The organism is Rhodococcus sp. G-MC3, assembly GCF_030063335.1.
Classification (GTDB): Bacteria; Actinomycetota; Actinomycetes; order Mycobacteriales; family Mycobacteriaceae; genus Rhodococcoides.
Window position 1 is genome coordinate 1 of sequence record NZ_JASISW010000008.1, and the last position, 114,276, is coordinate 114,276.

The 114,276-nt window shown below is 63.2% G+C and carries 113 protein-coding genes, 2 pseudogenes and 1 riboswitch; of the genes and pseudogenes, 54 read left to right on the forward strand and 61 right to left on the reverse strand.

Translation table 11 applies throughout. The features are described 5' to 3' along the window. Positions 1-463: 463 nt before the first annotated feature. The 3 genes from QMK17_RS10625 to QMK17_RS10635 are packed head-to-tail and all read right to left on the reverse strand — an operon-like array spanning position 464 to position 3,063. Positions 464-847, reverse strand: a complete 384-nt coding sequence (locus tag QMK17_RS10625; RefSeq protein WP_283508900.1) for a VOC family protein — start codon at positions 845-847, stop codon at positions 464-466. Between the two features lie 18 nt (positions 848-865). Beyond that, positions 866-1,882, reverse strand: a complete 1,017-nt coding sequence (locus QMK17_RS10630; protein ID WP_283508901.1) for an AraC family transcriptional regulator — start codon at positions 1,880-1,882, stop codon at positions 866-868. 8 nt (positions 1,883-1,890) lie between these two features. Then, positions 1,891-3,063: a pyridoxal phosphate-dependent aminotransferase gene (locus QMK17_RS10635; RefSeq protein WP_283508902.1), complete on the reverse strand. Its 1,173-nt coding sequence runs from the start codon at positions 3,061-3,063 to the stop codon at positions 1,891-1,893. A 78-nt stretch (positions 3,064-3,141) separates the two neighbouring features. Here QMK17_RS10635 and QMK17_RS10640 point away from each other — a divergent pair, with 78 nt between their 5' ends. Further along, on the forward strand, positions 3,142-3,729 hold the full coding sequence (locus QMK17_RS10640; RefSeq protein ID WP_283508903.1) for a carboxymuconolactone decarboxylase family protein: 588 nt from the start codon (positions 3,142-3,144) through the stop codon (positions 3,727-3,729). Here QMK17_RS10640 and QMK17_RS10645 read toward each other — a convergent pair. Continuing rightward, positions 3,671-4,615, reverse strand: coding sequence for a sigma-70 family RNA polymerase sigma factor (locus QMK17_RS10645; protein WP_283508905.1), 945 nt, complete (start codon positions 4,613-4,615; stop codon positions 3,671-3,673). The two genes, QMK17_RS10640 and QMK17_RS10645, sit on opposite strands and share 59 nt — an antisense overlap. Before the next feature lie 98 nt (positions 4,616-4,713). Between QMK17_RS10645 and QMK17_RS10650 the strand changes: the two genes are divergently transcribed. Continuing rightward, on the forward strand, positions 4,714-5,706 hold the full coding sequence (locus QMK17_RS10650) for an LLM class F420-dependent oxidoreductase (RefSeq protein WP_283508906.1): 993 nt from the start codon (positions 4,714-4,716) through the stop codon (positions 5,704-5,706). Positions 5,707-5,713: 7 nt separating this feature from the next. Here QMK17_RS10650 and QMK17_RS10655 read toward each other — a convergent pair whose 3' ends face one another. The 3 genes from QMK17_RS10655 to QMK17_RS10665 all read right to left on the reverse strand — a co-directional run bounded on the left by QMK17_RS10655 (position 5,714) and on the right by QMK17_RS10665 (position 10,513). Next, positions 5,714-6,382, reverse strand: a complete 669-nt coding sequence (locus tag QMK17_RS10655) for a DUF3239 domain-containing protein (RefSeq protein WP_283508908.1) — start codon at positions 6,380-6,382, stop codon at positions 5,714-5,716. 65 nt (positions 6,383-6,447) lie between these two features. Continuing rightward, entirely contained in the window at positions 6,448-8,103 is a 1,656-nt protein-coding gene (locus tag QMK17_RS10660) for a DNA repair helicase XPB (protein WP_283508909.1), read from the reverse strand. Positions 8,104-8,242: 139 nt separating this feature from the next. Further along, positions 8,243-10,513, reverse strand: a complete 2,271-nt coding sequence (locus QMK17_RS10665; protein WP_283508911.1) for a helicase-associated domain-containing protein — start codon at positions 10,511-10,513, stop codon at positions 8,243-8,245. 61 nt (positions 10,514-10,574) lie between these two features. Here QMK17_RS10665 and QMK17_RS10670 point away from each other — a divergent pair, with 61 nt between their 5' ends. Further along, positions 10,575-10,763, forward strand: coding sequence for a hypothetical protein (locus QMK17_RS10670; RefSeq protein ID WP_283508912.1), 189 nt, complete (start codon positions 10,575-10,577; stop codon positions 10,761-10,763). 80 nt (positions 10,764-10,843) lie between these two features. Here the strand turns inward: QMK17_RS10670 and QMK17_RS10675 are convergent, their stop codons facing one another. From QMK17_RS10675 to QMK17_RS10685, 3 genes are all read right to left on the reverse strand, one after another. After that, a complete protein-coding gene (locus QMK17_RS10675; protein WP_283508914.1) occupies positions 10,844-11,458 on the reverse strand; it encodes a transglycosylase family protein in 615 nt (204 codons plus the stop codon). Positions 11,459-11,465: 7 nt separating this feature from the next. Beyond that, positions 11,466-11,655, reverse strand: a riboswitch (cyclic di-AMP (ydaO/yuaA leader). Positions 11,656-11,946: 291 nt separating this feature from the next. Then, complete coding sequence (locus QMK17_RS10680; protein ID WP_283508915.1) at positions 11,947-12,321, reverse strand: YccF domain-containing protein; 375 nt, start codon at positions 12,319-12,321, stop codon at positions 11,947-11,949. A 29-nt stretch (positions 12,322-12,350) separates the two neighbouring features. Beyond that, positions 12,351-12,569 carry a hypothetical protein gene (locus QMK17_RS10685; protein ID WP_283508916.1) on the reverse strand — a complete coding sequence of 73 codons (219 nt, stop codon included), beginning with the start codon at positions 12,567-12,569 and terminating at the stop codon, positions 12,351-12,353. A gap of 142 nt (positions 12,570-12,711) precedes the next feature. Between QMK17_RS10685 and QMK17_RS10690 the strand changes: the two genes are divergently transcribed. Continuing rightward, positions 12,712-13,125 (forward strand): cold-shock protein, encoded by a 414-nt coding sequence (locus QMK17_RS10690; protein WP_283509308.1) that lies wholly within the window; start codon positions 12,712-12,714, stop codon positions 13,123-13,125. Positions 13,126-13,216: 91 nt separating this feature from the next. On the opposite strand, the gene QMK17_RS10695 is transcribed toward QMK17_RS10690, so the two are convergent. The 3 genes from QMK17_RS10695 to QMK17_RS10705 are packed head-to-tail and all read right to left on the reverse strand — an operon-like array spanning position 13,217 to position 16,236. Then, positions 13,217-13,732 carry a DUF2771 family protein gene (locus QMK17_RS10695; protein ID WP_283508918.1) on the reverse strand — a complete coding sequence of 172 codons (516 nt, stop codon included), beginning with the start codon at positions 13,730-13,732 and terminating at the stop codon, positions 13,217-13,219. Beyond that, positions 13,733-15,370, reverse strand: a complete 1,638-nt coding sequence (locus tag QMK17_RS10700) for an MFS transporter (protein ID WP_283508920.1) — start codon at positions 15,368-15,370, stop codon at positions 13,733-13,735. Positions 15,371-15,414: 44 nt separating this feature from the next. Further along, positions 15,415-16,236, reverse strand: a complete 822-nt coding sequence (locus QMK17_RS10705; RefSeq protein WP_283508922.1) for a glutaminyl-peptide cyclotransferase — start codon at positions 16,234-16,236, stop codon at positions 15,415-15,417. A 40-nt stretch (positions 16,237-16,276) separates the two neighbouring features. Between QMK17_RS10705 and QMK17_RS10710 the strand changes: the two genes are divergently transcribed. Genes QMK17_RS10710 through QMK17_RS10720 form a run of 3 tightly spaced genes read left to right on the forward strand, consistent with a single transcriptional unit; the run spans position 16,277 to position 20,383 of the window. Beyond that, positions 16,277-17,125 carry a DUF3027 domain-containing protein gene (locus QMK17_RS10710; RefSeq protein WP_283508924.1) on the forward strand — a complete coding sequence of 283 codons (849 nt, stop codon included), beginning with the start codon at positions 16,277-16,279 and terminating at the stop codon, positions 17,123-17,125. Next, a complete protein-coding gene (locus tag QMK17_RS10715; protein ID WP_283509310.1) occupies positions 17,122-19,827 on the forward strand; it encodes a sacsin N-terminal ATP-binding-like domain-containing protein in 2,706 nt (901 codons plus the stop codon). The genes QMK17_RS10710 and QMK17_RS10715 overlap by 4 nt, the downstream gene beginning before the upstream one ends. Then, entirely contained in the window at positions 19,817-20,383 is a 567-nt protein-coding gene (locus QMK17_RS10720; protein ID WP_283508926.1) for a phosphatase PAP2 family protein, read from the forward strand. Before QMK17_RS10715 ends, QMK17_RS10720 begins: the two co-directional genes overlap by 11 nt. A gap of 29 nt (positions 20,384-20,412) precedes the next feature. On the opposite strand, the gene QMK17_RS10725 is transcribed toward QMK17_RS10720, so the two are convergent. Then, entirely contained in the window at positions 20,413-20,556 is a 144-nt protein-coding gene (locus QMK17_RS10725; RefSeq protein ID WP_283508929.1) for a hypothetical protein, read from the reverse strand. A 174-nt stretch (positions 20,557-20,730) separates the two neighbouring features. After that, complete coding sequence (locus QMK17_RS10730; RefSeq protein ID WP_283508931.1) at positions 20,731-20,979, reverse strand: DUF2530 domain-containing protein; 249 nt, start codon at positions 20,977-20,979, stop codon at positions 20,731-20,733. 18 nt (positions 20,980-20,997) lie between these two features. On the opposite strand from QMK17_RS10730, the gene QMK17_RS10735 reads away from it, so the two are divergent. The 7 genes from QMK17_RS10735 (at position 20,998) to QMK17_RS10765 (ending at position 28,404) form a co-directional block, all read left to right on the forward strand. Continuing rightward, on the forward strand, positions 20,998-22,452 hold the full coding sequence (locus tag QMK17_RS10735; RefSeq protein ID WP_283508932.1) for an NCS2 family permease: 1,455 nt from the start codon (positions 20,998-21,000) through the stop codon (positions 22,450-22,452). Between the two features lie 34 nt (positions 22,453-22,486). Beyond that, positions 22,487-22,933, forward strand: coding sequence for a MarR family winged helix-turn-helix transcriptional regulator (locus tag QMK17_RS10740; RefSeq protein ID WP_283508933.1), 447 nt, complete (start codon positions 22,487-22,489; stop codon positions 22,931-22,933). Positions 22,934-22,975: 42 nt separating this feature from the next. After that, on the forward strand, positions 22,976-24,235 hold the full coding sequence (locus QMK17_RS10745; protein WP_283509312.1) for an MFS transporter: 1,260 nt from the start codon (positions 22,976-22,978) through the stop codon (positions 24,233-24,235). Between the two features lie 114 nt (positions 24,236-24,349). Further along, positions 24,350-24,517 carry a hypothetical protein gene (locus tag QMK17_RS10750; protein WP_283508934.1) on the forward strand — a complete coding sequence of 56 codons (168 nt, stop codon included), beginning with the start codon at positions 24,350-24,352 and terminating at the stop codon, positions 24,515-24,517. A 184-nt stretch (positions 24,518-24,701) separates the two neighbouring features. Further along, positions 24,702-26,567, forward strand: a complete 1,866-nt coding sequence (locus QMK17_RS10755; protein WP_283508936.1) for a prolyl oligopeptidase family serine peptidase — start codon at positions 24,702-24,704, stop codon at positions 26,565-26,567. Beyond that, positions 26,564-27,583, forward strand: coding sequence for an ABC transporter ATP-binding protein (locus tag QMK17_RS10760; protein WP_283508938.1), 1,020 nt, complete (start codon positions 26,564-26,566; stop codon positions 27,581-27,583). The genes QMK17_RS10755 and QMK17_RS10760 overlap by 4 nt, the downstream gene beginning before the upstream one ends. Beyond that, the gene (locus QMK17_RS10765) at positions 27,580-28,404 is read left to right on the forward strand and encodes an ABC transporter permease (RefSeq protein ID WP_283508939.1); all 825 of its coding nucleotides are present in this window, start codon (positions 27,580-27,582) and stop codon (positions 28,402-28,404) included. Before QMK17_RS10760 ends, QMK17_RS10765 begins: the two co-directional genes overlap by 4 nt. Here QMK17_RS10765 and QMK17_RS10770 read toward each other — a convergent pair. From QMK17_RS10770 to QMK17_RS10820, 11 genes are all read right to left on the reverse strand, one after another. After that, a complete protein-coding gene (locus QMK17_RS10770; protein WP_283508941.1) occupies positions 28,373-29,890 on the reverse strand; it encodes a flavoprotein in 1,518 nt (505 codons plus the stop codon). The two genes, QMK17_RS10765 and QMK17_RS10770, sit on opposite strands and share 32 nt — an antisense overlap. Further along, positions 29,887-30,864, reverse strand: a complete 978-nt coding sequence (locus tag QMK17_RS10775) for an LLM class flavin-dependent oxidoreductase (protein ID WP_283508943.1) — start codon at positions 30,862-30,864, stop codon at positions 29,887-29,889. The genes QMK17_RS10770 and QMK17_RS10775 overlap by 4 nt, the downstream gene beginning before the upstream one ends. Next, on the reverse strand, positions 30,861-31,595 hold the full coding sequence (locus QMK17_RS10780) for a class I SAM-dependent methyltransferase (RefSeq protein ID WP_283508944.1): 735 nt from the start codon (positions 31,593-31,595) through the stop codon (positions 30,861-30,863). The genes QMK17_RS10775 and QMK17_RS10780 overlap by 4 nt, the downstream gene beginning before the upstream one ends. Before the next feature lie 29 nt (positions 31,596-31,624). Further along, positions 31,625-32,623, reverse strand: a complete 999-nt coding sequence (locus QMK17_RS10785) for a T3SS effector HopA1 family protein (RefSeq protein ID WP_283508946.1) — start codon at positions 32,621-32,623, stop codon at positions 31,625-31,627. Next, on the reverse strand, positions 32,620-33,750 hold the full coding sequence (gene lxmK / locus QMK17_RS10790) for a class V lanthionine synthetase subunit LxmK (RefSeq protein ID WP_283508948.1): 1,131 nt from the start codon (positions 33,748-33,750) through the stop codon (positions 32,620-32,622). Before lxmK ends, QMK17_RS10785 begins: the two co-directional genes overlap by 4 nt. Beyond that, on the reverse strand, positions 33,747-34,262 hold the full coding sequence (locus QMK17_RS10795; RefSeq protein ID WP_283508950.1) for a hypothetical protein: 516 nt from the start codon (positions 34,260-34,262) through the stop codon (positions 33,747-33,749). Before QMK17_RS10795 ends, lxmK begins: the two co-directional genes overlap by 4 nt. Before the next feature lie 43 nt (positions 34,263-34,305). Beyond that, a complete protein-coding gene (locus QMK17_RS10800; protein WP_283508952.1) occupies positions 34,306-34,560 on the reverse strand; it encodes a helix-turn-helix transcriptional regulator in 255 nt (84 codons plus the stop codon). Positions 34,561-34,739: 179 nt separating this feature from the next. After that, positions 34,740-34,910: an LxmA leader domain family RiPP gene (locus tag QMK17_RS10805; RefSeq protein WP_181910584.1), complete on the reverse strand. Its 171-nt coding sequence runs from the start codon at positions 34,908-34,910 to the stop codon at positions 34,740-34,742. 72 nt (positions 34,911-34,982) lie between these two features. Next, the gene (locus QMK17_RS10810) at positions 34,983-35,153 is read right to left on the reverse strand and encodes an LxmA leader domain family RiPP (RefSeq protein WP_181910584.1); all 171 of its coding nucleotides are present in this window, start codon (positions 35,151-35,153) and stop codon (positions 34,983-34,985) included. Between the two features lie 71 nt (positions 35,154-35,224). Further along, the gene (locus tag QMK17_RS10815) at positions 35,225-35,389 is read right to left on the reverse strand and encodes a hypothetical protein (RefSeq protein ID WP_283508956.1); all 165 of its coding nucleotides are present in this window, start codon (positions 35,387-35,389) and stop codon (positions 35,225-35,227) included. A 287-nt stretch (positions 35,390-35,676) separates the two neighbouring features. Then, on the reverse strand, positions 35,677-36,879 hold the full coding sequence (locus tag QMK17_RS10820; protein WP_283508959.1) for a GNAT family N-acetyltransferase: 1,203 nt from the start codon (positions 36,877-36,879) through the stop codon (positions 35,677-35,679). Between the two features lie 35 nt (positions 36,880-36,914). Here QMK17_RS10820 and QMK17_RS10825 point away from each other — a divergent pair, with 35 nt between their 5' ends. Beyond that, positions 36,915-37,715, forward strand: a complete 801-nt coding sequence (locus QMK17_RS10825; RefSeq protein ID WP_283508960.1) for a TrmH family RNA methyltransferase — start codon at positions 36,915-36,917, stop codon at positions 37,713-37,715. After that, the gene (locus tag QMK17_RS10830) at positions 37,715-38,050 is read left to right on the forward strand and encodes a DUF2537 domain-containing protein (RefSeq protein ID WP_283508962.1); all 336 of its coding nucleotides are present in this window, start codon (positions 37,715-37,717) and stop codon (positions 38,048-38,050) included. The genes QMK17_RS10825 and QMK17_RS10830 overlap by 1 nt, the downstream gene beginning before the upstream one ends. Here QMK17_RS10830 and QMK17_RS10835 read toward each other — a convergent pair. The 4 genes from QMK17_RS10835 to QMK17_RS10850 all read right to left on the reverse strand — a co-directional run bounded on the left by QMK17_RS10835 (position 38,007) and on the right by QMK17_RS10850 (position 42,535). Next, positions 38,007-38,756: a DUF6928 family protein gene (locus QMK17_RS10835; RefSeq protein WP_283508964.1), complete on the reverse strand. Its 750-nt coding sequence runs from the start codon at positions 38,754-38,756 to the stop codon at positions 38,007-38,009. The two genes, QMK17_RS10830 and QMK17_RS10835, sit on opposite strands and share 44 nt — an antisense overlap. 39 nt (positions 38,757-38,795) lie before the next feature. Beyond that, complete coding sequence (gene sepH, locus QMK17_RS10840) at positions 38,796-39,662, reverse strand: septation protein SepH (protein WP_283508966.1); 867 nt, start codon at positions 39,660-39,662, stop codon at positions 38,796-38,798. A gap of 485 nt (positions 39,663-40,147) precedes the next feature. After that, positions 40,148-41,269, reverse strand: a complete 1,122-nt coding sequence (gene serC / locus QMK17_RS10845) for a phosphoserine transaminase (RefSeq protein ID WP_283508967.1) — start codon at positions 41,267-41,269, stop codon at positions 40,148-40,150. Between the two features lie 147 nt (positions 41,270-41,416). Beyond that, a complete protein-coding gene (locus QMK17_RS10850; RefSeq protein ID WP_283508969.1) occupies positions 41,417-42,535 on the reverse strand; it encodes a citrate synthase 2 in 1,119 nt (372 codons plus the stop codon). A gap of 152 nt (positions 42,536-42,687) precedes the next feature. Here QMK17_RS10850 and pdxH point away from each other — a divergent pair, with 152 nt between their 5' ends. The 5 genes from pdxH to QMK17_RS10875 all read left to right on the forward strand — a co-directional run bounded on the left by pdxH (position 42,688) and on the right by QMK17_RS10875 (position 47,830). Continuing rightward, positions 42,688-43,305: a pyridoxamine 5'-phosphate oxidase gene (gene pdxH / locus QMK17_RS10855; RefSeq protein ID WP_283509314.1), complete on the forward strand. Its 618-nt coding sequence runs from the start codon at positions 42,688-42,690 to the stop codon at positions 43,303-43,305. After that, positions 43,302-44,609 carry an MFS transporter gene (locus QMK17_RS10860; RefSeq protein ID WP_283508970.1) on the forward strand — a complete coding sequence of 436 codons (1,308 nt, stop codon included), beginning with the start codon at positions 43,302-43,304 and terminating at the stop codon, positions 44,607-44,609. Before pdxH ends, QMK17_RS10860 begins: the two co-directional genes overlap by 4 nt. Further along, complete coding sequence (locus tag QMK17_RS10865) at positions 44,602-45,525, forward strand: aldose 1-epimerase family protein (RefSeq protein WP_442972739.1); 924 nt, start codon at positions 44,602-44,604, stop codon at positions 45,523-45,525. The genes QMK17_RS10860 and QMK17_RS10865 overlap by 8 nt, the downstream gene beginning before the upstream one ends. Next, the gene (locus tag QMK17_RS10870) at positions 45,522-46,460 is read left to right on the forward strand and encodes a carbohydrate kinase family protein (protein WP_283508972.1); all 939 of its coding nucleotides are present in this window, start codon (positions 45,522-45,524) and stop codon (positions 46,458-46,460) included. The genes QMK17_RS10865 and QMK17_RS10870 overlap by 4 nt, the downstream gene beginning before the upstream one ends. A gap of 71 nt (positions 46,461-46,531) precedes the next feature. Further along, positions 46,532-47,830, forward strand: a complete 1,299-nt coding sequence (locus tag QMK17_RS10875; protein ID WP_283508974.1) for a citrate synthase — start codon at positions 46,532-46,534, stop codon at positions 47,828-47,830. A 75-nt stretch (positions 47,831-47,905) separates the two neighbouring features. Here QMK17_RS10875 and QMK17_RS10880 read toward each other — a convergent pair whose 3' ends face one another. Continuing rightward, positions 47,906-48,700, reverse strand: a complete 795-nt coding sequence (locus QMK17_RS10880) for a carbon-nitrogen hydrolase family protein (RefSeq protein WP_283508975.1) — start codon at positions 48,698-48,700, stop codon at positions 47,906-47,908. 46 nt (positions 48,701-48,746) lie between these two features. On the opposite strand from QMK17_RS10880, the gene QMK17_RS10885 reads away from it, so the two are divergent. Continuing rightward, positions 48,747-49,388: a GntR family transcriptional regulator gene (locus QMK17_RS10885; protein ID WP_283508977.1), complete on the forward strand. Its 642-nt coding sequence runs from the start codon at positions 48,747-48,749 to the stop codon at positions 49,386-49,388. Here the strand turns inward: QMK17_RS10885 and QMK17_RS10890 are convergent. Together QMK17_RS10890 and QMK17_RS10895 are read right to left on the reverse strand one after the other, a co-directional pair. Then, positions 49,360-50,220: pseudogene (locus QMK17_RS10890) on the reverse strand (MFS transporter); the annotation flags it as partial. The gene QMK17_RS10885 and the pseudogene QMK17_RS10890 sit on opposite strands and share 29 nt — an antisense overlap. A gap of 15 nt (positions 50,221-50,235) precedes the next feature. Then, positions 50,236-50,682: an MFS transporter gene (locus tag QMK17_RS10895; protein ID WP_283508979.1), complete on the reverse strand. Its 447-nt coding sequence runs from the start codon at positions 50,680-50,682 to the stop codon at positions 50,236-50,238. 127 nt (positions 50,683-50,809) lie between these two features. Between QMK17_RS10895 and QMK17_RS10900 the strand changes: the two genes are divergently transcribed. Further along, positions 50,810-51,484, forward strand: a complete 675-nt coding sequence (locus QMK17_RS10900) for a DUF2848 domain-containing protein (protein ID WP_283508981.1) — start codon at positions 50,810-50,812, stop codon at positions 51,482-51,484. A 24-nt stretch (positions 51,485-51,508) separates the two neighbouring features. Next, the gene (locus QMK17_RS10905; protein ID WP_115965830.1) at positions 51,509-51,868 is read left to right on the forward strand and encodes an FKBP-type peptidyl-prolyl cis-trans isomerase; all 360 of its coding nucleotides are present in this window, start codon (positions 51,509-51,511) and stop codon (positions 51,866-51,868) included. 3 nt (positions 51,869-51,871) lie between these two features. Here the strand turns inward: QMK17_RS10905 and QMK17_RS10910 are convergent, their stop codons facing one another. The 4 genes from QMK17_RS10910 to QMK17_RS10925 all read right to left on the reverse strand — a co-directional run bounded on the left by QMK17_RS10910 (position 51,872) and on the right by QMK17_RS10925 (position 55,264). Next, positions 51,872-52,894, reverse strand: a complete 1,023-nt coding sequence (locus tag QMK17_RS10910; protein WP_283508983.1) for an isopenicillin N synthase family dioxygenase — start codon at positions 52,892-52,894, stop codon at positions 51,872-51,874. A 91-nt stretch (positions 52,895-52,985) separates the two neighbouring features. Beyond that, the gene (locus QMK17_RS10915; protein WP_283508985.1) at positions 52,986-54,305 is read right to left on the reverse strand and encodes a sensor histidine kinase; all 1,320 of its coding nucleotides are present in this window, start codon (positions 54,303-54,305) and stop codon (positions 52,986-52,988) included. Positions 54,306-54,342: 37 nt separating this feature from the next. Continuing rightward, on the reverse strand, positions 54,343-55,044 hold the full coding sequence (locus tag QMK17_RS10920; RefSeq protein WP_283508987.1) for a response regulator transcription factor: 702 nt from the start codon (positions 55,042-55,044) through the stop codon (positions 54,343-54,345). A gap of 7 nt (positions 55,045-55,051) precedes the next feature. Continuing rightward, positions 55,052-55,264, reverse strand: a complete 213-nt coding sequence (locus QMK17_RS10925; RefSeq protein WP_283508988.1) for a hypothetical protein — start codon at positions 55,262-55,264, stop codon at positions 55,052-55,054. 82 nt (positions 55,265-55,346) lie between these two features. Here QMK17_RS10925 and QMK17_RS10930 point away from each other — a divergent pair, with 82 nt between their 5' ends. Beyond that, positions 55,347-56,678 (forward strand): cryptochrome/photolyase family protein, encoded by a 1,332-nt coding sequence (locus QMK17_RS10930; protein WP_283509316.1) that lies wholly within the window; start codon positions 55,347-55,349, stop codon positions 56,676-56,678. Between the two features lie 30 nt (positions 56,679-56,708). On the opposite strand, the gene QMK17_RS10935 is transcribed toward QMK17_RS10930, so the two are convergent. From QMK17_RS10935 to QMK17_RS10960, 6 genes are all read right to left on the reverse strand, one after another. Further along, entirely contained in the window at positions 56,709-57,626 is a 918-nt protein-coding gene (locus tag QMK17_RS10935; RefSeq protein WP_283508990.1) for a DMT family transporter, read from the reverse strand. Positions 57,627-57,708: 82 nt separating this feature from the next. Then, entirely contained in the window at positions 57,709-59,568 is a 1,860-nt protein-coding gene (locus QMK17_RS10940; RefSeq protein WP_283508991.1) for a propionyl-CoA synthetase, read from the reverse strand. Positions 59,569-59,634: 66 nt separating this feature from the next. Next, complete coding sequence (locus QMK17_RS10945; protein ID WP_283508993.1) at positions 59,635-60,708, reverse strand: ABC transporter substrate-binding protein; 1,074 nt, start codon at positions 60,706-60,708, stop codon at positions 59,635-59,637. A 75-nt stretch (positions 60,709-60,783) separates the two neighbouring features. After that, positions 60,784-61,563, reverse strand: a complete 780-nt coding sequence (locus tag QMK17_RS10950; protein ID WP_283508994.1) for an ABC transporter permease — start codon at positions 61,561-61,563, stop codon at positions 60,784-60,786. After that, positions 61,560-62,381, reverse strand: coding sequence for an ABC transporter permease (locus tag QMK17_RS10955; RefSeq protein WP_283508996.1), 822 nt, complete (start codon positions 62,379-62,381; stop codon positions 61,560-61,562). The genes QMK17_RS10950 and QMK17_RS10955 overlap by 4 nt, the downstream gene beginning before the upstream one ends. Beyond that, the gene (locus QMK17_RS10960; protein WP_283508998.1) at positions 62,378-63,157 is read right to left on the reverse strand and encodes an ABC transporter ATP-binding protein; all 780 of its coding nucleotides are present in this window, start codon (positions 63,155-63,157) and stop codon (positions 62,378-62,380) included. Before QMK17_RS10960 ends, QMK17_RS10955 begins: the two co-directional genes overlap by 4 nt. A gap of 206 nt (positions 63,158-63,363) precedes the next feature. On the opposite strand from QMK17_RS10960, the gene QMK17_RS10965 reads away from it, so the two are divergent. After that, positions 63,364-63,654, forward strand: coding sequence for a hypothetical protein (locus QMK17_RS10965; RefSeq protein ID WP_283509001.1), 291 nt, complete (start codon positions 63,364-63,366; stop codon positions 63,652-63,654). Here the strand turns inward: QMK17_RS10965 and QMK17_RS10970 are convergent. From QMK17_RS10970 to QMK17_RS10995, 6 genes are all read right to left on the reverse strand, one after another. Beyond that, on the reverse strand, positions 63,631-65,136 hold the full coding sequence (locus QMK17_RS10970; protein ID WP_283509002.1) for a carboxyl transferase domain-containing protein: 1,506 nt from the start codon (positions 65,134-65,136) through the stop codon (positions 63,631-63,633). The genes QMK17_RS10965 and QMK17_RS10970 overlap by 24 nt on opposite strands. A gap of 9 nt (positions 65,137-65,145) precedes the next feature. Next, positions 65,146-66,342, reverse strand: a complete 1,197-nt coding sequence (locus QMK17_RS10975) for an ABC transporter permease (RefSeq protein ID WP_283509004.1) — start codon at positions 66,340-66,342, stop codon at positions 65,146-65,148. Further along, positions 66,339-67,229 (reverse strand): ABC transporter ATP-binding protein, encoded by an 891-nt coding sequence (locus tag QMK17_RS10980; RefSeq protein WP_283509005.1) that lies wholly within the window; start codon positions 67,227-67,229, stop codon positions 66,339-66,341. Before QMK17_RS10980 ends, QMK17_RS10975 begins: the two co-directional genes overlap by 4 nt. Positions 67,230-67,246: 17 nt before the next feature. Further along, positions 67,247-67,780, reverse strand: a complete 534-nt coding sequence (locus tag QMK17_RS10985; protein ID WP_283509007.1) for a hypothetical protein — start codon at positions 67,778-67,780, stop codon at positions 67,247-67,249. Further along, positions 67,777-68,049 carry a helix-turn-helix transcriptional regulator gene (locus tag QMK17_RS10990; RefSeq protein WP_115965618.1) on the reverse strand — a complete coding sequence of 91 codons (273 nt, stop codon included), beginning with the start codon at positions 68,047-68,049 and terminating at the stop codon, positions 67,777-67,779. Before QMK17_RS10990 ends, QMK17_RS10985 begins: the two co-directional genes overlap by 4 nt. Positions 68,050-68,126: 77 nt before the next feature. After that, complete coding sequence (locus QMK17_RS10995; RefSeq protein WP_283509011.1) at positions 68,127-69,761, reverse strand: ABC-F family ATP-binding cassette domain-containing protein; 1,635 nt, start codon at positions 69,759-69,761, stop codon at positions 68,127-68,129. 58 nt (positions 69,762-69,819) lie between these two features. On the opposite strand from QMK17_RS10995, the gene QMK17_RS11000 reads away from it, so the two are divergent. Together QMK17_RS11000 and QMK17_RS11005 are read left to right on the forward strand one after the other, a co-directional pair. After that, entirely contained in the window at positions 69,820-70,668 is an 849-nt protein-coding gene (locus tag QMK17_RS11000; RefSeq protein ID WP_283509014.1) for an aldo/keto reductase, read from the forward strand. An 89-nt stretch (positions 70,669-70,757) separates the two neighbouring features. Further along, positions 70,758-71,579, forward strand: coding sequence for a uroporphyrinogen-III synthase (locus QMK17_RS11005; protein ID WP_283509016.1), 822 nt, complete (start codon positions 70,758-70,760; stop codon positions 71,577-71,579). Between the two features lie 46 nt (positions 71,580-71,625). Here QMK17_RS11005 and QMK17_RS11010 read toward each other — a convergent pair whose 3' ends face one another. Next, positions 71,626-72,693 carry an NAD(P)-binding domain-containing protein gene (locus QMK17_RS11010; RefSeq protein ID WP_283509017.1) on the reverse strand — a complete coding sequence of 356 codons (1,068 nt, stop codon included), beginning with the start codon at positions 72,691-72,693 and terminating at the stop codon, positions 71,626-71,628. Positions 72,694-72,754: 61 nt separating this feature from the next. Between QMK17_RS11010 and QMK17_RS11015 the strand changes: the two genes are divergently transcribed. The 4 genes from QMK17_RS11015 to QMK17_RS11030 all read left to right on the forward strand — a co-directional run bounded on the left by QMK17_RS11015 (position 72,755) and on the right by QMK17_RS11030 (position 76,361). Beyond that, complete coding sequence (locus tag QMK17_RS11015) at positions 72,755-73,486, forward strand: enoyl-CoA hydratase (RefSeq protein ID WP_283509019.1); 732 nt, start codon at positions 72,755-72,757, stop codon at positions 73,484-73,486. After that, a complete protein-coding gene (locus QMK17_RS11020; protein ID WP_283509021.1) occupies positions 73,483-74,814 on the forward strand; it encodes an ammonium transporter in 1,332 nt (443 codons plus the stop codon). The genes QMK17_RS11015 and QMK17_RS11020 overlap by 4 nt, the downstream gene beginning before the upstream one ends. A 187-nt stretch (positions 74,815-75,001) precedes the next feature. Then, positions 75,002-75,673 carry a hypothetical protein gene (locus tag QMK17_RS11025; RefSeq protein WP_283509023.1) on the forward strand — a complete coding sequence of 224 codons (672 nt, stop codon included), beginning with the start codon at positions 75,002-75,004 and terminating at the stop codon, positions 75,671-75,673. A gap of 40 nt (positions 75,674-75,713) precedes the next feature. Further along, entirely contained in the window at positions 75,714-76,361 is a 648-nt protein-coding gene (locus tag QMK17_RS11030) for an FHA domain-containing protein (RefSeq protein ID WP_442972740.1), read from the forward strand. Here the strand turns inward: QMK17_RS11030 and QMK17_RS11035 are convergent. Beyond that, complete coding sequence (locus QMK17_RS11035; protein WP_283509025.1) at positions 76,344-77,279, reverse strand: alpha/beta fold hydrolase; 936 nt, start codon at positions 77,277-77,279, stop codon at positions 76,344-76,346. The two genes, QMK17_RS11030 and QMK17_RS11035, sit on opposite strands and share 18 nt — an antisense overlap. Before the next feature lie 230 nt (positions 77,280-77,509). Between QMK17_RS11035 and shbA the strand changes: the two genes are divergently transcribed. Beyond that, the gene (shbA, locus tag QMK17_RS11040; RefSeq protein ID WP_283509027.1) at positions 77,510-78,085 is read left to right on the forward strand and encodes an RNA polymerase sigma factor ShbA; all 576 of its coding nucleotides are present in this window, start codon (positions 77,510-77,512) and stop codon (positions 78,083-78,085) included. A 121-nt stretch (positions 78,086-78,206) separates the two neighbouring features. Beyond that, positions 78,207-79,859: a purine-cytosine permease family protein gene (locus QMK17_RS11045; protein WP_283509029.1), complete on the forward strand. Its 1,653-nt coding sequence runs from the start codon at positions 78,207-78,209 to the stop codon at positions 79,857-79,859. 51 nt (positions 79,860-79,910) lie between these two features. Here the strand turns inward: QMK17_RS11045 and QMK17_RS11050 are convergent, their stop codons facing one another. Further along, positions 79,911-80,711: a crotonase/enoyl-CoA hydratase family protein gene (locus tag QMK17_RS11050; RefSeq protein WP_283509030.1), complete on the reverse strand. Its 801-nt coding sequence runs from the start codon at positions 80,709-80,711 to the stop codon at positions 79,911-79,913. Positions 80,712-80,741: 30 nt separating this feature from the next. Next, positions 80,742-81,704: a hypothetical protein gene (locus QMK17_RS11055; protein ID WP_283509032.1), complete on the reverse strand. Its 963-nt coding sequence runs from the start codon at positions 81,702-81,704 to the stop codon at positions 80,742-80,744. Positions 81,705-81,858: 154 nt separating this feature from the next. Here QMK17_RS11055 and QMK17_RS11060 point away from each other — a divergent pair, with 154 nt between their 5' ends. Then, positions 81,859-82,386, forward strand: a complete 528-nt coding sequence (locus tag QMK17_RS11060) for a TetR/AcrR family transcriptional regulator (RefSeq protein ID WP_283509319.1) — start codon at positions 81,859-81,861, stop codon at positions 82,384-82,386. Between the two features lie 50 nt (positions 82,387-82,436). Here QMK17_RS11060 and htpG read toward each other — a convergent pair whose 3' ends face one another. Beyond that, complete coding sequence (gene htpG, locus QMK17_RS11065) at positions 82,437-84,362, reverse strand: molecular chaperone HtpG (protein ID WP_283509034.1); 1,926 nt, start codon at positions 84,360-84,362, stop codon at positions 82,437-82,439. 226 nt (positions 84,363-84,588) lie between these two features. Between htpG and QMK17_RS11070 the strand changes: the two genes are divergently transcribed. The 12 genes from QMK17_RS11070 to QMK17_RS11125 all read left to right on the forward strand — a co-directional run bounded on the left by QMK17_RS11070 (position 84,589) and on the right by QMK17_RS11125 (position 98,038). Continuing rightward, the gene (locus QMK17_RS11070; protein ID WP_283509036.1) at positions 84,589-85,716 is read left to right on the forward strand and encodes an MBL fold metallo-hydrolase; all 1,128 of its coding nucleotides are present in this window, start codon (positions 84,589-84,591) and stop codon (positions 85,714-85,716) included. A 55-nt stretch (positions 85,717-85,771) separates the two neighbouring features. Beyond that, a complete protein-coding gene (locus tag QMK17_RS11075) occupies positions 85,772-88,201 on the forward strand; it encodes an HAD-IC family P-type ATPase (protein WP_283509038.1) in 2,430 nt (809 codons plus the stop codon). Between the two features lie 62 nt (positions 88,202-88,263). Beyond that, positions 88,264-88,455 (forward strand): antitoxin, encoded by a 192-nt coding sequence (locus tag QMK17_RS11080; protein WP_283509040.1) that lies wholly within the window; start codon positions 88,264-88,266, stop codon positions 88,453-88,455. Between the two features lie 56 nt (positions 88,456-88,511). After that, a complete protein-coding gene (locus QMK17_RS11085) occupies positions 88,512-90,149 on the forward strand; it encodes a Na+/H+ antiporter (protein WP_283509042.1) in 1,638 nt (545 codons plus the stop codon). A gap of 71 nt (positions 90,150-90,220) precedes the next feature. Further along, a complete protein-coding gene (locus QMK17_RS11090) occupies positions 90,221-91,321 on the forward strand; it encodes a lipase family protein (protein WP_283509044.1) in 1,101 nt (366 codons plus the stop codon). A gap of 2 nt (positions 91,322-91,323) precedes the next feature. Continuing rightward, positions 91,324-91,719 (forward strand): MmcQ/YjbR family DNA-binding protein, encoded by a 396-nt coding sequence (locus QMK17_RS11095; protein ID WP_283509046.1) that lies wholly within the window; start codon positions 91,324-91,326, stop codon positions 91,717-91,719. A gap of 11 nt (positions 91,720-91,730) precedes the next feature. Beyond that, positions 91,731-92,888, forward strand: coding sequence for a sensor histidine kinase (locus QMK17_RS11100; protein ID WP_442972745.1), 1,158 nt, complete (start codon positions 91,731-91,733; stop codon positions 92,886-92,888). A 16-nt stretch (positions 92,889-92,904) separates the two neighbouring features. Continuing rightward, positions 92,905-93,714 (forward strand): LytR/AlgR family response regulator transcription factor, encoded by an 810-nt coding sequence (locus tag QMK17_RS11105; RefSeq protein WP_283509048.1) that lies wholly within the window; start codon positions 92,905-92,907, stop codon positions 93,712-93,714. Beyond that, a complete protein-coding gene (locus QMK17_RS11110; protein WP_283509050.1) occupies positions 93,711-94,073 on the forward strand; it encodes a hypothetical protein in 363 nt (120 codons plus the stop codon). The genes QMK17_RS11105 and QMK17_RS11110 overlap by 4 nt, the downstream gene beginning before the upstream one ends. Before the next feature lie 90 nt (positions 94,074-94,163). After that, positions 94,164-95,906 (forward strand): sodium/solute symporter, encoded by a 1,743-nt coding sequence (locus QMK17_RS11115; protein ID WP_283509052.1) that lies wholly within the window; start codon positions 94,164-94,166, stop codon positions 95,904-95,906. A 207-nt stretch (positions 95,907-96,113) separates the two neighbouring features. Then, complete coding sequence (locus tag QMK17_RS11120; protein WP_283509321.1) at positions 96,114-96,413, forward strand: DUF485 domain-containing protein; 300 nt, start codon at positions 96,114-96,116, stop codon at positions 96,411-96,413. Continuing rightward, positions 96,410-98,038 (forward strand): solute symporter family protein, encoded by a 1,629-nt coding sequence (locus QMK17_RS11125; protein ID WP_283509054.1) that lies wholly within the window; start codon positions 96,410-96,412, stop codon positions 98,036-98,038. The genes QMK17_RS11120 and QMK17_RS11125 overlap by 4 nt, the downstream gene beginning before the upstream one ends. A gap of 196 nt (positions 98,039-98,234) precedes the next feature. Here the strand turns inward: QMK17_RS11125 and QMK17_RS11130 are convergent, their stop codons facing one another. Next, complete coding sequence (locus QMK17_RS11130) at positions 98,235-99,197, reverse strand: hypothetical protein (RefSeq protein WP_283509055.1); 963 nt, start codon at positions 99,195-99,197, stop codon at positions 98,235-98,237. 320 nt (positions 99,198-99,517) lie between these two features. Between QMK17_RS11130 and QMK17_RS11135 the strand changes: the two genes are divergently transcribed. From QMK17_RS11135 to QMK17_RS11145, 3 genes are all read left to right on the forward strand, one after another. Next, positions 99,518-99,952: a type II toxin-antitoxin system Rv0910 family toxin gene (locus tag QMK17_RS11135; protein WP_283509057.1), complete on the forward strand. Its 435-nt coding sequence runs from the start codon at positions 99,518-99,520 to the stop codon at positions 99,950-99,952. 118 nt (positions 99,953-100,070) lie between these two features. After that, positions 100,071-101,720, forward strand: coding sequence for a VWA domain-containing protein (locus QMK17_RS11140; protein WP_336620145.1), 1,650 nt, complete (start codon positions 100,071-100,073; stop codon positions 101,718-101,720). Positions 101,721-101,885: 165 nt separating this feature from the next. Further along, entirely contained in the window at positions 101,886-103,469 is a 1,584-nt protein-coding gene (locus tag QMK17_RS11145) for a VWA domain-containing protein (RefSeq protein WP_283509061.1), read from the forward strand. 27 nt (positions 103,470-103,496) lie between these two features. Here QMK17_RS11145 and QMK17_RS11150 read toward each other — a convergent pair whose 3' ends face one another. Together QMK17_RS11150 and QMK17_RS11155 are read right to left on the reverse strand one after the other, a co-directional pair. After that, positions 103,497-104,228, reverse strand: a complete 732-nt coding sequence (locus QMK17_RS11150; protein ID WP_283509063.1) for an energy-coupling factor transporter transmembrane component T family protein — start codon at positions 104,226-104,228, stop codon at positions 103,497-103,499. Continuing rightward, a complete protein-coding gene (locus tag QMK17_RS11155; RefSeq protein WP_283509065.1) occupies positions 104,225-106,267 on the reverse strand; it encodes an ABC transporter ATP-binding protein in 2,043 nt (680 codons plus the stop codon). Before QMK17_RS11155 ends, QMK17_RS11150 begins: the two co-directional genes overlap by 4 nt. Before the next feature lie 64 nt (positions 106,268-106,331). On the opposite strand from QMK17_RS11155, the gene QMK17_RS11160 reads away from it, so the two are divergent. Beyond that, a complete protein-coding gene (locus QMK17_RS11160; RefSeq protein ID WP_283509067.1) occupies positions 106,332-106,784 on the forward strand; it encodes a GNAT family N-acetyltransferase in 453 nt (150 codons plus the stop codon). Between the two features lie 77 nt (positions 106,785-106,861). Here the strand turns inward: QMK17_RS11160 and QMK17_RS11165 are convergent, their stop codons facing one another. The 4 genes from QMK17_RS11165 to QMK17_RS11175 form a co-directional block, all read right to left on the reverse strand. Further along, positions 106,862-108,310, reverse strand: a complete 1,449-nt coding sequence (locus tag QMK17_RS11165; protein ID WP_283509069.1) for a DEAD/DEAH box helicase — start codon at positions 108,308-108,310, stop codon at positions 106,862-106,864. A gap of 268 nt (positions 108,311-108,578) precedes the next feature. Continuing rightward, a complete protein-coding gene (locus QMK17_RS11170) occupies positions 108,579-109,892 on the reverse strand; it encodes an HNH endonuclease (protein WP_283509070.1) in 1,314 nt (437 codons plus the stop codon). 144 nt (positions 109,893-110,036) lie between these two features. After that, positions 110,037-110,417 carry an LGFP repeat-containing protein gene (locus QMK17_RS26470; protein WP_442972741.1) on the reverse strand — a complete coding sequence of 127 codons (381 nt, stop codon included), beginning with the start codon at positions 110,415-110,417 and terminating at the stop codon, positions 110,037-110,039. A gap of 358 nt (positions 110,418-110,775) precedes the next feature. Then, on the reverse strand, positions 110,776-111,285 hold the full coding sequence (locus tag QMK17_RS11175; RefSeq protein WP_283509071.1) for a hypothetical protein: 510 nt from the start codon (positions 111,283-111,285) through the stop codon (positions 110,776-110,778). Between the two features lie 627 nt (positions 111,286-111,912). On the opposite strand from QMK17_RS11175, the gene QMK17_RS26475 reads away from it, so the two are divergent. From QMK17_RS26475 to QMK17_RS11185, 3 genes and pseudogenes are all read left to right on the forward strand, one after another. Then, a complete protein-coding gene (locus tag QMK17_RS26475) occupies positions 111,913-112,200 on the forward strand; it encodes an alpha/beta fold hydrolase (protein ID WP_442972746.1) in 288 nt (95 codons plus the stop codon). 33 nt (positions 112,201-112,233) lie between these two features. Beyond that, positions 112,234-113,125: pseudogene (locus QMK17_RS11180) on the forward strand (IS5 family transposase). A 58-nt stretch (positions 113,126-113,183) separates the two neighbouring features. Further along, positions 113,184-113,690, forward strand: a complete 507-nt coding sequence (locus tag QMK17_RS11185; RefSeq protein ID WP_283509073.1) for a hypothetical protein — start codon at positions 113,184-113,186, stop codon at positions 113,688-113,690. The last annotated feature ends 586 nt before the right edge of the window (positions 113,691-114,276 follow it).

The window sequence follows — 114,276 nt, forward strand, 5'->3', positions numbered from 1 at the left end:
TCCATTTCTGCTGCCATCCGGATTTCGGTGAGCTCGTGCAGTTCGTGGATGACGGTTGCGGCGGTGATGTTCTCGGCGCGGCGGGCGTCGGCGAGGCGTGCGAGTGATTCCGAGGCGGCAGCGTCTGCCTCGGATCGAATGTGTGCGGAGCCCCCCGGCTGTTCCATACGAACTACAGTAGTCGAACGTATGTTCGAGTGCAAGGTTTGTTGTCTCGGGATCTGTCCAATGATGTTCGACTCGAACGGCACTCGCAGAAAATTCGATCAGCAGCCCTGGAAACAGAACTTCCCGGAGTTTCGAGGCGTCATGAATCTCGCACACACCGTGTGTGCTGTCGCTTCACTGCGGGTGATGCAACCCCGATGCCTTCCGCGCCTTCGGAGACCATGGCGATGCGACTGACCGCCGCCGGCAGCGGCGTCGACACCGACGGAATTCGGTCCTTCACAGTACGATCCGGTCAGTCGAGACAGAACTCGTTGCCCTCGATGTCCCGCATCACGATGCAGGATTCGTTGTCCTCGTCGGCGAGCAATATCTGAACCTGTACTGCCCCCAATGCGACCACTCGTGCGGACTCGGCCTCCAGGGTCGCCAGTCGTTCCTTTCCGGCGAGGCCGGTGCCTGCCCGCACGTCGAGGTGAAGTCGATTCTTGGCGACCTTGCCCTCGGGGACGCGCTGGAAGTAAAGGCGCGGGCCGGACGGGTCGACGCAACAGGACCATGACGCATCACCCTCGGCGGATGGCGGTACCTCGTACCCCAGCACCTCGCTCCAAAAATGAGCCACCCGCTCAGGATCTGCGCAGTCGTAGGTGACTTGAAAGTGGTGGACCGGTGCCACCGGCCCACCATAGCGGGCTCATCGGTATGCGCCCGGCGTTTGACCGGTCCATCGTTTGAACGCCCGCCGGAATGCCGACGGCTCCGAGAAGCCCAGCTTGTTGGAGAGCTCGTCGATCGAATCCCCGCGGCTCAAGCCGGAGACGGCAGCGTCACGCAGCACATCCTCGCGGATCTGGTTGACCGACGTCCCTTCTTGCCTCAGCAGGCGCCGAAGGTGAGCGGTGCTGACGGACAACATCTCTGCGATATCGTCGGTACCTGGTGCATTTCCGTGCAGTCCCAGTTCCAGCGCTCGTCGTACCTGGCTCGAGGCTGTGCTGTCGTAGTCACGCGCGGTGAACAGTAGATTCGGCGACTGCCGGAGGTAGTCCGCGAGGGTCTCCTCGGTCTGAACGATCGGCAACCGCATCGCTGAGTTGTCGAATTCGAGCACGGCCGCCGATGCGCCGAAAGTAACTCGGGTGCCGAACATTCGGTCGTACAGCTTGCCGGTTGCCGGGTCTTCCATCTGGTAGGGCAATTCGACGGAGTGCAGTTTCACCCGACCGCCGATGAGCCATGCTGCAAAACGATGGACGAGCACCATCCGAAAGTCGGTAAGCAGTTGACCGGCCTTTTCGCGCGCTTGCTCGGGCAGGTGACTGTTGTCGGCGGGTGGGACCGTCAACCGTGTCGTGGTCTCGCCGCGGGTGATCAGCATCGGCGGCATTCCCGATACCACACGGGTTGACTCCGCCATCCTGCTCATTGCCGTGGCAAGGTCCGGTGTGTGAATGAGCGTCAGGCAGATGACGCGAAAACTGCCGCGCCGCATTGGTGTCGACGCCAATCCGAAAAACTCGTCGTCGGTGATCTGCCACGCCGCCTGAGTGAACAAGGTGACCTGCTCGGCTGTGAGCCGGGCATGGGGATCGTTCAACGTTTCGGCGTCGATTCCTGCGATCGACAGGGGATACGACAGCTCGAGGCCACCGCTTGCGGCAAGCGCTACAGCCTTCACAACGAAATCGACGGGTATCGTTCTAGCGGCCATGGTACGTCCTACAACGTCAGCAGTCTGTCGGACGCGTCGGCCAGCACGTCGTCCTTCTTGCAGAAAGCAAAGCGCACCAACGTCTTCCACGGAGTTGGATGGTCGACGAAGGCTGTCACCGGTACAGCGGCCACGCCGATGCGATCCGGCAGGGCACGGCAGAACGCGAGTGCGTCCCTCTCTCCGAGACCGGCGATATCGGCACACACGAAATATGTTCCACCGCTCGATTTCACGTCGAGCCCGGCCGCGGTCAAAGCGGAGGACAGTACGTCGCGCTTGGTCTGCAATTGCTCGCGCAGGTTCTCGACCCACGCGCTTTCGTACGCGAGTGCGTGCGCAACCGCAGGCTGAAACGGTGTGCCGCCGACGAATGTCATGAATTGCTTGGCCGAACGCACGGCATCGATCAGTTCCGCTGGCCCCAAGGCCCATCCAGTCTTCCAGCCGGTCGCGTTGAACGTCTTGGCGGCGCTCGAGACCGTCACGGTTCGCTCGAACATTCCGGGTAGCGAGGCAAGCGGAACATGCTCGCGACGGTCGAACACCAGGCGTTCGTAGACCTCGTCGGTAAGCACCAGAAGGTCGTGCTCGCAGGCGATCTCGGCGATGCGGATCATTTCGTCCCGCGTCAGCACCGTCCCGGTCGGGTTGTGCGGCGAGTTCACCACGAGCAGTTTCGTATTCGGTCCGACGGCACGTTCGAGTGCATCGAGATCCAGTGCGAAGCCCGAACCGTCGGCGACGAGAGGGACCGTGGCGCGCGCGGCTCCGGCAAGGGCGATCGCGGCAGCGTACGAGTCGTAGTACGGCTCGATCAGCAGCACCTCCTCGCCCGGTTCGACGAGCCCGAGAATGGTTGCGGCAATGCCTTCGGTGGCGCCGACGGTGACGAGCACCTCACGGGCGGGGTCGTAGTCGGTGCCGTACCGGTGAGCGCGATCAGCGGCGACGGCGTCGCGCAGCACCTGCATGCCGGGTCCGGGGGAGTACTGGTTCAAGCCGGAAGCAATCGCGTCCTGCGCGGCTGCCAGCATCGACGCAGGCCCATCGGTGTCGGGAAATCCCTGACCGAGGTTGACGGCATTCTTCGCGATGGCGAGTGCCGTCATCTCGGCAAAAATCGTGGATCCGAAAGGGCGTAGGCGCCTCACTGTTCGGCTCGGTTGCTCCGCGGACATTCTTGCAGCGTAGCTGGTGTCACGTTCCGAACCTGCGTCTCGTCCATGCAGTAGCAATCCACTACAAGAGGAGAAGACATGTCGCGAATCCCACCTCTCGCCCCGGCCGATGCTCCGATACTCGTCAGGTTGGCCTATAGAGCTGCAGCGAAAATGGTGGGCGAGGTCCCCGAGCCCTTCGCTGTGTTCGCGCATCACCCAAAACTCTTCTTCGCCTCGTTGACGCAGGAATTAGCGGTGGGGAAGGCGTCGACCAGGCTGCCCGTCAGTGTCAGGGAGCTTGCGGTGTACCGGGTTGCATGGACGCTCGGCTGCGCGTGGTGCGTGGACTTCGGGACGATGATGCAGCGACTCGACGGTCTCGACATCGATCGCCTCCGCGAGATCGGGGCCTACGCGACGTCACCGAAGTACACCGACGCCGAACGAGCCGCGATCACGTACGCCGATGCGATGACCGGGACCCCGAGTACGGCAACGGACGAGCAGGTCGTCGATCTCGAAGCCAGATTCGGCCGGGCCGGAGTGGTCGAACTGACGTATCAGATCGGTCTGGAGAACATGCGTGCTCGAATCAACTCCTCGCTCGGCATCACCGAGCAGGGTTTCAGCTCGGGGGATGCGTGCCGGGTGCCGTGGCAAGACGGGCAGCGAACGGCACTGTGACCCCTCTCGACTTTGCGGGATTCGCGAAATCGTACGACGCCCAGACGAGACCGTCGCGCACCGTGAATCCGCCGGCTCTGGCGGGGAAGGTTCGACCGGCGCCGCCGCCGGGGGTGACATAGCCCAGCTGGCCATTGACCGAGGCAGGGCTCATCGATCCCAAAATGTCGACGCCGTACATGCCGACGAGTCCGAGGAAGAAGCGGGCGCACTTGTCCGGGCCCCGAACAATCTGGGCCGCGGTGCGGGTGGTTCCTCCGCTGTCGCCGATCATGCGGCAATCAGGGTGCAGGGCTTGCGCCACCAGGCCGACGTCGCCGCTCGCCATCGCTGCCATCAGCCGCGTCACGGCGGCGTCGTGCTCGGGATCGGTGACAGGCGAGGGCGTGGCATCGACCTGTTTGCGCGCTCGGGACGCGAGCTGCCGTGCCGCCGCCGTGCTCACGTCGAGGATGGAGGCGACGTCGTCGAACGGGACCGAGAAGCCGTCGTGCAACACGAACGCGACCCGTTGAGGCGGGGAGAGGGAGTCCAGAACGACGAGAGCGGCGAGCCTGGCGTCTTCGCTCTGCACCACGACGTCGAGTGGATCGGCAGACGGTGAGTTCCACGCCGTGACGATGGGTTCCGGAAGCCACTGTCCTATATAGGTTTCACGTCTGGACGCTGCCGATTTGAGCCGGTCGAGACAGATCCTGGCCACGACGGTGGTGAGCCATCCACGCAGGTCCGTGATGGCGGAGGGATCGGCGCCGACGAGCCGAAGCCAGCTCTCCTGAACCGCGTCTTCGGCGTCGGCGACACTGCCGGTCACTCGGTATCCGACCGCGAGGAGGTGACTGCGGTGGGACTGGAAACTCTCCGCGAGCGACGCCGGTGTGCTCATGGTCGGCAAGTGTAGGCCCGCAGCTCACTAAGCAGCTCACTACGGAGCCCACTTCGGAGCCATGATTGTTCTCACTCGTCGGAGGTATCGTCGCAGCCATGCGATTCGGACTGTTCATTCCTCAAGGCTGGCGACTCGACCTCGTCGGTATCGACCCCTCCGACCAGTGGAACGTCATGCGAGATCTCGCGACATCCGCGGACTCGGGACCGTGGGAATCACTGTGGGTGTACGACCATTTTCATACCGTCCCCGAGCCGACCGAAGAAGCGACGCACGAAGCATGGTCGCTCATGTCGGCATTCGCGGCATCGACGTCCACAATTCGCCTCGGCCAGATGTGCACGGCAATGGCCTACCGCAATCCCGCGTACTTGGCCAAGGTTGCCGCAACGGTCGACCTGATTTCCGGTGGCCGGGTCGATATGGGAATCGGAGCAGGATGGTACGAGCACGAGTGGCGCGCGTACGGCTACGGGTTTCCCTCCGGCGGTGAGCGATTGGGCGCCCTCGACGAAGGTGTTCAGATCTTCAAGCAGGCATGGGAGACCGGTTCTGCAACCCTGAACGGCAAGTACTACCAAGTCGACGGTGCACGCTGCTGGCCCAAGCCTGTGCAGGACGGTGGAATTCCGATCTGGATCGCTGGCGGAGGCGAGAAGGTGACGTTGAAGATCGCCGCCAAATATGCCGACTACACCAACTTCGACGGCACCCTGGAGGGCTTCACCCGCAAGTCCGATCTGCTGAAGGGGCACTGCGACACGCTCGGGCGCGATTTCGACGCCATCGTCCGCTCGGCCAACTACAACGTTGCGATCGGTAACACCGAAGCCGAGGTCGAGGATCGGCTGAAGCAGCTGAAGGATCGCCTCACGCCATACATCGGAGTAGAAAAAGCAGAAGGCGCTCTCGGCGCATTCCGCGATCTGCCCGGCGTCGGAACCCCGGAGCAGATCATCGAGAATCTGAGGAAGTTGACGGACAAAGGTCTGGACTACGGGATCTTCTATTTCCCCGAAGCAGCATACGATCGTTCGGGTATCGAACTGTTCGAGAAAGAAGTCGTTCCGGCGCTTTCGCGAGCCTGAATTCGTTCTACTGGAGGTCGTCCGGAAGGTCGTGAGGGCTGACCATCAACTGTTGGTTCTCGGCCTCACGAACCTTCTCGGACAGGCCGATGTTTGCGACGAGCAGAGCCCACTCGTCTTCGCTGATCTCTGCGGTCGCACGTTCGATCACCGCATGATCGGTCGTTCCCCATGCGATAGGCATGGGGGAGACCATCTGCCAGGTGTCGCCGATGGTGTTCTTGCTGCGGTCGGTGAGTACCGAGATCGACGGCACCAATTCTCCCTCGACCAGTTCGTGGCCGGGTAGCGAGCGGATGCTTCGGGTGACGAGCGCGTAATGGGGACCCTCGGCGCCGGGTTTGGCGATATCGATCAGGGCCAGCAACGTCACTCCGCGTGCCCGTGTCTCGGCGATCACCGCAGGAACGAGGCTGCCCTTCGCATACAGATCCTCCACGGAGCCGATCTTCCGTGGTGCCCACACGGTGACCCACAAGGAGGTTGCGGCGGTGATGAGGAAGACAGCCCCGAGGATGTAGGACCAAGGATGGGCCAACCAGAAGAACCATGCTGCGGCCGCGAGCAGGATCACCGCGGTGACAATGGCCGAGGCACGAAGCCGCCGCACGTCGGCCATCGTCTCGTTCACCGACTTGGCGTGGGCTACATCGACAGAAAACTGGAATGGGCGCACACGCTCATTAGTAGCACGATCCCGGAACCCTGAGGTAAATCAACTGTCCGCGATCGGAACCAAGATCAAATAGCCGGTCCGAGCATGTCGTCGGCATCGGTGATGCGGTATGCGTAGCCCTGTTCGGCGAGGAATCGTTGCCTGTGCGCAGCATATTCGGCGTCCAGGGTGTCTCGGGACACGACCGAGTAGAAGTGTGCCTGTCCGCCATCGTGTTTCGGCCGAAGTAGTCGGCCGAGGCGCTGTGCTTCTTCCTGGCGCGACCCGAAGGTTCCTGAAACTTGCACTGCCACCGATGCTTCCGGGAGGTCGATGGAGAAGTTGGCGACCTTGCTGACCACCAACGTCTGAATCTCGCCCTTTCGGAAGGCGTCGAACAGCACTTCGCGTTCCTTGTTCTTGGTCGAACCCTGAATCACCGGGGCATTCAGCGCTTCACCGAGCTCGTCGAGTTGATCGAGGTAGGCCCCGATCACCAGCGTCGGAGCGTTTTCGTGCCGGGCCAGAATCGACTTCACGACAGCGACCTTGGTATGGGCCGTCGAGCAGAGCTTGTAGCGCTCCTCCGGCTCGGCGACGGCGTAGGCCATGCGCTCGGCGTCGGTCAACGTCACGCGAACCTCGATGCACTCGGCGGGCGCAATCCAGCCCTGCGCCTCGATGTCCTTCCACGGGGCGTCGTAACGCTTGGGTCCGATGAGCGAGAAGACGTCTCCCTCGCGGCCGTCCTCACGTACCAGCGTGGCAGTGAGCCCGAGGCGTCGACGCGACTGGAGATCGGCAGTCATGCGGAAAACCGGTGCCGGGAGGAGATGGACCTCGTCGTAGATCACCAGACCCCAGTCGCGGGAGTCGAACAGTTCCAGGTGCTTGTACTCACCCTTGGTTCGACGAGTGATCACCTGATATGTGGCGATCGTCACAGGACGGATTTCCTTGCGCTCGCCCGAATACTCGCCGATCTCTTCTTCGGTGAGCGAGGTTCGTGCAATCAGTTCGCGCTTCCACTGCCTACCAGCGACGGTGTTGGTGACGAGAATGAGTGTCGTCGCCTTCGCCTTGGCCATCGCCGCGGCACCGACCATCGTCTTGCCTGCCCCACAGGGCAGCACGACGACTCCCGAGCCGCCTGCCCAGAACGAGTCGGCCGCCATCTCCTGGTAGTCGCGGAGGGTCCACTTGCCGCCCTCGGTGTCCAGCTCGATGGGGTGAGCTTCACCGTCGACGTAGCCGGCGAGGTCCTCGGCGGGCCAGCCGATCTTCAAGAGCATCTGCTTGAGGTGCCCGCGCTCGCTCGGGTGGACGATCACCGTGTCCTCGTCTACCTTCTCGCCGAGCATCGGGGCGATCTTCTTGTGCCGCATGACCTCGGTGAGGACCGCGCGATCGAGACTGATCAGCGCGAGACCGTGCACAGGACTCTTGACGAGCTGAAGGCGTCCGTAGCGGGCCATGGTGTCGACGATGTCGACGAGCAACGGTTGCGGCACGGCATAGCGGGAAAAGTTCACCAGTGCGTCCACCACCTGCTCGGCATCGTGCCCGGCCGCACGGGCGTTCCACAGTGCCAGTGGGGTGATGCGGTAGGTGTGCACGTGCTCGGGGGCGCGTTCGAGCTCCGCGAACGGAGCGATGGCACCGCGAGCGGCCCCGGCTTGCGGGTGGTCGATCTCGAGCAACAGCGTCTTGTCGGACTGGACGATCAAGGGTCCGTCGGTCACTGGTTCCTCCTAGAGAACTTCGTGCATCGTCGCGCCCGAAAGTGCGCAACTTCTCCATTGTCCACACCTGACGCCATCGGCGCATGTGAGCGTGAATACACACCCTGGTGTGTATTCGCACTCACATGCGCGGGAGCGCCTACTCGACGAGTGCGACCGAGGTGATGCGGTGCAGCGTGAACCGGCGGACCTCACCGGTCGCGGGGTCGAACGCGTCGAGCTGACCGCCCCCGACTCCGACGGGGTCGACGACGCGCTGCGAAGCCGTCCCCTGGGCATCGACGTACCCGATGGTGACGCTTCGTTTCACTCGGAGTGCCGTCTGCAGCAGCGCCATCGTGGCGGTGCCCGTGGCCCGGGTGCCATCGGAGCGCACGGGCTGCCCGCCTGCCTTCGACGCGCGTTCACCTGCCCGCAGTTCCGTCACGAGACGGCCGAGTTGCACGTCGGTCGGCACGGCCGGGTGTCGGTAGTGGGCCCTGGTACGGCGGAGCGCAACTCTGGCCCCTCGCTTGCGCAGATCGACGATCGCGCCGTTTGCATCCTCGCCTGCCGGCCCGAACCCGGCGGCGCCGAGCACGTTCATCACCTCGGCGAGCGATGCCTGCGAGATCGCGACGGTCGGAGCGAGCGCGCGCAGCGCCAGCTGTTCGGCTGCCCCCGACGCCAACACCTCGGCCAGCAGGGCCGGGTCCTCGCATCGAACGAACGACGACGCCACGCCTGCGCGCAGTCGCCCGTGTCGGCGCGCCACATCGTCGATCAGATACGACAGCCCCTGCGGAACCGGAGTGCGCGAGTGTGTCGCGAAGAGCGACTGCAGTTCGGCCGCACTCATTCCCACATCGAGTGCTCGACGGAGACTGTTCTCGGTGATGCGATACATCGTCGCCGCTCCTGCGGACTCGACGTCGGCGACGAGTTCGATTCGGTCGTGCAGATCCGGCTCAAGGGGGCCGGGCGCCACGAGCGTCAAATCGGCCTGCAGCAGCACGTAGTCGATGGGTGAGGGCAACGCGTCACGCATTGCGGCCTCGGCGTCGCCGCCGTGTAGCAGTGCCTTGCCTGGAGTCGAGAGCGCCCCGCGGGCGACGATACCCAAGGTGGTGGCCTCGGCGAGCATCCTGGTGACCGGCCGTGAAGTGAACCTCGCGGCAGATCGGGGCCGCCTCCAGGCGAGGCCGCGCGAGATGTCCGCTGCAGTGGTCGCGGTGCCGGAGGTGAGTTCGGCGAGATATTCGAGGATGGCACGGCGGTCGCGCGGCGCGGCAGGCGACCGAACTTCCTCGGAGAGCGCTGCTACCGGCTTGTCGTTGGGGTCACGCATCCCGATAAGCCACGGTGCCCGCTGCAGTTCCAGCCACGCCGAAGCGAGGGCGTGCCACCGAGCAGCCGGGGTTGCCGCGATCCAGGCGTCGACTGCCGTCGTCGGGGCCCAGTAGTCCTCACCCGAATCGTTCGAGGGCAACGGGTCAGGAGTACCGCTCGAGATCAACGCGGCCGCCGCCAACAGTTCCACGAGCAAGCTCACCTGAGACTCGTCCAGGCCGGTGGCCTTGGTGATCCGTTTGAGTTCGCGTACGCCCAGCCCACCTGCCTTCAGCGCCGGGGCAGGAGCCGCGGACAGCGCCTCGATGATCGAACCGCAATGGCGAATGAGCTCGAGTGCCTCTCCCGCTGCGGCTGCGTTGACATCGGACAGGATGTATTTGGTGGTCGACGGTTTCGGCGGTGCGAGTGCCGTCGGGTCGGAGATCGGTTCGCCGCGCAGGGCCTGGCCGACCTGGTGAGGAAGTTCGACGGTTTGTTCGTCGAGCCAGATCAGCAACCCTGCGCGCAAAAGCTTTTGCACCGGTCGATCTTCGGGCGTGCCGGGGGCAGCGTCTCGGGTACGTCCGGTGGGGGACGATCGCACGAGGGTCTCGAGGAGTCCTCGTGCACCGTCGTCGATACTCGCCAGCGCCTCGGTGATGCGTTCGGGCGTCAGTCCTTCGGTGGAGTCGAGGATGCGGCCGATTCGCCACGGGACGGCATCGCGGGCCGCGGGTGTCATCCGAAGACTGCTGGTACCCCAGACCAGTGCACGTTCACGCAGAGCGGAGAGTGCTTTGTCGACGGCTTTGACGCCTGCGCGCTTGCCGATCATCGCATCCAGTTGTGCACGCGTCACCGGCATCTCGTGGGCGCCCTCGATGGCCAGCAACTCCAGAATGGTCAACGCGAGCGTATCGAGCGAGTCGGCGCTGCGCAGGATCGACGCACGCTGCTCCGCTCTCCCGGCCAGTACGACGATGGTCGACGGGGGAGGCACGGTCAGGTCGGGTCGTAGCGTCAAAGTACCGACGAGCTCGGTATCGGTACGGGAGGACAGCCACGTGGCGAGGTCCGGTGGTGCATGTTTTTCGGTCATCGGCTCCCAGATTAGTGACCTGGGCTGGTGCATGCCGCAGTGCAGGTGCCAAAATGGGCGCATGGTGAACAAGTCGAAGAAGCCCTACGTCGATGCAGGCTGGCCGGAGACCGCGCGCGGTGACCATGCGGTGAGCGAATTGGCGGCCACACGCGCGGGAGGGTTGTCGCCCTACGGCGAGGACACCGAGTTCCCGTTGCCGGTCGAACAGTTGCTCTATGCCCACCCGGTGACCGTCGTCAATCGCTGACAACTACAACTCCATCCACGTCTGTACAGACGAGAAAAGCCCCCGATCACTCGGGGGCTTTTCTCGTACAGGCGAAAGACTTACTGGGGCAGGAATGCCTTGTTGGCCTGGTAGAAGTTGACGACCTGGGGATCGAGCTGGATACCCTGCGTCGCGTTCTGGATGAGGCTGGCGATCTGCGGATCGTTGGTCATCGTCTGGACGGCGCTGGTGATGCCGTCGATGACCTCGGAGGTGCCGTCGACCGTCGGGATGCTGGTGAGGTCGGGAAGCTTCGGAGCGGCGGGAGCGGACTGCGGCGAGGCAGGCACGCTGCGCTCGGAAGGCGAGCTGCTCAGACCAAGGCTGGAGGAGCAGGAAGGCCACGCGCCCCAACCCTGCGATGCGAGGACCTTCTCGGCGACTGCGATCTGCTCTTCGCGGCTGGCCTGGTTGGCGCTGGCTGCGTACTGACCGCCGCCGTGCGAGCTCCAGGTGCTCTGCGAGAACTGCAGGCCTCCCTGGAATCCGTTGCCGGTGTTGATTCCCCAGTTACCGCCTGCTTCGCACTGGGCGAGACGGTCCCAGTCGGAATCGGGGGCTGCACTGGCGGTACCGGTGAATGCGATACCCGCTGTGCCCATAATCGCGCCGGTGACGGCAACCTTGGCAACGGTTCGGCCGGTGGTGGTCGGCTTACGATGACGTCCGCTCATACGAGTTGAATCCTCTCCACTGGCGCCTGCGAGGTCAGCTGTCGGGTTCGGGCTGAGAGGTAGCCCGGCCCAACGGTCCCGGAGGACAGTCGGGCTTAACCTCAAGGAATGTTCTGCCTGAGCAGAGCGTTCCGGTTATCCGAGAGGACGTGTGGGTCCCCCGTCCTCGTCCCCTGGGTGTTCGTCGAGGGTTCCGATATCCGCGGGACGAGGTTTGGCGCTGCGGGATCGGGATCGGCCGAAGTTTCTCAGCCGTGCACGACCGTAATGGACACATGGCGAAGTGTCACCATTTGGTAACTGTTGCTTTTTTGCGGCTTGCGAGTGCGGGATTGCCGTCGATTTCGGGTAACGAACGAACCTGCTGCTAGTGGCGTCGCAGCGCGGGTGACGCTTGCTCGTTGCGCTTCCGTTATCCGGTTGTTATGTGATTGAAGTCACACCAATCCAGAGTGGGGCTGAAGTGGCTGGAGGGACTGATCGCAGGATTACGGAACTTCGACGATCTCTTTGCCGAGCGGCATCAGCGAGATCGGGATCATCTTGAGGTTCGCGATCGCCAACGGAATGCCGATGACTGTGATGGCCATCGCAACGGCTGATACCACATGTCCGATGGCCAACCAGATGCCCGCAACGATTACCCAGACGACGTTTCCGAGGATCGAGGCGACTCCGGAGGTCGGTTTCTCGACGACCGTGTACCCGAACGGCCACAGTGCGTAGACACCGATGCGGAACGACGCGATTCCGAACGGAATGGTGACGATGAGGATGCAGCAGATGATCCCTGCTGCGAAGTACCCGAGTGCGAGCCAGAATCCACCGAAGATCAGCCAGATGATGTTCAAGATCACTCGCATGTCGGTCCCTCGTGGTTGTGGTGTGCGGGCTATCGGGCCCGCCTGCCGGACATCAGTGCAAACACTATCGCCAGCACGAATCCAAGGGGTGCGGCGATCATTGCAGTCAGATAAAGCCACAGGGGCGGCTGATCGCCGTTGACGGCGGGCACCACGAAGATGGCGGCGATGGCCAGCAGCCCGGTTACGAAGATCGCAAGGGCGATACGCAGGAGAGCAGAGCCGGTGCGGCGTCGTTGATCGGTCACGGTGTCCACGGTAGCGCCGTTAACCGACGTGCTTTGCACGCTCCCTGCGCGCTAGACTTACGTATTCGCGTTCTGCCGACCGTGCAGGGCGCGAATATTTGTGTAATCAGGACGAACCGAGACAAATGGACGGGTGAGCGCAGTGCCTACCGGCAAGGTGAAGTGGTACGACGTCGACAAGGGATTCGGCTTTCTGTCGCAGGAGGAAGGCGAGGACGTCTACGTCCGTTCTTCAGCTCTCCCGACTGGTGTCGAGGGCTTGAAGGCGGGCCAGCGCGTCGAGTTCGGCATGGCTGCGGGGCGTCGTGGACCTCAGGCTCTGAGCCTGAAGGTTCTCGAACCAGCTCCTACTGTGCGGCAGAACACAGCGAACCGCCGCGAGCCGGTCGAGCGCAAGCACACACCCGACGAGCTGCACGGCATGGTCGAGGACATGATCACGCTGTTGGAAGCGACCATTCAGCCGGACCTACGCAAGGGCAAGTACCCGGACCGCAAGACCGCGCAGAAGATCTCCGAGGTCGTGCGGGCCGTCGCCAGGGAACTCGACAGCTAGTTTCGGCTTTTGTCAGTCCGCCCGTAAGCATGAATGGACCATTGCAGCCGTCCAGCCTTCGCGATGGTCCATTCATGCCGATAAGTCGTGCTTACACCGGCGAAGTCGCGATGGACCAGATCGCGTGGCTGATGATTTCTTCCTGTTGGGTGTCGGAGTCGATGACACCTGACGGCAGGCGGATCTCGACACCGAGGAGGTCGCGTCCATCGTCGTCGACCGGCGGAATCGTCAGGCTGACCCGTTCGTCGGGCAGGAACAATGTGTCCGATTCGACGGCTCCGCCGCTGTTGTCGGCGTACACCGCTGCCAGAATCCACGGCGCCGAGGTCACTTCGTTCGGCAGCGAGAGCTGCAGCGGGTGGCCTTCGCGTACCGGCACTCGCGCGCTGCTGCCGTCGCTGTCGCACAGCGGAGTTTCGACCGGGCAATAGAGATAGGGCTCCACGACGACGGTGTTGCCATCGGCGAATGCGGTAATCGCTGGTCGGTGCGACGGGGCGTCGCGAATCAGTAGTGCAAGCACGGCGACGAAAGCTACGCCCACGACGACGAGGCCGGCTGCGCCGATCGCCACGATCTTCTTGGTCTTCGGTGCGAGGTTCACTTAGCTCACGTTATATCGAGTTGTCGCGTCTGGAATTTCCTGCTCCGCGTGATCGGGGCGGTTGCCGCCGAAGCCGGGGAGGAGTGACTTACCGCGGTAGGTCAGATAGGTCTGCACGAGTCCGAGCGTGAGCACCACCGATACGACGGTGAAACCGAGCCAGAACTCCGTCGGCAGCAATACCCCGAGCGCTCCGCCCAGTACCCAGCACAACTGCAGGACCGTCTCGGACCGCCCGAACCCCGAGGCGATGGACTCCGGCGGAAGATCTGACTGCAGCGACGCATCGAGCGAGACCTTGGCCAGCGCACTCGCACCGGACGCGACGAGTGCTGCGAGAGCCGCCGTCAGCAAACTGCCGGTGATCGCGGCGACGATGGCGACGATGGTGACTGCCGTAGTGCACCGCAGGACGACGATCGCGGGCCTGCCCAACTTGATGCGGGCACCCGCAGCGTTGCCGGAGAAGTTGCCGATCGCGGCAGCCGCTCCGACGAGTCCGAGCATTGCGGCCTGCTTGATCGGCTCGTGGTCGGTCTGCGCTTTCGCGACGAATGCGACGTACAAGGTCAAGAAGCCGGTGAGGACCCTGATCGTCCCGTTGCCCCAGAGCCCGATGATGACGGCCTTGCCCAGTGGCTGTCTGCGTGACTTCGCGGGGGCGCTCGCGGCGGTGTCGGCAGACTTGCTGCGCCTGATCACCTCGGTCTCGGCGTCGTCGCCGCGATAGCCGTCGTCACCGTGATAACTCAGAGTCGCGGGCACTTCGCCCTCGGTCACTTCGACCCACGCTGGTATTCGCATGCTCAAGTACGCGCCGAACACCGTGATGGCGACGACGAACCACAGTGCGCCCGGCGAACCTGCCAGGAACGCGATTCCCGCGGCGATGCCGCCTGCGACGATCGTCCCGCCGATCAACCCGAACACCGTCAAACGGGAGTTGACGCGCACGAGGTCTATTTCGGGAGGAAGCACGCGAGGCGTCACCGCACTTTTGAGGACAGCAAAGGATTTGCTGAACACGAGCATGCCGAGCGCCGCCGGATAGAGGACCCAGCTGTCGAAGTTGAAGACCAGAACGACGGCGAGAACCGTGCGAAGCAGGAACGACGACGCCAGGGCGATTCTTCGCCCGTGCTGCAGCCGATCGAGCATCGGACCGACGAGCGGGGCAATGAGGGCGAACGGTGCAATGGTGATGACGAGATACAACGCCACCTTGGTCTTGTCCTCGCCGGTTGCGGCAGAGAAGAACAGCGTGTTCGCGAGCGCAACGGCGATGGCGGCATCGGAGGCGAAGTTCGCCATCGTCGCGTACGTCAGTGCCGTGAGACCTGACTTGTCGGCACCGTCTGCCTTCGCGGCTCGCTGGAACTTCGCAATTCCCTTGCCCGTGAGTTCGCGGCTCCGCATCGCCGCGACACGGGTGACCGTGAGCTTGCGGGGCATCGGCGGCGGTTTGGGGCCCTGCGACTTGCCTGCGGGCGGAAGGGCTTGACTGGGCGGAAGGGCCTGCGTGGGGTGCAGGGGCGGCAGGGGTGATTGCCGACTCGCGGCGCGGGAAGCTGGGCGATAGTTGGCGAACCCAGGGTGGTCCTCACCCGGAGAGGCGTCGGAGTTGCTGGGGTCGGTCACGAGATCAATTCTGTCCTAAATCTTCGGCACACGAGAACACCGACTCACTTCGGCGTTGTGAACCTCACTTCGTACATTGTTGGCCACAGCTTTCCCGTCACCAGAAAGTGGTCCGTACCAGGGATCTGTGCGATTCCGTTGAGCACATCAGCCCCTGACCGCTCGCCGGACGTCATCGAATCCCACAGCGGTCGCGCATCGATCACAGCCGTCACCACCCCGGTCTTCGGATCGATACAAGCGATGTCGAAGCTCTGCCAGAGGTTGGCGTAGACCGAACCGTCCTCGGCGCATTCGAGCTCGTTGAGATTTTCCAACGGCGTGCCGTCGAGCGTGACGTCGGTCGTGGACGTTTCTTCGAACGTCACAGGGTCGCGGAACGTCAGCGTCGAGGACCCGTCGCTCATCACAAGGCCGGTGTCGGGGTCGGCGCAAATTCCCCACCCTTCGCCGTCGTAGGTGACCTGACGCCGCTCCGCGAGCGTCTCGGGGTCGCGTGCAAAAGCAACGCCGTCTCGCCAGGTGATCTGCCACATGGTGTCGCCGGCGACGGTCATCCCCTCTCCGAAGTAGTTCTCGGAGAGGTCGACCTGGCGAAGTTCGGATCCGGTATCGAGGTCACTGATTCGAACGTGAGAAGAACCGTTCCGTCCTGTGCTCTCGATCAGAGTGTCGCCGGAAATCTCGAGGCCTTGGGTGAACGACGACGTGTCGTGCGCCAGTGTGCGAACCACGCTGGCGGTGAGACGCTCGGCGGCCTCGTCGGTAGGTGCTGCGGGCGAGGACGAGCAGGCCGCGAGAACCAGAGCCGATGTCACAACGACCGGTGTCAGCAAGGCCGGTCGCGAGCGCTGGGAAGCCGTCATCGGCCCATCATGGCAGCCCGAACTGGGCGGTTTCGAAGTGATGCGGCAAAATGAATGTGTGAGTTTCACATCTTCTCCAGAGCTCGACCAGATTCGTCCTGTCCTAGCCGAGGCCGAGGGGTTGGCGCGCCAGGCTCTCCGCGAATCCGTCGACGGCGGCGTCGGCGAATATCTCGGTGTCATCGCCGACGATCCGAGCGCCGCAACCCACCGATTCGTTGCCGATCTTCCGGGTTACCGCGGGTGGCAGTGGGCCGTGGTCGTCGCTGCTCCTGACGATGCCGACACCGCAACCATCAGCGAAATCGCTCTTCTTCCAGGCCCCGACGCGCTCGTGGCTCCGAGCTGGTTGCCGTGGGACGAGCGCGTCCGTCCCGGCGACCTCGGACCGGGCGACCTTCTGCCCCCTCGGCTTCAGGATCCGCGTCTCGTTCCCGGGTACGTCGCCACCGGCGACCCCGCTATCGACGATGTCGCCCTGGAACTCGGGTTCGGCCGCAAGCAGGTCACCAGCCGTGAGGGCCGTCTGGGCGCCGCCGAACGCTGGCACGACGGCGACTTCGGCCCCGACAGCGAGATGGCGAAGGCGGCTCCGTCCACGTGTGGGCTGTGTGGTTTCTACCTTCCGATCGCCGGTTCGCTCGCGGCAGCGTTCGGAGTCTGCGGCAACGAGAACGCGGCCGACGGCCATGTCGTCCACGCCGAATACGGTTGCGGTGCGCACTCGGACACCGAACTCCCCACCGGCGCCGGTTCGCCGCAGTTCGAACCGTACGACGATGCAGCGCTAGAGGTCGCGGTAGCTTCCGACGCTCCGGCTGCTGCCGCAGACGTTGAAGCCGACGCGAGCAGCGAAGCGTCATTTCAGGACACGCAATCGAGAAACTGAAAGATCCGTTCGGGACCGAGGCGCTGCGTACCTCGACGCTTTCTGCCTGGACGGATTCGCCGACCCGGTTGCGCGAGGACGCCGCTACCGAGGCGGACCTGGTTCGTGGAGGCTACCGGAACAGACTGCTGACCGAACTTGCGCAGAATGCCGCCGATGCGGCGGGCCGAGGGGGCGTTGGCGGACGTCTGGCGGTCTGGGCGGCGGGCAAGGATCTGCACATCGCCAACACGGGTGCGCCGCTGGACCTAGGCGGCGTCCATGCGCTTACGGCTCTGCGGGTCTCGGCCAAGACGTCCGGTGTCGGGCGCTTCGGTGTCGGGTTCACTGCTGTTCGTTCGGTCAGCGACGAGATCGAATTCCGCTCCACCGCAGGGGGAGTGCGTTTCAGCGCTGACGATACTCGTGCAGCTCTCGAAGACGCAGGACTGACGATTCCGGACGCGGGAGTTCCGGTGTTGAGACTTGCCTGGCCCGTCGACGAGGTTCCCCTCGAAGGCTTTTCGTCCGAGATCGTACTTCGCGGCGTGGGCGGCGATCTCGTCGAGACGATGCGTGCGGAAGCGCTCGACTTGTTGCTCGAGTTGGAAGCGCTCGTCTCGATCGAGGTGGCAGGCGAGGTGTTGGAGCGTACGGTCACCGGGGACGGCCTCGAATCCGTCGCCATCGGTGATCGGCATTGGTGGCAGTATCGCACCGACCATGCCAGGTGGCTCGTCCCCGTCGTGGACGGAATCCCGGTCCCCGCGGGCTCGGATGTCCTTCGCGCACCGACACGTTCGGACGAGGAGTTGTCACTGCCTGCGATCGTGATCGCGGACGTACCGATGCAACCGGATCGCCGACGCATCCTTCCCGGGGCACCCGTCGACTGTATCGCCGAGGGCTACGGCGCTTTCCTTGCGGCGCTGCCACCGAAATTCAGGCCGCTACTGATTCCGATCCCCGGCTTCGCTCGCAGTGAGGTCGACGGCATCCTGCGAGAGCGGATCATCAAGGAATCATCTTCTGCCCGTTGGCTTTCCTCGGCGGCGGGCGCCGATCTGATCCCTCTTCGGGCGATGCTTCTGCCGGGTCTGACCGACGAACTCGGCAGCCTCCTCGCCGAGGTCTTCCCCGATCTGGTGGCCGCCGCGCTCTCGGGTCCGCGGCACGCCGCAGCACTTGCCGCCGTCGATGTTCACCGGATCGGGCTCGCCAGGCTTGCGGAAATGCTCACCGGCATCGACCGCGAGCCGTCGTGGTGGGGACGGCTGTACGACGCACTGACCCCGCTTGTCGCCGACGGTGTCGCCGCGGAAGAGCTTGCTGCCCTGCCGGTTCCACTGGCAGACGGCCGTACGGTGACAGGCCCTCGCACTGCGGTTCTGGGAACCGACGTCGGATCGGTCGGCGCGGTGCACTGGGCCCGGTTGATTCACCCCGATGCCGCGAGCGGATTGTTGTCCCGGCTGGGAGCAGCGACGGCGACGGCGACGGATTTGCTGGCAGACCCGGCATTGCAGGCTCTTCTCGACGATCTCGACTGGGACGACTCCGACGCCGTTCGGGATGTCACCGGTTCGGTTCTGGCGCTCGCCGCGGGCGCCCGCGACCTGCCGTCGTGGATCGGGTTGTTGCCGCTGGAAGATTCGGACGGTGAGCTGCGGGCAGCCGACGAACTACTGCTGCCCGACGCCCCCCTCGCGCGGCTGTTGACCGAGGACTCACCGTTCGGTCTCGTCGCGGAATCTGTCGCCCGTCGCCATGGACCGCAGGCGCTCCGAGCCGTCGGAGTCGGCTGGGGGTTCGCCGCGTTGATCGACGATCTTCCGACCGGCCCCGACCACGATCTCGACGACGAAGAGTCCTGGTGGGCGTCGCTGCCCGAGGATCCTGCTGTGCTCACCGCTGTCCGCGATCTCGATCTGGTGGACGAGGGTCTCTGGCCCGATGCGCTCACTCAACTTGTCTCCGAACCGCTTACGCGGGCAGCGCTGCAGGCCGAGGGTGGATACACGGCATGGTGGTTGCGCACGCACGCACGCATCGACGGGGTACGACTCGGGTGCTTCCGAGCGCCCTCGGACGAGACGTTCGCCGGTCTGCTCGATCCACTCGACCATCCGCATGCCGACGATGTCGCTGCTGCATTGGCCCCGAACGTGTGTGACAGCGCCTGGTTCACCCGCCTGATCATCTCGAGACTCGCCGATCCCGCACGACAGCCGACGCCTGTCGTCATCGCGCGGGCTCATCGACTCGTCGCCGAAGCGGTGTCCTCAGGGCGGGTCGAACTCGATGATCTGGATGTCCCGGGGCGTGTGCGCGCCGTGACCGGCGCGCTCGTCGACCCGGTGGACGCGCTTGTGCTCGACCAGCCGTGGCTCGTGGCGGTCGTCCCTGCCGATGTTGCGATCCTGTCGACGATGGATACCGCGATCTCGCTCGCGTCGGTACTCGACGTGCGAATCGCATCCGAGTCGATCGAGTCCGAGGTGGTGGGAGTCGGGCGGGTCAGCACGTGGGACCGTGAGCCCGGCGCAGTACTCGCTTGTGCGGCATTGGGAGTGGAACTGCCGGTCGGGCAGGTTGTCGTGCATCACGATCTCGTCGTAAGGCTGACCGGGGCGGTCACGGGGGAGCATCGTCTCGCCTGGTGGGTCACGCCCGAGGGCATCACGCACTGCGCCGAGACATGGGACCGCCCACGTGGACGGTAACGTACTGCAGTGGATGGTCGAGCACCGAATCGTGTGGGTGACCAGCCTCTTCTGGATCATCACCACCGCCGGAAGCACGGCGGCGATGTTCGCCTGGTCGATCGCCGGTTGCGTGGCTCTGCTGCGGACGGCCCGACGCGCGGACGCGGTCATGGTCGCGGGCGGCATGCTGACCGGCTGGGGCGCGATGAGCCTGTCGAAGTTGATCTTCGGGCGGGACCGGCCGCCGGTACCGGAGCGGCTCGTCGAGATCTCGACGCATTCGTTCCCATCGGGCCACGCGATGATGTCGGCGTTGCTCGCGACCCTGGCAATCGGGGTGATGTTGCGATCGACGACCGAATGGCTGCACCGACCGCTCGTGTTGGCGGTACCGGTGGTGGCGTCCTTCGCGATCGGCGTCTCGCGGATCTACCTCGGCGCGCACTGGGTGACGGACGTGCTGGCCGGCTGGGTTTTCGGTGCCGCGTGGGGACTGCTGTGGATCTATGCTTTCGCCTCGCGCGCCGGGCGCACCGAGCGTGGGCCCTCGGCCACGAAAAAGGGGCCGACCTGACAAGGTCGGTCCCCGGGTGGAGCGTGGTGCTAGCGGGAGAAATCGCTCCGCTGGGCAATCACGAGGAGCTCGTCGCGCATGGACGGGCTGCTGACTGCGTGAGCGCGGGCGTAGAGGGCGCGGAGGGAGCGAGTGTGGTTGCGGCGGGTGCGGAACTGGGAAACGAGCTTCATGGCCTTGCTTTCGGATTCAGAGGTTGTATTGACTGACGTAACCAATACTCCACGTTAAATCTGTGTAACTCAACCGATTCAGTGGTGAGTTACCGCACGTCAGAGGCCATTTTGGGTGACCATGCTTACGTATGTGTGAGCCGAGTGACCCAGGCTACGTGATGCCGGTCTCAGTTAGTTCAAACCGCGCTGAGCCGTCTTGCTTCCACGCCGCGATGCCGCCCGCTGGGCGAGGAACAATGCGAAGCCGAGCGAACCGACGATGATTCCAGCCCAGCATGTCGGTAATGCGGATGCCCAGCGACCACCCGCAACAAGAACGACGATCGTAGCGAGAATCCACAGAACGATTCCGGCCGCGAGGACCGGCACAGGGTCGGTGAGACGCGGACCGATCTCGAACGCTTTCGGTTGTTCGGTCACGAAATGTAGGTTACCCCCATGGCTTTCCAGTCCCGGCTCCTGGACAACTACTTCAAGATCACCGAACGCGGTTCGTCCGTCGGATCCGAAGTGCGCGGCGGCGTCGTCACCTTCGTGGCGATGGCGTACATCGTCGTGCTCAATCCGTTGATCCTCGGCAGCTTCTCCGCCGAGGATGCGGCGGCGAAGACCGACGTACTCGGCAACATCCTCCCCGTCGCGCAGGTTGCCGCCGTCACGGCGCTGGTGGCCGGGTTCATGAGCATCGTGTTCGGCATCGTCGCCAACTACCCGTTCGGCATCGCCGCCGGTCTCGGTATCAACACACTCCTTGCGGTGACGATCGCGCCACAGGTGACGTGGCCCGAGGCGATGGGCCTGGTGGTCATCGACGGCATCATCATCGTGCTTCTCGCGGTCACCGGCTTCCGAACCGCGGTGTTCAACGCGATTCCGGCCGAGCTCAAAGCCGCGATCGCCGCGGGCATCGGCGCCTTCATCGCGTTCATCGGTCTGGTCGACTCCGGATTCGTTCGCAGGATTCCCGACGCCGCCGGTACGACGGTGCCCGTCGGCCTCGGGATCGACGGGTCGATCGCGTCATGGCCTACGGCGGTGTTCGTCTTCGGGGTTCTGTTGATGGGCATCCTGGTGGTGCGCAAGGTCCGCGGCGGTCTGCTGATCGGAATCGTCACCACGACGGTCGTCGCCGCGATCATCGAGGCGATCACCGACGTCGGGCCTTCGAATGGCGTCGACCCCAAGGGCTGGAACCTCAGCGTTCCGATGCTGCCCGAACAGCTGTTCCAGAAGCCCGATCTTGCGCTCGTGGGCGAGGTGAACCTGTTCGGCGCCTTCACTCGCATCGGTGTTCTCGCCGCAAGCCTGCTCGTGTTCACCCTCGTGCTCGCCAACTTCTTCGATGCCATGGGGACCATGACCGGCCTCGGTAAGGAAGGCAAGCTCGTCGACTCGAAGGGCACTCTGCCGGGGATCGGTAAGGCTCTCGTCGTCGAAGGCACGGGGGCAATCGTCGGAGGCGGAGCGTCGGCGTCGTCGAACACCGTGTTCGTGGAGTCCGCATCTGGAATCGCGGAGGGCGCGCGCACCGGATTGGCCAACGTCGTTACCGGCGTGCTGTTCCTCGCCGCAATGTTCCTGACGCCTCTGACGGCGATCGTTCCGATCGAAGCTGCTGCTCCTGCGCTGGTGGTCGTCGGTGCGCTGATGATCGGCCAGGTTCGAGACATCGACTTCACCAAGTTCGACGTCGCGCTCCCGGCGTTCCTGACCATCATGGTCATGCCGTTCACCTACTCGATCGCCAACGGGATCGGCGTTGGTTTCATCACCTGGGTCGTACTCGCTGTCGGAAGCGGTAAAGCAAAGTCGGTGCATCCCCTGCTCTGGGTGGTCGCCACATTGTTCGTCGCATATTTTTCTCTCGGACCTATCACCGACGCGGTCACTTAAGCTGTTTCGGCTACGTTGGCGTAGTCTCTGCGCTGTGACGTCGGGAAATAGCGTTAAGGACAACCGTGAATTGGCTAGCGACCTGTCGCTGGCCGTGGTGCGTTTGACGCGCCACTTGAGGGGTAGACGGATCGACTCGCAGGTGTCGCTGACTCAGCTGTCTGCCTTGGCCACGCTGAGTCGCGAGGGGGACATGACGCCGGGGTCGTTGGCTGCACGTGAGCGGGTGCAACCGCCATCGATGACGAGGGTGATCGCGTCGTTGGCGGAGCTCGGACTCGTGGTGCGCACCGCGCACCCAACCGACGGTCGGCAGGTCATCGTCTCGCTGTCTCCTTCGGGGCGGACATTGATCGCCGACGAGGCAAGCGCGCGCGAAGCATGGATGACGGCGCAGTTGGCAGGCCTGAACGAGACGCAGCTCGTGGTCCTGCGTGACGCCGTGGACATTATCGGCGCGCTGGTGAGTGACTCAGAGTAGTTACCTAGGGTTAGTATTTGTAGAGTGCCCACTGCGACCCCCATGTTTGCTGCGCTGAGAACGCGCAACTATCGATTGTGGGCTTCGGGTCAAATCGTCTCGCTCGTCGGAACGTGGATGCAGCGCGTCGCTCAGGATTGGCTGGTCCTGACCCTTTCCGGCGGAAACGGTTTCGCAGTAGGAATCGTCATGGCGCTTCAGTTCGGTCCCACGCTGCTGCTGTCCGTGTGGGGCGGTGTGCTGGCCGATCGGTACGACAAACGCAGACTTCTGATGATCACGCAGGCGTTCGCTGCTGTGTGTGGGTTGGTTCTCGGGCTTCTCGATGTCGGAAACATCGTCGAGTTGTGGCACGTCTACGTCATCGCGTTCGTGTTGGGTTGTTCGTCGGCGATCGATGCACCTGTCCGGCAGTCGTTCACCATCGAGATGGTCGGCAAGGAGACTCTCTCCAACGCAATCGCGTTGAACTCCATGACGTTCAACATGGCCAGGATAATCGGTCCTGCTGTCTCGGGTGTGCTCATCACTCTGATCGGTACCGGTTGGGTGTTCCTGATCAACGCTTTCTCGTTCACTGCGGTGTTCGGCGCATTACTGGTCATGCGAACTGCCGACCTGTTTCGAGTCGAACGCGCGCCGCGGGCGAAGGGACAAGTTCGGGCAGGATTCGAGTACGTCCTCGGCAGACCGGATTTGCGTGTGCTTCTCGCCACCGTCTGTGTCGTGTCCACGTTCGGACTGAACTTCCCTCTGAGCTTGGCGGTGTTGGCTCGCAACTCGTTCGGCTCCGGCGCCGACGCCTACGGGTTGCTGTCGACGATGCTCGCCGTGGGCACCCTTGCCGGGGCCACTCTTGCTGCTCGTCGCGCACAGGCACCGAGGTTACGATTGTTCGTCGGAGCGGTCATCGGGTTCGGGATCTTCGAGCTGCTCGTCGGTCTCATGCCGAACGCCGTGCTCGTGGCAGTGCTGCTGATTCCCACCGGCGCTCTCACGTTGACGTTCACGACGTCGGCGATGAACATTCTGCAGATGTCGGTGCCGTCGGAGATGCGTGGCCGCGTCATGGGGATCTACATGTTGTGTTTCCTCGGTGGTACCCCGATCGGAAGCCCGGTGCTCGGCTGGCTCGCCGACGTTCTCGATCCACGGGCACCCCTACTGTTCGGCGGGGTGGTCTCGCTTGCGACCGGACTGGTCGCGGCGGTGTACCTCCTGCGGCACAACAATCTCAGGCTCAGCGTCACTCGGCCCGCGCCCGGCCATCGGCTGCCGGCTCTCGAAGTCCTTCGGGCCTAGCCTTCGAGCCCAGTTCGGAGCGGTGCCACCACCCAAAGTGTTGTGTTATCGCAAAAGCTTCCGTAGTGTTGTGACAAGACAACATCCGGACCGATCGAACTGAAAGGCCGAACCATGAAACTCGGAACCATCGTCGCACTGATCGCCGCAATCGTCGCCATCGTTCTCGTGGTCGCGGGTGCTCCGGTTGCCGCAGCAATCGCTATTGCCATCGTTGGCGGCCTCGCCGGCGCAGCGCTGAGCAAGACGCGTAGTCGCGGTACTGCTGTCGGTATCCGCTGACCCTGCGGACCGCCGTCTACACCGAACATCACGTCATCGGCTTGCCGTTGGTTCGGTGCGCCTTCCCTCGTTTTGAAAGGAGTGCTCCATGAGCACTGTTCTGATCGTCATCATCGTTTTGCTTCTCGCCTTCGGCGTGTACCTCGGCGTCAATCAGCAGCGCAAGAACAAACGGTAAGCCCCCGTGAGCGACGTTGCGGACGTCAGCGCTGGAATGTCGACGTTCTCGACACCCGTCGAAACCGATCAATGGTGGCATTTCAAGTGTAGGACGGCCGCCGGAGTCGCCCGGTGGGCATCGCCACGACGTCCTGACGACCAAGGGTCGGGGGAGGGCAAGGTCGTCGCAGAATCTCTCCTTGCTCGACCGGGCGCACGTCGGATCGGCGACGACTCTCCGTCCGATCTTCTCGGTTCGGCTGTGGCTGTGGCCTTCCATCCGTCGGGTGATCGTGTTGCCTACGTGAGCGATTCGAGTGGAACCGAACATCTCCGTCTGTATGTGCGATGGATCGATCAACCCGGTCACGACGAAGTCTTCGCCGATTCTGTCTCGCACTCCCTGTGCTGGGGGGTCGGCGATCACGCCGATCACCTCTACTTCTGTAAGATCGACGACACCCTGCGGCCGTATGCGGTGGCGCGCACGACCGCTAGCGGTGACACGAAAGATGTTCTCGTCGAACATGATCCCGAACGATCGGTCCGCGTCGCACGCTGCGTTACCGGTGATGCCCTCGTCGTGCACTCGGCGTCCGCGGTCTCGACACACGTTCATGCAGTGGACGACACCGGGACGGTCGCCCGATTCGCCGGGCCTGACCGCTCGGACGCGCGATGGCACATCGATACTGTGTTCGCAGACAACGGAACCCGCCGCTGGATCGCGTTGGCAGACAACGGCCAGGACGGACGCTTTCGGGTGATGACGGCGACGGGAGTTCCCGGTGACGAATGCTGGACTATCGTGTACACGCCGAAAGAGAACCACATTCGTGCGCTTCACTCTCGCGGAACCCATGCGCTCGTCGAAGAAGTAGGACCCGAGGGTGAGCGGTACATGTTCGTCAGTGCAGACGGAACGGCACACGTGGTGCAGCGCACCGATATCTGGAACGGGCGCCCCGCACGGTACGTCCTCGACCTCTCGTCCGCGGGTGATACGACGTCGTTCACGGTGTCGACGCCTCTCGACCCGCCGTTCGTCGTCGACGTCGATGGTGCAGGTCGCGCCCGTCGCCGCACGCCTGAAACATCACACACTTACGAAATGACCCAGATCGGCGCGGTAGCGCCCGATGGACTGTCGGTGCCGGTGACAATGCTACGTCGCCGCGGGGCTGACTGGGGTGCTCCGTGCGCAGTCGAGGTGTACGGCGCGTACGGCGTCGAACTCGGTCGTCAGTTCGATCCGACCGTCACCCAGTTGCTCGACGCAGGAATCGTAGTGGCCATCGCGCATGTTCGCGGTGGATCGGAGCGCGGACCAGGATGGCATGCGCTCGGAATCGGTGCAGGAAAAGAGGATTCGGTATCGGACTTCCTCGCGTGCCTAGAGGAGATCGGTCGTCACCTCTGGGTCGACCCACGCAGGGTCGCTGCGTGGGGCACGAGTGCAGGCGGAACGATAGTCTGCGCCGCAATCAACCGAGCACCACACCTGATGTTCGCCGCAGCACTGGACGTTCCCTTCGTCGATCCACTCGGCACCCTCAGCGACGACAAGGCACCGCTCGCACTGCGAGATCGCGCGGAGTGGGGTGACCCCGTGCACGACGCGATGGTCCTTGCCGCAATGCAACGCTATTCGCCCTTGCAGAATGCAGGCCCCGGACCTCATCCAATACTGCGGGTCACGGCGGGACAGCACGATCCGCGGGCGCCGCTCGCGGATATCGAGCGCTGGCTGGACCGGTTGGGCGAGGTGGACGTCGTCCGAGTGATCACCGAGAGCGGCCACACCGGAGATCGCGCAGGAACAGTCCAGTGGCTCACCGAACTTCTCGCGAAGACGCGGGACCACGACGCAACCATGAGGAGGGTGTCATGAGGACCGCGACAGGCGAGCCTGGAGTCCACCGGACGGAGGCTGCGCCGCAACCGGCGCAGGCCCCGCTGGGCGACCATGTGATCGACGTCCGCGGATTGCGCCGACGGTACGGCGGTCCCGACGGATTCGAGGCGGTCCGCGGTATCGACTTCCATGTCGATGCAGGCGAACTGTATGCGCTGCTCGGCACCAACGGTGCAGGAAAGACTTCCACACTCGAAGTGATCGAGGGTCTGTCGCCGTCGAGTGACGGTTCGGTTCGGGTGCTCGGGATGGATCCGTGGACCTCACGCCGCGAGGTGCGTCCCTACATGGGAATCATGTTGCAGTCCGGCGGATTTCCGAGCAATCTCACCGTTCGCGAGACTGCGCAGATGTGGTCGGGAACGCTTGCGGTGAGTCGGCCGGTCGACGAGGCGCTCGAGATGGCAGACGTCGCCCATCGAGCAGATGTGGTGATCAGCCAGCTGTCGGGCGGCGAACGCAGGCGACTCGACCTCGCAATTGCCCTGCTCAATCGACCGCGGGTGTTGTTCCTCGACGAACCGACCACGGGTCTGGATCCGGAGAGTCGTCGAAACCTGTGGTCCCTCATCACCGATCTGAAGAACGACGGCACTGCCATCGTCCTGACGACGCACTACCTCGACGAGGTCGAATCGCTCGCCGACCGGCTCTCGATCATGCACCGAGGTGTGATCCGGGTGCAGGGTACACCGGCGGAAATAGTCGCAGGCGAGCCGTCGACAATCAAGTTCGCAACTGTCGACGGTGTTTCCGAAGCGGTCGGAACGTCGGCGTCGGTACATGATTCGAACGGTCGGACCACTGTGACCACCCATGATCTGCAGTCGACGTTGACCGACCTACTCGACTGGGCGCGCCGCTCCGAGACGTCTCTGGCCGAACTGGACGCGCGCAGCGCATCTCTCGAGTCTGTCTTCTTGTCCTTTGTCGACAACGACCCCGGCATCCTCGACACCCCGAACCCCGCACAGGACGGAGCAATGTCATGAGTACACCCTCGTTCGCTGGGGTTGAACTGGACCGTAAGCCGGTCTCGAGCACAGCCCGGATGTCGTCGCTGGTCGGCGGTGAAACGAGGCTGTTGCGTCGCAACAAATTGATGTTGTTCAACGCGTTCGTGATGCCGATTTTGCCGTTCCTGCTGCTGATTCCGATGAGGCTGAACGACAAGCTCGATCAAGAGCAGACAATGTTGTTCGTGTCGATTTCACTCGCGCTCATCTTGCTGTTCGTCATCTATTACAACGTTCTCTCGGCTGCAGTTGCCCGACGAGACGAGTTGGTGCTCAAACGATTACGAACAGGTGAGGCGTCGGACAAGGAAATTCTGACGTGCCTGGCGCTGCCGTCGATGGCAATCGGGGTCATTTTGTTCGTCGCCATGACGCTCGTCGCCTGGTTGGTGCTTGGGCAGGCGCCGCCGATAAACCCGGTACTGCTGGCCGTGTCAGTGCTGGGCGGATCGCTGCTGTTCGTTCTGCTGGCATTGGTGACGACGACGTTCACCAAGAGTTCGGAGGCAGCGCAGATCACCAGCTTGCCGATCGTTCTCGTCTCGATGCTGGGCGTGGGATTCGCATCGGTGGACTGGATGCCCGAGTGGGCCCAGCTTGCGACTCGCTTCACGCCGATGTCACCGGTGTCGGAATTGTTCCGGCTCGGGTGGGGTGGTGAGATGTACGACGGCACGGTGGTCGGTTTTATCGACAGCTTCGTGGGTTCGTGGCAACCGCTGGCAATTCTGGTCGGTTGGATCGTTCTTGCCGCAGGCTGTGCGCTCACGTATTTCCGTTGGGAACCCCGCGGCTGAGCAGTCGAGCAGCGTCGGCGGTGTCGGTGTGCACGGCCGCCATGGCTTCGCTCAGGTGTGTCCACTTGTCGGTGAGATCGCCGGTAGCCGATTCGAAACGTGCAAAATCCAACAGGTGCAGTGCCATTCGGAGAACTGCAGTGCGAACGGTCCCGGCGAGTATCGCCGGGTCGTCCGCGGTCACAAGTGTGCTCATCAGTGCGTCGAGTCGCTCGTTCGCCTGTAGCCCGGCGATGCTGCGTCGCAACTCGGCGAGTTCGCCCAGAAGCATTCCGCGATCGTGCCCAGGACCGGCAACGCCGATACACTCGCTGCTCAGCAGGTCCACAGCGGGGGAGTCCCTGCCGGGGACAGGGAACACCGTGCCAAGGCCGAAGTCGCCGAAACATGGGGTGGTCCCACTGGATGCGTCGAGCAGTGTCCGGAGATCGCTGCGCCAGTTCGCGCCCAACTGGTGCTGCGCGCCTGTCGGTTCTGGTCCGTCTTCCAGATGCCACGCAAGTCGCCGTAACGTAGCAGGCGCTGCTCGCGTGTGCACGTCGGGCACCCGCACAGGCAACTCGACCAGCAATTCGCCGAGATCGTTCACCGCGGTGGCCAACGCTTCCACAGCAGCATCGATCTGGGGTTCGATGTTCGACGTCAGCCACCTCGAGGCCGCGGCGGGGCCGTCGGTGAACGTCAGGGCTGCATCGCGAAACCACACGGGACAGCGCACCGTGGTCGCTCGCTTCTCCCACGAGCCTACGACTGTCGGTAGCTGTGACGACGGGGCGAGCCACGTGGTTCGCTCTACGGCGAAAGCGCTACCGAGATCACGAATGATCAGTTCCACGTTGGCATTCGACGCATGGCCGATGATGCCTCGCGCGCCCCACTGCTCGGCCGAGGACGGTCCGGGGCCACCCAGCGCGATATCGACTGCAGCGGGGAACGATGCGGGAGCGTGGGCGTCGCGTCGACGCGTCTGAGTACTGATCGCGTCGGCGGTGGGCAGAACGGCAACGGCGGGTCTGCGGTGAAGAGTCTGGACTGCGCTCACATACGCAGGCGCGCTGTCCCCTCCGGGTGGCAGTGCAGGAGCGAGAACGATCGGTGCCCCGGCCACCTGAAGCGCGAGCATTGCAGGTGTGTCCGCATTACCCGACGCGAGCCGGGTGACGAAGGAAAACGTTGCCGGGTACACGAGTACGGCGTCGGCCCACTGTGACCATTCGACGTGCGGCGAGTGCCCCTCTCCGAGAGTGTCCCACTCGTCTACCCACACCGCATCCGAGGAGAGCGCGAGCAACGCTGTGCGAGAGACGAACTTAGCGGCGGATCTGGTCAGCACCATGCGTATCTCGATGTCCGGCCGGAGCTGCTGAAGCGACGTCAGATGAAACGGGACGAACGAGGCGCTCACCGAACCCGTGACCACCCACAGGAGTCGTCGGGCACGTGCGGCGCCGTTCGATGCGGGTGCGTTCGCTTTCGGTCCGCTCATACAAGTGTTTCCGTCGACTGCCGAAGTGCCCACTCGTGCAGGATGGCGTCGAGGTCTGCACGGACCGCGTCCTCGTCGTTGGTGGTGAAGGCCGCACCTGCAAGATTCAGGGCGACTTCGTCCACGCCGCAGTCCTCCCACTTTTTCAGTTGGTCGACTATGTCCGCTGGTGATCCGAAGCAGTACACCCCTCGCTCGACCAGCAGAGCGGCGTCGACGACGACATCTCCGTCGAGCGGAACTCCGGCTGCTGTCAGCATCTTCCGATAGTGCGGCATGGCAAGATGCATGCGCGAGGCGGTGATGACCTGGTGCAGCGGGTCCCGACCGGGATGGTCGACGATCACGTGCACCACCGCTACTGCTCGCGGCCTCGACGTCCGTCCGGCGGCATCGGCTCCGGTGGCCATCGCGGGGACGAGCTCGTCCCGAATGAATTCGGGCGGGGTCAACCACGTGACGGCCGCATCGCAGTAACGTCCGGCGACTCCGGCCATTCCCGATCGCAGCACACCAGCCGCGATCTCGACGTGGGCAGGTGATTCGAGGGGCGGCAAATCTGCTGTGACGGTGTAGTACTCGCCCGAACGACGAGCGCTGCCCTTCGAAATCAGCTCGCGGACCGAGGACAGGTACTCGGCCATGGCGGTCAGGGGAGACCGGTAGGGCTCGCCACGTAGACCGGCCTGAAATCGCCGCGACCCGGCGCCGAACCCCGCGACGTGAGTTCGGCCGGTACGCAGCGCAACCGAGCGCGCCTGCACTGCAGCGTCCACAGGGTGGCGAAGCGGCGCGAGTGTCACCGCCGTGCCGGTGTCGATTCCGTCGAGAGTCGACAGCAGCTGGTGGGGTTCGACGACCATCGACTGTCCGAGCCACAGTCGTCCGTCGTGCCCGTCACGGAGTGGCCCGACATATGGTTCGATCTCCGAAGCGGAGCGCGGTGAATGCGGAACGAAAATCGACAACCTCACGGGCGGGTCTTCCGGTAGCGGCTGATCACCCGAGCCGGTGCGTCCCCGAGTGGTTGCTCTGCCCAGCCGGAGTGACGAACGACGAGCTCGGCACCGGCGAGTTCGGCCATCAGGTCGAGCTCCGGCGGCCACACGTAGCGGAAGGGCTCGTTGATCTTCTCCAGCCCGTCCGGTCCGATGATCGTATGGGCGTACAGCATCATCTGATCGGTTTTGCGTGTGAACGATGCGGTGACCATCAACCGGGTCTCGGACACCGCGTTCATGCTGACCGGCGAACCCTGTGGGACATCGGGAATGGATGCAGGCCAAGTCGTGTCGACGATGAGCAGGCCGTTGTCGGTCAGGTGCGCTACAGCTCGCTCGATCGCTGCCTTCTGCAGCTTTTGGTTGGGCAGTGCGTAGAGGGAATCGGCGAACATGACGACGATGTCGAATGTCGCGCCGAGCTCGAAGTCCGTCATGTCAGCTTCAACGCTGGTGACTCGACCCTCCGACTTCTCGTCGAGACGCGCAAGCATGTCGACGGAGATGTCGAGGCCCGTGACCGACACGTCACGTTCGGCCAGCGCGAGCGCCAATCTCCCTGTTCCCACTCCGAGTTCGAGGATCGACCCGCCAGGGGCGAGCCCGGCGAGCGAGTCGACGGCCGCCGTGACATCCGGGCCCGGCGGATACAGAGAGTCGTACTGCTCAGCGAACTTTCGGCCGTACTCGGTTGCGTCGAACATAGGCAGGTGGTCCTCCCGGTGTCGCGTGCTCAGGGTGTGTGGTTGCCGCGTGGTGTGTCGTTGTTGAGCGCTGGGTTGTCGGGTTGGATGTTGGCATCGAGAAAAGCGCGGTGCACGCGGACGAGCACGTCGGAGACTTCATCGCCGTCATGACCGCTTTCGAGTATTCCGGTGGCAAGCGCAAAACATCGGTGTTCTCCGAAACTCATGCGGCTCATGCCGGGTCGCGCGTCGCGTGGTTCCTCGGCGGTACCGATACCGTGGGCGACCGATTCGGTGAACAGGGAGGACGACGACCCCACCGGCATTCCGCCTGCAACCAATTCGCCGAGGATGCCCGCTACCCGCTGTCTCAGGTCGGGGTTGTCATCGACGTAGATGACCATCGAATCGGAGCGCGGGTAGGTCCGGTGCGTCGATCCGACCTTCGCGCGGTACCGAATTCCTGCTGATTCGAGCGCATCGAGAGTGTGCCGCCAGACGAGGGGCGCGTCGTCGCGAGAATCGATTGCTAGATAGAACCGGCGGATGCTGCCGGCGCGTAACAGACGCCCAACCGACGAATCCGCCAACCAGAAACCCGGGGAGAGAGCTGGACGGGTCGATGGGATCGTGACGGCTCTGCCGTCGATCCTCGTGTCCCCGATCCCGGTGTCCCCGATCCTCGTATGTTCGATCTTCGTATGTTCGGGCAACCGGACTCGGACCCCGTCGAGGACGACGATCGAGCCGTCGGGATCGTGGTCGTCCACGACGGTGACGAGCGCGATGGTGGTCTCGTGTGGAGTGTGCGCCGAAAGTACCTTCTCGAACGCGGGGTCACGGTGTGGATCGGAGTCATCGTCGGTCGATTCGCGACGAATGTGCCAGCTGCTGTACAGGTGTCCGGACAGCAGCTGGCGCAGGTCCCTGAGCGTCTCGGCGTTCAGCTCGGTGCCGTCGATCGTGACGGATACGGCAGTGCGGTCGATTCGAATGTCGGATAGACGCTCGACGATCGCCGGTGAGAGGGGAGCCGTCGCGGTCATGATGGCCGTCCGGTCGGGATCGCTTCGAACGTTGCGCTGAAGCGGACGGGGTCCATCGTTGCTGCCCGCCCGATACCCGCCGCAGCCCGGTGCACACTCAGCAGTCGATTTCGGTCCTTGCCTGCCGCCAACAGTCGGTCGAACATGTGCCATCCCACCCACGCCGTTGCGCGAGTGGTCAGATCGGAGTCGAGATGTTCGGTGACACTTCGGTACCCGTTCCAGAACTCGGTGAACGCCGGGCGTTGGGCGTCGAGCGCATCAGTACCGCGATCGAGGATGGTCTCGTGGGTGAGATCGGCATCGAGTGCGAAGTCTCCCGACCAATCCTTGATTATCGACAACACTGCGCGGTACGTCAGATCGCCGAGAAGCGCCCCGATGTCGCGCGCGGGGTCGCCGAGTCGGAAGTCCTCGAAATCGGTGAGGTAGACCGAGGTCTCGTCGAGGAGCACCTGGTCCAGTCGCATGTCACCGTGGATGGGGCGCTGGGGTGCAGCGGCCTCTTGGGCGCGGAGGTCGGCGAGAGCGTCGAGCAACGGACGGTCTGACTGCATCAGCGACCATGCTTCCAGTTCGCCGGCGCTGCACTGCGTCCAGTACCTCAGTGGCAACGCGCGAAGTGAACCGAGCGGTGGGAATCGGTGCGGGGTGACCGGAATCGAATCGATTCCCTCCGCCGCAGAGTGAAACACCGCCAACTGGCGGCCGACGACCTCGAACTTCGTGGCATCCATGTCGCGTTCGTCGAACGTAGCGGCGAGAGTGCGTGCGTCGGGAACCAACTCGTAGACCAGAATTCCGTGCTCGTGACTCGATGCCAGCAGCGTGGGAACACCTGCCGAGTGCATGGAGGCACGATTGATGCGGGCGAAGTTTTCGAATTTCATGGTGTGGTCGAATCCGGTGTTCGACGGATCGGGATCGACCAGCTTGACGAACAGGCCGACGCCGCTGTCGGTGTGGACAGCAACGTTGGTGTTTCGCCCCGACAGGACGTGTGCGGAGTCGATGACGGCCGTGCCCAGATTCGCGTCGCTGAGTACATCTGCGAAACTGGTCGACTCGAGCAGGGCGCGAGCGCGAGAATCGAGCGCGGCGGGAGACTTCGGGACGTCGGGGCTCACGCGAAATCGTCATCCGCGTCGAACTCGACGTCCTCGAACTCGCTGTCGTCGATATCGACAAAGAGGGGTAGATCGGTCCTGCGCCGCACAAGCTCGATCTGAGCGACGACACTCGGTACCGAGAGCGACGTCAGCGTGATTCCCACCAGCACGTACCCCGATCGATCAAGGATCGCGTGGAACAGTGCGCCGTCTCGATCGGCCGAGATGATGAGCAGGACGGAAAGGATCGCGGCGAGCGAGCACAGGGTGGTCAGGCCCCACCACGATGCACTGTTGCGAATGCCGATTTCGCGCTCGTCCAAATCGTTTTCGCTTGTTTCCATGACCGTCTTGCCGGTGTGAGTTGCGGCTGTCCAGACTGCAATGTGGGCCACTAACACAGCGATCCACGCGATCTGATCAACGGCCACGTCCACGAACAGCGGAATCACGATCAACAGTACGGCCAGAGCCGACCTCAGATACAAAAGGCCCGAAGTGGTCTTGGCGTTGTCGGGCAGCGTCGGCACGATCGGGGATGTTACCCGTCGAAAGCATCGAATGTGAGGCGAGTCAGTGAGTTCCAGTGCGATTGCTGTTGACGGTGTCGGCAAGGCCGAACAGTTCGATGAGGGGAACGTCGAGCGCGTCGGCGATCAACAGTGCGAGGTACAGGCTCGGAGAGTACGAACCGCGCTCGAGCGCACCGATGGTTTGCACATTGACATCGATGGTGGCAGCGAGTTCCGCTCGCGAAATCTTGGCGTGTGCACGAAAGCGCCGCAGGTTGTTGTACATGGGGCGCCGTGCTTCTCCGGCTACGGGCATCCTGGCGTCTGTCCTCCCATCTCGTCTCGACGAACCTTGATCCCGAATTTCCCCGGGCATTGTGTTGTCAGAACAGTGTAGTACGGGTCTCGACCGGCGCAGCCTCGGTACAGACCACTGTGCGCGGGAAGAGCCAGGGGTCCTCCCCGGATCTTCCCGCGCGTCGAAGTGTGGAGTGATCAGCAGCTGTGATCGAAGGTGTTGTCGATCGAGACCGCGGAGATTGCCGAGGCTGCGGAGATGCATGCGGGCGATGTGCGGGCGGTGGTGTCCGCTGCGGCCGAGTGGTTGATCTCCAGTGCGCTGGTGTAGGTGCTGTAGTTGGCGATGAGGTCGCGTGCGTTGGCCATGACGAAGAACCTTTCGTTGATGATTCGCTTGTGCAGAAATGAAGTCAGAGATTGTGCCGAGAAAAGGTCGTATCAGCAGCTGTGATCGAAGGTGTTGTCGATCGAGACTGCGGAGATTGCCGACGCTGCGGAGATACATGCGGGCGATGTGCGGGCGGTGGTGTCCGCTGCGGCTGAGTGGTTGATCTCGAGTGCGCTGGTGTAGGTGCTGTAGTTGGCGATGAGGTCGCGTGCGTTAGCCATGAGAAATGATCCCTTCGATGGATTTCTACGGTGGTGTGCTGCGCTGACGGTGTTCTTCGCTCTGGATGGATCTAGCGGTCGGTGCGGGAGGAGTCTTGGCTGCCGTTACGCCGATTGTCGAAGTAAGCCGGGAGCGTCGACGGCGAATCAACCGCAAACCCGATGCTGCCCAGAAGGTCCGCATCGGTGACGTGCAGATCGAGGGTTCCGTTCAGTTCGATCGTGTTCAGCGACATCGTGACGAACCTTCCTTCGGTGTACTCGTACACTGTTTTCGGGTTTCGATCCGTTCTGTTTTCGCAACACCCAAGTTGCCACCAATGTTTTGAAAACGCAACACTTTGAGAAAAATCCACAGCAGAGAGGGCCTGTTCGGAGGCTGATTTGTTGTGTTCTGGCAACTTCACCAGCGGATTTGCTCAGATGTGATGTGCATCACAATCGAGGTCGTCGTTCTGCCTCGATCGTGCTCATCTCAGCGGGCCTAGCTCTCAGAAGGCCCAGCTTTCAGAAGGCCCAGCTCTCAGAAGGCCCAGCCCATCACCGATGCGCGGTCGGTTGCGAACGCGACGTCCACGGTGTGGAGTGCGTCGTCGTCGCGGGTCCACAGGCGAGACGCCGCGGCGAACCTGGTCGCCCTGTGGGTCCCGAAGTACAGGGCCGAGAGCACGTCCAGCTTGAGTGTGGCGTCGGGAGCTGCTTCGGTTCGGGTGACCGTCGCCTTTCCCGCCGAGATCGTGACGTCGAATTTTCCGCCTGCATCGAGGAACGAGTCCTCCACTTCGAGTACGAACTGCGCGTCGACTCCGTACGTTCGGGCTTCGAGAGCGGCCTTCACGTCCATGATTCGGCACCAGAGCGCGTCGTGGTGGTTGGTGATCTTCGGGAGTCGGTTGTTCGTCAGCAGAAACGGCAATGCCTCGTCGGGGGCCTGGCTGACCTCGATGGTGTTGACGAGGTCGATTCCGGCGAGGACCTGCCACATCTCGGCATACGCCCGATCGGTGACCGCGATGAATTCCTGGACGACGATCTTCGACTCGGTCGGGCTCCGGCGATAGGCGACGTATCCGTCGGCGTGCGCGATGAAGAACAGCTCGGTGAGCCCGTGCCGACGGTTCTCCCGGTCGGCGAAGAAGCGCTCCCAGCGGATCGGCGGCTTCGGCTGCGCACCCGCGGTCCTGTGCTGCCAACGCTGATAGATCTCGGGCAGCAGGGTCGACGCCTCGGCGGATTCGATGAGGCGGACACCGGTGACCGGCGGAATCTCGGACTGGAACTGAGCGAACCGTCGGTCGAGCACGACATAGTGTTCTTCCGTCGCGGGACCGTAGCCGAATCGGCCGTAAATCGTCGCTTCGCTTGCCGTCAGCAGCGACAGCGGCGCACCAGCTTCTTGCAGCGTGCGGTGCTGCTGGGTGAACATGCGGCGCAGAATTCCGCGCCTGCGGTGGGTAGGCGCCACCGACACCCACGAGACACCCGACGCCTCGACCTGAGCTCCACCGGGAACCGTCACCGACATTGGGAAATGCATCGCGACGCCCACCGGCGTGTTGCCGTCCCACGCCATCACGACATGCCGAGAGCTCGTCAGGATCTGCGTCTCGGCGAGGTCCTCGGAGTTCTGGTGCTCGCCGAAAGCATGGGCGTCGAGAAGCGCGACTGCATCCCAATCGTCGTCGGTGGCAGTCCTGATGGTGATCGTGTCTTCGGTAGTCATCATCGTCGAGCTTTTCATACGGATGGGAAGATGGGCACGTGGTACACGTAATCGACATCGACGACTCCGCCGATCCGCGGCTCGACGACTTCCGCGATCTCAATTCCTCGGACCGTCGCCCCGACCTTCCCGAGGGCAAGGGGCTGGTCATAGCCGAAGGCGTTCTCGTCGCCGAGCGGCTGCTGTCGTCGAGGTTCGAGGCCATCAGTCTCCTCGGCGTCGACCGTCGCCTGAACGAACTCGGTTCACGGCTCGACGAGGTGGACGTGCCGTTCTATCGCGCGAGCGCCGAGGTCATGGCCGACGCTATCGGCTTCCACCTCAATCGCGGTGTGCTTGCCGCGGCGCATCGGCCACCGGAACTCGCCCTTGCCGACGTCTTGAAGGGAGCCAAGACGGTCGTTGTGCTCGAGGGCATCAACGATCACGAAAATCTCGGATCGATGTTCCGGAATGCCGCCGGTCTCGGTGCCGACGCCGTCCTGTTCGGTGCGGCGTGCGCCGACCCGCTGTATCGACGGGCTGTTCGGGTATCGATGGGGCACGTGTTACGCGTTCCGTTCGCGCGGGTTCCCGACTGGCCACGAGGGCTGCAAATACTGCGGGACAACGGTTTTCAGACTATTGCCCTCACACCCAATCCATCAGCGATGACTCTCGCGGAGGCGATGACGGGGGAGAAGGTCGCGCTGCTCCTCGGAGCAGAGGGGCCGGGACTCACCGAGCACGCGATGCGAGCAACCGATGTTCGCGCACGGATACCGATGGCGCCGGGAACCGACTCGCTCAACGTCGCCACCGCTGCCGCCATGGCGTTCTACGAACGAGTGCGCGTGTAATGACCGACAAGACAGCAGCGCCCAGGACTGCGCGGATCAAGACAGCGCGGATCGAGACAGCAGCGACGGATCGCGATGTTCTTTACACCGGAATTCCGGTCGCAGTCTTCGCTGCGGTCCTCGTCGGCGCAGCTCTGCTGGCGTTCGGTCGCGAACTTGCCGACATCAATGCGTTTTTGGCGATCGGGATAAACCTGATCGTCGTCGGCGGCGCAGCCCCCACGGTGCTGCGATGGCGTCGGGCACCGGTGTGGAGGTGGCCCGTCTACGGCACGTGCGTAGGCGGGGTCGTCAGCTTCGTGGTTCTGGGGATTTCCGTCGTAACCAACGCTTGATGGATCGCTCGGCAGGCGCCGGCTGGGCGGGCTGCGCCGGTTCCGGCTGGACCACCTCCGGTGGCCGCTGCCCTGGCGGGTAGATCGTGAATCCGCACACGGGAAGTGAATCGGGATCGAACTCACCACCGCGCGGAGCGCCGGTGTACCTGAAGCCGAGCCATTCGGCGTTCGCGGCTTCGGCGAACTCCTGTGGATGGAAAGGCAGCGACTGCGGATCCGGAAGCACACCCGGCGGATACACGAGGGGGTGTTCACCTGCCCAGAAGGGGCGTTCCCAGACCAGCGGGAGCCCGGAGTCTTCGTAGATGTAGATCGGTGTCGCACTGAAGGATCGGCCCATGACGCCGCGCTCCCAGTAGGCGAATGCGCCCCATGCCGTTTCCGGGTCGGTCGCAACGAGGTAGGTGTGTTCGGACGCCAAGAGGCCAGTCCAAGATTCGGGGAGAAGCGATGGCTTCGCGAGCGACAGCCCCGCCGTGCAGACAACAGTGACGCCTGGATAACACCCGACGAACACCTCGTTCGGGGAGGCACCCGCAAAGTCCGAGATCGGCGCATGACGTGTCGCTACCGCAACCTGGTCCGGAAACAAGCGTGCTACGAGGGCTGCCGATGCGTCCCAGTTCGGGGTCGTCGAGTCCCGTAGCACCGAGATCGGATCAGGAGCGTCGATGTACCAGATTGTTGACGCTTTGGCCCCCACTCCCCGCACCCTTTCTCGACCAGCTTCAGCTGATCAGGATCAATTGTGGCCGCTGCTGCGGACACCCAACAGCACATCTTCCCACGACGGCATCGCAGGCTTGCCCTTCTTGTCCTTTTTAGGAGCTGGGGCGGCCTCATGTTTGGGTTCTTCCACAGAGGTGGACGCTTCTTCCTCGACGTCACCGCCCCGTTCGCTGTCGGCGGTGGTGCCGTAATAGTCGTCGAAGGATTGTTCGGAAGGCGCAAATTGCAGGGACTGCTCAGGCTCCTCCGGCGGGGCCACCTCGATGGCGCGGACCGGAGCGAGGCCCCGCAACTGTCGACCGAAGTCCGGGTCGACAAGTTCGGAGGCTGCGTCGTCCAGTGGAGTGATGGTGCCGCCGTGGCCGTCGGGAAGGAACTGCCAGTGCGCCTTGTTGGTGGTTCGGCCCGCCTGCCACTTCAGCTGGGCGACCCATTTGTTGTCCTCGTCGCGCCACGCGTCCCACGACGCGTCGGCCAGGTTGTGGCCGCGGGCGCGGAAGGCGAGCGCGATGACCTCGGCCAGCGTCTGCACGGCGGGGCCGTCGTGACGGATGGGGTGTCCTGCCTGCGCCAGCGATGCCGCTTGTGACCGCTCGAGTAGGACCGGGTGCGCAAAAATCTCGACGCGGCTCAGCGCCATACCGGAATCGTTCGCAACCTGTTCGACAGTGGCGCCTGCGCGAATTCGAGCCTGGATTTCTTTCGGTCGAAGCAAGCTGTCCATTTCGATCTCAATCTGTCCTAGTCGAGCGATGTCACCGCGAGAGGCCGCGCGGAGCTTGTCGTCGGCCGGAAGCCGAAATTTGTCGCCGGTTTTAGGATCCGCACAGACTACGAATTGCCCGTCGGGTTCGAGACCGACCACGCGTAGATCTCGCACCCTGACCTCCTCATCGCGCCGACTCGCGATATCGTCTTGCTCGACTGTAATCCACTCGTGATCTTCGGAGTGTGTCCGACACGCGTGTCTTCGGTGTCGGAGCCCCGGTGTCAAAGACTAGTCATTGCAGCGGTGGGGCACACACGGATCGTCGTCGATCGATGAGATTGACTGAGAAACAAGGCTTTCCATCGCGCCGGGGATGAGGGCTCCGAGAGTGAGGCCGATCGACAGCGCGGCGACGTGACCGAATGCCGTGAACGACGGGTCGGCGGGCGTAGAGAGCGAATCATCGAACCTGCGCCCACTGCTGCGGCGTAGCTGACGCCCACGTCGGGATGGTGACGCGGAGTCGGAGGATGGGTGACAGAACGCGCCACGGTGTACGAAAAAGCATGGGCGCTCCCTCCTGGGTGCTTACACTTGCGAACTACTTGCCAGTGTAAGCAGAGAAGGGAACGCCCGAGCTGTGAGCTTGCTACCGATCAGCTGATGGCGGAGACGACCCAGTCGATGCTCTTGGTCAGTGCGGTGACATCTTCCGGCTCGACAGCCGGGAACATGCCGACGCGAAGTTGATTGCGTCCGAGCTTGCGGTACGGCTCGGTGTCGACGACGCCGTTGGCGCGCAGGATCTTGGCGACCTGGGCTGCATCGATCTTCTCGTCGAAGTCGATGGTGCCGACGACCTGGCTGCGGTGCGCCGGATCGGTGACGAACGGCGTCGCGTATTCGCTTGCTTCGGCCCAGTTGTAGAGACGCGAAGACGAATCGGCGGTGCGGCCGGTGGCCCAGTCGAGACCGCCGTTGCCGTTGAGCCATTCGATCTGGTCCGCGAACAGCAGCAGGGTCGCCACGGCCGGGGTGTTGTACGTCTGGTCCTTGCTGCTGTTGTCGATGGCGATCGGCAGCGACAGGAAGTCCGGAACCCAGCGACCCGACGTCTGGATTTCGCTGACGCGCTCGAGCGCAGCCGGGCTCATCAGCGCAACCCACAAGCCGCCGTCGGCAGCAAAATTCTTCTGCGGCGCGAAATAGTAGACATCCGAGTCGGCGACGTTCACCGGCAGACCGCCCGCACCCGACGTCGCGTCGATCGCGATGAGCGCGTTCTCCGACCCTGCCGGACGGCTCACCGGAATCGCGACACCGGTCGACGTCTCGTTGTGGGCCCACCCGATTAGGTCGACGGAAGGGTCGGACACAGGCTCGGGGGCGCTGCCCGGCTCCGCCTTGATCACGATGGGATCGCCGATGAACGGGTTGTTCTTCGCTACCGAGGCGAACTTGGAGCTGAACTCGCCGTTGGTGAGGTGTAGCGACTTCTCACGGATGAGACCGAACGCGGCAGCATCCCAGAATGCGGTGGTGCCGCCGTTCCCGAGAACCACCTCGTAGCCCTCGGGGAGGTCGAACAAATCTTTGAGTCCGCTGCGTACGCGTGCGACGACATCCTTGACCGGCTTCTGTCGATGGCTCGTGCCGAACACGGATGCACCGACGTCGACCAGGGCTTGCAGCTGCTCCGGGCGAACCTTGGACGGTCCACAGCCGAAACGGCCGTCGGTGGGCAGAAGATCGGCGGGAATGATCGGCAAATCGGCCATTGAACAGCGCATCCTAAGCGTCGAAAAAAAATGGATATGGCCTCTACAGGGTAGTCGCTGCACGTCGGGCCCTTACGTGCAGGTTTGGAGCGGGCTGTTTCCCCGGCGCTGGGAGTGCGTCCCGGGCCTCGGCGGCCCGGGACGACTTCAGATGATCTGGCCCCACCCGTCGACGGACTCGGGGGAGCGCGGCGCGGGCCCGGTATAGATGGCGGCCGGGCGCACGAGCTTGCCTAGGCGCTTCTGCTCGAGGATGTGCGCACACCAGCCCGCGGTGCGGCCACAGGTGAACATGGCGGGCATCATCGGCGCGGGGACCTCGGCGAAGTCGAGAATGACCGCTGCCCAGAATTCGACGTTGGTCTCGATAGGCCGATCGGGGCGACGCTCGCGCAGCTCCGCCAGCGCTGCCTGCTCGAGTGCTGCGGCGACCTCGTAGCGAGGCGCGTTGAGGCGCTTGGCCGTTGCGCGGAGCACGCGGGCACGAGGGTCCTCGGCGCGATAGACGCGGTGGCCGAAGCCCATGAGCTTTTCTTTGCGGTCGAGGATGCCCTTGACGAGTCCGCGGGGGTCGTCGGACTTCTCGACGGCTTCGATCATCGGCAGCACGCGTGCGGGTGCGCCGCCGTGCAGGGGGCCGGACATTGCGCCGACGGCTCCCGAGAGCGAGGCTGCGACATCTGCGCCGGTCGAGGCGATGACGCGAGCGGTGAAGGTCGACGCGTTCAAGCCGTGTTCGGCGGCGGAAACCCAGTAGGCATCGATAGCCGCGGTGTGCGCCGGGTCGGGGTCGCCCTTCCACCGCGTCATGAACCGTGCAGTGACGGTTTCGCACTGGTCGATCTTCTTCTGCGGTACTGCGGGCTGGTAGATGCCACGCGCGGATTGCGCTACGTAGGACAGCGCCATGACGGATGCGCGGGCGAGCTGGTCGCGGGCGGTGGCGTCGTCGATGTCCAGCAGCGGCTGGTAGCCCCAGATCGGTGCGAGCATCGCCAGGCCTGCCTGAACGTCGACGCGCACGTCACCGGTGTGAATCGGAAGCGGGAACGGCTCGGCCGGCGGCAACCCTGGTCCGAAGCGTCCGTCGACGAGGAGTGCCCATACGTTTCCGAATGTGACGTTTTTGGAGACGAGGTCTTCGATGTCGACGCCGCGGTAGCGCAGCGCGCCACCGTCCTTGTCCGGTTCGGCGATGTCCGTGGTGAAGGCAACGACGCCTTCGAGACCACTGACGAAATCTTCGGGTACCTGTTGAACAGCCATTACCTGTGGACTCTCCTCGTAGACGTACGACCCGTGAACGGAGTCGCGTTCGGGGCTTGCCTGGTCAGAACTTTAGCCGGTCCTACTCGGGGGTAGCGTCTGGGTTCGTGCACAGTGACAATCGACCGCGCGACGAACATGCCCTCGCCGACATGCGGGTCGATTACGCCGAAGACGCGGACCTCGAGGTCGAGCGGCTCGCCGACGGTTGGCTCGCGGTCGCTCGGGAGTGGCTGTCCGACGCTGTTTCCGCTGATATCCCCGAGCCCAATGCGCTGGTGCTGGCCACCGTCGACGCCGCTGGGCACCCAGCTTCGCGCACCGTTCTGTGCAAGGGACTCGACTCCGACGGCGTGGTGTTCTATACCAACTACGGGTCCGACAAGGCCCTCCATCTGAAGCACACGCCCTATGCGTCGGTAACGTTCCCGTGGATCGGGATCGCCCGCCAACTCACCATTCGTGGTGCCGCAGAAAAGGTCTCCGAAGAAACGACGGCCGAATATTTTGCGAGTCGCCCCCGCGGATCTCAGCTGGGAGCCTGGGCGTCGCAGCAGTCTCGTCCGGTGGGCGCACGAGCGGACCTCGAACAGGCGTTGGAGGATGTGACGAAAAGATTCGACGGGCAGGACGTACCCGTGCCTCCGAACTGGGGCGGCTTCCTGGTGCGGCCCGATACCGTCGAGTTCTGGCAGGGCCGAACCTCACGTTTGCACAACAGAATCCGGTTCACGGTGGCAACGTCGACGGTCGAGCGCCTGCAGCCGTGACCGAAGTGTTGAAGAAAAACAGGTTCCGTGGCGTCCTCGCGGACACGACGCCTCTGCAGACTCCGGCGTACCGGCGGTTGTGGATCGCCAACATCGTCACGGTCATCGGTGCGCAACTCAGTATCGTCGCTGTGCCGCAACAGGTCTTTCAGATCACCCTGAGCTCGGCCTACGTCGGTCTCACGGGTGTCTTCGCCCTCGTCCCGCTCATCGTGTTCGGTTTGTGGGGAGGTGCGCTTGCCGACGTGATGGACCGGCGGACGCTGCTCGGTATCACCACTCTCGGCTTGATCGCGACGTCCACCTTACTGTGGATTCAGGCGCAGCTCGGGTTGAACAACGTGTGGATAGTGCTGAGCCTGTTGGCGATACAGCAGGCATTCTTCGCCGTCAATCAGCCGACCCGTAGCGCGATCATCCCGCGTCTGCTGCCCGGAGAGCAACTGCCCGCGGCCAACTCGCTCAACATGACCGTGATGAGCTTCGGCGCCATCGCCGGACCGTTGGTAGCGGGCACCATGATTCCGTTGGCAGGCCTGAAGGCGCTGTACCTGATCGACTCGATCGCGCTCTTCGCGACGCTGTGGGCCGTGATCAGGCTGCCGAAGGTCCCGCCTGCCGAAGCGGGCCGCAGAGCTGGACTGCGTTCGGTGATCGAGGGATTCACCTATCTCGCAACCCAGAAGGTGCTTCTGGCCTCCTTCGTCGTAGACATCATCGCGATGGTGTTCGGCATGCCGCGCGCACTGTTTCCGCAGATCGCACACGAGACGTTCGGTGATCCGGCATCGGGCGGCTTGGTTCTCGGTTTGCTCTTCGCGGCGCTCTCGGCCGGCGCCGTTCTCGGCGGCGTGTTCTCGGGTTGGCTTCCTCGGGTGCAGCGTCAAGGGCTCGCGGTGATCGTCTGCATCGTGGTTTGGGGCATGGCAATGGTCGGGTTCGGTGTCAGCGTCGGATTTGCCACCGAAGGCAAGGTGTCCATCGCGCTGTGGTTCGCGTTGGCGTTTCTGGCACTCGGCGGCGGTGCGGACATGATTTCGGCCGCGTTCCGATCCACGATGCTCCAGCAGGTGGCCACCGACGAGATGCGCGGGCGGCTTCAGGGCGTGTTCATCGTCGTCGTCGCGGGCGGTCCGAGGATCGGCGACGTGATGCACGGCGCTGCCGCTGCGTCGGTGGGAACTGCGGCGGCGGCCGCAGGCGGCGGAGTGCTCGTCGTCGTCGGAGTCGTCATTGCGGCCGTTGCCCTGCCCGCTTTCATCCGTTATCGAGTGGGAAGGGTGGACAATGGCACCCATGGCTGAACCAGAGAGCTACCGGCTCACCAGCGGCAAGTATCGGGCCGAGATCGCTTCGACGGGCGCGGGCCTGCGGATGCTCGAGTTCGACGGCTCGCCGATGACCGAGACGTGGGATACCGGCACCAAACCTCCCCTGTCCGCGGGGCTGGTTCTGGCGCCGTGGCCCAATCGCGTTGCCGATGGCACATTCACTTTCGGCGGTACCGAACACCAACTCGAGATCACCGAGCCGTCCCGCAACAATGCGAGCCACGGGTTCGTCCGGCGTGTCGACTGGACGCTCGTGGACCGGACGCAGTCTCGGGTCGAGCAGTCGGTGGAAGTCGGTCTGCACAAGGGCTGGCCCTACCAGCTGACGGTGACCGTGGTGCACGAGTTGACCGAGGACGGACTCGTCGTGACTGCTACGGCGACGAACACCGGCGGAATCGACGCCCCGTACGGAATGGGCTTTCATTCCTTCGTGCGCGTCGGGGACGTTCCGCTCGACGAGTGCACGCTCGAGTTCTCCGCAGGCACGCGCCTGGAACTCGATCCGGTGCGAAATCTGCCGACCGGGCCTTCGGTCGAAACGGCCGGATCGGACTACGACTTCACTTCGCCGAGGCTGCTGAAGGGTGTCGGATTGGATACGCCGTTCAGCGCGGAGTTGCCCGACGAAGATGGCAAGGCTCGCCATTACCTCCGCGCCCCCGACGGGTCGGCAACGGTGCTGTGGACCGACCGTGAGTTCGACTGGGTTCAGGTGTTCGTCGCGGATCCGGTCAACGACCAGGCCTATCCCGAGCGGGGGCGTGCGCTGGCGATCGAGCCGATGACCTGCCCTCCCGACGCATTCAACACCGGGATCGACCTGCTTGTGCTCGAGCCGGGCGAATCCTGGACGGGCAGCTGGGGAATGGAGCACCGTTCGGTATGACGATTCTCGTGTGCGGTGAAGCTCTGGTCGATCTCGTACCTGTCCATGAAGGACCGTTGCTTGCCCCGAAGCTCGGCGGCGGTCCGTTCAACGTGGCGGTGGCGTTGGGGCGACTCGGCACCGATGTGGGGTTCCTCTCGCGAGTGTCCAGCGATCCGTTCGGTGAGCAGATCCTGGGCAGTTTGAGCGATGCAAGCGTGGACGTCTCGTGGGTCCAACGCGGCGACGAGCCCACGACGCTGGCTATGACGACGCTGGCCGAGGACGGCAGTGCTCAGTACTCGTTCTACGCGGACGGGACGGCGGACCGGCTCGTGAAGGATCCAGGTGACCTTCCCGACGACATCGCCGTGCTGTCGTTCGGGACCCTGTCGCTGCTGTACGAGCCGGGAGCGTCGATGTATGCAGCGCTTCTGCATCGCGCGCATGAAGCGGGCAAACTGACGATGCTCGACCCGAACATTCGGCCGGCCGCCATCGACAGCACGAGCGGCGACATCACTGCCGACGGCTTCAGGCGCCGATTCAAGTCGTGGCTCCCCGCTGTCGACATCCTCAAGGTTTCCGACGACGATTCCCACTGGTTGGGATTGGGCCCAGAGGGCACCACTGTCGACGACTGGCTCGCAGCTGGTGTCACGGCGGTCGTGATGACCCGCGGCGGCGACGGAATTTCAGTTTTCTCGGCCGCAGGCGAAACCTCGGTACCCGGAGTGGAGGTGGACGTCATCGACACCATCGGCGCAGGTGACACTGTCCATGGGGCTTTGCTCGCGTTCTTGGATAACGAGAGCATTGTCACAACAGTCGCGCTCAGTGAGATGAGCGCGCCAGACTGGGAGGCAGCACTGGGGTTCGCCGCGCGAGCAGCTGCCATCACCGTTTCTCGTCCGGGTGCCGACCCTCCGTGGGCGTCCGAGGCGCGGAGAGACTAGTTTCTTTATCGACTGTTAAAAGTGTCCGATTTATGTACGTGTCCGATACAAGAGCTCGAGAGGGACCATTCGTGCCCGCTGAGAATGACGCCAAAGCCACCCTCACCTATCCCGGTGGCGAATACAGCATGTCCATTGCCAAGGCTACCGAAGGCAATGACGGCATCGAACTGGGAAAGCTGCTGGCTACCACCGGTTACACGACCCTCGACGGTGGGTTCGTCAACACCGCCTCGACCAAGTCGGCGATCACGTACATCGACGGTGACCAGGGAATCCTGCGCTACCGCGGGTACCCGATCGAACAGCTGGCAGGCAAGTCCACGTTCATCGAGGTCAGCTACCTGCTGATCTACGGCGAGCTTCCGAGCGAGGACCAGCTCGAGACGTTCACCGACAAGATCCGTCGGCATACGCTGCTGCACGAGGATCTCAAGCGCTTCTTCGACGGCTTCCCGCGCAACGCGCATCCCATGCCGGTGCTGTCGAGCGCGGTCAATGCATTGTCGGCGTACTACCAGGATTCGCTGGATCCCGACGACCCGGAGCAGGTCGAGCTGTCGACAATTCGCCTCCTCGCGAAGCTGCCGACCATCGCGGCCTACGCCTACAAGAAGTCCGTCGGGCAGCCGTTCCTGTACCCGGACAACTCGAAGAGCCTCGTGGAGAACTTTCTTCGGATGACGTTCGGCTTCCCGGCCGAGCCGTACGAGGTTGACCCCGAGATCGTCAAGGCACTCGACATGCTGCTCATCCTGCATGCCGATCACGAGCAGAACTGTTCGACGTCGACGGTCCGCCTCGTCGGATCTTCGGACGCGAACCTTTTCACGTCCATCTCGGGCGGCATCAACGCGCTCTGGGGCCCGCTGCACGGCGGCGCCAACCAGGCCGTTCTCGAGATGCTCGACAAGATCAAGGCCGAGGGCGGCGACGCCACCGATTTCGTTCGTCGAGTGAAGAACAAGGAAGACGGCGTGAAGCTCATGGGCTTCGGGCACCGCGTCTACAAGAGCTTCGATCCGCGCGCGACCCTCGTCAAGGAGACCGCGCACACGATCCTGAGCAAGCTGGGCAACGGTGACGAGCTCCTCGACATCGCCCTCAAGCTCGAAGAGACCGCACTGACCGACGACTACTTCGTCGAGCGCAAGCTCTACCCGAACGTCGACTTCTACACCGGTCTGATCTACCGCGCGATGGGCTTCCCGCCGCGGATGTTCACGGTGCTGTTCGCGATGGGGCGCCTCCCGGGCTGGATCGCGCACTGGCGTGAGATGCACGAGGATCCGTCCACGAAGATCGGCCGTCCGCGGCAGATCTACACGGGCTACACCGAGCGTGATTACAAAGATCTGGGCGCTCGCTAGTTATTCTGTGAAAAGCCCCCCGACTCCGTAGGGAGTCCGGGGGGCTTTTTCGTACCTGGTGCAGGCGGGACGGGGCTAGAACTGGCGACGGTTCTCGAGCACCGGCAGCTTCGTGCGGACCGCGTCGACGATCGAGGTCTCGATGTCGACGGTCAGCAATCCGGGAGTTGCGTCGAGCTCGCCGAGAACCTCCCCGGTGGGGGAGCTGACAACCGAATGCCCGACGCCCAGTGGCGCAGTCCCGGCCGCTTCCTCGGGCTCCGCCTGATCGCAGGCCGCGACGAACGCCGTGGAATCGAGGGCACGCGCCCGGGCGAGCAGCGACCACTGTTCGACCTTGCCCGGCCCGCTTCCCCAGGATGCTGGGACGACGATCAGCTGCGCGCCGAGATCGCCGAGCTTCTGGAACAGTGCGGGGAACCGGATGTCGTAGCAGGTCGCGAACCCGATGCCTACGCCGTCGACGTCGAGAACGAGTGGGTCGGATCCGGGTGCGACGGTGTCGGATTCGGCGAATCCGAAGGCGTCGAACAGGTGGATCTTGTTGTAGTGCGCGTCAATTCCACGGCCGGTGATCAGCAGGGTGTTGGCGACGCGGCCTTCGTCTGCCGGTGTAAACATGCCTGCCACGACGGTGATGTCGATCGCGCGGGCGATCTCGCGGACGGCGTCGGCCCAAGGCCCGTCGAGTGGTTCGGCGACGCCCCTGATGGGTCCGCCGAAGCAACGCATCATTGCCTCGGGGAACACGACGAGAGACGAACCCGCTTCCTTGGCTGCGCGAGCGTGCGTCTCGATGATCTTCAGGTTGTCCTGGGGCTGCGTTCCGCTCGTAACTTGAGCGAGGCTGATTCGAATGCTGGTGCGCATGCGGTAACTCCTGGTTTCATCCGGCTTCTAGAGGTATACATAGCGTATGCAATCGCTGTCGGGTAGGGACAAAGCGTATGCCTTCGTGCGCGATCAGGTGCTCTCGTCACCGGCCGCCACGGGTACGTTCCTCAACGAGCAGGAGCTCGCGACGCGAATCGGCGTGTCCCGCACACCGGTTCGTGAAGCTTTGCTGATGCTGCAGGCCGAGGGTCTTGTCGAGATGGTACCCAAGCGGGGCGCTCACGTGCCTGCCATGTCGGGCCGTCAGATCGGTGAGCTCATGGATCTGCGCGGCGTTCTCGAGCGCCATGCCGCGTCGACGTCGCTGCGTACCGGAGTTCCGCCGGTCTCGGCGATGCGGGACGCGCTCGATCGTCAGGAAAAGCTCGCGGACACGCGAACTGCTGAGGCAGCAAAGGAATTCATTGATCTCGACGGTGAATTCCATCAGATTCTCGTCGATGCGGCCGGCAGTGAACTGCTCTCCCGTACCTATGCAGGCCTGCGGGCACGCCAACTGCGTGTGGGACTGACGGCGTTGTTCTCGGCGGCGGACCGGCAGCACAACGTCTGCACCGAACACGCGGCTATCGTCTACGCCTTGGAAGCGGGAGACGAGACCGTCGTGCATGGCGCAATCGATGATCATCTGGAGGTCACACTGCAGATTCTGTTGCGCGCATGACCGAGTATTCTTCTTCCTCGGCCCGATCGGGGTTGCGGCCCAACGCAAGTCCGATCAGCGTCAGGATTCCGACGAACGTCACATAGACCACGATCAATACCCAGCTGTCGGTCTTGTCGAGCAAGTACACGAAAATCAGCGGGGCCATGGCCCCGCCCAGTACTCCGGCGAGTGTGTAGGCGAGCGAGCTGCCGGTCGAACGAAGACGCACGGTGAACTGCTCGGTCACGAAGGCTGCCTGCGGGCCGTACATGAACGAGTGGAACGCGAGGCCGACCACGACGCCCAGAATCAGCAGCGGCAGAGAGCTTCCGCCGATGATCAGGAAGAAAATGGCGCTCCAGGCGACTCCGCCTACTGCGGCGACGGCATAGACCAGGCGACGGTTGATGCGGTCGGAGATGGCTCCGGCCAGGGGAATCAATCCCAACTGGAACGCCGAGCCGACAAGGATGGCGATCAGCACCTCGCTGCGTTCGAAGCCGAGTTTCTGTGTGCCGTAGGTGATCGAGAAGACCGTGAACAGCGCATAGATGACGTCAGGGGCGATACGGGAGAGGATCGCTGCGACAAGGGGTCGACGCTGCGTGGCGAATACCTCGCTGATCGGAGCCTCGGATCGATCCCCGCTCTCTTGCAAGGCCTTGAACACCGGGGTGTCCTCGAGCTTCAGTCGAATCCACAAGCCGAAGCCGACCAGAACTGCCGAGAACAGGAAGGCGACGCGCCATCCCCAGGATTCGAACTGCTCCTCGGTGAGAGCGAGGGTGAGTCCGGCGAGGGCGCCGTTGGCCAGCAGGTTACCGGCGGGTGGCCCGATCTGAGCGGCGGATGACCAGAACCCGCGCTAGCGGGGGTTTCCGTACTCACTCGACAGCAGGACAGCACCGCCCCACTCGCCGCCGACGGCGACGCCCTGGGCGAAACGCATCGCGACGAGGAGGATCGGCGCGGCGATCCCGATCGTGTCGTAGCCGGGAATGAGTCCGATGGCGAACGTTGTGACGCCGATCAGCATCAGTGTGATGACGAGTAACTGCTTGCGGCCGATCACATCGCCGAGTCGGCCGAAGACGAATCCGCCGATCGGTCTAGCGATGTACCCGACCGCGTAGGTGGAGAAAGCGAGGAGCGTTCCGGTCAGTGGGTCGCTGTCGGGAAAGAAGATCAGCGGGAAGACCAGCGCGGCCGCCGCGGAGTACACGGCGAAGTCGTACCACTCCAACGCGGTGCCCGTCAGGCTCGCCGCGAACGCCTTGGCCAGGCCTTTCTTGTCGACTGTCTGCGCAGTCATGGCAGCTCCTTCATGTGTGCTGTGGGTCTCCGTTGCCATTGAACTGCGTCCATACTTGCTGTATACAAGACGTATGCGCAAGTGTTTCGGCGTATTGGAAACAATCAATTAACGAGAGGCCTTCACGATGCTGACGTTCACGCTCCCCGACGGATCGACGGAGACTGTCGAGCCGCGCAATCTGCTCAACGCCGGGTACGCAGGCCGCAACCAGGACGACGTGGCCCATCACATCGCAGAATTGGCAGAGCTCGGAGTTCCTGCACCCTCGGTCACCCCGGCGATGTACCCCATCTCGCCGTACCTGGCCCAGCAAACTGATGCCGTCCACGTCCAACACGGCCGCACCTCCGGTGAAGCCGAATGGGCGCTGGTCATCCTCGGCGACACCGACGACGATGTGCTGCTGACCGTCGCGTGCGATCACACCGACCGCGAGCTCGAAGTTCACAGTGTTGCGTGGAGCAAGAACGCGTCACCGGACGTCCTGGGAACCAGTGCCTGGCGCTTGACGGACGTCGCGGACCGCATCGACGACATCACTCTGAACGCGTGGGTCGGGGACACCCCGATTCAGACGGGTTCACTGGGAGATCTGCTTGCACCGAAGTACTGGCTCGACGTCCTTCGCGAACGCGGTTTGTTCACACGCGGAACCGTCCTGCTCTCGGGCACAATTTCGATGCATCCCGGCGTCGACCAGTTCACCGACTCGTGGAAGGTCGAGATGCGCGATCCCGCAACCAGCAATGCTTTGACCTGCGAGTATCGCACAATTCTGATGCCTGCACCGATCGGCTGACCACTGCGACGTAAGGTACAGGGCGTGACGAAGCCAATTATCGAGTTCCAGGCAGGCCCCCCGCCCATCGATCTTGTGGTGGTGGATCTGGTCGAGGGAGACGGTGCAGAAGCTGTCCCCGGCGGCAATGTCGAGGTTCACTACGTCGGCGTCGAGTTCGACTCCGGAGAAGAATTCGACTCCTCGTGGAACCGGGGGGAGTCGATTCAGTTCCCTCTGCGCGGCCTCATCCAGGGCTGGCAGGACGGTATTCCGGGAATGAAGGTCGGCGGACGACGCCAGCTCACCATTCCGCCCGAGCTGGCCTACGGTCCAGCAGGTCAGGGTCACCGCCTTTCCGGCAAGACCCTTGTGTTCGTAATCGATCTGCTCGACGTCAAGTAGCTTTCAGCTGATCGCCGGGACGGCGGCCCTGGCACGGGCTGCCTCCCTGGTGGCGCTCTCATTGCTCTTGCCCCCGCGTGAGCCGGCTAGTTTGACTGCGATGTGGTCGGCAACGGTGACCGGTTGGTACCGAATCTCTTCGCCCGGCTCGATGCACGACGGCACCGGCGCGACCGTCGCGCTCAGATCGCCGTCGTGAAAGAACGCTGCGGATCGGCGACGCACGATGTTGCCGTCGACGATCGGTGGCCGCACACGGTGCAGCGTCGACATCCAACGATCATTGGTGAGACGCGCGGTCAGGTCACCCAGATTTACCAGCAGCGCGTTGTCGGCAGGCGATACGTCGTGCCAGCGCAGATCGCTTCCCACCACCTGTAGTCCGGCCACCTGGTCCGCCCACAGCACGGTCACGAGTCCGTAATCGGTGTGCTCACCCATTCCGTCGAGTTCCCCGTCGAGTTCGATCTCACCCGGCGGCAGTGCGTAGTTGTTCATGCGGAAGGTGTCGAGCGAGTCCGTCGTGATGCGGTCGAAGAAATCGGGTGCCAATCCGAGGGCGTCGGCGAATATTCGCGTCAGTGTCCGTGCCACGCGGGCAGCATGCTCGAAATAGCGGTTCACCGCCTTCTTGAATCCCTCCACTTCAGGCCACACGTTGGCCACCCCGTCGCCCGTCCCGACGTTGAACGCCTCGAAGAAATCGTTCATACGCGTCGACGACTCCACCCCTAGGCTCAGGCTCAGTGATTCGCTCTTGGGCGCTGTGTAGCCGCGGTTCACGTCCGGCGGCATGATGTACATCGACTTTTCACCCGCATCCAACGCGAAGAAACCGTCGATTGCCGAGCGCAGCCCGACGAGGACGTCGTCGGGAATCCCGTGGCCCGTGACCGACATGAAACCTACCGCGCTGCAGGCGTAATCGAGATCCGCCGCTACCGCGCGTCTTCGCTCCGCGGAGCCGCCGTCGACGTAGGGGGAAATGTCGATGACCGGAACGTCGAACTGGGACAGAGGCATCATTGGATTCTGGCAAAAATTGGGTCGCTCGTGGGTTTCTTCGATGTAAATATGCGCTTCGCGCCGGTGAGTGTTTGGTGACACCCCGCCGTACTTAAACGCGCACGGGCGGCGCAGCCGCCTCGAGATCGAGCACCAACCGCGCACCACCGAGCGGGCTGTCGGTGAAGCGCGCCGAACCACCGTGCAGTTCGGCCTGCTGCTCGACGAGTGCCAACCCGAGGCCAGAGCCGCCCTTGGTCGCCGACGCTCCGCGGTAGAACCGCTCGAACACCGAATCGCGTTCGGCTTCCGGGATTCCGGTGCCGTCGTCGTCGACGGTGATCTTGACGCGTCCATCTCCACGAGAGATCGCGATCGCGACCTGGGTGGCGTTGCCGTGCCGCACAGCGTTGATGATCGCGTTGTCCAGGGCCAGTCGGAGTCCGGCCGGCAGTGCCGTCATAACGACGGACGGTTCCGAGTCGATGCGGACCGCGAGTTCGGGGTTCTGGCGCATGGCGTCCTGGGCGGCGACATCGCAGATCTCCACGACATCGACGTCCACACGGTCCTTCTCGCTCGACAGTTCGCCGGACGCGAGGCGTTCCAGCGCGGACAGCGTCGCCTCCACGCGTCCCTGCGTACGCTGCAGGTCCTCGAGGATTTCGAATCGCTGCGGCGGCTCCAGGTCGAGAGTGCGCAGAACTTCGATGTCGGTGCGCATAGCGGTGAGCGGAGTTCGAAGCTCGTGCGCCGATACGGCAGCGAAATCACGAGCAGTACCCAAGGCCTCGTTGGTGCGATCCTGGGCATCGTTGACTCGCTGAAGCATGTCGGCGATCGCGACGGCCAGCTCGTCCGCTTCTCGCACGCCGGTTCGGGTGTCGGGAGATTGTGGCGGGCGGGCGCTGACCTGGCGGGTCAACGTCACGAGCGGCTTGACGGCCCGGCCGCCGAAGATCCAGCCGAGTCCAGTCGACGCGGCGATCGCACCGAGGCCGCCGAATATCACCCACCGCTGCTGATCGTCGGTCACCTGCTGCGCCTCGATGGCAGGGACCCCGATGGAGATGACGATGTTCGTCGCCGACACAGCGTAAGAGGTGTACACGCGGAAAGTATTGCCGTCGACGTTGACGGTCTCGGAGCCCTCGGACAGCTCAGGAAGCTCCGTCGGCGTCGATGCGATCACGGTGTCCCCGGTGCGAATGGTCACCGCGAAGGCGCCGGAGCTGCCGAGTTGGCCCAGGAATAGCTCGAGACTTGCGGCGCTCGGAATCAGGACCTGGGATGCCGTCGTCAGACGCTCGTCGAGATTGTTCACGTTGTTGCGCGAGATGATGAGGGACGCCACCACACCGACGGTCAGCACCACGATGGTGGCGCCGAGTGCGGTGGCCACGGCGACTCGGGCGCGGAGCGAGAACCTCATCGCAGTCTCCTGAACGATGTGGTCCTGAACGCTGCGCTCATGAGGTGGTCCGCAGAACGAATCCGACGCCGCGGACGGTGTGGAGTACACGAGGTTCGCTGTCGACCTCCATTTTTCGACGCAAATAACCGACGAAGACGTCGACCACGTTGGTATCTGCGACGAAGTCGTATCCCCAAACGAGTTCGAGCAGACGCTCGCGGGTGAGTACTACGCCGGAGTTGCGGGCAAGGACCGCAAGGAGTTCGAATTCGCGCTTGGTCAGATCCAGCTCGCGCTCGTGCACGTGGGCGCGATAGCCGGGGATGTCGACGCGCAGGTTGCCGATGACCACGGCGGTGCCGCTGACGGGTGCGGGTGGCGTGGCGGTGCGCCGGCGCAGCATGGCGCGGATACGCGCCACGAGCTCGGCGAGAACGAAGGGCTTGGTCAGGTAGTCGTCGGCGCCGGACTCGAGGCCGGAAATGCGCTCGTCGACCGAGCTGCGGGCGCTGAGGACGCAGATCGGGACGTCGTTGCCCATCGCACGGAGCGCCTTGACGACGCTGGCGCCGTCGAGGACCGGCATGTTGATGTCGAGGACGACGATGTCCGGAGACTGCTTCGAGACGACAGCAAGGGCTTGGCCGCCATCGACGGCGGTGATGACGGTGAACCCGGACAGTTGGAGTCCACGTTGCAGGGAAGCAAGGACGTCCGCGTCGTCGTCGACGACGAGAACTGTGGCAGTTTGGGGCACACCTTGATTATGCTGCCCAAGCGTCCACGGTGCTCTGACGTTCCTCGGGCGATTTGGCGAAGAATTCTTCGAGCGCAGTGCGGCGGTCCTGATCGGCGTCGAGCGTCCAGGCGACCGCGGGGGCGTTCGCGTAGAGCTTGGCGTAGAAGGCCTCGAAGCTGCAGGTGCTGTTCACCAGAGATGCTGCTCCCGGAAAGATCGGGGTTGCTGTGTTTTTCATGTTTCCCACGCTAGAAGCCGATGTTGGGCACGTGGTGAGGCATTTATGGGAGAACTGTGAGAATCCGGGTATGACTCTCCGCATGACTGTGGTGTGGTTTCGACGTGACCTTCGAACCTCCGATCTCCCGACGCTTGATGCCGCCGCGGATTCGGACGGTCCTGCGCTCGGATTGTTCGTTCTCGACGACACCCTGCTGAAGGCGTCAGGCGGGCCGCGCCGGGATTTTCTGTATCGCAGTCTCGATGCGTTGGACGAGCAATTGGGTGGACGGCTTCTTGTGGTCAAGGGCGATCCGGAGACGGTGGTGCCGAAGGTGGCACAGGCCCTCGACACCGACGAGGTGCACATCAGCGCTGATTACGGCCCCTACGGACGGGAACGCGACGAACGCGTCGGGAAGAAGGTGTCGCTGGTGGCAACCGGTTCGCCTTACGCGGTTGCGCCCGGGCGGGTGACGAAGGACGACGGCGGTGCGTACAAGGTGTTCACGCCCTATTTTCGCCAGTGGATGGAACACGGGTGGCGCGGACCTGCCGATACGTCGGCGAAGACGGTGAAGTGGCTCGATCCTGCGGACGTCTCTGGCCTACCGAAACGGGTGAAGATCCCGACCGAAAAGGATGCGTCGGACGTGCCTGCGGGAGAGAAGGCGGCATCGGAGGCATGGAGCGAATTCCTCGAACATGTCGCGTCGTACGACGACGAACGCAACCGACCCGATCTCGACACCACCAGTCGGATGTCGGTGTACCTGAAGTACGGAAATATTCACCCGCGAACAATGCTGCGCGACCTCGGGAAACTGCGTAACGAAGGCGCTGCGTCCTATCGCCGCCAGATCGCCTGGCGAGACTTCTACGGGGACATACTGTTCCAGCGGCCGGACAGTGCGCGCGAGAACTATGTGAAGAAGTTCGACGGCATCGAACTCGACACCGGTAAGCACGCCGAGGATCTCTTCGATGCGTGGAAGGAAGGCCGGACCGGATTCCCGATCGTCGATGCCGGTATGCGGCAGTTGAATTCGGAGAAGTGGATGCACAACCGCGTCCGGATGATCGTGGCGTCGTTTCTCGTCAAGGATCTGCACCTGCCATGGTGGTGGGGTGCGCGCTACTTCATGAATCGATTGGTCGACGGCGATCTCGCGAGCAACCAGCACGGATGGCAGTGGACCGCCGGAACCGGCACGGATGCGTCACCGTATTTCCGTGTGTTCAATCCGATCACGCAGGGTGAGAAATTCGATCCCACTGGAGATTACGTTCGACGGTGGGTACCCGAGCTCCGCGGGGAAGAAGGCAAAGCCGTGCACACCCTGAAGTTCGGTCGTCCCAAGGAATACCCGGACGCAATCGTTGACCACAAGCATGAACGCGAAGTGGCGATCGCGCGATTCAAGTCGCTCTAGCGGCCGGACGGGAGCCTGCGGAACAATCATTCAACGCTTACGGGAGAGCCCGACGCCGACGAGGCAGATCGCGCCGCCGAGCACAGCGAGGACGTGCGGAATCTCGCCCAGCAGAAGCCAGCCCAGCAGAATCGTCAGCGGGGGAATGACATACGTGGTGATGCCGAGTCGGCCGGCATTCATCCGCGAGAGGGCGTAGGCCCAGGTGCTGAACGCCAGTGCGGTCGGGACGAGTCCGAGGTAGATCAGGCCGCCGGTCGCCTGCGTCGACGCCGTTCCCACGTCCTCGACGAGGGCGGGTGCAAACGGCAAGGTGCACAGTGCGCCGATCGCGCACGCCATCCAGGTCACCTGAAGGCCGGGAATGCCTCGGAGAACCGGTTTCTGACTCAACACTCCGATGGCGTACGTCACCGCCGAGACCAGGCACAGGGCGATGCCCAGGAAATCGGCGTCGGTTTTCGTCGTGTCGGTGGTGGTCAGTGCGGTGACGAGGCCAACCATGACTGCGCCCGAGAACGCGATGGCGGCCCCGATGACGAGCCACTTGGGAAAGCCTTCGCCGAGAAGCAGTCCAGCGAAGATGGCTACCAGAATCGGCCCGATCTGGATCAACATCGAGGTGGTTCCGGCGTCGACACGCTGTTCGGCCGCATTGAGCGAGACGTTGTAGATCGCGAACCAGAACACCCCGATGCTGACGATCTGAATCCACTGCGTCCGGTTGGGGCGGACCCACATCTTCTTGGCGAGGAGGATCAGCCCGAGCACGGTGGTTCCGATCAGCAAACGCCCGAGTGCGAGCTGCCCGGCGCCGAACGACGTACCGATACCGCGGATGGCAACGAAAGCCGAGGCCCAGGCCAGTACCGTCACCGTTACGGCGGCGAGTGCGCGCCAATCGACCGCAGGACGAACGGCCGGGGGACGGGGATCGACCTGTGTCATACCGATGACGTTATCCGGCGCACGGCCGTTCGGGCGCGCGGTTTTCGGACATCGTTCCTCGTTTTACTGCCCAGTGGTGCCGCTAGCGGCGCAGCAGCTTCTCCAGCGCGTCGAGAACCGCAGGATCCTCGATGGTCGACGGCACCCCGTATTCCTCACCGGCGACGATCTGACGCATCGTCTTGCGGAGGATTTTGCCCGATCGCGTCTTGGGCAGTGCCCCGACGACGGTGACGTCTCGGAAGGTTGCGAGCGCACCGATCTGATCGCGGACCATCGCGACGAGGTCCTCGCGCAATCGATCCTCGGTGATGGTTTCGCCGGCCTTGAGCACCACGTACCCGCTCGGCCGCTGGCCTTTGATTTCGTCGTGGATCCCGATGACGGCGCATTCGGCCACCGCGGGATGGCTCGCGACGACGGCCTCCATCGAACCCGTCGAAAGTCGATGGCCTGCAACGTTGATCACATCGTCACTGCGACCGAGAACGTAGACGTAGCCTTCGGCGTCTATGTAGCCGGAGTCGCCGGTGAGGTAGTAACCGGGGAACGTCTCCAGATAAGACCGTTGAAATCGGTCCTGATCGTTCCACAGGCCGACGAGTGTGCCGGGAGGCAGCGGAAGCTTGACTACGATGTTGCCTTCGGTTCCTGCGTCTACGAGTGTGCCTGTCGCATCGAGGATTTCGACCTGAAATCCGGGCACTGCGACCGTCGGCGATCCGGATTTGATCGGAAGTGGTTCCAGTCCGCGCAGATTCGAGCAGATCGGCCAACCGGTCTCGGTCTGCCACCAGTGGTCGACTACGGGAACACCGAGTGTGTCCGACGCCCACGCGTAGGTATCGGGATCGAGGCGCTCGCCAGCGACGAACAGCGTTTCCAGGCTGCCGATGTCGTACTTGGCGAGTTCTTCGGCGTGTGGGTCCACTTTGCGAACGGCCCGCAACGCTGTCGGCGCAGTGAAGAGTGCTCGGACCTTGTAGTCATCGATTACGCGCCAGAAGGCCCCGGCGTCGGGAGTCCCGACGGGCTTGCCCTCGTAGAGAACTGTCGTCGCACCGGCGAACAGTGGGGCATAGACGATGTAGGAGTGGCCGACGACCCAGCCGACGTCCGACGCCGTCCACATCACCTGGCCTGCGCCGATGTCGTAGATATTGCGCATCGACCACGTGAGCGCGACGGCATGGCCGCCGTTGTCGCGAACGACGCCCTTGGGCTTGCCGGTGGTGCCGGAGGTGTAGAGGATGTAGAGCGGATCGGTAGCCTGCACCGTAACTGGCTCCAAAGCAACGGCGTTGACGTATTGATCGTCCCAATCGAGCCAGGGGTGTTCGCCGGGGATGCCGTCACGGGTTTTGACGATGACGTTCGGCTGGGCGGCGGTGGTGGTGAGGGACAGCGCTTTCTGCACGATCGGCAGATACTCGATGGTTCGGCCCGGCTCGAAACCTCCGCTGGCGGTGACGAGCAGTACGGGCTGCGCGTCGTCGATGCGGGCCGCCAGTTCTTTCGCGGCAAACCCGCCGAACACGACGGAATGCACCGCACCGATCCGAGCGCAGGCAAGCATGGCGACGACGGCCTCGGGAATCATAGGCAGATAGAGGATCACCCGATCACCCGCGCAGACGCCGTTGGTACGCAGGACCCATGCGAACCGTGCAACCTCGTCGAGCAGTTCCGAGTAGGTGTAGGAGCGGGTGGTGCCGAGCATCGCCGAGTCGTAGATCAACGCGGTTCGGTCGCCGTTTCCTGCGTCGACGTGCCGGTCGAGCGCGTTGAAGCACGTGTTGAGGCTGCCGTCGGGGAACCACCGTCCGCCGGTGAAAGCGGTGGTGGGCGGGGTTACCCAGTCGACCTCGGAGGCTGCGTCGAGCCAGAACTTCTCTCGATCGGAGATGCTGCTGTCGAATGCGCTTCGATACTCGCCGGTCATACCGGCAGCCTAGTGGCGGGAACGGTGGATGTGGGTAGCGATTGGGGCAGCGGCTGCACCGGCGGCCTACTTCAGGTCCGGATTCTCCGCATACACCTCGGCGAGCACGGACATGTCGAACAATTCTTCGGCCGAGATGTCGATGCCAGCGGTGGCCAGCGCTGCGATGTTCTCGTCGATCAGCGACTGGGTCATCGTGAACAGGCCGTTCGCCTCGGTGTCGGCGGAGGTGACCAAGCCGTTCTGGGCGGTCGCTTCGAGCACCTGCTCCTCCAGCTCGAGATTCTGATCCTTGCCGTACACCTCGACGGCAAGGCGAGCAGATTCACGAGGATCGGCGACGGCGTCGCGCCAGCCCAGGATTTCGGCCTTCAGGAAGGCTTTGAGCTTGTCGCGCTCGTTGTCGATGGTCGACTGCAGCACCGTGAGTGTCTCCGCGACGAGCGGCAGGTCGAAGTCGGCAAACAGGAAGTTAGCGTTCTCGAAACCTTTGCCTGCCAATGTGATCGGCTCGTTGGTGACGTAGCTGACCCAGCCGTCGACCTCGCCGTTGGCGAGGGGGCTTGGATCGAACTGAGCGGGCACGATCGTCATCTGGCTTTCCTCCAGCCCGTTGGCGGCGAGCAGTGCGGCGAATACAAGCTGGTTCGAGTCTTGGACTCCGATTCGTTTGCCCACCATGTCCTGCGGCGAATTGATCGGTGCGGCGGCGGAGGAGACGATGCAGAACGGGTTCTTCTGGAACGTCGCAGCGACGATCTTCGCTTCCAGTCCGCCGAGGACTGCAGGAGCTGTCAGCTGCGGTGCGGAGGTTCCGATCCAGACCTTCCCGGTGTCGAGGCCGGCTTCCACACCGGTACCGGCGGCACCTCCGGCCACGAGGTCGACGCTGCCGAACCCTGCATCGGAGTAGTAACCCTTCTCCGTGGCGAAGTACTCGCCGGCGAACTCGATGTTCTTGATCCACGACAGCTGCACCGCGACGGTGCCGAACGCGGATCCGTCGTCGGTCGAGCCGCCGCTCGAACTGGAAGAATCACTACTGCACGAAGCGAGGACCGTAGCTCCGCCGATGGCAAGCGATGCCATGCCGCCGAAACGGAACAACGACCGGCGGTCGAACTGTGAGGAAAGGTTCATGAAACGGAACTGTAAATGCCCTCCGTTTCAATCGAATTGCTCAAACCGTTCCATTTGTTGAGCTCGTGTAAACAACTACTTCATCCGTTGCAGCGCAAGGTTCTCCAGCACGCCGACGATCGCATACAACACGATCGAGACGACAGTGATGACGACGATCGACGCCCACAGCTCGTTGTACTGATACTTCGGAATAGCCTTGATCATCGACGAACCCAAACCTCGGCCGCTGCCGAGCCACTCGCCGATCAGTGCGCCGATCAGCGCGCCGGGAACGGAGATACGGGCGGCGGCGAACACCGAGGGCAGCGCCGACGGCACGGCGACCATCCGCAGCGCCGTCCACTTGCTGCCGCCGTACGCGGCAATCAGATCCTGTGCACCCGTTGGTGCTTCACGCAGACCGACCATGATCATCACCAGGGCGGGAAAGAACACCACGATCGCGACCATCACCGTGACGCCGAAGATCCCGCGACCGAAAATGAGCACGATGATCGGCGTCAGAGCGACGAGCGGAACCGACCGCAGCAGCATCGCGACCGGCAAAAACGTCTGCTCGACGGTCCGTGAAATCACGAAGATCGACGCGACGATCAACGCTGCACTCATACCGACGAGGAAGCCGACGCCGGCGTCGCGCAGGGTTATCTCGAGGTTCGAAAAGATCGTCTCGCGATTGGCTGCTGACTTGTCGCTGCCGAACAGATACTTCCAGACGGCCGCGGGGGTCTGGCCGACGCGTGGTCCGACCTGTGGAAACGCTTGCAGGAATAACACCCACATGACCAGGAGCAACGCGAACGCGATGCCGATCGGAGCGAGGAAGCGCAGCAGCCCGCGCGTTGCGGTCATGACGTCTTTCCCGACGTCCATGGGGTGACGAACCGCGCGATGATTGCGACGATGGCATAGCCGAGACCCGCGAGAAGCGCTGCGGCCAAAGCCATGCCCCAGGTCCGCGGCACGTTGTAGGAACTCTGGGCGGCGGTCAGAGCCACCCCGATACCGCTGTCGACGCCGCCGAGATATTCACCGAGGATGGCGCCGAGCACCGCCGAGGGCGCTGCAATTTTCAGTGCCGCGAACATGGACGGCAGCGCGGCGATCGCTTGCACGCGCCGGAACTTCTGCCATCGGCCTCCGCCGTACGCCGCGACGAGATCGAGGCTCGCCGTGTCGGCGGATCGAAGGCCGGTCAGTGTGCCGACCATGGTGGTGAAAAAGCAGTACATCGCCGCGAGGAAGATCGTCGGCGTTCTCCCGCCGAAGACGACGAGGATGATCGGTCCAAGCGCCAGCAGCGGCGTGCAATAACTCAGAATCGCGAGCTGGGTGGCCAACGATTCGACGGGCGGAACGAGAACCACCAGCACCGCGAGGGCAACGGCCAGCAGATTGCCCCATAGGAACCCTTGCAGTGCGCCCGCTGCGGTGACGCTGAAGTTGGGGCCGTAGAGGGCCCAGCCGTCGTCGAGCATTGTTTCGACGACGGCCCACGGACTCGGAACGGTTCCGCCGGCCACACCGAGGGCGGCAAGGATCCACCAGAGCGCAACGAGTCCGATGATGCCGACGGCCCCACCGAGCCACTTCGGTCGGCCGAAAGACGTCTTTCGGTTCGATGTCTCGATCTGTGCTTCCGCGACCTTCTCGATGTCGGCGATGGTCATGCGAGAGCCGCCTTGCCGAACAGCAGGCCCGACAGGTAGTCGTGGATCTTGTGGAACTCGGGGGTGCGCATCATCTCGGGGGTACGTGGGCGCGGCAGGTCGATGGGAACCACTTCGAGGATGCGCCCGGGTCGCGGCGTCATGACGGCAACCACATCGGAGAGGAAGATCGCCTCGGCGATGCCGTGCGTGACCATGAGAGTCGTCGCGGGTTTCTCGGTCCAGATTCGCAGGAGTTCGAGGTTGAGGCGCTGGCGAGTCATGTCGTCGAGGGCGCCGAATGGCTCGTCGAGCAGCAACACGCTCGGCTTCACCACGAGCGAGCGGGCAATCGACACACGCTGACGCATGCCGCCCGAGAGCTGCGCGGGCTTTGCATTTTCGAAGCCCTCCAACCCGACGAGTGTCACCAGGTCCGCGATGAGCTCCGGGTCGGGATCGAGACCGGCGACCTGCAGCGGGAGTTTGATGTTCGAGATGACGCTGCGCCACGGCAGCAAGGCCGAGTCCTGGAAGGCGATCCCCAGCTCGTGGCGTTTGCGCAGTTCGGCGGGGGACTGGCCGTTGATCAGTGCGGTGCCGGTCGTGGGGGTATCGAGGCCGGCGAGGATGCGCAGAACCGTCGATTTTCCGCAGCCCGACGGCCCGAGAAGTGAGAGGAACGTTCCCTCGGGCGTCTCGACGGATACGTCGGTGAGCGCCTCGACGGACGTGCGGCCGAGGCTGAAGGTTTTGCCGAGACCTGAGATGTTCAGGCCGGTGCTGGTGCCGATCATTCCCCGGACAGTAGAAGCGAAGAGTTGCGTCCGTATTTCGTCGGTGTCACCGCGGCGTTCCTGTCTTAACCCGCGGCGTAAGACATTCGTCAAAGTAGTGGCGCCGTGCATGGTGCGTCGGAAGACTCGCAGAGGTGACACTCTTCCAACTTCTGCCTTCGTTGAGGGCCGCATGTCGTTATCGCTTCGACTCGCCTTGCTGGCCGGTGGATACTCACTTCACCCTCGGTCGTCTGATGATCGACGGATCGATGGCCGAGGATCTCGCCGACTGCTACGGAACTCCGACCATGCTGGGCGACATCGTCGTCACCAGGGTCCGGTCCGTCGTTGCGGGGATGGTGACGGTCGACGGCGACGTCGACCCCGTCGATGGGGAGATTGCCAATCGTCATTCCGTCGCTCGCCGCGAACATTTCGCGTTCGGCGACACCAAGATCGAACTGCCGTCCGACGTCCGGGCGGGGGATGTTCTAGCGCTGGTCTCGAAGGCCTAGTGTCCGGTAGCGGCTCATGCGGGTGGTCAGTCGGTCGTCGGGATTGCAACCCTCGAGGCCGCGGAGTTCCCGCGCGATTGCGCCGGCTACGCGCATCGAGAATTCAACGGGTTCCTCTGCTGCATCCGGGTGTTCGGGGACGATCGCGTCGACGATGCCATCGCGCAGCAGGTCGACGGAACGTATTCCCTGTGCCTCGGCCATGTCGGCAGCGTGGGTGGTGTCACGATGAACAATGGCACTTGCGCCCTCGGGAGGAAGCGGTGCAAGCCAGGCATTCTGGGCGCACAGTGTTCGGTCGGCGGGCAGTAGAGCGAGTGCTCCGCCGCCGGTGCCTTGCCCCAGTAGAACCGACACGGTCGGTGTGGCGACGGTGACGAGATCGCTGATGCAGCGTGCGATCTCGGGTGCTATGCCGCCCTCTTCGGCTTCCTTGGACAACGCGGCACCGAATGTGTCGATGACGAGCACCAGTGGAATGCCCAGCTCCTCGGCGAGTTTCATGCCGCGGCGCGCTTCGCGGAGAGCACCGGGCCCCATCGTCGCGGTGACGCTGTGACTGCTGCGATCGTTGCCGAACACCACGCACGATATCCCGCGAAATCGGCACAGTGACAGCAGAATGGTGGTGTCCGACTCGCCCTGGCCGGTTCCGGAGAGTGGGACCTGTTCGGTGGCAGCGTGTTCGAGGAGCTGGCGGACACCGGGTCGGTCGGGGCGCCTGGAAGATTCGACCGAGTGCCAGGCCGAGTGCTCGGGGATATCGGCGACGGCCGGTGCGGGCTCGAGATCTCGCGGCGGCTCGGAATCACCGCTGACGACGCGCAGGGCCCGCACCATCAAGTGCCGCAGGCTGGCTACCGGCACCACGCCATCGATGACGCCGTGGTGGTACAGATTCTCGGCGGTCTGGACCCCATCGGGAAATGGCTTGTCGTACAGCGCCTGATAGACACGCGGCCCGAGAAATCCGATGAGTGCTCCCGGCTCGGCGAAGGTGACGTGGGCCAGCGAACCCCAGGAGGCGAACACGCCGCCCGTCGTCGGATTGCGGAGGTACACCAGATAGGGCAACCCAGCCTGCTTGTGCAGGGTGACGGATGCGGCGATCTTCACCATTTGCACGAATGCGAGGGTGCCTTCCTGCATCCTCGTGCCACCGGAGGTCGGCGACGCGACGAGCGGCAACTTCTCGGCGGTCGCTCGTTCGATTGCGGTGACGATCCGCTCTGCTGCCGCAACTCCGATCGAGCCCGCGAGAAAAGCGAACTCGCAGGCGATGATGGCTACCGGCCTGCCGTCGACCAGGCCTCGCCCGGTGAGTACCGACTCGTCGACACCGCTCTTGTCCCGGGCTTTGACGAGGTCAGCGGCGTAGGCGGGACCAGGGGAGACGTCGAGCGGAGTTACGTCCCAGGACGCGAACGATCCGCCGTCGAGAACTGCATCGAGTATCTCGGCGGCGGACGTTCGCGGGTTCATGGACGAAGTTTAACGAGCAAACGCTTCTTTCCACGTGACGGTCTTGCCGATGCGCAGTATCGAGCGCTGGTAGATCTTCGCGGCGACGACGGCGAGCCCGGCTGTGGTGGCCGCCATGATGAGTGCAGTGCCGACGATCTGGTAGATCGGAGCGACGCCTGCGGCGATGCGCAGCGGCATCATGACCGCGGAGAACGGCGGGATCCAACTCAACACGTTGCTCAGCGTGCTCTCCGGATCTCCGACAGAGTAGAACGCGGCGAAGAACATCGCCATGATCAGCAGCAGTAGTGGCATCGTCGTCGAATTGACGTCTTCCTGGCGCGAGACCATCGAGCCGCCTGCGGCGTAGAGGACGGCGAAGAACGCGAAGCCGAGCACGAACCATCCGAGCGTGCCGGCAAAGACACTGAGCGCGGTACCGGTGACGGTCAACGTTCCGGTCGCGAGACCCGCGCCGACTCCCGCGGCGCCGTACAGCGCCAGCTGCAGGATGCCGACTGCTCCGATGCCGATGATCTTGCCCCACAGCAGCTGTAGCGGGCGGACCGTAGACAGAAGAAGTTCGACCACACGCGAGGACTTCTCCTCCACGACGCCCATCGCGACGTACATGCCGAAGCCGATGATCTGGGCATAGAGGATGAAGACGGCGGCCAGCGAGAGCGCGACACGTTGCCCTGCTTCGGGGTCAGGCGGGTCGATTGCGTCGACTGTGACCGTCGCGTTGGCGGTTGCGGCCGCGAGAGATGCTTGGTCGACGCCCTGTACATTCAATGCGGCGGTGGTGGCCTCGGATTGGACGCTTCCTTCGACGACTGCGCGTAGTGCGCCGTTGAGTTCCGAGTCGGTGATGGCGGTGTAGGCGCCAGCGCTCTCGGGGACGAGAGCTACGGCAAGGTCACCGGATTCGACACCCGACCGGGCCTGTGCGGCGTCGGCGATCTCACGGATTTCGACGGGATTCCCGACGGCATCTCCAGTGGTTTCGAGCACTGTTGCAATCGATTGGCTGCCGACGATTCCGATGACGTCGCGCTCTTCGTCGTCACCTCCCGAGAAGAACGAGTAGGCGATGATGCCGCCGATGATGACGGCAAGGATGATGACGTTACTGATGACGAAGCTCTTCTTCATCACCTGAACTGTGAACTCACGCTTGGCAATCAGGCCGATGGCGCGGCGGCTGGATACTTGCTGGCTCATGCTACGGCCTCTCGGAACAGATCGCTCAGCGATGGCTTGTGGAAGGAGAATTCGTGGACCGGGCCGGTTGCCAGCGCGGCGCGCAGGACGGCTTGGTCATCGGTTCCCGGTTTGATGGCGAGTACGGTGCGGCCGTTGCCATGGCGCAGCTGCTCGACCCCGGGAATGTCGCCGGCCCAGCCTGCGGGAGCCTGCGGCGCATGTACTTCCAGCTGCGAGTCGCCGGAGCCGCGGAGTTCGTCGACGGTGCCGACGGCTTTCATGGAACCTGCCGCGATGATGCCGACGCGGTCGCACAGTCGTTGCACCAGATCCAGCTGATGGCTCGAGAAGATCACGGGAACGCCTGCCGCCGCCTTCTCTCGCAGCACTTCGCTCATGACGTCGACGGCGACGGGGTCGAGGCCGGAGAACGGTTCGTCCAGAACGAGGACGGCCGGGTCGTGGATCAGGGCAGCGGCGAGCTGAACGCGCTGCTGGTTGCCGAGGCTCAGGGCATCGACGGTGTCGCCTCGGCGCTCCGAGATCCCCAACCGTTCGGTCCATCGCTGGACGGCGGATTCGGCATCGGATTTCGAAAGTCCATGCAGCTCGGCCAGATACGCAAGCTGAGGGCCGACCTTCATCTTCGGATAGAGGCCGCGTTCCTCGGGCATGTAGCCGATGGTGCGCCGGACATCGAGGTCGACTGGTTTGCCGCCCAGCAGGACCTGGCCGGAGTCCGCGGACAGGACGCCGAGGGTGATGCGCATCGTCGTGGTCTTGCCTGCGCCGTTGCTGCCGACGAACCCGAACAGTTCGCCGGGGCGGACGTCGAAGCTCAAAGAGTCCAGGGCGATCTTGTCGCCGTATCTCTTCGAGATGTTGTCGATCGTGAGGGTGCTCATGGTGCCCTTTCTTTGATCTACAGGTCTTCGGGATCGGGGTCGGGGGTGATCCAGGCGAGAATCATCGCGGGAGAGCAGCCGCCGAAGAGCAGCGCAACCAGCGTCCACAGGCCACCGGCGTAGGCGAGTTCTTCACTGTCGATCCCGTTGGACAGCAGAATCAATGCCATCACCGCTACCAAGACCGCACTGCTCGTGATGGTCAGGCCGATCGAGCGGGCTTCGTTGCGCTGCTGTATTTCCCATTCGTCGAGTGCGCCCATTGGAGCGTCGCTCTGTCGTCCGGAGACTATTTGCAAGGTTGACCACGTTCCGATGAACAGCACGGTCGCCGGCACCCAGAGAACTGGTGCCCAATCCCAAAACAGGCTCAGAATCGCGATGATCAAAAGTGCGACGAATGTCGCGGCCAACGCGAGTACGAGAATGCGGCGCCGCCGCCGATTTCGCCAATTCGGAAGCCAATTTCGGGTCCTGGCGTCATTCTCCAGGAACCGTCGTGTGCGGTAGGCCTGATATCTGGTGAGGACGTTCGAGTCGGGGGTGCTCATGTGCCGTTCTCCCTTCGAAACAGTTCGGCGGAGAGTGGACCGAGTTCTTTCCTCGAGAAGACGGCTTCGACGGGGAGGTCGAAGACGTCGCAGATTCGCATCGCGAGGTCGAGGCTCGGGTAGTGATCACCCCGTTCGAGGGCGCCCACGGTCTGTGGGTTGACTTCGATGAGTTCGGCAAGCTGCGCGCGGCTCATCTTTCGTTCGGCCCGCAGAACTCCCACCCGGTTGAAGATCGGGAGCGTGTTCCCACGCTTTACGGGGCTCATGGAACAAAGTGTTGTATAAACCCAACGATCTGTCAACCGGGCCAACACGGCGCGGCAGCTCCGAAAGATCTGCCGCGTCAGGCTTCGGTGAGCTGACCGGCCTTCATGGTCCACCGCCGCGTCGCGCGGACGGTATCGAGCATCCGGCGGTCATGAGTGACCAGCAGCAGGGTGCCCTCGAAGTTCTCCATCGCCCGCTCCAGCTGTTCGATCGCCGGTAGGTCGAGGTGGTTGGTCGGCTCGTCGAGAACCAGCAGGTTCACGCCTCGTGCTTGCAGCAACGCCAGCCCCGCTCGGGTTCGCTCTCCGGGGGAGAGTGACTCGGCCGGGCGCAGGGCGTCATCGCCGCGAAGGCCGAACTTGGCGAGCAAAGTACGTACCTCGGCGTCGGGCCAACTGGGAACCGCGGCGCTCATCGCCTGCGAGACTGTATCGGATCCGACGAAAAGCCCACGCGCCTGGTCGATTTCGCCGATGGCCACACCGGAACCAAGTGACGCGCTGCCCTCGTCGGGAACAAGCTTTCCGAGTAGTACCGACAGCAAAGTCGTCTTACCCGAACCGTTGTCGCCCGTGACGAGGATGCGATCGCCCCACTCGATCTGCGTCGTCACCGGCCCGAACGTGAATCCCGAACGCCGCACCATCGCACCACCCAGTACCGAGACGATGGCTCCGCTTCGAGGTGCCGCGGCGATCTCCATCCGCAGTTCCCACTCCTTGCGAGGCTCCTCGACGACCTCGAGTCGCTCGATGCGACGTTGTGTCTGACGGGCTTTCGCTGCTTGCTTCTCGGTCGACTCCGCGCGGGTCTTGCGGGCGATCTTGTCGTTGTCGGTCGCTTTGCGGCGCGCATTGCGGACGCCGGATTCCATCCAGTTCCGCTGCATCTGCGCTCGCGTCTCCAACGATGCTTTGGTGTCGGCGAAGTCGTCGTACTTTTCCCGGGCGTGCTGACGGGCAATCTCGCGCTCGGCGAGATAGGACTCGTAGCTACCGTCGTAGACATCGATCCGGTGTTGCGCGCGATCCAACTCGACGATGCCGGTGACGGTTCGGGCCAGGAACTCGCGGTCGTGACTGACGACGACGATCGCGGCTCTGGTGTCGACGACGAATCTCTCCAGCTGTTCCAGTCCGGCCAGATCGAGGTCGTTGGTCGGTTCGTCGAGAAGAAGGATGTCGTAGCGAGCAAGGAGAATGGCGGCGAGCCCGCCGCGTGCAGCCTGGCCGCCGGACAGAGAGGTCATGAAGGCACTGCCGTCTACCTCCAAGCCGAGGTCGGCGAGCACCTTGGCGGTGCGCTCCGCCAGATCGGCACCACCGAGGGCGAGCCAACGCTCCAACGCCGGGGTGTAACGATCCTCACCGTCATCGTTGCCGAGTGCCTCGGCTGCGTCGTTCATCGCCTGTTCAGCAGCGCTGACGCCCGTTCGTCTGCCGATGAAGTCGAGAATCGTCTCGCCATCGACACGATCGGGTTCCTGCGCCAGATAGCCGACCGTCGCGTCGCCGGGGCTTGTATGGATCTCACCCTCGAAATCGGCGGTCCCGACGCCGGCGAGGAGAGTCAACAATGTCGATTTACCTGCACCGTTGGCCCCGACGAGTCCGATGACGTCGCCCTCGGTGACCGTGAGATCGAGGCCGGAGAACAAAGTGCGGTCGCCGTGGAAAGCGGCCAGGTCGTCGATTCGGAGCGTTGCGGTCACTAGGGCATTATCGCAGCGTTCGGGAACAGACTCGGACAACCTCTGGTTGGCTATTCGTATGACGTTTTCATCGCAGACCAGTACTGTCCCGACGATCGTGCTCAACGACGGGCAGGCGATTCCTCAGCTCGGTTTCGGTGTGTGGCAGGTCCCCGACGACGGCGCCCAGGCCGCCGTCGCGCAGGCTTTGCAGGTCGGTTACCGCAGCATCGACACCGCAAAGGTGTACGAGAACGAAGCAGGCACCGGCAAAGCGATCGCCGAGTCCGGCATCGCCCGCGACGAACTGTTCATAACCACCAAGCTGTGGAACGACGACCAGGGCTACGACTCGACCCTGGCTGCATTCGACGCCAGTATGGAGCGGCTCGGCCTCGAATACCTCGACCTGTACCTGATCCACTGGCAGCAGTTGGATCGCGACAAGTACGTCGACACTTTCAAGGCTTTCCAGAAGCTGAAGTCCGAAGGCCGCATCGGGTCCATCGGCGTCTCGAACTTCACCATCCCGACGCTCGAAAAGCTGATCGACGCCGTAGGCGAAACCCCGGCGGTCAACCAGATCGAGCTGCACCCGCGCTTCAACCAGGAAGAGCTACGCGCCTTCCACACCGAGAAAGGCATCGCCACCGAGGCGTGGAGCCCGCTGGGATCCGGCACCATCCTCGATGACCCGGCTTTCAAGACGATCGCCGACGCTCACGGCGTCACGCCCGCGCAGGTCATCTTGCGGTGGCACATCCAGCTCGGCAATGTCGTGATCCCGAAATCGGTGACGCCGGAGCGGATCAAGAGCAATTTCGACGTGTTCGGTTTCGAGCTGTCCAGGGACGAACTTCAGGCGATCAATGCGCTGGACACAGCCGATGGCCGCACCGGCCCGGATCCGGACAAGTTCTCGTCGTAGCCGCGCTGGTCAGCAGCGGTGAGTGAAAAGCTACCGCGGGGTGTTCCAGGGCGCGCACAGGCGGCGGAGCCGCGTATAGGCTGACCCGCATGGCACCGTTGACGGGGAAAACGATCGCTTTGACGGCCGAGCGGCGGGCGGACGAGTTCGCAGCCCTCCTGGAACGACGCGGCGCTCGAACGGTGCACGTCCCGGCCATCCACGTGCTGCCTCTGACCGACGATGCCGACCTTCGGGAGAAGACCGAAGGCATCATTTCCGCGCCTCCGGAACTCGTGGTGATCAGTACCGGCATTGGGTTCCGCGGCTGGCTCGATGCTGCCGAAGGTTGGAACAATCGCACGGAACTTATTGCAGCCCTTGGGGCCTCGCGCATCATCGCGCGAGGCCCCAAGGCTCGCGGTGCCATCCGCGGCGCGGGACTCCAGGAGGTGTGGTCGCCCACGACGGAGGCCTCGCAGGAAGTTGCCGATCACCTCGAAGCCGAAGGGATCGCAGGCGTCGACGTCGCCGTTCAGCTTCACGGCTCCATCACCGAATGGGAGCCGACGATTCATCTGAGCGAAGCGCTGGCCAGTCTCGGCGCCGATGTTCGTCCCATTCTTGTCTACCGCTGGATCAGGCCGCTCGACCAGCAACCGCTGATCGATCTTCTCGCGAAGATCCTCGATCACGAGGTCGACGCCGTCACCTTCACGAGCGCCCCGGCCGTCGCGTCTGTGTTGTCGACGGCCAAGGACAACGGCGTGCTCGACCAGTTCCTCACGGCTCTGCGAGGTCCTGTGGCGGCGATCTGCGTTGGGCCGATCACCTCTGCGCCACTGGACGCGCTGGATGTTCCAACGCGTATGCCGGAGCGGGCTCGGCTGGGTTCGCTGGCAAAATATGTCGTCGACGAGATCGGCGACTGAACAACTCCGCCCCTCCGCTGCTGCCGATTCGCGCACGTTCCAGCGATCAGCCCAACGTCTCCAGCAGCTCCGTGACCGCCGCGCGCCCGGCCCGGTTCGCGCCGATGGTGCTCGCCGACGGCCCGTACCCGAGGAGATGCACCCGATGGTCCTTTGCGACGCGCGTCGCGAGCCTGCCGTCCATGACGATTCCGCCGCCGTGCCCGCGAAGCCGCAGTGGCGCAAGATGATCGAGTGCACTGCGAAAACCCGTCGCCCACAAGATCACGTCGGCGGACACCGCGGTCCCATCAGCCCACGCTGCCCCGTCGGGTGTGATCTCGGAGAACATGGGAAGCCGCTTCAACGCTCCCCGGTCACGCGCAGCCTCCAGCTTGGCGGTCAACAACAGACCCGTCACCGAGACGACCGAACCGGGCGGAAGTCCGGCTCGCACTCGCTCCTCGACCATTGCGACGGCTGCGCGCCCGGCATCGGGACCGAAGCCTGCCTCGCGGAACTCCGGTTCACGGCGCGTCACCCAGGTCGTCGACGTGACCTGGGAGATCTCGTCGAGCAATTGGACGGCCGAGATGCCGCCGCCGACGACGATGACGTGTTTACCGGCGAACTCGTCCGCCGAAAAATAGTCCTTGGTGTGTAGCTGCCTGCCCCGGAACGTCTCCGTACCCCGGTAATGCGGGATGAACGGTTTCTCCCAGGTTCCCGTTGCGTTGATCAGTCCTCGCGCGGACACGATGGTCTCTCCGGCTTCGACCCGGAATCGAGGCTCGCGGTCGCACACCACGGTGATTGTGACCGGCCGACGTACTTGAAGATCGAACTTTTCCTCGTAGGCCCGGTAGTACCGCGGAACGGCCTCGGCGGCCACTACCGCACCGGCTAATTCGGAGGTCAGCGTATCCGCGAACTCCATCCCGGGGAGGTCGTGGATACGGTTGACCGTGCTCAGCGTCAGCGACGGCCAGCGGTACTGCCAGGCCCCGCCGGGCGACGGTGATCGGTCGAGCATGACGAAACCCGAATCGGGAGACAGACCGGCCCGGCGGAGGTGGTACCCGGCAGAGAGGCCGGCTTGCCCAGCGCCGATGACGGCCACGTCTGTCTCGATCACGTCACCAGTACATCAGCCCGCGAGCGCGGCTCGTGCTTACCCCTGGGTAACGTCTAGCCGCATGATTGGTCAGACTCGTGACGGCGACGTCGTCACCCTCGAACTTCAGCGTCCCGAGCGGCGCAACGCCCTCAACACCGCTCAGTGCATCGCTCTCCGCGAGGGCATCGAGAGTGCGGTCGAAAGCGGTGCCCGCGTCATCGTCATCACTGGAGCGGGATCGAGCTTCTGCTCCGGAGCCGACCTGGACGGCGACGATTTCGCCAAAGCGTTCCCCGAGGCCCTGGACGGCCTGCTCAAAGCGGTGGAAGCCGCCCCGGTACCGGTTATCGCTGCAATCAACGGCCCGGCTGTCGGAGCGGGAACTCAGCTCTCCATCGCGTGCGACCTCCGCGTCGTCGCCGACGGGGCGTTCTTCGAGATCCCGTCGACCAGGATCGGCATCGCCGTCAACAACTGGACGATCAAGCGACTCTCGGCCCTGGCCGGAGCCAGCGTCGCGCGGACGATACTCATGGGAGGGGAGCGGCTCGACGCCGACCGCGCCTACATCAGCGGACTCGCGAACAAGCGCGGTGACCTCGCCGTCGCGCTCGAATGGGCCGTGTCCATCACCGAGTTGGCGCCGCTGGCATTGAAGCACCTCAAACTCGTCTTCAACGACGACGGCACGCGCGACGAGCCGACCCCGCAGCAGTGGGATGCATTCGGTGCCGCGTGGATGAGCGAGGACGTCAAAGAAGCTCGCAGCGCCCGCCGTGAGAAGCGCAAGCCGAAGTTTCTCGGGCGGTGAATTTCGGCGCGCCCGACACGGGCGATACCGCATGGTTGCTGGTGTGCACGGCGATGGTGTTGTTGATGACGCCGGGCCTTGCATTCTTTTACGGCGGGATGGTCCGTTCGAAGAGCGTGCTGAACATGATGATGATGAGCCTGTCGGCCATCGCCGTCGTCTGGGTCCTGTGGTTGTTCTTCGGATTCTCGATGGTGTTCGGGGACAATGTGATCGGTGGGTGGATCGGGAACCCGCTGCAATTCGCAGGTCTCGGCGACTTGCTCGGTGGCACGTACTCCGGTGCCTCAGTATCGATTCCACTGGTCGGCACCGTGCCTGCGTTGGTTTTCGCAGCATTTCAGGCTGGATTCGCAATGGTCACCGTCGCTCTCATCTCGGGTGCCGTAGCGGACCGTATGCGATTCGTGCCCTGGGTCCTGTTCGCAGGGCTGTGGGCGACCCTGGTGTATTTCCCGGTCGCGCACTGGGTGTTCTCCATCGACGGGCTGACGTCAGCGACGGGTGGATGGATCACGAACAAGCTGGGAGCGATCGACTTCGCCGGCGGTACCGCCGTGGAAATCAACGCAGGTATGGCGGGTCTGGTGCTGGCGCTCGTCGTCGGAAATCGTCGGGGTTGGCCGCGGGAAGCGATGCGCCCGCACAATTTGCCCGCGGTGATGCTCGGCGCAGGTCTGCTGTGGTTCGGATGGTTCGGGTTCAACGCGGGATCGGCGCTGGCGGCTGACGGCGTCGCTGCAGTCGCTCTGGTCAACACACTCGGCGCGGGTGCGCTGTCGATGGCGGCGTGGCTGATCGTGGAGAAGATCCGCGACGGCAAGGCCACGTCGTTCGGCGCGGCGTCCGGCGTCGTTGCCGGGCTGGTGGCCATCACACCGTCGTGTACAGCGGTGACCCCGATCGGCGCCGCGGTGATCGGGATCGCCGCGGGGGCTCTGTGTGCCCTCGCCATCGGCCTGAAATACCGCCTCGGATATGACGACTCACTCGACGTCGTCGGCGTCCACCTCGTCGGTGGCATCGTCGGCACCCTGCTGATCGGGGTGCTCGCCAGTGCGGAGATGCCCGCGGGCGTCGACGGGCTCCTGTACGGCGGCGGATTGCATCAGCTGCTTGTCCAGTTCGTGGCAGTTGTGGTGGTGATGGTCTACACCGGCGTGGTGACGGCACTCATTGCGCTCGGACTGAAGACCGTGATGGGAGTGCGGGCCGACGCCCAACACGAAGCGGACGGACTCGACGAACACGAGCACGCGGAGTCTGCATACGACTTCGCCGTCGGTCATGGCGGATCGAATGGACCCGGTCTGTTTGGCAGAAAGTAACCTGACGGTCACCTTGTTTCAATACCTCAAAACAGGTTTTGTCCCTTTTGTTCGGAACTGACTGATTGTTAACCTTCCGGTCGCATCGACAACCCCGTTCGTCCACTGTCCAGTCTTCATCGGGCCAGTACGTTGACGCGGCACCCACCAGGGTGTGCACGCTTGGACACACTGGAAGACGGGGAACATGAAGATCGGTAAATTCGCAGTAACGTCGGCATTGGTCATCGGAGCCATGACCGCAGCAATGGGGACGTCCTACGCGGACCCGGCTCCCGCCCCGGCGCCGGTGGGCTGGAACGTCACCCCGAGTGGCCAGCAGGTCATCGTCGATACCTCGGCAGGCACGCTCTCCAATGAGGACAACCACCTCGTCGTTCGCGACTCCAGTGGCGCACTTGTCGATTCGGTACCACTGGCAATCGCTCTCGACGGGTTCTCGCACCCCGTGGCCGCCGAGATCGACGGCAACCACGCTGTCCTGACAGCTGACGTCACGCCCGCCGCAGCTACGCCGTTGTCCACTCAGCTTCCCGGACTGCAGCAGGTCGACCTGCCGGCCGCCATCGCGGGTGTCAAGGACAACCTCGCGCTCTCGGCCACAGTCGGTGGCTACCTCGGTGCCGCAACCGGCATCGTCGGCGGCTGCATCCTCGGCGCACTCGCGATGGGTACGGTGTCGGCTCCCACTCTCGTGCTCATCCCGATCGCGGGCATCGCTGGTTGCGTCGGTGGCGCACTCTTGCTCGGATCGACGGCATCGCTCGCCGGTACCACAATCGGTGGGCTCAGCGCTGTCGCCAGCAACGCTGCACCGTTCATCCAGCTCCTGAACGCTCCTCCCGCAGTCAAGAAGTAGAAGCACTACCCCTCACCGCTGCATCTTGCTCTTACCCCACGTGGCGGAGCAGGATGTAGCGGTGATTCGGGGTGAATACGACGATCCGCGCCTACAGTACGAAGGCGAAGGCGGTGCGCGTTGCGAAGTGACGCTGTCGCCGGACCACAGCCGACTGACCATCGGGCGATCACCTCACGCCGACATCTCGTTTCCCGATGACAACGAAGTCTCCAGGCTCCACGCTGCAATCGAGTGGCTGGGCACGCACTGGACCGTCGTCGACGACGGCCTCTCTCGAAACGGGACGTACGTCAACGGTGACCGTCTCACCGGCAGGAGAAGCCTCCGCCAGGGCGACACCATCCGGGTCGGTGGCTCGCTCCTCACCTTTCACGACTTTTCCGGCCTGGGCGACGAAGCAACTCGTATCGCCGCCGAGATGCCGAACGCCAGATCGCTGACCGAGACGCAACGCTCGGTTCTCGTATCGCTGTGCCGGCCGTACAAGCACAACGCAAGATTCGCGAACCCGTCGTCCAACCAGCAGATCGCGACCGAGGTTTTCCTCAGCGTGGATGCCGTCAAAACGCACCTTCGGGTGCTGTTCGCGAAGTTCGGAGTCGAGGATCTGCCGCAGAATCAGAAACGCGTCAGACTCGCCGAGCGTGCATTGCAGAGCGGCGTGATCTCACAGCGCGACCTGTAGTGCCGTCGTTGTGGTCTGCGCGACGGTCTGCGCGACGAGGAGGGACACCGCCTCGGCCACCACGGCTGCCTGTTCCAGGATCACCATGTGGCCCGCATTCTCGACCGTCACCATCCGCGATGCAGGCAAGTGCTGCGCAATGGCCCTCGAGTGCCGCATCGGAGTCATCAGGTCCGCCGATCCGCACAGGACCAACGTGGGAACAACGGCGAGCGCGGACAGGCTTGCCGTCTCGTCGAAGTCGCGGAGCGTCTCGAGGAACCCGGCCATCGTCACCACCGAAGTGTCGTTCAGCATTGCCGACGCGAGTGCGACCACCCGAGGACTGACCCGCCTCGACCCGCACCCCGCAGTGCGGACGATCGGTGCGCAGATTCCCCTGACCGACCTCTTGGACACGCTCATGGCCCTCGGCGCGCGGCGAACCGCTGTCCGGAATGCCGATACCAGCGGGTGCGCTAGGCACGATCCGAGGCCCTCGTCGACGAGGCCGCTGGCCGCAGTGGCTATCAAGCCGACTCCGACAAGGCGTCCACCCAGTTCTTCGAGATTCTGGCGAGCGTAGGCCATCGCCGTCATCCCGCCCATCGAATGGCCGACGAGGACGTAGCGGCCGGTGGGGACCAGGGTCCTGATCACCGTGCCGAGATCACGGCCCAATTGTTCGATCGTGTAGGTCGACGCCTCGGCGGTACCGGAAGCGCCGTGTCCGCGGTGGTCATAGGAGATCATGCGGACGTCCTCGCCCAGTGCTGTGGTGAGGTGGCCACGCACGTCGGACCACGACTCCTTCGCGAGGCAGTGCCCGTGCACGAACACCACGGTCATCGAGGCATCGGGACTCCCGCTCTCGTGCACGGCGAGCGCAGTGCCGTCTTCGGTGACGACGGTGCTTCGGCCCCGGTTGCGCTCGTTCATGGTGGTCTCCGATGACTTCAGGTGTGTTGAGGGTTTCGGCGCCGCATGTCGATGCGTTACGCCTGAAGAAATCATCTGTCCTGGTGCTCACTGGCGGAGCCTCCCGTACAGGTGGGTCGATCCACCCGAGGGGTGTCGGTTCCTCACCCTGAGGTGGGTACCGACCAAACCGTCTCCAACGCAGTATCGAACTACACATAAGCAGCAGGGTGAGTGAAGGGACGACGGCGATGACGGACGACGACATCGTGTACATGCTCGAAAGGCGCGTTCCACAGGCGGTGAGCGGAGATCGCACAGCGTTGGGCGACGTGATCGCACTGGTCCGGCCCAAGCTGAAGCGTTACTGCGCAGCACGGTCGGTGAGCCTGGACGTTGCGGCCGACGATGTGGTCCAAGATGTGTGTCTTGCGCTGGTCACTGCAATCCCGAAATACCGAGACATGGGTAAGCCTTTCATGGCCTTCGTGTACGGCATCGCTGCACACAAACTGGCCGATGCGGGCCGCAAGGCGTCACTGCGTCGCTCGTATTCGCTCGAATTGGTGATCGAAGAACCGTCCACGGACGAGTCACCGGAGAAAGCGGCCATCGACGGTGAGTTCCGAAGCCACGCGCAGGCGTTGATGGAAACACTGCCGCCGCGTCACCGAAAGATCATCCTGATGCGGGTGGTCTGGGGAATGACGGCACCGGAGACCGGACGTGCTCTCGGGATGAGTGCGGGGGCGGTACGCGTCGCGCAGCATCGGGCGATGAATCAATTGCGCGCAGAACTGTCGAAATTTGCCTTGTTGAGCGCGTGACAAGTCGTGGTTCGGGCGCGTGCATGGATCTGAAGTCCCGATAGTCCGTTTTGTCCAGATGCGTAACGGGCCGCAAACGTAGCGTGATCTGCCCGACACGTAGCGCTTCTACCTTCATTCCATGACAGCTGTGCAGCCCGCGCCGACCACCGATACGGCATTGAAAGAAACGCTGGAGGACTACACGCTGCGCTTTGCGCCGCGTAGCTACCGCAAATGGGGTACGGGGGTCGTTGCGACGTCCGCGTTGGGAGGTATCGCCTACCTCGCCGACTTCGCGATCGGTGCCAATATCGGTATCTCCTACGGCACCGGAAACGCGCTGTGGGGAATTCTGGTGTTCGCCGTCGTCATCTTTCTGACGGGGTTGCCGCTGGCCTACTACGCCGCGCGGTACAACATCGACCTCGACTTGATCACGCGAGGCAGCGGTTTCGGCTACTACGGATCTGTCGTGACCAACGTCATCTTCGCGACGTTCACGTTCATCTTCTTCGCGCTCGAAGGCTCGATCATGGCCCAGGGGCTCGAACTCGGTCTGAACATTCCGCTTCCCATCGGATATGCGTTGTCGACGTTGATGGTCATCCCGCTGGTGATCTACGGCATGAAGGCGCTCGCGAAGCTGCAGGTGTGGACAACGCCACTGTGGCTTGTGCTGATGGTTCTCCCGTTCGTCTATCTGGTCATCAGTAACCCCGGTTCGGTCGGGGAGTTCATGGCCTTCGGTGGAGAGGACGGCGCCGCGGGCAAAGGCGTCAACATCGGTTCGGTGATGCTGGCCGCCGGTGTATGTCTCTCGCTCATCGCGCAGATTGCAGAACAGATCGACTACCTGCGCTTCATGCCGCCCAAGACTCCGGAGAATTCTCGGCGATGGTGGACCGCGGTTCTTCTTGCCGGACCGGGATGGGTCATCTTCGGCGCGATCAAGCAGGTCGTCGGACTGTTCCTTGCGGTGTATCTCATTGCCAATGTCGTCGACGGTTCCACAATTGCCAACGAGCCCGTACACCAGTTCCTGGAGATCTACGAGAACTTCATGCCCGGCTGGCTCGCAATGACTCTCGCGGTGATACTCGTCGTCATCAGTCAGATCAAGATCAACGTCACCAACGCGTACTCGGGTTCACTCGCCTGGACCAACTCCTACACCCGCGTCACCAAGACATACCCCGGCCGCATGGTGTTCGTGCTGTTCAACCTGGCCATCGCGTTGGTTCTGATGGAAGCCAACATGTTCAGCTTCCTCAACGATATTCTCGGCTTCTACGCCAACTGCGGTATCGCGTGGATCGCCGTCGTGGCATCGGACATCGTGTTCAACAAGTACATTCTCAAGCTGTCCCCGAAGGTGCCCGAGTTCCGGCGCGGCATGCTCTACGCCGTCAATCCCGTCGGTTTCGGTTCGATGGCTGTCGCTGCAATTCTGTCGATCCTGGTGTTCTTCGGTGCATTCGGCTCGGCAATCAAGCCGTACTCGCCCATCGTCGCATTGGTTCTCGCCATCGCGCTGCCTCCGGTCATCGCGATGGCGACCAAAGGAAAGTACTATCTGCGCCGTACCGACGACGGTATCGATCTGCCGATGTTCGACGAGCACGGAAACCCCTCGGACGACACGCTTCTCTGCCATGTGTCCGGCATGGAATTCGAGCGTCCCGACATGATTCGGTCCAACCAGGTCGGGCCGGAGGGGGAGATCCTCTACATCAGCTCGCTGTCGCTGAGCACCGACAAAACCGGGGAACATATTCTTCCGGAACAGAAGTAGCAGGTGAGCGGAAATACGTGCCCTGCGACGTATTTCCGCTCACCTGGCGCGTCAGCGGCCCTTGAAATCCGGATCCCGACGCTCCAGCATCGCGTCCACCGCTTCCGCATGATCGGCGGTGGTGTGCGCGATCGCCTGGTACGCGGCCGAGAGTTCGAGCAACGACTCGAGATTCTGGTGCTGCCCCTCGCGCAGTAGCTTTTTGGTCATCCGCAGCACCTGGGGCGGGTTCGCCGCCACTCGGTTCGCCAGGGCATGGGCGGCGGACAGTAGCGAGTCCGGCTCCACCACCTGCGAGACCATTCCCCATTCCAGTGCGGTCGCGGCGTCGATTGCCTCACCCGTGAATGCCATTTCGCTGGCTCTGGCCATACCGATCGCGCGCGGAAGCAGCCAGGCACCGCCGTCACCGGGAATGATCCCGACCTTCACGAAACTCTCGGCGAACTTCGCGGTGGTCGACGCGATTCGCAGATCGCACATCAGCGCCAGATCGCATCCGGCTCCGATCGCGGGACCGTTGACGGCGGCAATCGTCGGAACCTCACAGTGGTACAGCGCCTTCGGGATCCGTTGGATGCCCTGACGGTATCCCTGGCGTAGTTCGGCCGGGCTGCCACCGAACATGCCTTCCTTGTCGCGCATGTGTTTGACGTTCCCGCCCGAGGAGAATGCCGACCCTGCGCCCGTGAGAATGACGGCACGAACAGAAGGGTCTCGGTTCACCTCGGCAACCGCTGATTCGAGAGCATCGATGATTCCGACACTCGAAATCGGGTTGCGAGCGTCGGGATCGTTGAGCGTCCAGAGAAGGACATCTCCGGTGCGTTCGATGAGTAGCGGGTCGGTCACGTGAGAGCCTCCATCGACAAGAACTAGGACCTACAGTGCAACACGCTCGACTTCGGGGGTGGAAGAGGCGCGCACCGCGGATGCTCCGGCCGCCTTCGTCTTGCGGTGGCCGATGGCCATGAACCCCGCTCCGGCCGCTATCCATGCAGTGAGAACCAGCCAGGCCTGAGCTGTCGGAGCGCCAGGGAAGTACGACAGGGCTCTTAGCAACGTTGCGCTCGCGCCCTGGGGGAACAACTGGCCGATGGCACCCCACGGTTCGGGGAGGAACTGCCAGGGCTGTGTCGCACCGGAAATCTGATTGCCGATGAACATCATCAGCACGGCGGCCACGCCGATGCCTGCAGGTCCGATTATCGACGTCAACCCTACGATCAATGCGCTCACGGAGAGCACGGCCATCGTCACCGCAGCCATGTTGGACGCCATGGCGCCCTGCAGAATTCCGAACCAGCTCTGGGTGATCAGAACGACGACAATTCCTGCACCGATGCCGTAGACCGCTGTCGCGACGAGCCGCCCCCAGACTCCCTTGACCGTCATGGAGATGAGCACACCGCCGACGATTCCGCCGATGACGAGCGGGAAGCCCATCGCGGACAGTCCGGCACCACGGGCGTCGGTAGAAGCCAGCGGGACGACGTCGGTGACGGTAGTCCCCAGGGCCGAGGCCACACCTGTGAACATCTGGCTGACGGCGGCGCCGTTTGCGGAGGCCGTCAGCACCTCCGGCGTCGGGCCGAGAACGATCGCGCCGTACACCTCACGAGACTCGATCTGCGCGACCGCCGAGGCGCGATCAGGGCTGCTGCCGATGTCGAATGTTTCGGACAACTGGCTGCTCACAGCGGCGGAATTGCCGACGACGGCAACCGGGACGTTCCCCACTTTCGATGTCACCGCAGGCCACAAGAACGCGAGTACGACGACGGCGAGGATTGCTGATCCGGCGAGGGCGCTCGCGACTACGCGTGGCCAGGGGGTGGTCTTCATGGCATGACTCCTATTTAAAACGAATGATCGTTCTTTATATTGCGGGATCTCACCGAGGTTGTCAAGAACGAGTATTCGTTTTTATTATGGGCGGGTGCCCAAAGTCAGCGAAGACCACCGAATAGAGCGTCGTCGGCAAATTTCGAGTGCGGCGATGCGATGCTTTGCTAAATCGGGATTCGACGCCACCTCGATGGCCGACATCATCGCTGAATCGGGAGTGTCGGCCGGCGCGATCTACAGCTACTTCAAGAACAAGCAGGAGTTGATCGTGCACGTCACGCGAGACGTGCTGAAAAGCCGCGCGGCCGAGCTGGACGAGCTGGAGCAACAGGATCCGTTGCCGCCGCCCGCCGCCGTGGTGCGAATGTTCCTGATCGATCTGGCCCAGGATATCGGCGACCTGCGCATTTTCGTCCAGATCTGGGCCGCGGCCGCGGCCGAGCCGCACAGCATGGATTCGGTCGCCGGGGTGGTCGTGGAACTACGCGCGCTCTACGAGCGCTATCTGCGAGCGTGGTTCGTGCACAAGGGTTTTAGCGAGGAAGAGGCCGACGGGCGAGCGCTGGCGATTGCCCCCATCATCGTCGCGATGTGTCAGGGCTACATTCTGCAAAGCGTGCTGGTGCCCGACTTCGATTCGGACGGATATCTGGCGGCTCTGGATCTGGTCCACATGTGAGCGGAAATACGTCCCCGGGGACGTATCTCCACTCACATGCGGCGAAGCCGCTACACCGTCCGCGTCAGCCGATCGGCCAGCAGCCGCGAGAACTTTGCCGGATCCTTGAGCTCGGTTCCTTCGGCGAGAAGTGCCGTTGCATAGAGCAACTCGGCAGTCTCGGCGAGATTGGGATCCTCGCTGCGATCCTCACGCGCCTTCTTCAGTCCGGTCACGAGATCGTGGCTCGGGTTGAGTTCGAGGATGCGCTTGGACGTCGGCACGAACTGCCCCGACGCCTTGTACATCTTCTCGAGCTGCGGGGAGAAGCTGAACTCGTCACCGACGACGCACGCGGGTGACGTGGTCAGACGCGTGGAGAGACGAACTTCCTTGACGTCCTCACCGAGGGTCTCGGTCATCCACTTCAGCAGTTCCTCGAAGTCCTTGTCCTGCTCCTCGCGCTTGGCTTCGGAGTCCTTCTTCTCCTCCTCGGTGTCGAGGTCGACCTCGCCTTTGGAGATGGACTGGAAGGACTTGCCGTCGAACTCGGGAACGTTGCCGACCCACACTTCGTCGACCGAATCGGTGAGCAACAGCACTTCGAGGCCCCGGGCCTTGAAAGCCTCCATGTGCGGCGAGCTTTCGATCTGCTGGCGAGATTCACCCGTCATGTAGTAGATCTGCTCCTGGCCGTCCTTCATTCGGTCGACGTACTCCGCGAGAGTCGTGACGCCGGACTCGGAGTGTGTGGATTCGAACGACGAAATGCCGAGCAGAGTCTCGCGGTTGTCGGCGTCGGAGATCAGACCTTCCTTGATCGCCTTGCCGAACTGCGACCAGAACGTCTGGTACTTGTCGGCGTGCTCGCTCTGCAGCTCCTTGATGGTCGAGAGAACTTTGCGAGTGAGGCGACGGCGGATCGCGCGGATCTGCCGGTCCTGCTGCAGGATTTCACGAGAAACGTTGAGCGAGAGGTCCTGTGCGTCGACGACACCCTTGACGAAGCGCAGGTACTCGGGCATCAGCTCTTCGCAGTCGTCCATGATGAAGACGCGCTTGACGTACAGGTGCACACCGGTCTTGCCCTCGCGCATGAACAGATCGAACGGTGCCTGCGACGGGATGAACAGCAGCGCCTGGTATTCGAACGTTCCCTCGGCTTTGAACGGGATGACCTCCAGCGGCTCGTCCCATGCGTGGCTGACGTGCTTGTAGAACTCGGTGTACTCCTCGGTGGAGACCTCGTCCTTGGCGCGAGTCCACAGTGCCTTCTGCGAGTTGATCGTCTCGGTCGTGATCGTGACGGTTTCCTCGCCACCTTCATCTTCGCTCTTGACGCGCTTTTCGACGTCGATGCGAATGGGCCAGGCAATGAAGTCGGAGTACTTCTTGACGAGCTGCTTGATCTTCGACTCGGACGCGTAGTCGTAGAGGTGATCCTCTTCGTCCGCCGGCTTCAGAGTCAACGTCACCGAGCTGCCCTGTGGCGCATCGTCGACATCGGTGATGTCGTAGGTGCCCTCGCCGCTGGACTCCCACTTGGTGGCGGTGGCCTCGCCAGCCTTACGGGTGAGCAGCGTGACCTTCTCGGCAACCATGAACGTCGAGTAGAAGCCGATGCCGAACTGGCCGATCAACTCCTCCGACGCGGCGGCATCCTTGGCCTCCTTGAGCTTCTTGCGGACCTCGGCGGTGCCGGACTTGGCGAGGGTGCCGATGAGGTCGATGACCTCCTCGCGCGACATGCCGATGCCGTTGTCACGGATCGTCAGCGTGCGCGCTTCCTTGTCGATGTCGACCTCGATGTGAAGATCGGAAACATCGACGTGCAGGTCCTTGTCCCGGTAGGACTCGAGCCTGAGCTTGTCCAAAGCGTCCGAGCTGTTCGATATCAGCTCACGAAGGAAGCTGTCCTTGTTGGAATAGATGGAGTGAACCATCAGGTCCAAGAGCTGGCGCGTCTCGGCCTGAAATTCCCGCTGTTCGGTACTCAAGATTTCCCCTTCTAGCTGCATTCTGACGCAAAGATCCTACGACAAGGTTATCTCTGCGCCGCGTGGTGTCGGGCCGCCGGACTCCCCGACGTGGGGGTTCGCGGTTACGCCGAGCGAGAACGCCGGTCAGTAGCAGTCCACGTCAACGGAGTTGAACAGGCCTGCGTCACCGGTCCGGCCGCGTCGACCTGCTCCAGAGTCGCAGCGCTGACCTATCGTGGCGTGGGTGACGAACTCGAAGATCGTGCCGGTCGCCCTCGGAGTTGTCGGTGCAGCGTGGCTGGCAAGGGCTGCGTGGGGGCTGCCCGCTCAGCTTGGCGCAACCGCGGGAAAGATCGCACCCTATGCGGGGGCGTCGTCGCGCTATCGGGATCGCCGCTTCCACAATAGCGAGCCGAGTTCGAGCTTCACCGGCGGCGGTGACGAGTCGATCCTGGTCTCGTTCATGAAGCGACGATCACAGGGCAAGCCGCAGCGTCCGGTGCCGTTGGCCCCGACGATCGCGCCGGTGGACGCAGGCGAGATCGCCGTCACCTGGTACGGCCACTCGTCGGTGCTCGTCGAGATCGATGGTCGACGGATCCTGGCCGATCCGGTGTGGAGCAACCGCGTCTCGCCGTCCCAGACCGTCGGTCCCGCCCGGCTGCATCCGACGCCGGTGCCACTGGAAGGGCTACCGAAGGTCGACGCGATCGTCATCTCGCACGATCACTACGACCATCTCGACAAGGCCACGATCCAGAGGCTCGCAGGTCTGCAGCAGGCGCCGTTCGTCGTGCCGATCGGTATCGGCGCCCATCTGCGGCACTGGCGAATCCCCGAGGACCGGATCATCGAGCTCGACTGGGACGAGCAGACCGAGGTCGAGGGGATCACCATCACCTGCACCGAGGCCAGGCACTTCTCGGGCCGCGGACTCAAGCGCGACCTGACGCAGTGGGCGTCTTGGGCGTTCGCCGGGCCCGATCATCGAGTGTTCTTCGGCGGCGACACCGGTTACACCGTCAAGTTCGCGGAGATCGGCGCGAAGTACGGACCGTTCGACCTGACGCTTCTTCCGGTCGGGGCCTACGACCCGCGCTGGGCGGATATCCACATGAACCCGGAAGAGGCAGTGCGCGCCCACGCTGATCTGACAGGCGGGAGCGAAGGTGGGAATGGCGCAGCAGGGGTACTCGTTCCCGTGCACTGGGCCACGTTCAATCTGGCGTTCCACCCGTGGGCCGAGCCGATCGTGCGGCTGAAGGCAGCGGCCGAGGACGCCGGGGTCACGACGGTGGTGCCCATGCCGGGTCAGCGGGTCGACGCTTCACGCGGCGTGCCGGACGATCGGTGGTGGGCACGTCTCGGATGAGCCGGAGCACCGGGTAAACATAGCGCTGTCGCACCGGGAGCCTAGGGTTACCGCCATGTCGATCGAGGCGGACGCACAGCGGGATAGCGGACTCACCGAAGCGGAAGTAGCGCAGCTCCGGGCGGAAGGAAAATCGAACGACGTCCCAGCCCGGGCGAGCAGGTCCGTCAAAGACATCGTGCGAGGGAACGTCTTCACCCGCATCAACGCAATTCTCGGTGTACTCGTGATCATCGTGCTGTCGACGGGCTCGATCATCGACGGCATGTTCGGCCTGCTGATTGTCGCGAACAGCGGCATCGGGATCATCCAGGAGATCCGCGCGAAGAAGACTCTCGACGAACTTGCCATAGTCGGGCAGAGCAAACCCGTCGTCAGGCGCGATCGCGTCGCACAGGAAATCGCTCCTGATCAGGTGGTGCTCGGCGACATCATCGAGCTCGGGGCGGGTGACCAGATCGTCGTCGACGGTGAGGTCGTCGAGGCGTCGAGCCTGGAGGTAGACGAGTCCCTGCTCACCGGTGAAGCGGACGCCGTGCACAAGATCGACGGGGCTCAGGTCCTCTCCGGCAGCTTCGTCGTAGCGGGCAGCGGTGCCTACCGGGCGACGAGGGTCGGCCGGGATGCCCACGCCGCGAAGCTCGCCGAGGAAGCCAGCAAGTTCACGCTCGTGCACTCCGAACTGCGCAGCGGTATCGACAAGATCCTCAAATTCATCACCTACCTGATGGTTCCCGCGGGCGCACTCATCATCTACAACCAGCTGTTCTCCAGCGGCCAGTCGCTCGGTCCTGCGCTCAATGGCATGGTTGCGGCGCTGGTGCCGATGGTTCCCGAAGGGCTGGTGCTGATGACGTCGATTGCGTTCGCCGTCGGTGTCATTCGTCTCGGACAGAGGCAGTGCCTCGTGCAGGAACTGCCCGCGATCGAAGGTCTCGCGCGAGTCGATGTGGTGTGCGCCGACAAGACCGGAACACTCACCGAGAACGGAATGCGGCTTTCGGAACTGCGCGTGATCGAAGACGGCGACATTGCCGAGCGCGGCGATCTACCGAACGTACTGGCCGCTCTCGCGCACGACGACCCACGTCCCAACACCAGCATCGTTGCCATCGGCGAGGCGTACCCGGACGCGCCGGGCTGGACGCAGACCGCCGTCGCACCGTTCTCGTCGGCGAAGAAATGGAGCGGCCTGTCCTACGGGGAACACGGCAACTGGCTGCTCGGTGCACCGGACGTTCTGCTCGATCCCGGGACCGACATCGCCCGTCAGGCAGAGAAATTGGGGGCAGCGGGTCTGCGTGTTCTGCTCCTCGCGAGCAGTGATCGCCCTGTCGACGACGATTCGGCCCCTGGCGTCGTCACAGCGCGAGCGCTGGTGATTCTGGAACAGAAAGTTCGGTCCGATGCCCGCGAGACACTCGACTACTTCGCGAGCCAATCCGTATCCGTCAAGGTCATTTCGGGAGACAACGCCGTCTCGGTCGGAGCCGTTGCGGGTTCGCTCGGAATCGAAGGCGACCCGATAGACGCACGCACCCTGCCCGAGCCCGGCGAAGAATTTGCCGACACCGTCGTCGATTCGACGACGTTCGGTCGAGTACGGCCCGACCAGAAACGTCAGATGGTTGGGGCGCTCCAATCGCGCGGTCACACCGTCGCGATGACAGGCGACGGTGTCAACGACGTGCTCGCGCTCAAGGATGCCGATATCGGTGTCGCCATGGGCTCGGGTAGCCCGGCGACGCGAGCCGTTGCGCAGATCGTGTTGTTGGACAACAAGTTCGCAACGTTGCCGTATGTCGTCGGTGAGGGCCGGCGCGTGATCGGAAACATCGAGCGCGTATCTAATCTGTTTCTGACCAAAACCGTCTACTCCGTGCTGCTCGCATTTTTGATCGGTCTGTCGGGACTTCTCTCGCAGATCTTTCACTTCGAACCGCTGCCGTACCCGTTCCTGCCGCGGCACGTGACCATCGCGGCCTGGTTCACTATCGGTATTCCGGCGTTCGTACTGTCGCTTGCACCCAACAACGAGCGAGCACGCACCGGTTTCGTCTCGCGTGTCATGCGACTGGCAGTGCCTTCGGGGCTGATTATCGGAACCGCGACGTTCGTGTCTTACGTCCTGGCCTACCAGGGCCCCGGCGCCACCGAAACGCAGATAACGCAGGCGAGTACGACGGCGCTGATCACACTGATCATGATCGCGGTGTGGGTGCTCGCCGTGGTTGCCCGGCCGTATGCGTGGTGGAAGCTCGTCCTGATCGCCGGGTCCGTTGTCGGCTATCTGATTCTCTTCGCCGTCCCGTTCTGCCGGACGTTCTTCAAGCTCGACCCGTCGAATGTCGCACTGACCACGTCAGCCATCGTCATCGGCGCCATCGGGATCGCTGGAGTAGAAGCAGCCTGGTGGATCAGCGCGGCGCTGCGAGGCGAGAAGCGCGCCTTGTTCGGAACCCAGCAGGGTCCGCAGCCGAAGTAAGCTGACCAGACCATGCTGTAATACGCAGCAAGACTCGATACACCGGCAGAGCAGGAGCGATCATGGGTTTCGCAGACAACTTGAAGGGTCTCGTCGGCAAGGGCAAGCAGGTCGCGGCCGATAACTCGGACAAGATCGAAGGCGCCGTCGACAAGGCCGCACATTTCATCGACAACAAGACCGACGGCAAGTACGCCGATAAGGTCGACAAGGTCCAGCAAGCCGCCAAGAACGCCATTCCGGACAAGCCGTAAGTATCGATCCGTGCGTCGGCTGCGCTTTCCAGCGCAGCTGACGGCACAATCTACGTGTGGACGGACCAGTACTGCTTCTCGTGGTGATCTTCGCTGTCGGCGTCGCCGGCTTTGCGAAGAGACTCGATCTGCAGGTACCACTCGTCCTGGTCGCGGTTGGGTCGGTCGCGTCGTTCATCCCTGGCGTCCCGCACATCAGCCTCGCACCGGATCTGATTCTCGGGGTGGTTCTTCCCCCGTTGTTGTACTCCGCGGCGTTGAACTTCTCCTTCGTCAGTTTCCGTAAGAACCTCGGGCACATTCTGCGGCTCGGAATCGTCATGGTCGTCGTGACTACCGCGGCCGTCGGGTATTTCGCGAACTGGCTCGTCCCCGAACTCACGCTAGGCGCCGCGCTGGTGCTCGGTTCGGTGGTCGCGCCGCCCGACGCCGTCGCCGCCGTCGCCGTCGGCCGCAAGCTCGGATTGCCCTCACGCATGATGGCGATCCTGACGGGTGAATCTCTCGTCAACGACGCGGCTGCCCTGACGCTGTTCACGTTGACGGTGGCATCGGTGACCGGCAAGAAGATCGCCATCGACTCGCCGATTGTGTTCTTCGCATACGAGATAATCGGTGGAGTTCTCGTCGGCTTGATCCTCTCGCGCTTCGTCCGCTTCGTCCGTTCTCGCATTCAGGATTCGGCGTTGGAGACTGTGCTCGGGCTCGTACTTCCGTTCGCTGCGTACCTGGCCGCCGAGGAAATTCACGCGTCGGGTGTACTGGCCGTCGTGACAGCAGGTTTCGTACTGGGACGAGTCACCGCCGATGTTCCGGTGACGACGAGAATCCAGGAACGGCAGGTGTGGCCCACCATCGACTTGCTGCTCGAAGCGTTCGTGTTCGCGTACATGGGTCTTCAGTTGAGGTTCGTGATTGCGGAAGTTCACCGAGTGGGACTGCCGGTGGTGCACATCTTCGGCTACGCCCTGCTGATTCTGGTTGTCGTGATCGCCGTCCGTCCCGCGTGGATCTTCGTCGACACAGGCGGACGGGCATTGGTCCGTCTCACGCTGCGTCGCAGGGACCCCGATGATTCCGATGCGATGGGACTGACGTGGAAACAGAATCTGGTGCTCTCGTGGGCCGGAATGCGCGGTGTGGTGACCTTGGCCGCGGCATCCGGCGTTCCGCTCTCGACCGTTGCCGGCGACGAGTTTCCCGGCAGGCCCGTCATTGTGGCTGTCGCCTTCGTCGTTGCGGTTGGGACGCTGTTGATTCAAGGACTGACACTTCCGCTGCTGATTCGCAGGCTCGATGTCGCAGACCCGCATGAGGAGGAGGAGAACGTCGAACAGACGGAGTTGGCACGGGCCATCTCGCGTGCGGCGGCCGAAACGTACCTGACGGAGGCAGCGCAGAACGGGATCGACGGTGCGACGAAGGAATCGGTGGAGGCAGTGCTCGTACGCGTGCGGCGGTCCGTCCGCGCCCGAATGGATGCCGATGAGACCGAGGACCGAGAGGAACAGCTCGCCCGGGCCGGTGCGCTGTTCGACAAGCTGCGCCGCAACGTGCTCGTCGCTCAGCGACATGCATTGGTGAAGGCCAGGGACTCGGGTGAACTCGACGACGAGGTCCTTCGCAGTGTGCTTGATGGTCTCGACGTGGAAGAAGCCGCGGCGGAGTCGCGGATCCAGCGGCGGGCGCTCTAGTGCGCAAGTGTGTGCTCGCAGTGCTCTCGGTGCTATTGATTGCGGGCTGTGCGCAGCCTGCAGCAGAAACGATGTCACCGCAATCGGCGCCTGCCGCCCCGGTCGGTAACGAGCGCGGTTCGATCCTCTCGCAGGTCGCAATGGGACACACCGACCTCGCGGTCAGATTGCTCGGAGCGAGTGCTACCCGAGTCGTGTACCGGTCCACCGCGGGAGACGGTGACACAGGAACCGAAGTGTCGGGGGTGATATTCACTCCGAAAGGCGAAGCACCACTCGGTGGTTGGCCGATCGTATCCGTCGGCCACGGCACGACCGGGGTCACCGACGAATGTGCGCCGTCTCTGTACCCGAATCTGCTCGGCACCATCGGGGTCGTCGCACCGTTCCTGGAACGGGGAATGGTGGTTGCGGTCACCGACTATCAGGGAATCGGCACCCCCGGCGACCATCCGTACCTCGATCCCGACGCTGCGGCCTACAACATCGTCGACGCAGTACGTGCCGCGCGCGCGGTAGTGCCCGCGGCCGGGAATCGATGGGCCGGGATCGGTAATTCTCAAGGCGGACATGCGGTGTGGGCCGCTGCCGAACATGCCGACTACACCGACGGCCTCGAACTGGTCGGAGCTGCGGCACTGTCGCCGGTTCTCGATCTGTCGCCGATGTTCGATTCGGGCAGAACTCTGACGCTTCCGCAGATGCTGCTGACACCGTTCCTGATGGATGGCCTTCGGTATCGACAGCCCGAGATCGAGGATTCCGACTACATCCGGGGTGCACTCGACGTCGACAAGCGCGCGCTCACCGCATGCACCGACCTTCTCGGTATACAGAAGGCAGAGGCTGGCACTCGCCTCTCTCCGGGCGACGCTGTTCCAAGTACTGAAGCGTCCCGGCTCGCGATGGTGGATTGGCTGCAGTCCGTCGCCCTACCTCGCCGTCCGTCGACGGTTCCGCTGATGGCTGTGTTCGGCGAATTGGATCAACTGGTCGATCCGAAATGGACACAGGATGCGTCCGGGCGGGCATGCTCGATGGGTGACGTCGTCGAACTCAGGAACGAACCAGGCCAGGGTCATTCGGATCAGGCCGCCGTCGCCGACGGCGTCACCTGGGTGAGCGACAGATTCGCTGGTCTGCCACCGCCGAATACGTGTCAGGGAGGATGAAGATGCTGGACAGGCCGACACCAGAGGCCGCTGAACCTCTGAAAATGCTGCGCACTCTGTGCATGGCGCTGCCCGCTGCGACAGAACGAATCAGCCATGGCGAAGCCGCATGGTTCGTGCGGAAGTCGCCGCAGTTCGCAATGTTCGCCGATCATCATCACGACGATCGAATCGGATTCGTGGCAGCAGCACCGGCTGGGGCTCAACAGGATTGGCTCGCCAGGGATCCGAAGCGATTCTACGATCCGCCGTATGTCGGTGGCCGAGGGTGGATCGGGGTTTACCTGGATGTCGAGCAGGACTGGGAAGAGGTCGCTGACATCGTCGAAGATGCGTATCGAACCGTCGCTCCCAAGACACTGGTGACACAGCTCGACGCGGAGCGCCAACCGGAATGAGTTCAGCTCTGATGTGGTTGGCGGTGATCGTGGCATGCGCAGTCGTCACCGTGGCCGTCATCAGCCTTCGTGGTCGCCGCGATCTCACGACGCCCGCCGAGCGTGCAGTTCATGCCACATTGCACACCGCATCGCTCGCAGCGCGGCCTCTGCGCCAGGGACTCGATGTGAACTCGGCGACCCAAGCTGCGCCGCACCTGCGCGCACTGACCGGGGGAGACGCCCTCGGTGTCACCGACGCCGACGGGGTGTTGCTGACCTGGAACGGACCGCACGAGGAACTGATCGGACCGTTCCTCGAAGCAGCGCGCCGAGCGATCGACGGAAAGCGACGGGTGCTGCTCGCGGGCCCCCTCGGCGACGACGACGGCGTGCGCGCCTTGATCGCGCAGCCGTTGGCCGTCGAGGATGCGGGAGTTGTCGGTGTTCTCGGCGTCGTCGCGCGCTCGGCGCCTGGCCCTGGCATGCTCGGGGCGATCACCGAGGTCGCACGGTACGCGTGCGGTCAGATCGAACTTGCCGAATTGGACGCGTCGAGGGCTCGTCTCGATCGGGCGGAGGTCCGCGCGCTCCGTGCACAGATCAGCCCGCACTTCATCTACAACGCGTTGGGCACCGTGGCGTCGTTCGTTCGTACCGACCCTGATCGGGCCCGAGAGCTGGTGCTCGAGTTCGCAGACTTCACTCGCTACTCCTTCCGCAGCGCGGGGGAGTTCACTGTCCTCGCCGACGAGCTCCGCAACATCGACCGCTACCTGACGCTCGAGCGAGCGAGGTTCGGGGACAGTCTGCAGGTGACGCTGCAGGTGGCGCCCGAGGTTCTCAATGTCGTACTTCCCTTTCTGGCTCTGCAACCGCTCGTGGAGAACGCGGTCCGGCACGGCCTGTCCGGTCGCTCGGGCGGAGGTACCATCACGATCATCGCGGCCGACGAGGGCACCGATTGCCTCATCAGCGTCGAAGACGACGGCGTCGGTATGGATCCCGAAGTGCTGCGTTCGGGAATCCTTCATACCGAGGAAGCCGCGCACATCGGGTTGAGCAATGTCGACGATCGACTGCGCGCTGCGTTCGGCAACGATTACGGTCTCGTGGTCGACACCGCTCCTGGGGCGGGCACCAAGGTCAGCATGAGGGTGCCGAAATTCAAGGCAGGGATAAGGGCATGAGAAGAGGTCTGGCACAGTGAAGCAGGTTGTGACGAACCTTCCCGATGCGTCCCTGGTGATCCTGGCCGTGGACGACGAGAAGCCGGCGCTCGACGAGATTGCGTTTCTGCTGAGCAGGCAGAGCGGCGTCGCCGAGGTGTACACGGCGCTCGATGCGACCACGGCTCTTCGTCGTCTGCAACAGCCAGCTGGGCCAAAGGCGCCGGCGATCGATGCGGTCTACCTCGACATCAACATGCCAGGATTGGACGGCTTGGAACTGGCCGGGATTCTGTCGAACTTCGCCAGGCCTCCGGCAGTGGTGTTCGTGACAGCGCACGACGACCGTGCAGTGGCGGCGTTCGACCTCGGTGCAGTCGACTATCTGCTCAAGCCGCTACGTGAAGAACGATTGGCCGAGTCGCTTCGCCGAGTTCTGGCCGCCGGCCGACGAGCAGAACCGCAGGACACCTCGGAGTCCGACGAGATCATTCCTGTCGAACTCGGTGGTACCACCACGCTGGTGCAACGCGCGAGCGTCGGCTGGGTCGAAGCGGACGGCGACTACGCCAGGCTGCACACGACGGGCGGTTCGCATTTGGTGCGAATCCCAATTTCGACGCTGGAGAGCCGCTGGGCCGATGCTGGATTCCTGCGGGTGCACCGCTCGTATCTGGTGTCGTTGGCGTTGGTGACGGGGATCAAGAGTGTCGGGTCCGGGCTCGTTGTGTGTCTGCGCCGCGACGGCGACCTGAAGGCAGTGGAATTGCCGGTGAGCCGCCGACATACTCGTGAACTCAAGGACCGTCTGGTGCGTGGCCCGTTGCAATCCTGGTCAAACCGATGACCACGCCGCGTAAGCGTGAACGGGTCGTATTGGCTTCTCGCCGGGGCGCAAGAATCGTCAGGACACGCGTGGAAGTGCAGGAGCAGACCGAGGTCGGCGACGCCATGGTGCGGGGTCTGGTGCGCGCTCAACTGTTGCTGTCGGTTCGTCTGGCGCTGCTGACGCTCGCGATCCTGTTCTCGATTCCATTGGTGGCGTTGCAGGTTCCCGCGTTCGGTGATGCGACTCTGGCGGGGGTGCGGTTGCCGTGGATCGTGCTCGGGATCCTGGTCTATCCGCTACTGCTCGGTGTCGGGTGGATCTATGTCCGGCAGGCCGAGCGGATCGAGCAGCAGTTCGTCGAGCTGGTGGACGATTGACGGCCCCGATCCGCGAGTGAAAGACATTCTCTCCCGCTGCAGGGCTCAGAACCGGGGCAGTGCGGTGCGCGGTGACGTAATGTCCGCGTGGTGAGCGGCCAGTCCATACCCGTGGTTACGGTCGTCGCGCTGCTGTTGGCGGCAGTGGCGACCGTCGCCATCGGAATTTACGGAGTCCGCCTCGCCCGCACCACGTCCGATTTTCTGGTGGCATCGCGCAGCGTCGGTCCTCGGTGGAATGCTGCAGCCATCTCCGGTGAGTATCTTTCTGCTGCATCATTTCTCGGGGTCGCCGGACTGATCGCCAAATACGGTGCCGATGCGTTGTGGTATCCGATCGGATTCACCGCCGGATACCTCGGGCTTCTGCTGTTCGTCGCTGCGCCGCTCCGTCGGAGTGGCGCCTATACCGTCCCGGATTTCGCCGAGTTCCGGTTGGGTTCGCAGCGTCTTCGAACACTGGCGATGTTGGTCGTGGTGATCATCTGTGCGTTGTATCTGGTTCCGCAATTCCAGGGTGCAGGTCTGACACTGAACATCCTTCTCGGCGTTCCGGGTTGGGTGGGCGCCGCGGTGGTGGGTGTGATCGTGATCGCCAATGTCGTCGGCGGCGGCATGCGCTCGATCACGTTCGTGCAGGCATTTCAATACTGGTTGAAGTTGACTGCCGTCGCGGTACCGGCGCTGTTGTTGGCGCTGCATTTTTTCGCCGACGATCGTGCCGTCGGAAGCCCGGCACCGCCGACGGTGGACCAGTCGACGACCGTCGACATCAGCACCGATGTTCTGGTGCAGGTGGATGTGCCCATCGAAGTGAACATCCGAGGCACCGTCGACGGTGAAAGCGTCGACGGCAGGCGCGCCCTCGACAGTGGCACCCATCAACTGGGTGATGGCACGTTGTTGATTCTCGACGCCGGTTCCGCCGTCCCCGTCGTTGCGGGAGCGCCCACCACAGATGCAGAGTGGGCGCGACCCGGGTGGGGGTTCGGCGGTCTGCACCCGCTCTATCAGGTGTATTCGTTGATTCTGGCTACGTTCCTGGGGACTCTCGGTCTACCGCACGTGCTGGTGCGGTTCTACACCAATCCCGACGGCCGAGCCGCACGGTTGACCTCGCTCGCCGTCCTCGCTCTTCTAGGGTTGTTCTATCTGTTTCCCACATTGCTCGGTGTATTCGCGCGGTTGTACGTGCCGCAGTTGTTGATCACCGGGGCTTCGGACGCTGCCGTTCTGCTACTTCCTGGCTCGGTGTTGTCCGGCGTCCCCGGCCAACTCCTGGCGGCACTCGTTGCGGCCGGTGCGATTGCCGCTTTCCTGTCGACATCCTCGGGACTGTTGGTGAGCATCGCCGGAGTTCTCAGCACCGATGTGCTCGCGGGCAGGGTCCGTGACTTCCGTATTGCGGCAGTTCTCGCTGGTGCGCTCCCGTTGGCGCTCTCGCTCGGGTTGGTGTCCCTCGATCTGTCTCGGACTGTCGGCTTGGTGTTCGCGGTAGCGGCGTCGACGCTGTGTCCTCTGCTGGTCCTCGGAATCTGGTGGCGCGGACTGACGCCTGCAGGCGCTGCCGCAGGGTTGATCGGTGGGGGAGCGGTCTCGCTCGTCGCAGCATCCCTTTCGGTGTTCGGTGTCCCGGACGAGTGGCTGCACGGGTGGCCGTCGGCGATTCTCGGTTATCCGGCTGCGGTGAGCGTCCCGCTCGCTTTCGGGCTGATGTTCGTAGTGAGCAAGGCGACGGCAAAGTCGATTCCGGCGGACATCGGAAGTATCTTCACCAGGCTGCACGCACCCGAGCGGCTGGGTGTCGGGCGCGACCGGGAGCAAGGTTTGTAGCTCCGTTCATCGTCGCCAGGTGACCGTTCGGCGCACACTCCGGCAGTTGGGCGTGTGATGGACGCCACTGCATATCGCTGTGACTGTGATCTCATTAACGTTCTGCCTCAGTTCAGCATCACAGCCCGTGATGCGAAGAAGAGGGAGCACATCGACGTGAGTACACCGAGTACGGCCCCGCCGCCGGACGAGCAGGCGTTCATCGATATGCAAGCCAGTCCCGAATTTCAGGAGTTGCGACGAAGGTTGCGTAGCTTCGTGTTTCCGATGACCGCGTTCTTCCTGATCTGGTACGTCCTCTACGTGCTGCTGAGCACGTACGCGCACGACTTCATGTCCACCCCGGTGTGGGGCAACGTCAACGTCGGCTTGCTTCTCGGTCTCGGTCAGTTCGTTACCACCTTCGCCATCACCGGCATCTACGTTCGATTCGCGAACCGTGAACTCGATCCCCGCGCCGCAGCGCTGCGCGCCGACATGGAAACTTCCCAGGGAGCGAAGCGATGAATCTCGCGCAGGCATCAACCACGGTCGGCGAGCCCATCGTCAACATCTCGATCTTCGCGGCATTCGTCATGGTGACGATGGTCGTGGTGATCAGGGCATCGAAGAAAAATGCGACGGCCTCCGAGTTCTTCACCGCCGGTGGCGGGTTCTCGGGACCGCAGAACGGTATCGCCATCGCAGGCGACTACCTTTCGGCTGCAAGCTTTCTCGGTATCGCCGGTGCCATTGCCGTCTACGGATACGACGGCTTCCTGTACTCCATCGGCTTCCTCGTCGCCTGGCTCGTCGCGCTGCTACTGGTAGCCGAATTGCTCAGGAACACCGGCAAATTCACGATGGCCGATGTGCTGAGCTTCCGTCTCAAGCAAGGTCCGGTTCGCACCGCAGCGGCACTCTCGACGCTGACGGTATCGCTGTTCTACCTGCTCGCTCAGATGGCGGGCGCGGGCGGACTCGTCGCCCTGCTGCTCGACATCTCCGACCGCACCGGACAGTCCATCGTCATCGCCGTCGTCGGCGTCCTGATGATCATCTACGTCCTCGTCGGCGGTATGAAGGGCACGACGTGGGTACAGATCATCAAGGCTGTTCTTCTCATCGCCGGTGCTGCGTTCATGACGGTGTTGGTACTTGCCAAGTTCGGTCTCAACTTTTCGGAGCTGCTCGGTAGCGCACAGACGACGGTCTCCGGGTCTGCGGACCAAACCGTAGCTGCCAGGGACATGCTCGAGCCCGGTGCCCAGTACGGCGGCAGTGCGACGTCGAAGCTCAACTTCCTCTCGCTCGGCATTGCCCTCGTACTCGGAACTGCCGGTCTCCCACACGTTCTGATGCGCTTCTACACGGTGCCTACCGCCAAGGAAGCTCGCCGAAGCGTCGTCTGGGCCATCGCACTGATCGGCGCGTTCTACCTCTTCACGCTGGTTCTCGGCTACGGCGCTGCGGCCATCGTCGGGCCGGATCGGATCCTCGCTTCCGCCGGCGGGCAGAACTCCGCGGCACCGCTTCTCGCATTCGAGCTGGGCGGCGTCATCCTGCTCGGCGTCATCTCGGCGGTCGCCTTTGCGACGATCCTCGCCGTCGTGGCCGGGCTGACGATCACCGCATCGGCGTCGTTCGCCCACGACATCTACGCCAGCGTCATTAAGAAGGGCAACGTCGACGAGGTCAAGCAGGTGAAGGTCTCGCGGATCACTGCCGTCGTGATCGGTGCGCTCGCGATCGGTCTCGGCATCCTGGCGAACGGGCAGAACATTGCCTTCCTCGTCGCCCTGGCCTTCGCCGTGGCGGCTGCCGCCAACCTGCCGACCATTCTGTACTCGCTGTTCTGGCGTCGTTTCAACACCACGGGCGCTCTGTTCAGCATGTACGGCGGGCTGATCTCGACGATCGTGCTCATCATCTTCTCGCCGGCAGTGTCCGGCTCGAAGACTTCGATGGTCCCCGGCTCGGACTTCGCATGGTTCCCGCTGTCCAACCCCGGCATCGTCTCCATCCCGCTCGCGTTCATCCTCGGCATCGTCGGCACGTACGTGTCCAAGGACTCCGAGAGCAAGGCCAAGCAGGCCGAGATGGAGGTTCGCTCCCTGACGGGTATCGGTGCGGAGAAGGCCACTGCGCACTGATCTTTCGCACTAGGTTTCGAGTTGTACGCCAACGGCGGTCGACGAAGTGTCGGCCGCCGTTGGCGTGCTGTCTTCCGGCGCTGGAAGGTGCGCGGTTGGGTGCAGAGGACCAGTAGCGCAGGTTCCAGCTGTTGGCGCGCTCTGCAGAGTGAGCGGTCGACTGGAGGGTGCGCGGTTGGGTTCGGAGTGCAACTGATCAGGCAGCTGAAGCTCGGGCGATCGTACGTGGACGTGGAAGAGTGTCGGCAAGTTCGAAAGCACGCTTCAGTTTCTCCCTCAGGCGCTGCGGATGTTCGAGGTCGGACCATGTCCAGCGAACGACCACCCACCCGTAGGAGCGAAGTTCATCCTCGCGTGCCTTTTCCGCGACTACTACGTCGCTAGACGACTGTCCAGGTTTCAGGAACTTCGTGTACTTGACCTTTCCATCGAATTCACCGACAACTCCACATTCGTCGAATAGAAAATCGACTCGCGCGATGAACATGCCGTCGGGGCTGTACAGGTTCATCTGAAGTGCTGGTCCGGTGAAACCAAGGAATTTTAGGTGTACGCGGCTGCGAGATTCGCCGATGCTTTCACTCGAATCCATGCAAAAGCCCAGCGCGCGAAAGGCCTTGACGATGCTTCGTCGGCCACTTCGGTTCAGCGCCTGGGTAACGCCGTCGACCGTGGCGGTTCCTTTGGACAGTGCAGCGTCACCGACACAAACGGCAGCCTCGAAGGACATCGACTTGCACAGATCGGCGATCGTGCGGTCTGGTGAAGTTACATTCATTCCGTGGAGTTCGACGACATCGTCCGAGCTCAGCGGTGCGGGGTGCACATGACGGGTTTGGGAGGTGCGGCCTCCGCTCGTGCGATCGACGGTGAAGTGCACCCGTTGCAGATTCGGAGACCATAAGGGAAGACCATGCACAAGCGCGGCCGATTCGTGGCTCACAACCAGACTGCTTCTCGCCGATGCAGCATGGGCGCGTACCCGAAGAATATGGCGTTCGGCGACGCCTAGCGAGCTGAGGTCCGCGGTCGGTACGAATGCGCCCCGGTGGATACGCTCGAGAGTCCCGCTGTTCGTGGCTACGCGGATATCGCCGTCGGTCGTACCGGAACGAATCAGATTACTGCGCAACAGTAATGGGTCCTTGTCGGAGTGCATACCCATGATGTTGGACGGTTGAGGGGCTGAGCGATAGATGTGGATAACCAGCCTGTGGATAAACGAATTTCGTGTACTGTACGCGAATTTCCCTGGGACCAGTAGCGCAGGTTCCAGCTGTCGGCGCGCTCTGCAGAGTGAGTGGGCGACTGGAGGGTGCGCGGTTGAGATGGTTGACGCTGGAAGGTGCGCGGTTGGGTGCAGGTACGCCGTGCTCGGGTGAGCAGCGGGCCACGATGCAGGGAGTTATCACAGCGGCCGATAGCGACGTGAGTCCTACCTCACATAGCCCGCTTGACTGAGGTGGTTACGATCCCTGCGTGGCCAAGCTCAAGGTAACCGTCAATGTCCCCATCGACCCAGCAGAGGCATGGACGCATGCGTCCGACCTCGCCAATTACGATAAGTGGTTGTCCATCCACGAGGGCTGGCGCTCTGACCTGCCCGAACAGCTCGCCGTCGGTACCACCCTCGAGTCGGTGGCGAGTGTGAAGGGAATGCGTAACCGCATCAAGTGGACCATCGAGAAATACGACCCGCCCATGAAGCTGAAGCTCGACGGCAAGGGTAAGGGTGGCGTCAAGATCGGCCTGATCCTGAGCGTTGCAGAGGGAAAGAAGGGTGGTTCGGACCTGACGCTCGATGTCGAGCTCGGTGGCGCGCCACTGTTCGGTCCGATCGGATCCGGCGTCGCCCGTGCTCTGAAGGGCGACATCGAGAAGTCGATGACTACCTTCGAATCCCTGTACGCGTAAGCAGGCCAGACCCCAGCTACGCACTTCGCTGGATGCGGCCCGCGTTACGCTTTTGCGCAACCGCACAGCGAGAGTCTGTTCGACCTAGGCCTCTCGCTCACTACGGAGAGGTTCAGCAATGCCCGGAAGACACAGCGCGCCAGCAAGACACAGCGTGCCGAACACGCCGTCGAGCTCGACAGGATTGGCGAAATACGGCGTCATTGCCGTCGTTCTAGTCATCGTCGTCGCAGGTGGTGTCTACGCCGCGCAGAAGGCGTTCGGCGCAGGATGCTCGGATTTGGTCTCGTACAGCGTTGCCGCCGACCCGGCGATAGCCGATGTGGTGAAGCAGGTCGTCGACCACTCGTCCGCCGAAGATCTCGAATGCGCGAACCTCGAGGTCACCGCCACCGACTCGAGCTCAGTCTCCGCCGCTGTATCCATGGGCGGCGACGTACCGTCGTTGTGGATTCCCGACTCCGCTCTCTGGGTCGGCAAAACAGTGCGCGCGACGGGTTCGCTCGTGGATCTCGCAAGCCAATCGGTTGCCAGCTCTCCTGCGGTCATCGCCGCACGTAAGGACGAGGTGCCGTTCTTCGATTCCTGGCTCACGGCTTTGCAGCTCAAAGGACTTCGGATCGGAAATCCGTTGTCCAATACCATCTCCGACGCTGCGATTCTCGGGGCGCTCGCTGAGGCGGGAACCGATACCGATGCCGTCGACTCTGTGTCCGCGGCCCTCGTTCCCATTGCGCAGGCCCAGGCGGCGACCCGTGGTGAGGCGGACCCGGTGGTGCGTCTCGACGAGATGACCACCGACGGCGGGGTCTCGGTCGTATCGGAGCAGACTCTCGTCGAGTATCAGAAGTCAGCAGATACAGAACTGAGCCCGACGGCTCCGCCCACCGGCAGCTTCTTCCTCAACTTCCCGCTGGCCGTCACCGAACCTGCCGGAGATCGACACGAGAGCGCGAAGGGCGTCGGACTGGCCCTTGCCGAGGCCTTGTCGTCGCAGTTCGCGCTTTCCGCCCTGTCGGATGCAGGTTTCCGCGCCCCTGACAACGCACCACTGAGTGAGGGCCGAGGAATCGGCGATCTCACGCCGCTCACGATCGCCGACCAGCAGACGGCCGAGGCCACGCTGCGTCGCTATCAGGTGTTGGCGCTACCGTCACGGACGCTCGTGATGGAGGACGTGTCCGGTTCGATGGGCTACAGCGCAGGCGCGGACACTCGCATCGGTCTGACCGTGCAAGCGAGCAATGCTGGGAACAAGCTGTTCCCCGACAACGCGGCGATGGGGCTGTGGGCATTTTCGATCGGACTGGGCGGCGGGAGCCAGGATTACCGGGAACTCGTGCCCATCCGCCGGCTCGACGAGGACGTGAACGGGTCCTCGCAACGAAACTTGCTCGTGCAGCAGACGGGGACACTCCCGGGGCTCGTCGGCGGCGGCACCGGTCTGTACGACACTGCCCTGGCAGCATTCCGTGAGGTCAAAGAGGGATACGACCCTGACTACATCAACAGCGTCATCATCCTGACCGATGGTTCCAACGAGGACCCGGGCAGTGTCTCGCTCGACGAGTTGCTCTCGACTTTGCGATCGGAGCAGGACTCGTCGAAGCCCGTCATCATCGTGACGATCGGAATCACCGACGACGCCGACGCGGGTGTTCTTCAGCAAATCTCGGCCGCCACCGGCGGAACAAGCTTTTTGGCCAGAAATCCTGCCGAAATCCCCAATGTGTTTGTGAATGCTCTCAAGAGCCGCGCGGGACGCTGATCAATCCGCTATTTTTGGGATTGCCGTGTGCTCGGAGCAGTTTTTCGTGCATGATGCTTCTTTTGCATCGAAAACTGATCGGTTGGGGGAGTTCGGGAAATGTCGGGGCGTCACGTAACAGGTACTCGCAGAAATCCCGCCTATTTGTGGGGCGTGATTGTGGTGGTGGCTGTCGTAGTGGTGGTGGGAGGCTACTTCGGAGTCCAGGCGGTCCGCGCGAGCGGCAGCGGCTGCGACACCGTCGACCAGGTCTCGCTGGCAGTGGATCCGACGCTTGCGCCCGTGGTGACCGACGTCTTGGCGCACACCGACGTCATCGCTCGTGGGTGTACCGACTTCGAGGTGCGGGCGGAAGAACCGACCGACACGGCAACAGAATTGGCAGGATCCAGCGAGAACCGTCCTGACCTCTGGATTCCGGACTCGACGCTGTGGCTGCTCAAGACGCTTCGGTCGACCGGAGCGCTTCCCGAGGTCACCAAATCGTCTGTGGCGAACACGATGCCGGTTGTGGTTTCCCGCAAAAGCGAAGCTCGTCCCGTCGACACCTGGCTCCAGGTGCTGCAGGCTCAGGGCCAGCGAATCGGCGATCCGCTCGTCAGTAGCGCGGCGCTCGCGTCGATTCTCGGTGCGCTCGCCGAGTCGGAGGTTGCCATCTCGGACGCGAAAGCAGTGTCGGCAGCGTTGGTGCCGCAGGCTCAGGATTTCGGACGCATCGCCGATCTGCCGCACGACACCTCAGACCTGGTAAAACAGGTGGCTACCGATGGTGGAACCAGCGTCGCGACCGAGCAAAGCGTGGTCACGTACAACGCTGCCCATCTGGACGCTCCGCTGGGTGCTGTCGTTCCGCCGACCGGCAGCTACTTTCTGAACTATCCGCTCGCGGTCACTGTCGCGGCGGGTCCCGAATACGACAGCGTCAAGTCGGCGGGCACAGCACTGTCGTCGGTGCTCTCGACTCAGACGGCAACGGATGCGTTCAGCGCGGCTGGTTTCCGGCAGTCCAGCGGTATCCCATTGCCGGACAACCGCGGTGTCGGATCGGTCGCATCCCTCGAACTCAAGAACCCGCTCGCCATCGAGTCGACACTCCGAGACTGGTCGGTACTGGCATTGCCGCTACGCACCATCGTGGTAGAGGACGTGTCGGGTTCGATGGCCGCGAAGTCCGGCGACTCCACTCGGATCGCACTGACCGTCGACGCCAGTGTCGGTGGCAGCGCGTTGTTCAGCGATCAGACCGAGATGGGGGTGTGGGCCTTCTCCATCGGGCTCGGCGGTGGCGGCCAGGACTACCGCGAACTGGTTCCTCTCGGACCCGTGACGAACATTGTCAACGGTCAACCGCAGCGCGAGGCGATCCTCTCGGCGATCCGTGGGCTCCCGGCGCTGGTCGGCGGCGGAACCGGCTTGTACGACACGACCCTGGCGGCCTTCCGTACGGTCAAAGAAAACTATGACCCCAACTTTGTCAACAGCGTCATCATCCTTACCGACGGTGCCAACGACGACGCAGGCAGCCCATCACTCGATCAGCTCATCGATACGCTCCAGCGGGAGCAAGATCCAGTCCGGCCAGTCGTGATCGTCACGGTAGGCATCACCACCGACGCGGATCCGGTTGCACTGCAACGTATTTCTGCGGCCACCGGCGGCACCAGCTACGTCGCCGAAGACCCTCGCGATATCCCCGACGTGTTCGTCAAGGCTCTCAACAGCCGCACTCAACGGATCGGCGGGCAATAGTCCGACATCGATGAAACGGCCGTCTCATCAGATGAACGTCAGTGTGACGGCAGCCGCGCAGCAGAGAAGAACAATCGCAATGGCCACGGCATCTGCTGTATGCGGCCTGCTCGGATGGGCAGTGATCTGGCCGGTCCCACCGCGTGCGGTGATGGCTTCGCCCATCTCGGTGGCCCGCCGGATAGCGATCGACATCGTCGCGGTGATCAGGTCGACGATCGAATTGTCTGCGGCGCTGTTCAGTACAGATTTCGGTCGCAGTTTTCTGGCCGCGATCATGGTGTGCATCTCTTCGATCAACAGGGGGAGTGAACGCAGGCAGAGTGCAACGGTGGCGGCCCACTCGTCGACGGGCACTCTCAGCTTTTTCAGTGGTCGACCGAGGACGGCAACGGCAGGTGCGATGTCGCTCATCGACGTGGTCCAGCCGATCATCATCGAGGCTCCGAGGAGTACGAAGGCAAAGATGGCCGCACGGAAGAACACCAACACAGCCGAGAACCCGATCGGCAGATTGATGAGGGCACCGACCGCGAACAGGCCCCAGATCCATATCGGCGGGCGGGGAATAGCAGTCGGCGGAACGCGTCCGATTACTGCCGTCACGACGAGCAGTCCCACGATCAGGCCGATGGCAGGCCATGACGGGGCGACGACCAGCGTGACGCTGATCAGAAACACCGCAATCAGCTTCGTTCCCGCCCACAGTCGATGGATCGGCGACGATCCTGGCACCTGGCGTAATACAACGGTGGTCACGATGCCACTCCTCTCGTGGACATCTCCGACACGATGCGGCCGGCGTCGAGCGTGATCGTGCGGTCGCAGACACGGTCCATGCTATCGACGTCGTGCGAGATCACCACGATGGCGATGCCCTGACCGCGTAGCGCGCTGAGTACATCGATGATTTCCGTCCGGCCGGGCGGGTCGAGGCCGGCCAGTGGTTCGTCGAGGACGAGTATCCGCGGTGAGTTGACCACCAGGCCTGCGATGACGACCCGTCGCATCTGGCCGCCGCTGAGTGAGTCGATCTCGCGTCCTGCTAGCTGTCGATCGAGTCCGACGGAGTCCATCGCTCTCGATACCTTGGCGGAACCGATCTCGGGTCCACCTGCGGCTTCGATGTCCTCGGCCACCGTGCGGCGTTGGAGTTGGAGGCGTGAGTGCTGGAAAGCCAAGCCGACCGCTCCGACGTTGGCGTTGACATCGTCGCCGTCGAAAAGTGCCGTTCCTGCCGTCGGCTTCGTCAGACCGGCGAGTATCCATGCGAGAGTAGACTTTCCGGATCCGTTGCCGCCGAGTATCAGGACCCCGTCGCCTTTGGTGATCGTCAGGTCGATACCGTCGAGCGCCTTCTGCGACCACGGAGTTCGCCGGTTGTAGGTGTGGGCGACTGCGCGCAGTTGCATGAGGGTGGGGCCAGTTCGATACGAGAAATCGGATTCGAACGAGTGGGAACGCATCCACTCGGGGACGTGGGCGACCTGGAAGCCGTCGTGCAGATGAATCACGCGGTCGGCAGCGGCCGTCTCCAACTCTTGGTGGGTGACGAGGACGACGGACATCGGGTGCCGTTTGGGGAGCGCGGCGAGCAGCGAAACCAGGCTTGCTCTGCCTTCGGCGTCGATCATGGCGGTGGCCTCGTCGGCGATGAGGAGAGCGGGGCGACGAGCAAGAGCGGACGCGACTGCGAGTCTCTGCAGTTCACCGCCGGACAGCGACGAAGTGTCGCGGGCGCTCATCCCGTCCAAACCGACTTCGGCGAGGAGCGCATCCACATCGATGTCGAATCCGGAGGGGAGACCCCATACGACGTCATCGGCGACGCGGCTGCCGAGGACTTGACTTTCGGGGCGCTGCAACACTATGGCGGTACCGTTCACCGCGCCGAGTCCGGCAATGCCAGGGCGTTCGACAGTCCCCGAGGTGGGTGAGCTGCCGGCCAGTATCCGGGCGAGGGTGGACTTTCCGGAACCGTTGTGGCCCACGACCGCAACGAATTCACCAAAGTCCAGGGTGAGGTCGATGCCGTCGAGCGCAGCGGTGCGCGAATCGGGATAGCGGAATCCGACGCCGGTGAGCCGCACCGGTAGTGGCGCGACCTCGCCGTCGCCACCGGTGGGGAGGCGGTCGACGACGGGAATCGTGGCGAGCCGGTCCAGGACAGCGCCGAGAATCAGCCAGGTGAAGAACGCGCCGAGGACGATGCTGAATGTGGTGGTGCCCAAAATCCACCACCACCAATTGTCCAGCACCGTACCCACAGTCGACCTGAGAAAGTCAGCTGCCGAAACCAGAAAATTTGCCCGCGACATGAGCCGCGCAATCCCCTCGATCGTGTTCTCGATAGTGCGCAAGAACAATTCGCGCAGGGGCGTGAGAAGAAATAGAACTCCGACGGTGAACAGCCCGATCAACGGCCCGGCTACGGAAGCTACGGCGAGTACCGACAGCAGCCCCTGCTTCTTTCGTTTTGCCCGCCCGACGATGCCGCCGAGCAAGGCCGCGGTTGCGACGGTGAATGCGGTGGTCGTGCCTGCCGCAACGAACGCGACGAGGACCCCTGCCGCTGTTGCCGCGACGAGCGCCCGTGTGCGGTGACGCTGGGCGACGACGGCCATCGGAACCGCTGCGACGATCTGCAGTGCGGTAGCCAGGGGAATCACCATCGCGACAACGGACAGCGCGACGGCGAAGCTGCTCATCACGGCCGCCGTCGCGAGTTCGGCGGGCGTGAGTGCCGATGACGTGCGAGGGGAGGATGAGATGCGGGGGTCGGTGGGGCTGTCGGTCACCTGACCAGTCTGCCAGGACGCAACTTAGACTCACGCCAACTGTAATCGGAGAGGCACACCTGACGTGATCACTGTGGACGAAGAGAGCTGGGACACCCCGGTCGGTGCACAACTTCGTGCAGCTCAGCGGGCCGAACTCGATGCTCGCTACGGCAACAGCAACCACGAGCCGGGAACTGCTCCGTCGGCCGACGACATTGTGGTGTTCGTTGTCGCGCGTGACGAAAACGCTGCGGGCATCGGGTGTGGTGCGCTCCGCCTTCTCGGCGACGACGAAGCGGAAATAAAGCGGATGTACGTGATCCCGGCCGAGCGGGGCCGCGGCGCGTCCGTTGCAATACTTCGCAGGCTCGAAGTCGGTGCCCGTGGACTCGGCATCCGCGTTCTGAAGCTGGAAACCGGCTCGGGTCAACCTGATGCGGTGAGATTCTACGAACGCGAGGGCTATTCGAAGATCGATCCATTCGGTCCGTATGTGGATGAGCCGACGTCGCTCTGTTACGCACGCACTCTGTAACTCACTCCGTAGTCACAAGAAAGCCGACAGCCCGATGGGGCTGCCGGCTTTCTTGTTCATGGAAGTGCGGGCTGTGACTAGCGGCTCCGCTGGCTCGCTGCCGGTCCGGCGGGACGACGGCTGCGGCCACTGCCACTACGTGCTGCGCCTGCGCTACCGGCTGCGGGCCGCTGACGGCCCGAGCCTGCTGCGTGCTGGCGGCCGTCGCTGGAGGCTCCGCTGCTGGAACCTCCGTTGCCGGCGTTGCCGCGGGATGCTCCACCGCTGCGAGCTCCGCCATTGCGATTACGGGGATTGCCGTTGCGCGGCGCGCCCTGACGCTGCGGCTGAGGTGCGGCCTTCGCTGTCGGCTCGACGTAGCGTGCCTGCTCACCGACGAGCTCTGATACCTGCGGCGAATCTGCGGTGACGCGAACCGGCGTCACCTTGATGTCGGCCTTGCGCAGCAACATCGCGGTGTCTTTGCGCTGCTCGGGCAGAACGACGGTGACGACGTCTCCGGCGCTTCCCGCGCGAGCGGTACGGCCGGAACGGTGCAGGTACGCCTTGTGCTCGGCAGGCGGATCGACGTGGACGACCAGTTGAACGTCGTCGACGTGGACGCCGCGGGCTGCGACGTCGGTGGCGACGAGAACGCGAGCTTCACCCGAGGAGAATGCCGCGAGGTTGCGGTCACGGGCAGCCTGCGAGAGGTTGCCGTGCAAGTCGACCGACGGAATTCCTGCTTCGGTGAGCTGCTTGGCCAACTTGCGTGCCTGGTGCTTGGTGCGCATGAACAGGATCCGGCGACCGGTTCCCGATGCGAGCTGCTGAACGAGCTTCTTCTTGGCTTCGACGCCGTCGACCTCGAAGACACTGTGAGTCATGGCTTCGACGTGCGAGGTGGCCTCGTCGACCGAGTGCGTGACCTGGTCGGTGAGGAATCGCTTGACGAGCTTGTCGACGCCGTTGTCCAGAGTTGCGGAGAACAGCAGACGCTGGCCCTTCTGCGGCGTCGCAGTGAGGAGACGCGTGACGACGGGCAGGAAGCCGAGGTCGGCCATGTGGTCGGCCTCGTCCAACACGGTGATCTGGACGGCGTCGAGGGACACGTGGCGCTGCTTCATCAGGTCTTCGAGCCGACCGGGGCAGGCAACGACGATGTCGACGCCTCCGTTGAGGGCCGAGACCTGACGGTTCTGAGAGATACCACCGAAGATGGTGGTGACCTTCAGCGAGTAAGCGGCTGCCAGTGGTTCGATGGCGACAGCGATCTGGGTGGCGAGCTCGCGGGTCGGGGCGAGAATCAGTCCGCGCGGGCGACCGGGCTTGCGATTGCCGGGGAGCTGTCCGGCGAGACGGGCAACCATGGGGATGGCGAAGGCAAGGGTCTTGCCGCTTCCGGTCTTCCCGCGTCCGAGCACGTCGCGTCCTGCGAGCGTGTCGGGAAGGGTGTCGGCCTGGATGGGGAACGGTTCGGTCTTGCCTTGTGCGGAAAGAACCTCGGCGAGCGCATGCGGCACGCCGAGTGAAGAAAAGGTACTCATGGAGTGGGGTGTGCCTTTCGGGCAGTGTGCACCCGCAAGCGATCCACCGAAGATTAAGGTGATCGCCCGAGAATGCAAGGTGGCGAGACTGCCGGTGGGCAGTTTCGATCGCCGTAAGAAAAGCCTGTGCAGGGTGCACATGGACTACGCGGCCGGAGCCGGGCGGAAGTAGAAGCATTCCACGACGTCTGGCGTGCAGCTACGCGCGCCATCAGCGAGTGTAACCGGTGATGGCCGCGAATCATTCCTGGAGTGATGCATCAGGCACTCACGCTGCACTCAGTTCGATGACCAGGTCGTTCTCGAGGAACGAGCAGTAGTGACTCAACACCGGAGCTGCTGGTGCCTCTGAGGTGTACCGATGGCCGGTAGGGGTGTGGATGTCGTAGATGTGAATGGTGCCGCGAGTATGGCCTGGCTTGGGTCCGCTCCACCAGCCGTCGCCTTCTTTGGCCAGATTGCAGGCCGCGCAGAGTCCGGCGCCGTTATCCGCGCTCGTCGAGCCTCCCGTAGCGTGCGGCTTGATGTGGTCGTGGTGGCGGATCGGCGCATCGCACCACGGTGTTCGGCATAGTCGGTCCCTCAGGTCGATCAATGTCGCCAATGCCTTGGGGAACGTTCTCGCAGTGGACTCCATTGCCGTCAATGCTCCTGTCGTTGGATTCGCATACAGCTTCCGGAGTGTCACTCGTTGCTCGCTGGACAGGGCTGTGCCGATGAAGTGACGTGCGATGTCCGACGGTATGTCGCCGTAGCCCTCGATGTAGCCGGATTTCGTGTCGCGTGTGACGAGCGCGGTGTCGGGGATGATCACGTTGACGGTCATCGGTGCGCCCGTTGCTGCCGCTCCCGCGCCCGTGATGCGCTCGTAGGCCAGGTCGGCCATGATCTGGTCGCGGTTGCGAGTTTGCCCGCCCGCGTTGATGATCGAGTCCGCATCGCGGCCAAGGGTTGCCCACATGCAGATCGCCCGATCCGTGGACGTGAGTGTGGTGAACGTGCACATGAAGTCGGGTTGAGGGCGAGTGCTGGTGCGCCTGCCCTTGTACGACTTCTCGAATCGCTTCACCACCGAGCTGGGATCCAGTTCTGCTGCAGCGGCTCGCGCTCGGCCGGCAACGGACTTGTCGCCGAGCCCTTTGAGGATGGCCGGGTTGCTGCAGAGCTGCTTGTCGATGGTGAGCCTGTCTTCGACTGTGAGGCAGGCGGTTTCCCTGGCGATCACTGTTGCTCGCCACTCGTTAAGGTCGCCGGCCAGCAGTCGCGCGTGAGTGTGGGGCATCTCGTGAACGAGGGCACGAGCAAGTCCGAGTTGCTTCCCGCCCTTGTTGTGAGATTCCCGGCGTGCAAGGCCGATCTGGGAAGCAATTCCTTTGTCCCATTGCGACTTCGGCTTGCCTCGTTGCTTTCGGTCTTCGCGAATTGCTGCGGCCACTGCGTCGGTGACGTGCGCCTGTACTGCGGCGGCGGCACACTTCACGGTTTCCAGGGCTGAGATCAAATCGATTCCCGAAGGCGCATCCGACAACCCCTCGGCCGCCTGTAGCCGCACCACGAACTCCATTACTTCGGAAGCTTCCATGAGATCCCCCAACCTCTCGAACGTACGTTCGAGTCTAGCGAACATGAAGCGCCGCTGCAATACTCGGAAAAGAATTCGAAGAATGAGGAGCGCATCCAGTCATCGTCATCGCCGAATGGCTTCAGTTGTCGAAACCGCTGCGCGTCAGCGGGAGCCGGGTGCCCGGCTGTGCGGATGAAGTGTCGCGTCGAGAAGCCATCGCTTCGGCCGGTCCGTCCGAAGGTCGACCCCCCGTGCACACCAACCACGAGCGCCTGCCAGCAGGACCTTATTGCTCCAGCCGCCATCGAATTTTTGACCAGAGCCATCGGCGGAGCCGTTCGAGTTGGTGTCCCTCGCACACTTGACCGAATCTTGAAGCGGGTAGCCCCACTGGCCGCGTTCCCAGTCCTGCGCAGCCCAAGCGGTTCTCATCAATGCAACGACTTTGATCGCGCCGCGTGTATTCGACCAGTAGATCGAGTTTCCCAAGTCGTTCTGATCTCGTTTGAATGGCTGCCACCGCCCGTTTCCTGCGGCACCCAACTCTCCGTTGGTGGCGTTGCACCCTGAGCTGCTGCGCCTGATTCCCGGTCCTCACGAGGGTCTCGTACATTTCGCGAAGCGCACTATCCGGCACGGCTCGAATCTCGTCCTCGGCGCGGGATCGACTTCCCATACCCCGACCTTTCAGTTCATACCCCGGTTGTGGCCAGGTGAACGTATCGCTCGACCAGAAAAAATGCACCGGTCGGTATGGATGTTGGGTAACGAGTGCGCACCGATGCCGGGGGTGTTCGGTGAACTGACTTGTACTGGGTGCGTCCACGCCGTGGCGGTAGATGCACACGAAGCTTGGGATTCGGCGTGCCGTGCGCTCCATTGGTTTCCAGGCTGAGTTATGTCACAGAGTCGCTGTGGTGAATTCCATTAGGCAAGTTCTCGCGCGAATTACGGCCTCACTCAACGGATCCACTATGGCACCTTCACGGGGCCAGAGGGTGAACGATTGCGCTTCTCCGTTGATCGAGATGATGGATTCTGCGGCTCCGTCGACCGGAATCTGCACGGACACCGTCCCACCTTCTGGATCGGGGCTATTCGTACCCACTTCCCAAACACCCTCGTGCGTCGACCCGTCCATAGTGGAGAACTGCATGGCGACCGCGTAATAGTGCTCGTACGCTTTCGCCTCGCCTTGCAACGCCACCTCTTCTGCTACCGACATCAAGTATTGAAGTGGGCCAGCCGATGGCCGACTGACAATCAGCTCGTTCAGACTCGGAGCGACCAGAGAGCATTCAATGCCGTCGTCTTTGCCCGGCCTGACGACGAGCGTGACGATCAGCGCCGTCGCCGCAACAGCGATCACGATCGCGATCGGCCACAGTCGGGTAGTTCGCGTTCTATCCATAGTGCGTGATTTCCTGATACGTCATACATGTTCAGCGGCGGTTGCCGTATTCGGACCGAAGCCCCCGAAGGATATCCCGGCATCGAATCGCCGCGACCGATATCGCTACGAGACGGCTCGCCGTGCGAAACCTCCCCGACCGGCGACGGGGTTTGAGTGAGACCTTGGATTTCGAGAGGGTAGGTACATCAGGATGGATACGGCCATCGCGTAATCAGCGTGCGACGGCGTAGAGGGCTCACCGGACCACCCGCTGGGAGTAACGGAGCCGATCGCCATCCAAAGGATCAGCAAGAGATGACTAGGGAGACGCTGTGTAGCGCGGTCGTCCACCACGTGGTGGTTCAGGGTTTTCGCAACCTGAATGCCGTGCTCCGTGCGAGAGGCGAGGGCGTCCCCCCTTTATGGCGTGCGCATGGTGCGAAACTTGCCCATTCGAATCTTAGGATTTCTTCACATTGCGGCCGCCTAGTGGACACAGCCCATTCAGGCTCCGTATAGGTCAAGGCACCGTTGGAGCAAGGTGAGAAGCCAACCGTCAGGGCAAACAGGTTCAGCGACAACAATTTCACCTCGTATCCGGTACGTTTGGTGGCCATGGCAACCGTTCCGGTGCTCGGCAGCACTATGTACTACTCAGAAGTTGGACGAGGCGATCCCGTGGTGTTTATTCATGGAAACCCGACGTCGTCTTACCTGTGGCGGAACATAACTGGAGTCGTGGCCGGAGCCGGGTACCGATGCATCGCAGTAGATTTGATAGGGATGGGCCGATCGGGACAGTCACAAAGCGGCTACCGTCTCAAAGACCATATTGACCATGTTCGGAATTTCTTGGAGGCGCTTGACCTGCGCAGCGTGACTCTGGTTGGTCATGACTGGGGTGCTGTGATCGCGCTAGGGCGTGTCTCCTAGATGTGAGTGTGGTTGTGCTCGAGAATGTTTCTCGTGTCGAGATTGCAGATGTTCACCGATGAGCAGTGGGGTCTGATCGAACCGTTGTTGCCCTCGTCCGATGGTCTTCAGGGTCGCGCGTTCCGGAACAATCGGCTGGTGGTCGAGGGGATCGCGTACCGATATCGGGCAGGGGTGGCATGGCGTGATCTGCCCGCAGAATTCGGTCCGTGGCAGACGGTGTGGAAACGTCACCGCCGTTATGCCGGTGACGGGACATGGGATCGGGTGCTCGCAGCGTTGTTGAGCGCCGCCGATGCCCGTGGCAGGGTGGATTGGCAGGTGTCGGTAGATTCGACGATCAATCGAGCGCATCAGCACGGTACGAACCTCGCTCGTTCCACAGGGGGATCTGTCGAATTACATAAATCTGTTTGCCGAGCCCGATGATCACGGTATCGGCCGCTCTCGCGGTGGGTTGAGCACCAAAATTCATCACCTCACCGATGGGAACGGTTTGCCGTTGGTGGTTCTTGTCGGTGCCGGGCAAGCGGGTGACAGTCCGATGTTTCCGATCTTGCTCTCGCACTTGCGGATCGAGCGCGAGGGATCGGTGCCGACGCGTACTCGTCCGGACGCGGTGCTCGGTGACAAGGCGTATTCCTCGCGTGCAATTCGTGCACTGTTGCGGTCGCGGCGGATCGAGGCGGTGATCTCGGAGCCACGAGATCAGCAGGGCCACCGGAGTAATCGGGGCAGCGGTGGTGGTCGGCCTCCGAAGTTCGATGCGCAGAAATACAAAGGCCGCAATGTAGTCGAACGTTCCTTCAATGCCGTCAAACAGTGGCGAGGACTTGCCACCCGGTACGACAAACTGGCGTTGACGTATCGGGCGGGTGCGCTCCTACATGCGGTCTTCCTGTGGTCGCGCCACATAACCCTTTAGGAGACACGCCCTAGCCCTTGCGCGCCGCCGTGCTGACTGGGTTCATAGTGTTGCCATAATGGAAGGTCACATTCAACCCATAGAGTCTTGGACTGACTTCGACGACGACGAGCGTGAACTGTTTTCGACCCTACGTGACACCGAAGAGGGCGAACGTCTCATATTAGACGAGAACTTCTTTGTTGAAACGATACTTCCCGCGGGCGTCAGTAGAAAATTTTCAATTGACGAAATGGAGGCATATCGCGAACCCTTCAAGAGCCCGCAGTCTAGATTCCCAATTTTGCAGTGGATTCGTGAAATTCCCATTGATGGCCACCCGGCGGACGTCACCGTATTAATCGTAGAGAATCAGAGTGTGCTCTTGGATCCCAACATGCCTACGCTTGTCCTGCATGGCGTTCCGGGCGCCCTTATTGGAAGCCAGGAGATCGATTGGTGCCTCGAGCAGGGCAGATCACTGAATATAGAGGACGTCGGTGAAGGCACACACTTTTTGCCGGAGGATCAGCCAGCCACTATTGGGGATGCTCTGGTGCGTTGGTTGGCCGCAGTCCGAACGTGAGGAAATGATTTCCGCGTCATAAGTGACACCGTGTCAGTGGTATCAAACGTCCTGATGCAACGTGGCACCCTCGATTTGTTCGCACCAGAATAGCATCGGGCAACTCGTTATGGGCGGCGAACCCGTGACCTCAAAGCTGCGTACCGAGGCTCGCGAGCGCTGGTCCACAGCGACTGTAGTTGCATCGATCGATCCATTCCAGACAAGCGCATCAACTCAATCGCCTATGACTATCGCTTACGTGTCAACTGAGATAGATTTTTCACTCGTGAACTATCCATATCAGTTAACGAACCGCTGAAGAATCGGTCTATGAAAATCGGGCCCGCAACCTCCGCGGCGGTGGCCGACAAGTTGTCGGACCGTGACTGGGAGATTCTTCGATCTGTCTCGTCGCATCGGTTCCTGACCACCGCCCAAAACACTCGGCTACACTTCGCCGATCACACGGACGAGTTGGCCGAGCCGTTCGAGACCTTGCTTGGTACTGACATCAGAGCCGCAGCGAGACAGCACGCTCGCTCGGAGAAGAACACTGCAGTGGGTGCCGTGGGCGTCTCGGAAGCTCGGCAGACCGGCGGAACTA

Coding starts and splice junctions, on each gene's coding strand:
- QMK17_RS10630 (WP_283508901.1), bottom strand. CDS start 1,882: ATGGCCGCTAGAACGATACCCGTCGATTTCGTTGTGAAGGCTGTAGCG.
- QMK17_RS10635 (WP_283508902.1), bottom strand. CDS start 3,063: ATGTCCGCGGAGCAACCGAGCCGAACAGTGAGGCGCCTACGCCCTTTC.
- QMK17_RS10640 (WP_283508903.1), top strand. CDS start 3,142: ATGTCGCGAATCCCACCTCTCGCCCCGGCCGATGCTCCGATACTCGTC.
- QMK17_RS10645 (WP_283508905.1), bottom strand. CDS start 4,615: ATGAGCACACCGGCGTCGCTCGCGGAGAGTTTCCAGTCCCACCGCAGT.
- QMK17_RS10650 (WP_283508906.1), top strand. CDS start 4,714: ATGCGATTCGGACTGTTCATTCCTCAAGGCTGGCGACTCGACCTCGTC.
- QMK17_RS10665 (WP_283508911.1), bottom strand. CDS start 10,513: ATGACCGAAAAACATGCACCACCGGACCTCGCCACGTGGCTGTCCTCC.
- QMK17_RS10670 (WP_283508912.1), top strand. CDS start 10,575: ATGGTGAACAAGTCGAAGAAGCCCTACGTCGATGCAGGCTGGCCGGAG.
- QMK17_RS10675 (WP_283508914.1), bottom strand. CDS start 11,458: ATGAGCGGACGTCATCGTAAGCCGACCACCACCGGCCGAACCGTTGCC.
- QMK17_RS10680 (WP_283508915.1), bottom strand. CDS start 12,321: ATGCGAGTGATCTTGAACATCATCTGGCTGATCTTCGGTGGATTCTGG.
- QMK17_RS10705 (WP_283508922.1), bottom strand. CDS start 16,236: ATGACGGCTTCCCAGCGCTCGCGACCGGCCTTGCTGACACCGGTCGTT.
- QMK17_RS10710 (WP_283508924.1), top strand. CDS start 16,277: ATGCGGCAAAATGAATGTGTGAGTTTCACATCTTCTCCAGAGCTCGAC.
- QMK17_RS10725 (WP_283508929.1), bottom strand. CDS start 20,556: ATGAAGCTCGTTTCCCAGTTCCGCACCCGCCGCAACCACACTCGCTCC.
- QMK17_RS10735 (WP_283508932.1), top strand. CDS start 20,998: ATGGCTTTCCAGTCCCGGCTCCTGGACAACTACTTCAAGATCACCGAA.
- QMK17_RS10745 (WP_283509312.1), top strand. CDS start 22,976: ATGTTTGCTGCGCTGAGAACGCGCAACTATCGATTGTGGGCTTCGGGT.
- QMK17_RS10750 (WP_283508934.1), top strand. CDS start 24,350: ATGAAACTCGGAACCATCGTCGCACTGATCGCCGCAATCGTCGCCATC.
- QMK17_RS10760 (WP_283508938.1), top strand. CDS start 26,564: ATGAGGACCGCGACAGGCGAGCCTGGAGTCCACCGGACGGAGGCTGCG.
- QMK17_RS10765 (WP_283508939.1), top strand. CDS start 27,580: ATGAGTACACCCTCGTTCGCTGGGGTTGAACTGGACCGTAAGCCGGTC.
- QMK17_RS10770 (WP_283508941.1), bottom strand. CDS start 29,890: ATGAGCGGACCGAAAGCGAACGCACCCGCATCGAACGGCGCCGCACGT.
- QMK17_RS10780 (WP_283508944.1), bottom strand. CDS start 31,595: ATGTTCGACGCAACCGAGTACGGCCGAAAGTTCGCTGAGCAGTACGAC.
- QMK17_RS10785 (WP_283508946.1), bottom strand. CDS start 32,623: ATGACCGCGACGGCTCCCCTCTCACCGGCGATCGTCGAGCGTCTATCC.
- QMK17_RS10800 (WP_283508952.1), bottom strand. CDS start 34,560: ATGCCCGTAGCCGGAGAAGCACGGCGCCCCATGTACAACAACCTGCGG.
- QMK17_RS10805 (WP_181910584.1), bottom strand. CDS start 34,910: ATGGCCAACGCACGCGACCTCATCGCCAACTACAGCACCTACACCAGC.
- QMK17_RS10810 (WP_181910584.1), bottom strand. CDS start 35,153: ATGGCTAACGCACGCGACCTCATCGCCAACTACAGCACCTACACCAGC.
- QMK17_RS10815 (WP_283508956.1), bottom strand. CDS start 35,389: ATGTCGCTGAACACGATCGAACTGAACGGAACCCTCGATCTGCACGTC.
- QMK17_RS10820 (WP_283508959.1), bottom strand. CDS start 36,879: ATGATGACTACCGAAGACACGATCACCATCAGGACTGCCACCGACGAC.
- QMK17_RS10830 (WP_283508962.1), top strand. CDS start 37,715: ATGACCGACAAGACAGCAGCGCCCAGGACTGCGCGGATCAAGACAGCG.
- serC (WP_283508967.1), bottom strand. CDS start 41,269: ATGGCCGATTTGCCGATCATTCCCGCCGATCTTCTGCCCACCGACGGC.
- QMK17_RS10850 (WP_283508969.1), bottom strand. CDS start 42,535: ATGGCTGTTCAACAGGTACCCGAAGATTTCGTCAGTGGTCTCGAAGGC.
- pdxH (WP_283509314.1), top strand. CDS start 42,688: ATGCGGGTCGATTACGCCGAAGACGCGGACCTCGAGGTCGAGCGGCTC.
- QMK17_RS10865 (WP_442972739.1), top strand. CDS start 44,602: ATGGCTGAACCAGAGAGCTACCGGCTCACCAGCGGCAAGTATCGGGCC.
- QMK17_RS10870 (WP_283508972.1), top strand. CDS start 45,522: ATGACGATTCTCGTGTGCGGTGAAGCTCTGGTCGATCTCGTACCTGTC.
- QMK17_RS10880 (WP_283508975.1), bottom strand. CDS start 48,700: ATGCGCACCAGCATTCGAATCAGCCTCGCTCAAGTTACGAGCGGAACG.
- QMK17_RS10885 (WP_283508977.1), top strand. CDS start 48,747: ATGCAATCGCTGTCGGGTAGGGACAAAGCGTATGCCTTCGTGCGCGAT.
- QMK17_RS10895 (WP_283508979.1), bottom strand. CDS start 50,682: ATGACTGCGCAGACAGTCGACAAGAAAGGCCTGGCCAAGGCGTTCGCG.
- QMK17_RS10900 (WP_283508981.1), top strand. CDS start 50,810: ATGCTGACGTTCACGCTCCCCGACGGATCGACGGAGACTGTCGAGCCG.
- QMK17_RS10910 (WP_283508983.1), bottom strand. CDS start 52,894: ATGATGCCTCTGTCCCAGTTCGACGTTCCGGTCATCGACATTTCCCCC.
- QMK17_RS10915 (WP_283508985.1), bottom strand. CDS start 54,305: ATGAGGTTCTCGCTCCGCGCCCGAGTCGCCGTGGCCACCGCACTCGGC.
- QMK17_RS10925 (WP_283508988.1), bottom strand. CDS start 55,264: ATGAAAAACACAGCAACCCCGATCTTTCCGGGAGCAGCATCTCTGGTG.
- QMK17_RS10930 (WP_283509316.1), top strand. CDS start 55,347: ATGACTGTGGTGTGGTTTCGACGTGACCTTCGAACCTCCGATCTCCCG.
- QMK17_RS10935 (WP_283508990.1), bottom strand. CDS start 57,626: ATGACACAGGTCGATCCCCGTCCCCCGGCCGTTCGTCCTGCGGTCGAT.
- QMK17_RS10940 (WP_283508991.1), bottom strand. CDS start 59,568: ATGACCGGCGAGTATCGAAGCGCATTCGACAGCAGCATCTCCGATCGA.
- QMK17_RS10945 (WP_283508993.1), bottom strand. CDS start 60,708: ATGAACCTTTCCTCACAGTTCGACCGCCGGTCGTTGTTCCGTTTCGGC.
- QMK17_RS10950 (WP_283508994.1), bottom strand. CDS start 61,563: ATGACCGCAACGCGCGGGCTGCTGCGCTTCCTCGCTCCGATCGGCATC.
- QMK17_RS10955 (WP_283508996.1), bottom strand. CDS start 62,381: ATGACCATCGCCGACATCGAGAAGGTCGCGGAAGCACAGATCGAGACA.
- QMK17_RS10960 (WP_283508998.1), bottom strand. CDS start 63,157: ATGATCGGCACCAGCACCGGCCTGAACATCTCAGGTCTCGGCAAAACC.
- QMK17_RS10970 (WP_283509002.1), bottom strand. CDS start 65,136: ATGAACCCGCGAACGTCCGCCGCCGAGATACTCGATGCAGTTCTCGAC.
- QMK17_RS10975 (WP_283509004.1), bottom strand. CDS start 66,342: ATGAGCCAGCAAGTATCCAGCCGCCGCGCCATCGGCCTGATTGCCAAG.
- QMK17_RS10980 (WP_283509005.1), bottom strand. CDS start 67,229: ATGAGCACCCTCACGATCGACAACATCTCGAAGAGATACGGCGACAAG.
- QMK17_RS10985 (WP_283509007.1), bottom strand. CDS start 67,780: ATGAGCACCCCCGACTCGAACGTCCTCACCAGATATCAGGCCTACCGC.
- QMK17_RS10990 (WP_115965618.1), bottom strand. CDS start 68,049: ATGAGCCCCGTAAAGCGTGGGAACACGCTCCCGATCTTCAACCGGGTG.
- QMK17_RS11000 (WP_283509014.1), top strand. CDS start 69,820: ATGACGTTTTCATCGCAGACCAGTACTGTCCCGACGATCGTGCTCAAC.
- QMK17_RS11005 (WP_283509016.1), top strand. CDS start 70,758: ATGGCACCGTTGACGGGGAAAACGATCGCTTTGACGGCCGAGCGGCGG.
- QMK17_RS11015 (WP_283509019.1), top strand. CDS start 72,755: ATGATTGGTCAGACTCGTGACGGCGACGTCGTCACCCTCGAACTTCAG.
- QMK17_RS11025 (WP_283509023.1), top strand. CDS start 75,002: ATGAAGATCGGTAAATTCGCAGTAACGTCGGCATTGGTCATCGGAGCC.
- QMK17_RS11035 (WP_283509025.1), bottom strand. CDS start 77,279: ATGAACGAGCGCAACCGGGGCCGAAGCACCGTCGTCACCGAAGACGGC.
- shbA (WP_283509027.1), top strand. CDS start 77,510: ATGACGGACGACGACATCGTGTACATGCTCGAAAGGCGCGTTCCACAG.
- QMK17_RS11045 (WP_283509029.1), top strand. CDS start 78,207: ATGACAGCTGTGCAGCCCGCGCCGACCACCGATACGGCATTGAAAGAA.
- QMK17_RS11055 (WP_283509032.1), bottom strand. CDS start 81,704: ATGAAGACCACCCCCTGGCCACGCGTAGTCGCGAGCGCCCTCGCCGGA.
- QMK17_RS11060 (WP_283509319.1), top strand. CDS start 81,859: ATGCGATGCTTTGCTAAATCGGGATTCGACGCCACCTCGATGGCCGAC.
- QMK17_RS11075 (WP_283509038.1), top strand. CDS start 85,772: ATGTCGATCGAGGCGGACGCACAGCGGGATAGCGGACTCACCGAAGCG.
- QMK17_RS11080 (WP_283509040.1), top strand. CDS start 88,264: ATGGGTTTCGCAGACAACTTGAAGGGTCTCGTCGGCAAGGGCAAGCAG.
- QMK17_RS11090 (WP_283509044.1), top strand. CDS start 90,221: ATGTCACCGCAATCGGCGCCTGCCGCCCCGGTCGGTAACGAGCGCGGT.
- QMK17_RS11095 (WP_283509046.1), top strand. CDS start 91,324: ATGCTGGACAGGCCGACACCAGAGGCCGCTGAACCTCTGAAAATGCTG.
- QMK17_RS11100 (WP_442972745.1), top strand. CDS start 91,731: ATGTGGTTGGCGGTGATCGTGGCATGCGCAGTCGTCACCGTGGCCGTC.
- QMK17_RS11110 (WP_283509050.1), top strand. CDS start 93,711: ATGACCACGCCGCGTAAGCGTGAACGGGTCGTATTGGCTTCTCGCCGG.
- QMK17_RS11120 (WP_283509321.1), top strand. CDS start 96,114: ATGCAAGCCAGTCCCGAATTTCAGGAGTTGCGACGAAGGTTGCGTAGC.
- QMK17_RS11125 (WP_283509054.1), top strand. CDS start 96,410: ATGAATCTCGCGCAGGCATCAACCACGGTCGGCGAGCCCATCGTCAAC.
- QMK17_RS11130 (WP_283509055.1), bottom strand. CDS start 99,197: ATGCACTCCGACAAGGACCCATTACTGTTGCGCAGTAATCTGATTCGT.
- QMK17_RS11140 (WP_336620145.1), top strand. CDS start 100,071: ATGCCCGGAAGACACAGCGCGCCAGCAAGACACAGCGTGCCGAACACG.
- QMK17_RS11165 (WP_283509069.1), bottom strand. CDS start 108,310: ATGAGTACCTTTTCTTCACTCGGCGTGCCGCATGCGCTCGCCGAGGTT.
- QMK17_RS11170 (WP_283509070.1), bottom strand. CDS start 109,892: ATGGAAGCTTCCGAAGTAATGGAGTTCGTGGTGCGGCTACAGGCGGCC.
- QMK17_RS11175 (WP_283509071.1), bottom strand. CDS start 111,285: ATGGATAGAACGCGAACTACCCGACTGTGGCCGATCGCGATCGTGATC.
- QMK17_RS26475 (WP_442972746.1), top strand. CDS start 111,913: ATGTACTACTCAGAAGTTGGACGAGGCGATCCCGTGGTGTTTATTCAT.
- QMK17_RS11185 (WP_283509073.1), top strand. CDS start 113,184: ATGGAAGGTCACATTCAACCCATAGAGTCTTGGACTGACTTCGACGAC.